The sequence below is a fragment of the Pseudomonas sp. S3_B11 genome, from assembly GCF_054667715.1.
The window spans coordinates 2,118,321-2,231,355 of record NZ_CP162749.1 but is presented as its reverse complement, the minus strand read 5'-3'; the positions used below and the strand labels follow the sequence as shown (position 1 = coordinate 2,231,355).

107 protein-coding genes and 2 pseudogenes (1 of these 109 running past the window's edge) are annotated in these 113,035 nt (G+C 60.6%); 63 read left to right on the top strand and 46 right to left on the bottom strand.

What is annotated here, in order from left to right; genetic code table 11:
• Positions 1-293 precede the first annotated feature (293 nt).
• The 4 genes from AB4O22_RS10325 to AB4O22_RS10310 form a co-directional block, all read right to left on the bottom strand.
• The gene (locus tag AB4O22_RS10325; protein WP_223473270.1) at positions 294-1,208 is read right to left on the bottom strand and encodes a LysR family transcriptional regulator; all 915 of its coding nucleotides are present in this window, start codon (positions 1,206-1,208) and stop codon (positions 294-296) included.
• A gap of 16 nt (positions 1,209-1,224) precedes the next feature.
• The gene (locus AB4O22_RS10320; RefSeq protein WP_223473269.1) at positions 1,225-1,620 is read right to left on the bottom strand and encodes a DUF1330 domain-containing protein; all 396 of its coding nucleotides are present in this window, start codon (positions 1,618-1,620) and stop codon (positions 1,225-1,227) included.
• A 74-nt stretch (positions 1,621-1,694) separates the two neighbouring features.
• A complete protein-coding gene (locus AB4O22_RS10315) occupies positions 1,695-2,084 on the bottom strand; it encodes a putative quinol monooxygenase (protein ID WP_039012101.1) in 390 nt (129 codons plus the stop codon).
• Between the two features lie 80 nt (positions 2,085-2,164).
• A complete protein-coding gene (locus tag AB4O22_RS10310; protein ID WP_052239521.1) occupies positions 2,165-3,106 on the bottom strand; it encodes a LysR family transcriptional regulator in 942 nt (313 codons plus the stop codon).
• A gap of 190 nt (positions 3,107-3,296) precedes the next feature.
• On the opposite strand from AB4O22_RS10310, the gene AB4O22_RS10305 reads away from it, so the two are divergent.
• From AB4O22_RS10305 to AB4O22_RS10295, 3 genes are all read left to right on the top strand, one after another.
• The gene (locus AB4O22_RS10305; protein ID WP_460096204.1) at positions 3,297-3,866 is read left to right on the top strand and encodes a flavodoxin family protein; all 570 of its coding nucleotides are present in this window, start codon (positions 3,297-3,299) and stop codon (positions 3,864-3,866) included.
• Between the two features lie 93 nt (positions 3,867-3,959).
• A complete protein-coding gene (locus tag AB4O22_RS10300; RefSeq protein WP_235395273.1) occupies positions 3,960-4,196 on the top strand; it encodes a superoxide dismutase in 237 nt (78 codons plus the stop codon).
• 25 nt (positions 4,197-4,221) lie between these two features.
• The gene (locus tag AB4O22_RS10295; RefSeq protein WP_460096203.1) at positions 4,222-5,271 is read left to right on the top strand and encodes an NAD(P)-dependent alcohol dehydrogenase; all 1,050 of its coding nucleotides are present in this window, start codon (positions 4,222-4,224) and stop codon (positions 5,269-5,271) included.
• 74 nt (positions 5,272-5,345) lie between these two features.
• On the opposite strand, the gene AB4O22_RS10290 is transcribed toward AB4O22_RS10295, so the two are convergent.
• Genes AB4O22_RS10290 through AB4O22_RS10280 form a run of 3 tightly spaced genes read right to left on the bottom strand, consistent with a single transcriptional unit; the run spans position 5,346 to position 7,547 of the window.
• Positions 5,346-5,732 carry a putative quinol monooxygenase gene (locus AB4O22_RS10290; protein WP_052239522.1) on the bottom strand — a complete coding sequence of 129 codons (387 nt, stop codon included), beginning with the start codon at positions 5,730-5,732 and terminating at the stop codon, positions 5,346-5,348.
• A 52-nt stretch (positions 5,733-5,784) separates the two neighbouring features.
• On the bottom strand, positions 5,785-6,819 hold the full coding sequence (locus tag AB4O22_RS10285; protein WP_223473266.1) for an amidohydrolase family protein: 1,035 nt from the start codon (positions 6,817-6,819) through the stop codon (positions 5,785-5,787).
• A 32-nt stretch (positions 6,820-6,851) separates the two neighbouring features.
• Complete coding sequence (locus tag AB4O22_RS10280) at positions 6,852-7,547, bottom strand: type 1 glutamine amidotransferase domain-containing protein (protein ID WP_223473265.1); 696 nt, start codon at positions 7,545-7,547, stop codon at positions 6,852-6,854.
• 437 nt (positions 7,548-7,984) lie between these two features.
• Between AB4O22_RS10280 and AB4O22_RS10275 the strand changes: the two genes are divergently transcribed.
• Both AB4O22_RS10275 and AB4O22_RS10270 read left to right on the top strand, forming a co-directional pair.
• Positions 7,985-8,917 carry an NAD(P)-dependent alcohol dehydrogenase gene (locus AB4O22_RS10275; RefSeq protein ID WP_223473264.1) on the top strand — a complete coding sequence of 311 codons (933 nt, stop codon included), beginning with the start codon at positions 7,985-7,987 and terminating at the stop codon, positions 8,915-8,917.
• Positions 8,918-8,919: 2 nt separating this feature from the next.
• Entirely contained in the window at positions 8,920-9,624 is a 705-nt protein-coding gene (locus AB4O22_RS10270) for a helix-turn-helix transcriptional regulator (RefSeq protein WP_039012114.1), read from the top strand.
• A 32-nt stretch (positions 9,625-9,656) separates the two neighbouring features.
• Here the strand turns inward: AB4O22_RS10270 and AB4O22_RS10265 are convergent.
• From AB4O22_RS10265 to AB4O22_RS10240, 6 genes and pseudogenes are all read right to left on the bottom strand, one after another.
• Positions 9,657-10,979: pseudogene (locus AB4O22_RS10265) on the bottom strand (heavy metal translocating P-type ATPase); the annotation flags it as partial.
• Positions 10,980-11,001: 22 nt separating this feature from the next.
• Positions 11,002-11,892 carry a universal stress protein gene (locus AB4O22_RS10260; RefSeq protein WP_223473263.1) on the bottom strand — a complete coding sequence of 297 codons (891 nt, stop codon included), beginning with the start codon at positions 11,890-11,892 and terminating at the stop codon, positions 11,002-11,004.
• A 339-nt stretch (positions 11,893-12,231) separates the two neighbouring features.
• Positions 12,232-12,954: a haloacid dehalogenase type II gene (locus tag AB4O22_RS10255; RefSeq protein ID WP_460096201.1), complete on the bottom strand. Its 723-nt coding sequence runs from the start codon at positions 12,952-12,954 to the stop codon at positions 12,232-12,234.
• Between the two features lie 120 nt (positions 12,955-13,074).
• Entirely contained in the window at positions 13,075-14,523 is a 1,449-nt protein-coding gene (locus AB4O22_RS10250; RefSeq protein ID WP_223473261.1) for an APC family permease, read from the bottom strand.
• Between the two features lie 204 nt (positions 14,524-14,727).
• Positions 14,728-15,468 carry an IclR family transcriptional regulator gene (locus AB4O22_RS10245; RefSeq protein ID WP_223473260.1) on the bottom strand — a complete coding sequence of 247 codons (741 nt, stop codon included), beginning with the start codon at positions 15,466-15,468 and terminating at the stop codon, positions 14,728-14,730.
• A 57-nt stretch (positions 15,469-15,525) separates the two neighbouring features.
• A complete protein-coding gene (locus tag AB4O22_RS10240; protein WP_223473259.1) occupies positions 15,526-16,494 on the bottom strand; it encodes a helix-turn-helix domain-containing protein in 969 nt (322 codons plus the stop codon).
• Between the two features lie 214 nt (positions 16,495-16,708).
• On the opposite strand from AB4O22_RS10240, the gene AB4O22_RS10235 reads away from it, so the two are divergent.
• The 3 genes from AB4O22_RS10235 to AB4O22_RS10225 all read left to right on the top strand — a co-directional run bounded on the left by AB4O22_RS10235 (position 16,709) and on the right by AB4O22_RS10225 (position 20,253).
• Positions 16,709-18,082, top strand: a complete 1,374-nt coding sequence (locus AB4O22_RS10235; protein ID WP_223473258.1) for an aspartate aminotransferase family protein — start codon at positions 16,709-16,711, stop codon at positions 18,080-18,082.
• Between the two features lie 44 nt (positions 18,083-18,126).
• Positions 18,127-19,581, top strand: coding sequence for an aldehyde dehydrogenase family protein (locus tag AB4O22_RS10230; RefSeq protein ID WP_460096200.1), 1,455 nt, complete (start codon positions 18,127-18,129; stop codon positions 19,579-19,581).
• Between the two features lie 108 nt (positions 19,582-19,689).
• Positions 19,690-20,253: a cytochrome b gene (locus AB4O22_RS10225; protein ID WP_041931187.1), complete on the top strand. Its 564-nt coding sequence runs from the start codon at positions 19,690-19,692 to the stop codon at positions 20,251-20,253.
• A gap of 38 nt (positions 20,254-20,291) precedes the next feature.
• Here the strand turns inward: AB4O22_RS10225 and AB4O22_RS10220 are convergent, their stop codons facing one another.
• The 4 genes from AB4O22_RS10220 to AB4O22_RS10205 all read right to left on the bottom strand — a co-directional run bounded on the left by AB4O22_RS10220 (position 20,292) and on the right by AB4O22_RS10205 (position 24,578).
• Positions 20,292-21,794 (bottom strand): alpha/beta hydrolase domain-containing protein, encoded by a 1,503-nt coding sequence (locus tag AB4O22_RS10220; protein ID WP_201785299.1) that lies wholly within the window; start codon positions 21,792-21,794, stop codon positions 20,292-20,294.
• On the bottom strand, positions 21,791-22,165 hold the full coding sequence (locus AB4O22_RS10215; RefSeq protein WP_028236820.1) for a DUF6152 family protein: 375 nt from the start codon (positions 22,163-22,165) through the stop codon (positions 21,791-21,793). Before AB4O22_RS10215 ends, AB4O22_RS10220 begins: the two co-directional genes overlap by 4 nt.
• Positions 22,162-23,046: a hypothetical protein gene (locus tag AB4O22_RS10210; protein ID WP_057450621.1), complete on the bottom strand. Its 885-nt coding sequence runs from the start codon at positions 23,044-23,046 to the stop codon at positions 22,162-22,164. The genes AB4O22_RS10215 and AB4O22_RS10210 overlap by 4 nt, the downstream gene beginning before the upstream one ends.
• A gap of 194 nt (positions 23,047-23,240) precedes the next feature.
• Positions 23,241-24,578, bottom strand: coding sequence for an alginate export family protein (locus AB4O22_RS10205; RefSeq protein ID WP_057450620.1), 1,338 nt, complete (start codon positions 24,576-24,578; stop codon positions 23,241-23,243).
• Between the two features lie 235 nt (positions 24,579-24,813).
• On the opposite strand from AB4O22_RS10205, the gene AB4O22_RS10200 reads away from it, so the two are divergent.
• The 12 genes from AB4O22_RS10200 (at position 24,814) to AB4O22_RS10145 (ending at position 34,050) form a co-directional block, all read left to right on the top strand.
• On the top strand, positions 24,814-25,197 hold the full coding sequence (locus AB4O22_RS10200; protein ID WP_027911569.1) for a DUF6152 family protein: 384 nt from the start codon (positions 24,814-24,816) through the stop codon (positions 25,195-25,197).
• A gap of 76 nt (positions 25,198-25,273) precedes the next feature.
• Positions 25,274-26,038, top strand: a complete 765-nt coding sequence (locus AB4O22_RS10195; RefSeq protein WP_027911570.1) for a hypothetical protein — start codon at positions 25,274-25,276, stop codon at positions 26,036-26,038.
• Positions 26,039-26,084: 46 nt separating this feature from the next.
• A complete protein-coding gene (locus AB4O22_RS10190) occupies positions 26,085-27,581 on the top strand; it encodes an alpha/beta hydrolase domain-containing protein (RefSeq protein ID WP_223524481.1) in 1,497 nt (498 codons plus the stop codon).
• A gap of 21 nt (positions 27,582-27,602) precedes the next feature.
• Positions 27,603-28,085 (top strand): DUF6644 family protein, encoded by a 483-nt coding sequence (locus tag AB4O22_RS10185; protein ID WP_027911572.1) that lies wholly within the window; start codon positions 27,603-27,605, stop codon positions 28,083-28,085.
• Positions 28,086-28,125: 40 nt separating this feature from the next.
• On the top strand, positions 28,126-28,614 hold the full coding sequence (locus tag AB4O22_RS10180) for a DUF6644 family protein (RefSeq protein WP_027911573.1): 489 nt from the start codon (positions 28,126-28,128) through the stop codon (positions 28,612-28,614).
• On the top strand, positions 28,614-29,354 hold the full coding sequence (locus AB4O22_RS10175) for a DUF6162 family protein (protein WP_028236816.1): 741 nt from the start codon (positions 28,614-28,616) through the stop codon (positions 29,352-29,354). The genes AB4O22_RS10180 and AB4O22_RS10175 overlap by 1 nt, the downstream gene beginning before the upstream one ends.
• Positions 29,351-30,283 carry a metal ABC transporter solute-binding protein, Zn/Mn family gene (locus AB4O22_RS10170; protein ID WP_027911575.1) on the top strand — a complete coding sequence of 311 codons (933 nt, stop codon included), beginning with the start codon at positions 29,351-29,353 and terminating at the stop codon, positions 30,281-30,283. Before AB4O22_RS10175 ends, AB4O22_RS10170 begins: the two co-directional genes overlap by 4 nt.
• Before the next feature lie 14 nt (positions 30,284-30,297).
• Positions 30,298-30,978, top strand: a complete 681-nt coding sequence (locus AB4O22_RS10165; protein ID WP_223524484.1) for a metal ABC transporter ATP-binding protein — start codon at positions 30,298-30,300, stop codon at positions 30,976-30,978.
• Entirely contained in the window at positions 30,975-31,880 is a 906-nt protein-coding gene (locus AB4O22_RS10160; protein ID WP_460096198.1) for a metal ABC transporter permease, read from the top strand. The genes AB4O22_RS10165 and AB4O22_RS10160 overlap by 4 nt, the downstream gene beginning before the upstream one ends.
• The gene (locus AB4O22_RS10155) at positions 31,877-32,872 is read left to right on the top strand and encodes a metal ABC transporter substrate-binding protein (protein ID WP_223524490.1); all 996 of its coding nucleotides are present in this window, start codon (positions 31,877-31,879) and stop codon (positions 32,870-32,872) included. Before AB4O22_RS10160 ends, AB4O22_RS10155 begins: the two co-directional genes overlap by 4 nt.
• A gap of 22 nt (positions 32,873-32,894) precedes the next feature.
• Positions 32,895-33,218 (top strand): hypothetical protein, encoded by a 324-nt coding sequence (locus AB4O22_RS10150; RefSeq protein ID WP_028236812.1) that lies wholly within the window; start codon positions 32,895-32,897, stop codon positions 33,216-33,218.
• A gap of 7 nt (positions 33,219-33,225) precedes the next feature.
• Entirely contained in the window at positions 33,226-34,050 is an 825-nt protein-coding gene (locus AB4O22_RS10145; protein ID WP_027911580.1) for a DUF4198 domain-containing protein, read from the top strand.
• Between the two features lie 8 nt (positions 34,051-34,058).
• Here the strand turns inward: AB4O22_RS10145 and acuI are convergent, their stop codons facing one another.
• Both acuI and AB4O22_RS10135 read right to left on the bottom strand, forming a co-directional pair.
• Complete coding sequence (gene acuI / locus AB4O22_RS10140; protein WP_460105638.1) at positions 34,059-35,045, bottom strand: acrylyl-CoA reductase (NADPH); 987 nt, start codon at positions 35,043-35,045, stop codon at positions 34,059-34,061.
• 84 nt (positions 35,046-35,129) lie between these two features.
• Entirely contained in the window at positions 35,130-35,963 is an 834-nt protein-coding gene (locus AB4O22_RS10135) for an oxidoreductase (RefSeq protein ID WP_223473304.1), read from the bottom strand.
• A gap of 347 nt (positions 35,964-36,310) precedes the next feature.
• On the opposite strand from AB4O22_RS10135, the pseudogene AB4O22_RS10130 reads away from it, so the two are divergent.
• A pseudogene (locus AB4O22_RS10130) lies at positions 36,311-36,732 on the top strand (SDR family NAD(P)-dependent oxidoreductase); the annotation flags it as partial.
• Between the two features lie 169 nt (positions 36,733-36,901).
• Here AB4O22_RS10130 and AB4O22_RS10125 read toward each other — a convergent pair.
• Together AB4O22_RS10125 and AB4O22_RS10120 are read right to left on the bottom strand one after the other, a co-directional pair.
• On the bottom strand, positions 36,902-37,522 hold the full coding sequence (locus tag AB4O22_RS10125; RefSeq protein WP_460096197.1) for a TetR/AcrR family transcriptional regulator: 621 nt from the start codon (positions 37,520-37,522) through the stop codon (positions 36,902-36,904).
• Between the two features lie 101 nt (positions 37,523-37,623).
• Positions 37,624-38,049 carry a VOC family protein gene (locus tag AB4O22_RS10120; protein ID WP_460096196.1) on the bottom strand — a complete coding sequence of 142 codons (426 nt, stop codon included), beginning with the start codon at positions 38,047-38,049 and terminating at the stop codon, positions 37,624-37,626.
• A 101-nt stretch (positions 38,050-38,150) separates the two neighbouring features.
• Here AB4O22_RS10120 and AB4O22_RS10115 point away from each other — a divergent pair, with 101 nt between their 5' ends.
• From AB4O22_RS10115 to AB4O22_RS10080, 8 genes are all read left to right on the top strand, one after another.
• Positions 38,151-39,029 carry a LysR family transcriptional regulator gene (locus AB4O22_RS10115; protein WP_460096194.1) on the top strand — a complete coding sequence of 293 codons (879 nt, stop codon included), beginning with the start codon at positions 38,151-38,153 and terminating at the stop codon, positions 39,027-39,029.
• Between the two features lie 243 nt (positions 39,030-39,272).
• Positions 39,273-40,037 (top strand): substrate-binding periplasmic protein, encoded by a 765-nt coding sequence (locus AB4O22_RS10110; RefSeq protein ID WP_057450843.1) that lies wholly within the window; start codon positions 39,273-39,275, stop codon positions 40,035-40,037.
• 190 nt (positions 40,038-40,227) lie between these two features.
• Entirely contained in the window at positions 40,228-41,481 is a 1,254-nt protein-coding gene (gene mexE, locus AB4O22_RS10105) for a multidrug efflux RND transporter periplasmic adaptor subunit MexE (RefSeq protein ID WP_013693469.1), read from the top strand.
• Positions 41,482-41,496: 15 nt separating this feature from the next.
• On the top strand, positions 41,497-44,676 hold the full coding sequence (locus AB4O22_RS10100) for an efflux RND transporter permease subunit (protein WP_003202298.1): 3,180 nt from the start codon (positions 41,497-41,499) through the stop codon (positions 44,674-44,676).
• Positions 44,673-46,094 carry an efflux transporter outer membrane subunit gene (locus tag AB4O22_RS10095; RefSeq protein WP_003202299.1) on the top strand — a complete coding sequence of 474 codons (1,422 nt, stop codon included), beginning with the start codon at positions 44,673-44,675 and terminating at the stop codon, positions 46,092-46,094. The genes AB4O22_RS10100 and AB4O22_RS10095 overlap by 4 nt, the downstream gene beginning before the upstream one ends.
• 329 nt (positions 46,095-46,423) lie before the next feature.
• Positions 46,424-47,482 (top strand): tetratricopeptide repeat protein, encoded by a 1,059-nt coding sequence (locus AB4O22_RS10090; protein WP_003202300.1) that lies wholly within the window; start codon positions 46,424-46,426, stop codon positions 47,480-47,482.
• A 152-nt stretch (positions 47,483-47,634) separates the two neighbouring features.
• Entirely contained in the window at positions 47,635-49,137 is a 1,503-nt protein-coding gene (locus AB4O22_RS10085) for an ATPase domain-containing protein (protein ID WP_003202301.1), read from the top strand.
• On the top strand, positions 49,134-50,807 hold the full coding sequence (locus AB4O22_RS10080) for a response regulator (protein ID WP_013693470.1): 1,674 nt from the start codon (positions 49,134-49,136) through the stop codon (positions 50,805-50,807). Before AB4O22_RS10085 ends, AB4O22_RS10080 begins: the two co-directional genes overlap by 4 nt.
• Before the next feature lie 164 nt (positions 50,808-50,971).
• Here AB4O22_RS10080 and AB4O22_RS10075 read toward each other — a convergent pair whose 3' ends face one another.
• From AB4O22_RS10075 to AB4O22_RS10055, 5 genes are read right to left on the bottom strand one after another with little or no spacing between them, the layout of a single operon-like run.
• Positions 50,972-51,349 (bottom strand): response regulator, encoded by a 378-nt coding sequence (locus AB4O22_RS10075; protein ID WP_013693471.1) that lies wholly within the window; start codon positions 51,347-51,349, stop codon positions 50,972-50,974.
• Positions 51,342-52,622 carry a hybrid sensor histidine kinase/response regulator gene (locus tag AB4O22_RS10070; RefSeq protein ID WP_027911593.1) on the bottom strand — a complete coding sequence of 427 codons (1,281 nt, stop codon included), beginning with the start codon at positions 52,620-52,622 and terminating at the stop codon, positions 51,342-51,344. Before AB4O22_RS10070 ends, AB4O22_RS10075 begins: the two co-directional genes overlap by 8 nt.
• A 5-nt stretch (positions 52,623-52,627) precedes the next feature.
• The gene (locus tag AB4O22_RS10065) at positions 52,628-53,215 is read right to left on the bottom strand and encodes a chemotaxis protein CheB (RefSeq protein ID WP_003202309.1); all 588 of its coding nucleotides are present in this window, start codon (positions 53,213-53,215) and stop codon (positions 52,628-52,630) included.
• Complete coding sequence (locus tag AB4O22_RS10060; RefSeq protein WP_003202312.1) at positions 53,212-54,027, bottom strand: CheR family methyltransferase; 816 nt, start codon at positions 54,025-54,027, stop codon at positions 53,212-53,214. Before AB4O22_RS10060 ends, AB4O22_RS10065 begins: the two co-directional genes overlap by 4 nt.
• On the bottom strand, positions 54,027-57,509 hold the full coding sequence (locus AB4O22_RS10055) for a response regulator (protein ID WP_013693473.1): 3,483 nt from the start codon (positions 57,507-57,509) through the stop codon (positions 54,027-54,029). Before AB4O22_RS10055 ends, AB4O22_RS10060 begins: the two co-directional genes overlap by 1 nt.
• 271 nt (positions 57,510-57,780) lie before the next feature.
• On the opposite strand from AB4O22_RS10055, the gene AB4O22_RS10050 reads away from it, so the two are divergent.
• From AB4O22_RS10050 to AB4O22_RS10005, 10 genes are all read left to right on the top strand, one after another.
• On the top strand, positions 57,781-58,155 hold the full coding sequence (locus tag AB4O22_RS10050) for a response regulator (RefSeq protein WP_003202315.1): 375 nt from the start codon (positions 57,781-57,783) through the stop codon (positions 58,153-58,155).
• A 77-nt stretch (positions 58,156-58,232) separates the two neighbouring features.
• A complete protein-coding gene (locus AB4O22_RS10045; protein WP_100263798.1) occupies positions 58,233-59,525 on the top strand; it encodes a glycosyltransferase in 1,293 nt (430 codons plus the stop codon).
• A gap of 69 nt (positions 59,526-59,594) precedes the next feature.
• A complete protein-coding gene (locus AB4O22_RS10040) occupies positions 59,595-60,500 on the top strand; it encodes an AraC family transcriptional regulator (protein ID WP_003202319.1) in 906 nt (301 codons plus the stop codon).
• A 194-nt stretch (positions 60,501-60,694) separates the two neighbouring features.
• Positions 60,695-62,005, top strand: coding sequence for an ABC transporter substrate-binding protein (locus tag AB4O22_RS10035; protein WP_003202320.1), 1,311 nt, complete (start codon positions 60,695-60,697; stop codon positions 62,003-62,005).
• A 157-nt stretch (positions 62,006-62,162) separates the two neighbouring features.
• Positions 62,163-63,095, top strand: a complete 933-nt coding sequence (locus AB4O22_RS10030) for a carbohydrate ABC transporter permease (protein ID WP_003202322.1) — start codon at positions 62,163-62,165, stop codon at positions 63,093-63,095.
• 10 nt (positions 63,096-63,105) lie between these two features.
• Positions 63,106-63,936, top strand: a complete 831-nt coding sequence (locus tag AB4O22_RS10025; protein WP_003202324.1) for a carbohydrate ABC transporter permease — start codon at positions 63,106-63,108, stop codon at positions 63,934-63,936.
• Positions 63,937-63,975: 39 nt separating this feature from the next.
• On the top strand, positions 63,976-65,079 hold the full coding sequence (locus AB4O22_RS10020) for an ABC transporter ATP-binding protein (RefSeq protein ID WP_013693477.1): 1,104 nt from the start codon (positions 63,976-63,978) through the stop codon (positions 65,077-65,079).
• A gap of 15 nt (positions 65,080-65,094) precedes the next feature.
• Positions 65,095-66,576, top strand: a complete 1,482-nt coding sequence (locus AB4O22_RS10015; RefSeq protein ID WP_414880864.1) for a mannitol dehydrogenase family protein — start codon at positions 65,095-65,097, stop codon at positions 66,574-66,576.
• Positions 66,577-66,712: 136 nt separating this feature from the next.
• Positions 66,713-68,200: a xylulokinase gene (xylB, locus tag AB4O22_RS10010; protein ID WP_460096192.1), complete on the top strand. Its 1,488-nt coding sequence runs from the start codon at positions 66,713-66,715 to the stop codon at positions 68,198-68,200.
• A gap of 12 nt (positions 68,201-68,212) precedes the next feature.
• The gene (locus AB4O22_RS10005) at positions 68,213-69,151 is read left to right on the top strand and encodes a carbohydrate kinase family protein (protein WP_223473233.1); all 939 of its coding nucleotides are present in this window, start codon (positions 68,213-68,215) and stop codon (positions 69,149-69,151) included.
• A gap of 85 nt (positions 69,152-69,236) precedes the next feature.
• Here the strand turns inward: AB4O22_RS10005 and AB4O22_RS10000 are convergent, their stop codons facing one another.
• Positions 69,237-69,518 carry a DUF1652 domain-containing protein gene (locus AB4O22_RS10000; protein WP_223473232.1) on the bottom strand — a complete coding sequence of 94 codons (282 nt, stop codon included), beginning with the start codon at positions 69,516-69,518 and terminating at the stop codon, positions 69,237-69,239.
• Positions 69,519-69,549: 31 nt separating this feature from the next.
• On the opposite strand from AB4O22_RS10000, the gene AB4O22_RS09995 reads away from it, so the two are divergent.
• Entirely contained in the window at positions 69,550-69,717 is a 168-nt protein-coding gene (locus AB4O22_RS09995; RefSeq protein ID WP_460096191.1) for a hypothetical protein, read from the top strand.
• Between the two features lie 186 nt (positions 69,718-69,903).
• Here AB4O22_RS09995 and ilvA read toward each other — a convergent pair whose 3' ends face one another.
• From ilvA to AB4O22_RS09980, 3 genes are all read right to left on the bottom strand, one after another.
• Positions 69,904-70,911, bottom strand: coding sequence for a threonine ammonia-lyase, biosynthetic (gene ilvA / locus AB4O22_RS09990; protein WP_460096190.1), 1,008 nt, complete (start codon positions 70,909-70,911; stop codon positions 69,904-69,906).
• A 330-nt stretch (positions 70,912-71,241) separates the two neighbouring features.
• A complete protein-coding gene (locus tag AB4O22_RS09985; RefSeq protein WP_003202339.1) occupies positions 71,242-72,390 on the bottom strand; it encodes a PQQ-dependent sugar dehydrogenase in 1,149 nt (382 codons plus the stop codon).
• A 47-nt stretch (positions 72,391-72,437) separates the two neighbouring features.
• Positions 72,438-72,779: a hypothetical protein gene (locus tag AB4O22_RS09980; protein ID WP_013693481.1), complete on the bottom strand. Its 342-nt coding sequence runs from the start codon at positions 72,777-72,779 to the stop codon at positions 72,438-72,440.
• Positions 72,780-73,041: 262 nt separating this feature from the next.
• Here AB4O22_RS09980 and ku point away from each other — a divergent pair, with 262 nt between their 5' ends.
• Entirely contained in the window at positions 73,042-73,929 is an 888-nt protein-coding gene (ku, locus tag AB4O22_RS09975) for a non-homologous end joining protein Ku (protein ID WP_223473303.1), read from the top strand.
• Between the two features lie 32 nt (positions 73,930-73,961).
• Positions 73,962-75,932, top strand: a complete 1,971-nt coding sequence (ligD, locus tag AB4O22_RS09970) for a DNA ligase D (RefSeq protein ID WP_460096188.1) — start codon at positions 73,962-73,964, stop codon at positions 75,930-75,932.
• A 100-nt stretch (positions 75,933-76,032) separates the two neighbouring features.
• Here ligD and lpxO read toward each other — a convergent pair whose 3' ends face one another.
• A complete protein-coding gene (lpxO, locus tag AB4O22_RS09965; RefSeq protein WP_027911600.1) occupies positions 76,033-76,932 on the bottom strand; it encodes a lipid A hydroxylase LpxO in 900 nt (299 codons plus the stop codon).
• Positions 76,933-77,337: 405 nt separating this feature from the next.
• Between lpxO and AB4O22_RS09960 the strand changes: the two genes are divergently transcribed.
• Both AB4O22_RS09960 and AB4O22_RS09955 read left to right on the top strand, forming a co-directional pair.
• Positions 77,338-78,927: an ABC-F family ATPase gene (locus tag AB4O22_RS09960; RefSeq protein WP_003181279.1), complete on the top strand. Its 1,590-nt coding sequence runs from the start codon at positions 77,338-77,340 to the stop codon at positions 78,925-78,927.
• A gap of 235 nt (positions 78,928-79,162) precedes the next feature.
• Positions 79,163-80,356, top strand: a complete 1,194-nt coding sequence (locus AB4O22_RS09955) for an MFS transporter (RefSeq protein WP_223473227.1) — start codon at positions 79,163-79,165, stop codon at positions 80,354-80,356.
• 143 nt (positions 80,357-80,499) lie between these two features.
• On the opposite strand, the gene AB4O22_RS09950 is transcribed toward AB4O22_RS09955, so the two are convergent.
• A complete protein-coding gene (locus AB4O22_RS09950) occupies positions 80,500-81,537 on the bottom strand; it encodes an alpha/beta hydrolase family protein (protein WP_003202350.1) in 1,038 nt (345 codons plus the stop codon).
• 185 nt (positions 81,538-81,722) lie between these two features.
• On the bottom strand, positions 81,723-82,331 hold the full coding sequence (locus AB4O22_RS09945) for an FMN-dependent NADH-azoreductase (RefSeq protein WP_214510242.1): 609 nt from the start codon (positions 82,329-82,331) through the stop codon (positions 81,723-81,725).
• 129 nt (positions 82,332-82,460) lie between these two features.
• On the opposite strand from AB4O22_RS09945, the gene AB4O22_RS09940 reads away from it, so the two are divergent.
• Positions 82,461-83,369: a LysR substrate-binding domain-containing protein gene (locus tag AB4O22_RS09940; protein WP_414880863.1), complete on the top strand. Its 909-nt coding sequence runs from the start codon at positions 82,461-82,463 to the stop codon at positions 83,367-83,369.
• Complete coding sequence (locus tag AB4O22_RS09935; RefSeq protein WP_223473225.1) at positions 83,366-83,716, top strand: MmcQ/YjbR family DNA-binding protein; 351 nt, start codon at positions 83,366-83,368, stop codon at positions 83,714-83,716. The genes AB4O22_RS09940 and AB4O22_RS09935 overlap by 4 nt, the downstream gene beginning before the upstream one ends.
• Positions 83,717-83,720: 4 nt before the next feature.
• Here the strand turns inward: AB4O22_RS09935 and AB4O22_RS09930 are convergent, their stop codons facing one another.
• Together AB4O22_RS09930 and AB4O22_RS09925 are read right to left on the bottom strand one after the other, a co-directional pair.
• Positions 83,721-84,140: a DUF1294 domain-containing protein gene (locus AB4O22_RS09930; protein ID WP_460096187.1), complete on the bottom strand. Its 420-nt coding sequence runs from the start codon at positions 84,138-84,140 to the stop codon at positions 83,721-83,723.
• The gene (locus tag AB4O22_RS09925) at positions 84,137-84,967 is read right to left on the bottom strand and encodes an undecaprenyl-diphosphate phosphatase (RefSeq protein WP_039012160.1); all 831 of its coding nucleotides are present in this window, start codon (positions 84,965-84,967) and stop codon (positions 84,137-84,139) included. The genes AB4O22_RS09930 and AB4O22_RS09925 overlap by 4 nt, the downstream gene beginning before the upstream one ends.
• Positions 84,968-85,239: 272 nt before the next feature.
• On the opposite strand from AB4O22_RS09925, the gene AB4O22_RS09920 reads away from it, so the two are divergent.
• The 9 genes from AB4O22_RS09920 (at position 85,240) to AB4O22_RS09880 (ending at position 93,632) form a co-directional block, all read left to right on the top strand.
• Entirely contained in the window at positions 85,240-86,874 is a 1,635-nt protein-coding gene (locus AB4O22_RS09920) for a methyl-accepting chemotaxis protein (protein WP_223473223.1), read from the top strand.
• Between the two features lie 281 nt (positions 86,875-87,155).
• On the top strand, positions 87,156-87,719 hold the full coding sequence (pnuC, locus tag AB4O22_RS09915; protein ID WP_100263804.1) for a nicotinamide riboside transporter PnuC: 564 nt from the start codon (positions 87,156-87,158) through the stop codon (positions 87,717-87,719).
• A complete protein-coding gene (locus tag AB4O22_RS09910; protein ID WP_100263826.1) occupies positions 87,716-88,240 on the top strand; it encodes an AAA family ATPase in 525 nt (174 codons plus the stop codon). Before pnuC ends, AB4O22_RS09910 begins: the two co-directional genes overlap by 4 nt.
• A 322-nt stretch (positions 88,241-88,562) precedes the next feature.
• Positions 88,563-89,003 carry a hypothetical protein gene (locus AB4O22_RS09905; RefSeq protein ID WP_460096186.1) on the top strand — a complete coding sequence of 147 codons (441 nt, stop codon included), beginning with the start codon at positions 88,563-88,565 and terminating at the stop codon, positions 89,001-89,003.
• A 1-nt stretch (position 89,004) separates the two neighbouring features.
• Positions 89,005-89,598 carry a hypothetical protein gene (locus AB4O22_RS09900; RefSeq protein ID WP_028237514.1) on the top strand — a complete coding sequence of 198 codons (594 nt, stop codon included), beginning with the start codon at positions 89,005-89,007 and terminating at the stop codon, positions 89,596-89,598.
• 59 nt (positions 89,599-89,657) lie between these two features.
• Complete coding sequence (locus tag AB4O22_RS09895; protein WP_028237515.1) at positions 89,658-90,647, top strand: hypothetical protein; 990 nt, start codon at positions 89,658-89,660, stop codon at positions 90,645-90,647.
• 169 nt (positions 90,648-90,816) lie between these two features.
• Positions 90,817-91,497: a C39 family peptidase gene (locus tag AB4O22_RS09890; protein WP_223473222.1), complete on the top strand. Its 681-nt coding sequence runs from the start codon at positions 90,817-90,819 to the stop codon at positions 91,495-91,497.
• 58 nt (positions 91,498-91,555) lie between these two features.
• Positions 91,556-92,302: a hypothetical protein gene (locus tag AB4O22_RS09885; RefSeq protein ID WP_460096185.1), complete on the top strand. Its 747-nt coding sequence runs from the start codon at positions 91,556-91,558 to the stop codon at positions 92,300-92,302.
• Positions 92,303-92,348: 46 nt separating this feature from the next.
• Positions 92,349-93,632 carry a transporter gene (locus AB4O22_RS09880; protein ID WP_003202378.1) on the top strand — a complete coding sequence of 428 codons (1,284 nt, stop codon included), beginning with the start codon at positions 92,349-92,351 and terminating at the stop codon, positions 93,630-93,632.
• A 162-nt stretch (positions 93,633-93,794) separates the two neighbouring features.
• Here the strand turns inward: AB4O22_RS09880 and AB4O22_RS09875 are convergent, their stop codons facing one another.
• Positions 93,795-95,120 (bottom strand): sigma-54 dependent transcriptional regulator, encoded by a 1,326-nt coding sequence (locus AB4O22_RS09875; RefSeq protein ID WP_003202380.1) that lies wholly within the window; start codon positions 95,118-95,120, stop codon positions 93,795-93,797.
• Positions 95,121-95,461: 341 nt separating this feature from the next.
• Between AB4O22_RS09875 and AB4O22_RS09870 the strand changes: the two genes are divergently transcribed.
• The 3 genes from AB4O22_RS09870 to nhaB all read left to right on the top strand — a co-directional run bounded on the left by AB4O22_RS09870 (position 95,462) and on the right by nhaB (position 98,799).
• Entirely contained in the window at positions 95,462-95,728 is a 267-nt protein-coding gene (locus AB4O22_RS09870; RefSeq protein WP_013693488.1) for a hypothetical protein, read from the top strand.
• Between the two features lie 183 nt (positions 95,729-95,911).
• A complete protein-coding gene (locus AB4O22_RS09865) occupies positions 95,912-97,201 on the top strand; it encodes a hypothetical protein (RefSeq protein WP_223473220.1) in 1,290 nt (429 codons plus the stop codon).
• A 95-nt stretch (positions 97,202-97,296) separates the two neighbouring features.
• Positions 97,297-98,799 (top strand): sodium/proton antiporter NhaB, encoded by a 1,503-nt coding sequence (gene nhaB / locus AB4O22_RS09860; protein ID WP_223473219.1) that lies wholly within the window; start codon positions 97,297-97,299, stop codon positions 98,797-98,799.
• Positions 98,800-98,904: 105 nt separating this feature from the next.
• Here the strand turns inward: nhaB and AB4O22_RS09855 are convergent, their stop codons facing one another.
• Genes AB4O22_RS09855 through gnd form a run of 3 tightly spaced genes read right to left on the bottom strand, consistent with a single transcriptional unit; the run spans position 98,905 to position 102,244 of the window.
• A complete protein-coding gene (locus AB4O22_RS09855; protein WP_223473218.1) occupies positions 98,905-99,726 on the bottom strand; it encodes an HAD family hydrolase in 822 nt (273 codons plus the stop codon).
• Entirely contained in the window at positions 99,723-101,243 is a 1,521-nt protein-coding gene (gene zwf, locus AB4O22_RS09850; RefSeq protein WP_460096184.1) for a glucose-6-phosphate dehydrogenase, read from the bottom strand. Before zwf ends, AB4O22_RS09855 begins: the two co-directional genes overlap by 4 nt.
• Positions 101,240-102,244: a phosphogluconate dehydrogenase (NAD(+)-dependent, decarboxylating) gene (gnd, locus tag AB4O22_RS09845; protein WP_223473302.1), complete on the bottom strand. Its 1,005-nt coding sequence runs from the start codon at positions 102,242-102,244 to the stop codon at positions 101,240-101,242. The genes zwf and gnd overlap by 4 nt, the downstream gene beginning before the upstream one ends.
• A 250-nt stretch (positions 102,245-102,494) precedes the next feature.
• Here gnd and AB4O22_RS09840 point away from each other — a divergent pair, with 250 nt between their 5' ends.
• Together AB4O22_RS09840 and AB4O22_RS09835 are read left to right on the top strand one after the other, a co-directional pair.
• A complete protein-coding gene (locus tag AB4O22_RS09840) occupies positions 102,495-102,668 on the top strand; it encodes a DUF6026 family protein (RefSeq protein WP_013693491.1) in 174 nt (57 codons plus the stop codon).
• 361 nt (positions 102,669-103,029) lie between these two features.
• Positions 103,030-104,769, top strand: a complete 1,740-nt coding sequence (locus AB4O22_RS09835) for a phosphoethanolamine transferase CptA (RefSeq protein WP_460096182.1) — start codon at positions 103,030-103,032, stop codon at positions 104,767-104,769.
• A 24-nt stretch (positions 104,770-104,793) separates the two neighbouring features.
• Here the strand turns inward: AB4O22_RS09835 and AB4O22_RS09830 are convergent, their stop codons facing one another.
• The 4 genes from AB4O22_RS09830 to AB4O22_RS09815 form a co-directional block, all read right to left on the bottom strand.
• Positions 104,794-105,288 carry a GNAT family N-acetyltransferase gene (locus AB4O22_RS09830; RefSeq protein ID WP_223473215.1) on the bottom strand — a complete coding sequence of 165 codons (495 nt, stop codon included), beginning with the start codon at positions 105,286-105,288 and terminating at the stop codon, positions 104,794-104,796.
• A gap of 57 nt (positions 105,289-105,345) precedes the next feature.
• Entirely contained in the window at positions 105,346-106,467 is a 1,122-nt protein-coding gene (gene zapE / locus AB4O22_RS09825) for a cell division protein ZapE (protein ID WP_460096180.1), read from the bottom strand.
• Positions 106,468-106,739: 272 nt separating this feature from the next.
• Positions 106,740-107,081 carry a nuclear transport factor 2 family protein gene (locus AB4O22_RS09820; protein ID WP_003202401.1) on the bottom strand — a complete coding sequence of 114 codons (342 nt, stop codon included), beginning with the start codon at positions 107,079-107,081 and terminating at the stop codon, positions 106,740-106,742.
• Positions 107,082-107,132: 51 nt separating this feature from the next.
• Positions 107,133-107,849: a helix-turn-helix transcriptional regulator gene (locus AB4O22_RS09815; protein ID WP_223473212.1), complete on the bottom strand. Its 717-nt coding sequence runs from the start codon at positions 107,847-107,849 to the stop codon at positions 107,133-107,135.
• Between the two features lie 288 nt (positions 107,850-108,137).
• Between AB4O22_RS09815 and AB4O22_RS09810 the strand changes: the two genes are divergently transcribed.
• Positions 108,138-108,608 (top strand): LEA/WHy family protein, encoded by a 471-nt coding sequence (locus AB4O22_RS09810; RefSeq protein ID WP_003202406.1) that lies wholly within the window; start codon positions 108,138-108,140, stop codon positions 108,606-108,608.
• Here AB4O22_RS09810 and AB4O22_RS09805 read toward each other — a convergent pair whose 3' ends face one another.
• Positions 108,609-109,532, bottom strand: coding sequence for a carbon-nitrogen hydrolase family protein (locus tag AB4O22_RS09805; RefSeq protein WP_223473211.1), 924 nt, complete (start codon positions 109,530-109,532; stop codon positions 108,609-108,611).
• An 86-nt stretch (positions 109,533-109,618) separates the two neighbouring features.
• Here AB4O22_RS09805 and AB4O22_RS09800 point away from each other — a divergent pair, with 86 nt between their 5' ends.
• Entirely contained in the window at positions 109,619-110,527 is a 909-nt protein-coding gene (locus AB4O22_RS09800) for a LysR substrate-binding domain-containing protein (RefSeq protein WP_223473210.1), read from the top strand.
• Between the two features lie 3 nt (positions 110,528-110,530).
• Here the strand turns inward: AB4O22_RS09800 and AB4O22_RS09795 are convergent, their stop codons facing one another.
• A complete protein-coding gene (locus tag AB4O22_RS09795; protein WP_003181187.1) occupies positions 110,531-110,785 on the bottom strand; it encodes a hypothetical protein in 255 nt (84 codons plus the stop codon).
• Between the two features lie 162 nt (positions 110,786-110,947).
• On the opposite strand from AB4O22_RS09795, the gene AB4O22_RS09790 reads away from it, so the two are divergent.
• On the top strand, positions 110,948-111,265 hold the full coding sequence (locus tag AB4O22_RS09790) for an ElaB/YgaM/YqjD family protein (protein ID WP_003202414.1): 318 nt from the start codon (positions 110,948-110,950) through the stop codon (positions 111,263-111,265).
• Between the two features lie 165 nt (positions 111,266-111,430).
• Here the strand turns inward: AB4O22_RS09790 and AB4O22_RS09785 are convergent, their stop codons facing one another.
• Positions 111,431-113,035: the 3' portion of a feruloyl-CoA synthase gene (locus tag AB4O22_RS09785; RefSeq protein WP_223473209.1), read on the bottom strand. 273 nt of this gene lie beyond the right edge of the window; only the last 1,605 of its 1,878 coding nucleotides appear in the window; its start codon lies off the right edge, out of view; it ends in the stop codon at positions 111,431-111,433.

Sequence of the window (113,035 nt, the reverse complement as noted above, 5' to 3'; positions counted from 1 at the left end):
CGTCGTCTTCCTTCCATATTAATTAAGGAAGGGGTGTCGGCGATCGTAAGGTAATCAGCGGACACACCTTCGCAACCGGCAAGCCGGGCTTGGTGTCGCGGATACCCTAAGGGGGAGGAGTTGCCGTTCGGTGGAACGGCGACCGGGCTACCATCCGGCCAGCACTCTTTCGACAGCCTATACATTATCGAGTTGATTGGCCGACCACAACCAATTGCTGTGTTTGGCAATAGTCACGCTGCGCAGTCCACTGGTTGAGCTGGAGACAGTGATGAGTGACAGCACGACGGTATTCAATCTTCGCCCCCCTGGACGCGCCGGGGATAGCGTAGTGCTTCAACCAAAAGGCTGAACGCCGGTGAAGATTGAAGGCGACTGGGGTAATACAGGTGAAATCCGGCGAACGGCGGACACCAGTCTTGCAACACGCGAATCAAGTCACCCGTGTCGATGTGCTGCTGCACAAGTGTTTCCGGCAAATAACCCAACCCAACCCCGCTCCGGCAGGCATCAAGTGTCTGATACACGCCATTGACGACGAGTTGCCCACTGACCTGAACATTCTTGATGACACCTTCTTTTTCGAACTCCCAAGTGTAGATACCACCGTGAGTGGGGAATCGCATGTTGATGCAGTTATGGCGGACAAGCTCGTGGGGTTCACCAGGAGGCACATGTGCCGCGAAGTAGTCTGGCGTCGCTACAACGGCCATGCGCATGTCAGGAGCAATCCGTGTAGCGATCATCCCCTCCCCCACAGTATCGCCATACCGGACGCCTGCGTCATAACGGTCGGCAACGATGTCGACCAGGCGATAGTCACAGTTCACCTCTACGTTGATGTCCGGGTATCGAGCCAGAAACGTTTCCAGCACTGGCCATAGCACCGTATGAAAGCTGAAGTCCGCTGCGGTGATCCGTATCGTGCCGGCTGGCTTTTCTCGAAGCCCCAACAGTGCCTGGAAATTGACCTCCATAGCCTCGAAGTGAGGGCTCATGCTGTCGTAAAGCGCCTGTCCGGCATCGGTCAATGTGACATTGCGCGTGGTGCGGGTCAGAAGCCTCAGCCCTAACCTTTCTTCGAACGCCTTGATGGTATGGCTCATCGCCGATTGAGAGACGCGAAGCTGTGCAGCCGCTTTCGTGAAACTTCTTTCTCGAGCCACTGCAATGAAGACCAGTAGGTCGTTCGCGTTCTCGCGCAGCATGCGTGTAACTCCTTAACTATTGTGCCGATACCCCCTCGATCAAATAGACATCTGTCCTGGCTGAACGCTGGCGAATTTTCCGCAATTGGGTGTACTCCACAGAGTTATACCAAGCCTGGGCTTTTCCGAGGCTCGCAAACTCAATGACAACACGGCGACGCTTTGGCGCCACACCCTCAAGCGAAATAGTCTCGCCGCCACGGACAATGAAATGCCCGCCATAGGGTTTGAAGGTTGCCTCAACCTGTGCACTGTAAGGCTTCATTCCCTCAGGATCGGTCACCTCAAACTCGGCTACATAATAGGCTGGGGGTGTTGCCGACGGGACTTCTGATGCGATTACCCGGCCGCTACCTGCCGCAAAAAAAGCCAGGCCCACCATTGCAACAGCCATCACCTTCACATTTTTCATCACTATCCTCCATTGAAAAACCAGTTTGCTCAGCGTGAGAATCGCGTACCGACCAGCCACCTACGGAAAATCGATCATCGACCGGGTTGAGTGCTGAGTTGAACCGGATCGGTTTCGATTAACACTCTGGACATGATCATCGACTGGGTCGTTGTCACGTACTTCTGGAAATGTGCGGAGGCAATATGGTTTCGATACGCCGCCTCATCTGCATAGATTTCGAAGAAGTGCAGCCGATTGGAGTGGTCTTTTTCCGCGACCGAATAAATAGCCAGCACACCCGGCTCAATACGAATGGACTCGGCCATTTCCTCTTTGACTGCAACTTGGTAGGCCGCCAGTTGAGCCGGATCAATCACAAGTTGTGCAATACGCACGACCTTTTCTGTCGGCTCCGCGGCGGACACTGAGCCCAGCCAAAGACAACTCATGACAACAGGGGCGTACAGGATTGAAATCCGCATTCATATGTCTCTGATGGCTATTAGCGAAGTCATGCTACAGCGCGCGCTCGATGAGCACTCATGAGCGAACCAGATAACTGTTATGAGTGCGCGTGCGATGCCGAGCTATTTGAAGCGTGACTTTCGAGGCTTTTGGGAAGTTCAAGGGCAAGCACGTCGATTGCCAGTCGTGAGCGTAACGGAAGGTGTTGAGCGTCTGGCCAGACAACGTTGCACTCCATCACTGCCCGAGGTCGATCGGCCCATATCTCGACCAGCTCACCGCGATGAATCCGTTGTCGAATCAGCCAGTATGGAAGCCAGGCAATACCCATACCTGAGACGGCGGCATCGGCGATGATTTCAAGATCATCCAGCCGTACCCGCGTACCCACGGCAACCTCGACCAGAACACCGGCTGCGTCGGGCAGTCTCCAAGGTAGCGCCTGTCCGTTGCGACAATAGGGAAGCAATTCATGGCTCGACAGATCTGCAATTGATTCCGGCGTCCCACGTTGAGTCAGGTATAAAGGGGAAGCACACAGTAACTTGGGTTGGCTGACCAGTCGGCGTGCTCGCAATGTAGCCCCATTCCCCAGAGTGCCACTGCGCACTGCCAGGTCGAAACCGTCGGACACGAGATCTATCTGGCGATCACTGAAGCTGAGTTCGATCTCCAGCCCTGGATGCTCGCGAGCAAACCCTAGCAGAATCGGTGCAACGCAGTACCGTCCGAACAGCACCGGAAGCGACACTCGCAACTTACCGACCACTTCCCTACGACCTGTCTCCAGCATGATCTCGCCAGAGCGCAGCGCCTCTATTGCTCGAACGCACTGCTCGTAATACTGCTGACCGTGTTCGGTGATGCATTGGGTCCTGGTAGTGCGCTTGAAAAGCTGGACGCCCAGCCGCTCCTCCAGGCGCGCGATGGACTTCCCGACGGCTGAGCGCGTGAGTGACAACCGCTCGCCAGCCTTTGCAAAACCGCCGGCTTCAACCACCTCAACGAACAATTGCACACCATCGAACATATCCCGCATAGCAAGCCCTCAGAACGCCCAGACTGTAGAGTTATCGGAACCATTAACGAGAATAATAGCCAACAATGGTTATCAAAATTCTACTTTATAGTAAGCATGAAACAAGCAACAAATGCTTTCTCCCATTTAACGTGCAGCGTGTCGCTATTGGTTTTTTTGGCCAGGCGCATCGCACAAACAAGGGCGGCAGATGAATATTACGATCGTGTATGACAGCGGCTACGGACATACCGAGCGCGTGGCAGAGCGCGTGGTCAATGGCGCGCTGCAAGTTGAAGGAAGCGACGTCAAGGCTATTGCCGTCGGCGAAGGGTTTACCGATTGGGAACGTCTTGAAAACAGCGACGAGATTATCTTTGGCTCCCCGACTTACAACGGGCTTATCAGCGCGAAGCTGAAGCAGTTTTTCGAAGACTCCACCAAGACCGCCTGGACTCAACAGAAGTGGCGCAACAAGATTGCCGCCGGCTTCACAAATTCCGGAGCTCAACATGGAGACAAGCTCAACTCCCTGGTGTCGATGGCCCTGTTCGCCGCCCAGCATGGAATGATCTGGGTTGGACTCGACCTGATGCCAGGTAACAGCAGCAGCTCTGGCTCCACCACCGACCTGAACAGGTTGGGCAGTTGGCTGGGCGTAATGACCCAAGCCAATACGGATCAAGCTCCCGAACTCTCCCCACCGGACAGCGACCTGCGCACCGCCGAATATTTCGGGCGACGCGTAGCGCAAATTACCGCTCGTTTTCTACCGGTTTAACCCCTCCATCATCGATTAAGGACACAGATCATGAAGCTGCTTTGCCTAGACGTTCCCCAGCCTGGCGTTACCTTGGCCCAGTATGAGCCCTACATGAAAGATGAAGTCCGTCACAGCTGGAAGCTTTACAAGGACGGGGCCATCCGTGACATCTATTTCCGCCAGGATCGGCCGGGTGTTGCGATCATTGCCGAGTTTGAAACCATTGAAGCTGCCAGGACCGCACTTGCCGAATTCCCCCTTGCGCTCGCGGGCTTGATTGGCTGGGAAGTAATCCCACTGGGCCCCTTCACGAATTGGGAAGCGTTGTTCGACCCGCAACTCGCCTGATCGCCTACGGAACAGGATTATCAACATGAACGTATTGAGCTACGCAGCTCACTCGGCCACAGCGTCACTTGAGCCGTTTTCCCTCACAAGACGCGCCCTGCGAGAAGACGATGTGATCATCGATATTCTGTATTGCGGCGTGTGCCACACCGACTTGCACCTGGCCCGTAACCATGGCGGCTTCACCACCTACCCCATCGTGCCAGGCCACGAGATCATCGGCCGTGTACGCCAAGTCGGCGCACAGGTATCGCGCGTCCGAGTTGACCAGTTGGTCGGGGTGGGTTGCATGGTCGACTCGTGCCAGCAATGCCAGCCCTGCCTGCACGGGTGGGAACAGAACTGCCTGGAAGGATCGACCTTTACCTACAACAGCAAGGACAGGCGCGATGGCAGCGTGACCTTTGGCGGGTATTCGCAGGCCATCGTAGTACGCGAAGAATTCGTGCTGTCCCTTCCCCCTGGCCTCGATCCAGCAGGGGCTGCCCCGTTACTTTGCGCAGGTATCACGACGTGGTCACCGCTGCTGCACTGGAATGTCGGTGTCGGCAGCAAGGTCGCTGTCATTGGCCTTGGCGGGCTCGGTCATATGGCATTGAAGCTCGCAAAGGCACTGGGTGCAGATGTCAGTCTGCTCACCCGGTCCGAGGGAAAATCCGACGATGCATTTCGACTGGGCGCCGACCATGTCGTGGTATCGAGCGATCCAGAACAGATGCGCGCTGTGGCTGGCCAATTCGACGTGATCATCGACACCGTGCCCTACGATCACGACATCAATCCTTACGTACCCACCCTTGCGCTGGAAGGCGTATTGGTTCTAGTGGGTTATATGGGGCCACTGTCTACATCTGTAAACGCGGGCTTGCTGGTAAGCGGTCGAAAAGCCATTACAGGCTCTTTTATCGGCGGGGTGAAAGAAACCCAGCAAATGCTCGATTTCTGCGGCGAAAACGGGATCGTCTCCGACATCGAAATAATCCCGATTCAAAAGATAAACGAGGCTTACGAGCGAATGTTGAAGAGCGACGTCAAATATCGCTTCGTCATCGACATGGCCTCCTTGAACGCGTGAAGAAGAGGCTCCTGGGGATGCCAAACGCATTCCCTGCTGACTCGGATACGCTGCGGCCGGAAGCGGTCGCTTCGTCAAACTTGATCAAGGCTGAACGGCTTCGTTGCCAGCGCTACAACGTCTGTATCGATCAGCTCCAGAGACTGGACCATGCCCACTACCGTCGACTTGTAGTGTTGGAACGATTGCGTCTCTAGATGCGCCCGATACGCTTCGTCATCGCAATAGATTTCCACGACGAAGAAGCTGCCGGGCACATCGCGTCGCTCCAATGCGTAAAAAGCCAGGATGCCAGGCTCTTGGGCGACCGAGTCTTCCACAATACGCCTGGAAGCCTCCCGGTATTGCTCCAGCTGTTTGGGATCTACCTGGATTTGGGCAATACGAATAAGAGGTGCGAGCGCCTTGTCGCCATGATCAACTTGAGGCATTGGGTCGGTGGCGGGAGGTTTGGCAGACATCTTAAACCCTCGATGATTTCGGGCATTGACGCGCGCATTGGCAAGGCCAGATTCAAAGCCTGAGCAGCCTCTCGGCGTTGCCGTGGGCAATCAGCGCTTTCTCTGCCTCTCTGATTGGCAGGTTCTCAATAAATGCTCGCGCACCGTCCAGGCTCTGGTAGGGATAATCGATGGAGTACAAGATGCGTTCCGCCCCCATCAACGAATAAATAAATTGAAAATGCGGGATGGTCAGCATGCCGCTGGGCGAAACATACACATGCTCACGATAGGTCTGAACGATCGGCCGTTTAAGACCCGAAGCTTCTTGCGGAATCGAATCTTCAAGTCGCTGCAGGAAAAAAGGCACCATCTCTCCCCAATGGCCGCTGATCACTTGCAGCGAGGGATAGCGGTCGAATACACCCGCCAATAGCATACGGACTACCTGGATCCCCGCTTCGTTGTGCCACCCCCACGCAAACATGGATAGCCGAGCACTGAGCTCGCGCTCAAAACCACCGTAATACGGTGCTTGTACAGCGGGCAGCGGAAGGCCTGGATGGAGGTACAGCGCAACATTCAACTCATTGAAGGCATCGAGTATCGGGGTGTAACGCGGGTCGTCCAGAAAGGTTTCGCCAGGTCGACCATTGATCAACGCGCCTTTCAGGCCGAGTTCTGTCACCGCCCTTTCCAACTCGATCGCTGCCGCCTCCGGCGCCTGCCATGGAAGTGTGGCAAAACCTGCGAAGCGTTCCGGATTGGCATGCGCTGCGTCCGCCAGTTTGTCGTTCGCCGCGCGGCATAAATCAATGGCCTTTTGCGCTGGAAGCAGTTGAGGGAAGCCACCATAGGAGAGGACTTGCATATCGATGCCGGCTGAATCCATATCAGCAAGGCGTGATGCCCCCATCTCGAACCCTTTGCGAGCAGACTCGCTAGGCGCAATGACATGAGGCCTGCTTGGGTCAGTCACTGTGCTTATGCCATCCACTACCCGGCTGCCCCAATCGGAGAGATAGGGGGCTTCTGCGCTCACAAGCGTCTGGGCTGCCGCACCGATAGCGGGATTCAAGACATGTTCTTCGACACAAATTAACTTCATATGAATGCTCCTACGCCCAAACTCGAGGTCAATCATGCAAGCAATGCGTCTCTCAGCGCTTCTCCCAAGCTCGCTGCTGATTGCGGGTTCTGACCAGTAATGAGCCGACCGTCGACAACTACGTTATCAGCCCAATTGGCTGCGCTTTGATGCAATGCACCGCGTGACTTGAGCGTTGTGGCGAGCAAGAAAGGTACGACGTGAGTGGACTGCACCTCCTCTTCCTCTTCGTCGGTAAACGCAGCCAAGCGTTTGCCTGCCAAAAGCAAGGTGCCATCGGCACGGCGCGCGTTGACGAAGGCCGCCGGACCATGACAGACCGCCGAAACAATGCCACCGGCCTCATCAATTTTCTGGATGGCGTTTTGTACGGCGATGTTGTCGGGGAAATCCCACATCGTGCCGTGGCCGCCGGCGAAAAAAATCGCAGAATAACGCCAAGGGTCTATCTCACCGATGTTTAACGTATTCGCCAACGCATGGCGAAAATCGCTGTCAGCCCAATAGCGAGCAATAACCGGATCAGTCATATCCTCCAGGCCGTCCAGAGGCGCGGCGCCCCCCAGAATCGATGCAATCTCTACACGAATACCCGCTGTCTGCAGCTTTTCCAGCGGGTGCGTCACCTCTGCCAAGTTGAAGCCAGTCGGAATTCCGGTTGCCCCCTTCAACCTATTACTGGTGACCACAAAAAGTACAGGCTTGAGCTGAGATGCTTCAATAGTCATTTGGAATGCTCATATTTAAAGACAGCACAGTGGTTATGTTCAGCGCAACAATACGGCCTATATCGATAGCTCGATATTACCCATTCAACACGCAGTTAATTTCCAGCAAACAAGAAGACTTTATAGTAGAACGCTATTGAACATTGGGGAAAGTTCATCCTGATTATGTAGCGCTCAAGATGACAATTAATGCTTAGCAAGAAAGCAGCGCTTGCTAATACCCAGTGAACACACTTTATTCATGTAGCAAAATCGCTGATGTCCTCTCACCATAACGCGTCGCTGCCCCCGGGAACCCTGGCGGTCGCTTTCTAGGATTCACTCATGGCGGTGCTAACTGCCCGCTAGCTGATCAATGGTGACAAAAACTGTCCGCCAAGCTCTGTAGATTCTGCCCGTGATCACCCTAATCTTATGCTGGTGTTTGGAGACAGTTCATGAAACGCATTCAGTACAGCAAGTATGGCGGGCCCGAGGTCATGCGAATTGATGACTTTGAGCTGGATTCCCCTGCCGAAGGTGAGGTCGGTGTGAGCGTCAAGTTTGCAGCAATCAATCCAATTGACTGGAAGCTGCGCATCGGACAAATGAAAATTGTCACCGGTCGGAAATTCCCTCGCGCAATGGGTATGGATTTCTCCGGCACAGTTGTATCGGTCGGCGCGGGGGTCACCCGGTTTAAGGTCGGAGATCCAGTGTTTGGACTCGCCCGATTTAAAGAAAGCGGCGCGTTTGGCCAAGCCGTTATCACAAAAGAGGCATTTTTAGCCGGTAAGCCTGATGACGTTTCATTCGAGGATGCCGCCTGCCTGGGTACGCCTGGTGTAACCGCCTGGAACGGTCTGATAGACAAGGCTAAGCTTCAAGCGGGCCAGCACGTCTTCGTCAATGGTTGTGCGGGAGCCGTTGGTGAAGCGGCCGTACAAATTGCGCTGATGCATGGCGCTGTAGTCTCGGGCAGTTGCAGCGCCAAGGACATCCAGCGAGCAAAGTCATTGGGTGTGCAGACCGTTTATGATTATCGAAACACCCAGGCATCGAGTATCTCCACCCGATTCGACGTGGTTTACGACACGGCGGCAACGCTATCGGTTTCGACAGGCGTTGCGATGTTGCGGGCAGGAGGCGTGTTTCTGGACCTGAACCCCGGCCTGGGTAAGTTTGTTCGAGCTATTTTTGATCGCAGACTCAAACCCGTTATCGGATCGCCGCGCGGTGAAATCCTGGATAAGCTTGCAAAAGCCGCCAGTGAGCATCGCTTCAGAATCCCGGTAGCAGAAACTGTTTCCCTGAACGATGCTGGAAAACTGATCGGGGAACTCGAAAAAGGTCGAAAACTCGGCGGCAAGGCCGTGATCGAGATGGAGTAGGAATGGCCAGAAGTGACCGATTGTTTGAGCTGATGCAAGTGCTTCGCCGACATCGCAGGACGGTATCGGGGCGAACACTTGCCCAGGAGCTGGGGGTGTCACTTCGCACCATACGTCGCGACGTATTGACATTGCAGGGAATGGGCGCGGACATCGATGGTGAGCCGGGGTTGGGTTATATTTTGAAGCCCGGATTTCTTCTACCCCCGCTTTCATTCACAGAAGAAGAAATACAGGCACTTGTAGTCGGTGCTCAGTGGGTCAGTCGTCAGACAGACGATAAATTTGCCTTCGCCGTGAAAAACGCCTTGGCCAAAATTAACGCCGTCTTGCCTTTGGATATGCGTCACACCTTCGAAGATGAAACATTCTACGTAGGCGCCCACGCCACCCCCTGCACTTCAATCGACCTAAGTGAAATCCGCTTTGCCTTGCGCGACCAGCGCAAACTGCTTATCACTTTGTCGACGGCCAATGCCCCTGTAGACAAACAAGTTATCTGGCCGATTATGCTGGGCTTTATCGACGCCAAGCGCTTCCTGGCGGCCTGGTGTGAGGCAGACGATAAGTTCCGAGTGATTGCTTTGGATGACATCGCTCAACTGGAGGTACATGTCGAGCGCTACAGTCGTAACCGGCGCCAGCTTATTAAGGAATGGCGTGCGCAGGAGATCCTGCCTTGTAACGGCCATGGCGAGGTGTGCTGATCCGGCCTACATCGCCGGAGTGGTCCTGAGCGCTAACGCCAATCCAGATAACGAAACAGCTCCTCCTCTTGTTCAAAGTGCAGTTGCACCAAGGTGTCCAGGCGGATCAGTTGATGCTGGATCACATCGACAGTTGCCGTGGCGGGGGCACAACTGAAGTCGTCACTCATGCGCGCCAGCAAATGAATCAGGCGGAAAATCTCCCGGTGGACGTGGCTCATGGCCGATAGCGGGTCCTCACCTGTCATGTTTCGCACCAGCAGTGGATACAGTGTCTGTTCATCTTCGCGCTCATGCTGCGCCAGTGAGGTCTGCAGGTGGTTGACCAACTCCGACAGGTCAGTCCGCGCCTGCTCAGGCGCTCGTCGGGCAAAGTCGTTGGCCAGTCGATGCAGATCGCTCGGTAGGGCACCGAGTTGCTGGTGTTCAGCTTGCAGGTGATCAATATGCTCAGCGGCCAGCTTTCTTTTCCCCTGCGCCCAGAACGGCCCCAAGGCGCGCAAGGCGTTGACGATGATCACCACATCGATGCCCTCCTGCACCACGGCACCGATCAACGGCGGTAGATAACCGAGGGCCGCCAGCGCCATGGCCAGCAAGGACATTCCCATCCCCACCAGCACGCCTTGGCGGGCGATAAAACGGGTATGCCGGGCGATGTCCAATGCCTCGACCGCCAACGTTGGCCGCCGCCAACGCGGGGCGTCGTTGATGCCATCACCGACCATCAATGTGCTGGCGCGCTGGCAACCCTGCTGTACAGCCTGCACTTTGTCCTCGGGGGTCAACCCGGCGCGCAGTTCATCTATCCCGGCGGACAGGGCAATCATTTCGGCAGTTTCCAGGCGATCCCCGGTGAGCATGACGATCCGTTCAATCCCTCTATTGCGCAGTCGACGCAGGGTTTGCGGGGTTTCGCGCCGAACGGTGTCGAGGAAGACCAGCAGGCCAGCGAGCTCGCCATCCACTGCAATGAAGCTTGCGCTGCATGCCTGGTAATCCATGTGGCGCAGCATGGTGGTGGCCCAGTCGGTCATGGGCGCATCGTTACCCCCGTCGACCTGCCCAGACAGCCCTGCACCGGGACTCTCCTCTACCCCTTGCGGGACGCAGAGTGGCAGTTTGCACTGATGCGCCGCGTCGACGATGGCCTGGGAGATGGGATGCGTTGAAGCCTGCGCGAGCGAAGCGGCGAGGCCAAGCAGGCGTTGCGGATCGATGGGGCCGTTCGTCTCGATCGACTGCAAGCGGGCATGGATGAAGAACAGTGCGTAACGGTCAGCCAGGCGTACGAAAGGCGCGCGAGAACGGCGTGCCGCCTCGGCCAGGCGCACGATCCCGGCATAAGTGCTTTCGTTATGGACGATCCTGGCCGCGCTAGATGGCTAGAACGCTGCAAGGCACCTGGTAGAGGGTATGTTCAGTCGTACTGCCCAAAAGCTTCTCCAGGCCATGGGACTGGACCCTGCCCATCACAATCACATCCATATGCTGCTCATCAGCGAACGCACTCAACACCGCCACTGGGTGCCCTTCAATGAAATGACGTCGCTCAGCAGCCACGCCATATCGGTCAGCCAGGTCGAAAAAGGATGTTTCATGTTCTTTGCGCAACTGCGCGCCGAGGTCCGAGAGTGCTAGACCGCCGCCGCCCATATCGCCCATGTACACCATCGAGATGTCGCAGGCGTACAGCAAGTGCAACTCGGCATCACATTGGATGGCGAGCCCGCATGCCTGTTGGATGATCCGCTCATTGAGCTCGTTGTCCTGCGCCAGGGTATTGGACGCATCGACCGCCGCCACGACCTTGCGCGGCAAGGGCAGGTCACCTTCACTCAGCAGGTACACCGGTACCGGGCAGTGCCGCAGCAAGCGCCAGTCCAGCGGGGTGAGAAAGGCCCGCTTGAACGCTGATTCGTGCCGCACCTGCTTGATCAGCAGGTCAGGCTGCATTTCGGCGACGTGATCGAGGATGTCTTGCTGCATGTCATCGGCCCAGGTCACCTCCGTCGTCACGTCGATGCCTGTGTCGCGCAGGTGATTCGCCTGGTTCTTGAGCCAATCGCGATGGTCTTGCAGGTAGCCTTCGCGCGCCTGTTCCCGGTCACCTTCTTCAAGCAGTGACAACAGTTTCCAGGAAGGGATCAAGGCGGCGATGTGCAAGCTCGCACCGCAGGCCTTGGCCAGGGCCGCGGCGTGTCCCAAGGCATGGGAGTGGCGCAGGGCCGGGTTGATGATCAGCAATAACCGTTGATACTGGCTCATGATCGGACTCCATGGAACTTGCACGTTTGTCTCTGCCTGCCACGGCGGGCCACTGGCGTATCTGCCGCTGCAACGGGCACCTTCGTTGTAGATCCACCATCCTCTGTCAGGGCACCCGTGGCGTTGATATATATCAAATACTTTCGTCGGTCAGGCATTCAACGACGCATGCGAAGCCAAAGGGCTATTGGTTCGCCCTCGTCTTCGAAGAGAAGGATCGCATTGAGGTGGTGCGCCATGGCGCCGCCCGCTGAGGGGGCAACGCGCTACAGGTAGAGACTTCGAGCTGTGGGCATGTGGACTCAAGGACCCGCTCCCTCCCCTTGAGTCACCGCTTGATCAGGTAGACATCACCTGAAGCTTGCGATCAAGATCGATGAAACTGTCCGCCTGCCAGTCCCAATCCTGGGCTTGGGCTGCATCGGGTGCAGGCGCTCCGCCATATTCCATGGGCCGGTCGATATAGGCCGTCATCAGCCCGCAATCCCTGGCTGCCGCAAGGTCGCTGTGGTGGCAGGCCACCAGGCAGAGTTCATTGGGTTTGATGTCCAGTGCCCTGGCCGTGGACAGGTACGCCGCAGGATCCGGCTTATAGGTTTGCGCAAACTCCGCTCCCAGCAGCGCGTCCCACTGCAAACCGTTGTAGCGGTTCATGGCGATCATCAAGGCCACATTGGCATTGGACAAGGTCACCACCGCAAAGCGCCGGCGCAGCAGGGCCAGGCCCTCGGCCACGTCAGGCCACGGGTCCAGGCGGCGCCAGGCATGGGCAAGCGCGTGCAATGCCTCGGGGGCAAGCTGGTCGACTTCCAGGTCGTAAGTTGTCAACAACTGGACCAGCGTCTCGTAGTGCAATGTGTCCAGCACGACGAAGCCCCCATGCCCCTTGATGCACTCGCGCAGCGCTGGCGCATACAACCGGCGCCATTGCATTGCAAATTCGGCGGGGCTGACAGCGGGCAGGTAGGTCGACACGAATGTACTCGCCTCACGTGCGATGCCTGAATGCCAGTCAACCACGGTACCGAACACATCGAATGCCAACGCTCGTGGAAGCGTCATCGCAAGACTCCTCTGCTATTTGCGGCCCAGCCTGGCACACCGACCTCTGGGGCACTGGAACGCAGGAATCAATGAGCTTAGCTTTATCCTCGTCAAGCGCCATCGATACTGCGCAGGCGCCTATAGCTTGTGACTGCCCAACACCCGATACCGTTGCGGCGCTACTTTGCGCAGTCGCGCCGCGAGGAATACGCCAGCCAGCAGGGCCGCGGGAATGATGGCGCAGAGGCCGTACGACAAGGCCTTGCTCGCGCCCGTCAGCACATCGAAATGCACCACCGCGATAAACAGGACCGCCAGTAGCGCGATGCAAGAGAACCCCGGGAAAATCCGCCCACGCCAGATCCCCAGCTTGAGCTCGGGGTGGCGCCGGGCAAAGGCCCATACCGCGGCGGACGTGAGCGCCATCAGCAAAATCACGCAAAGCGTCGCCAGGTTGGACAGCCAGGCGAACAGTTGCAGGATCGGATCGGCATCCATCGCGGCGAAAATCAGCACGACCACGGCGGAGATCAAACTCTGCAGCGCCGAGCCCATGTGCGGGCTCTGATGGACGCGATGGGTGGTCCCCAACCGGCTGTGCAGCAAGCCGTCACGCCCGATGGCGTAGAAATAACGGGCCGCGGCATTGTGGAACGCCAGCAGCCCGGCGTAGATGCTGACCATGAACAGCACGCGGATGACCTGGGTCAGGTGCGGGCCGACAAAGTGATCGGACATGCCATAGATAAACGTCGTCGGGTCCTGCAAGGCCTGAAGCGTGGAGACGATTTTGTCCGCCCCGACGCCAATCACCATCGACCAGACCGACAGCGCGTAGAACCCACCGATCAGCAAGACCGAACAGTAGGTGGCAATCGGGATCGTACGTTGCGGGTTCTTGGCCTCTTCGCCGTAGATGGTGGTGGCCTCGAAGCCGATGAACGCGGCGAAACAGAACAGCAGGCCGATCGACGGGGTGCCGCTGAACACGTGGCGGCCCGCAAACGCGTCGAGATTGATGCCACTGTCGCCGCCGGTCCTGAGAATGGCGAAGTCCAGGAGCAGGATCGCCAGATATTCGGCGATCACAATGACCGACAACACCCGCGCCGACAGGTCGATCTTGCGATAGCCAAGAATCGCAACGCTGGCCATCGCCATCAGCGAGTACGACCACCAAGGCAACACCAGGCCGAACACGCTTTCCATCGTGCCGCTGACCACCCCACCGAACATGCCATACAGGCCGACCTGGAGGATGTTGTAGGCAAACATCGCCAGCACCCCCGCCGCGCCACCGGCCAGGCCACCCAGGCCGCGCGAGGTGAACGCATAGAAACCGCCGGCGTTGGTGACGTGCCGGGACATGGTCGTGTAGCCGACCGAGAACGCCAGTAACACCAGCAGGGCCAGGATCAGCAACGCCGGTGTGCCGGCACCGTTGCCCAGCATGATGCCAATGGGAAAGCCGCCGGCGATGACACTCAAGGGGCTCGCCGCCGAAACCACGAAGAAGATGATGAAGCCGACACCCAGGGCCCCACGCTTGAGCTCCGTGGAGCTGTTGACCGGGAGAGGTACACTCATGTTTTCTTGACCTTATTGTATGAGGCAGGTGTTGTAGGATCGATGCAGTCAACCGCTCACCGTCACCGGACAGCGTTATTGTTCTTGTCGCACGCTGGATTCGATCCTATGCCTCTCCCTGAACCTCCCACTATCCCAAATCGGTAACCAGAGACCTGCGCTCGGAAAAAACCGGGCGGGTCATCATCCATCCCCCCTACCCCCTCATTGCAAGGCGATACGTGCCGTCAGTTCCGATGCCGCGCCGGTAACCAGGTCGCACAGGTAGCCCGGTTGAAACGCCCGGAACCGTTCACTGCGCCCGACCAGGGTCATGCTTCCAAGGACGCGCCGTTTTTCGTCGAAGATCGGCGCCGCAACGCCACTGCGTCCCGGGTGCAACTCGCTTTCGCTGATACAGTAGCCCTGCTTGCGGATGGCGAGCAGGCTCTTGGTGAACGGCTTCCACGCCAACCCCAGGTGCAACAATCCGGACGGGATCGCGTGAGTGTCATAGATGCGTCGGATCTGGCGCGGCAGCAGATACGCCAACACGACCCGCGAGGTGGCGCTATGGAAAAGGTCGATCGGCCGCCCCCTGTCGCCACCGACCGGGCCGACATCGGAACCCCGCTGGATCAGCACGTTGACCACTGAATCGCCATGCCACTCACTGACCAGCGCATCCAGGCCGGTATCGTCGACCAACCTGTCGACCAGGTCCCGGCTGCACGCCAGCAACGGATCGTAGTTCGCCATCTGATGTTCCAGCGTGACGATTCGAGGGCCGAGTGCGTAGCCGCGCGGCAACCGCTTCAAGAAACCCGCGTCGCCGAGCTCGCGCAGATAACGATAGGCGGTGGCAGGCGTGTAGCCGAGCTCCTGGCAAATGATGTCCACATCGATGACCGGCTGCTCAGGGCGAAACAAGTCGAAGACTCTGAGCAGGCGCCGAAGGCTATTCATCGTTTCTACATCCTTGTGAAATCAAGCCAGCCCGTGCGCAGTGCAGCAGGCAGATATTCAAGCAAGCACGCAATCGCTGATGGCAGCACGCGCGGTTTGAGACGGCAGTTCGGCGAACAGTTCCTGATATTCCGCGGCAAAATGGCTGAGGTGATAGAAACCCCATTGGGCGGCGGCATCGCCGATCGAAAGACGCGACGCCTGGGTGGTCATCAAGGTCCGGCGTACACCGTTGAGCCGCACGGAGCGCAAGTAATTGATCGGGGTTGTCTCGGCAACCGAGCGGAAACTGTTCTGCACGGTACGTCGACTCACCTGGAGTCGCTGGCACAACTCGTCGACGCTGGGCACGTTGTTCAGTTCCGCGGTCGCCAGGCGATGGCATTTCTCGACAATGAAGCTGCGCGTGGAGCTTGGCGAACGCTGCTGCTTGTCACAGGCCGGGTCAGTCATGAGTTGCAGCAACTCGTCGAGCATGGCCTGTTCAAATGCCAGCTCCCGGTCCTGCCCATTGTCGAGTTCTTCGTTCGAGAGCGCCTGGGAGAATGCAGCCAGCATCCGACGTCGAGCGTCAGCGTAGCGTTGCGGGGGGAGCCTGATCACTGGCTGACGGAGTAACTGGCTGATTTCCTTGGCCGACGCGGTTTGCGCCAACGCCTGTTCGAACAATTCGCGTTCGAAGGTAATGGCTAGCAGCTCCATGCCCATCGGCATGTGGAACATGAACTCCTCACCGCCATGAAGAAAGAACAGGCTGCTCTCGTCCACCTCTCGACCCTGCATCCGAATCGAACCCGGGACGGTGATCGGCACGGCAAAGCACATCTTGCCTCGGGGGGCCACGCCATGCTGCACCACGCGCTGGTTGATCTGCTCGCGGAATACGTGGCAACGCCCCGTCGTCAACTGGATGAGCGAACTCTCGGCCGTACCGGCGGTTAGCTGGTTGTAGTCCTGGTTCCACTCCTGGACGGTGGCGGCGTGGACGTGGATGTCACGAAAATGGCTGATGTTCTGATTTTTCATGATGACGAGAGCCTCGGCCAATATTCTTGTTCTTAGAATGCCTTGTTGCGCGATATTCTCACATTAAGAGAATTATGCAAATTCTCTTTGATCATGGCAGTGCTCTGGTGCTGACGCTCAAGGCGGCCCGCCCAATGTGCCGATTCGGGCTACCGGCCTGGAACGGGCCACGAGGATGATCGGGACACTGAAACCGACATCCTGAGAGACCGTCATGAGTGAAGCCAAACTAGAATCCCTCCATTTCGCCGATGCCCCGCGGATCAACACCGCCATTCCTGGCCCCAGGGCCACCGAGGCCCTGGCATTGTCGGCACGTACCGAGTCGATGGCTCGCGGCGGCGGACGCATGCCCGTCGCCATGGACCGGGCCTTCGGCGCGACCTTCAAGGACGCCGATGGCAACACCTACATCGACCTGTCCGCTGGCGTGGGCGTGAGCAGCGTAGGCCGCTGCCATCCGAAGGTGGTGCAGGCCATTCGCGAGCAATCCGAAGTGCTGATGCATGCCTTGGAAGTCAACAGCACCCGGCGCACCGAACTGGCCGCCAAGCTCTCCGAGATCGCACCCGACGGCTTGCGCGGCGACTGCATCACTTTCTTCACGCAAAGCGGCAGCGATGCGCTGGAGGCGGCGATCAAGTTCGCCAAACGCGTCACCGGACGGCACCAGATCATCGCCTTCCACGGCGGCTACCACGGCGTGTGGAACGCCTCCGGTGCGCTGACCACAGGCACGGCCTACCGCAAGGGCTATGGCGCCCAGATGGGCGGGGTCATTCATGCGCCCTACCCTTATGCCTACCGTTTCCCCTTCGACACCACGGACAAAAGCGCCGAGCAGATTGCCGGCGACTACGTGGATTACCTGCTGAACACCCCCTACACCGCCGCCGATGACGTGGCCGCCGTGATCGTCGAACCGGTGCAGGGCGAAGGCGGTTACGTGCCCCCCTCACCCGAGTTCCTGCAACTGTTGCGCAAGGCCTGCGACCGCAGCGGCGCGCTGCTGATCGTCGATGAAGTACAGTCCGGCGCGGGGCGTACCGGCAAGATGTGGGCGGTCGAGCACTCGGGCGTGAAGCCCGACATGCTCACCTTCGGCAAGGGCATCGGCAGCGACCTGCCGATGGCGGGCCTGATCATGCGTTCAGACCTGGCAGCCAAGATTCCTGACGGATCGATGCCCAACACCTTCGCCGCCAACTCGTTGTCCGCAGCCGTGGCGCTGACCAACATCAGCATCCTCCAGGACCCGGAGCTCGATCTGCTCAACCGCGCCCACACGCTGGGGCTGCAAGCGCAGGAACGTATCCGTGGCTTCGACAGCCCGCTGGTCGGTGAAGTCCGTGGTCGCGGCCTGATGATCGGGATCGAGCTGGTCGAGGACCCGGTCACCAAGGCGCCACTGGCACCGGACAAGATCGGCCAACTCATGGGCTACCTGTTGAACCACGGGGTGCTGATGATTCCCTGCGGTCGCTACAGCAACGTGATGCGCGTCATGCCCTCGCTGACGATCTCGCGCGCGCTGTTCTTCAAGGCACTGGACATCTTTGGCGACGCCCTGGCCTCCCTCAAGGGATGAGGTGTGTATACCCCTTCTACTCCACATCAATCAGGGACTGCAAAATGACTCAACACCTGAACCACTTCATCGAAGGCGCGTCCTTCGAGGCCTCCGACGGCCGTCGCATGACACTCGTCGACCCCGTGACAGAACAGATCTACGGCAGCTCCGCACGCGGCACCGTCGAGGACGTGGACCGTGCCGTAGCGGCGGCACTCACCCAACTTGAAGGTGGCGCCTGGAGCCAGCTCGACGGCGCCCAGCGTGGCCGGCTGTTGTCGAAGCTGGCGGACCTGGTGGAGCGCGACACCGACGTGCTGGCTGACCTGGACGCCAATGCCATCGGGCGCTCACCGATCGAGCCGCGCCGGCTGGACGTACCCAACGCCATCGCCAACCTGCGCGCCGCCGCCGGCTGGGCCAACCAGCTGGAGGGCCGCACCATTCCCACCGGCGGCTACTTCGGCACCAAGGCCCTCTCGTACACGATCCGGGAGCCGGTGGGCGTGGTTGGCGCCATCGTTCCCTGGAACTCGCCGCTGATGATCACAGTCTGGAAGCTCGCCGCTTTGCTGGCGGCCGGCTGCACCGTGGTCATCAAGCCTTCGGAAGAGACGCCACAGTCGGCCTTGCACCTGGCGGCGCTGGCTCAGGAAGCGGGCTTCCCTGACGGCGTGATCAACGTGGTCACCGGCTACGGCACCGAGGTGGGGCGCGCCTTGTGCGAGCACCCGCACGTCGCCAAGATCAGCTTCACCGGCAGCCCCGAGGCCGGACGCGAGATCCAGCGCACCGCCGGCGTGCTTTTCAAGCACGTGGCACTGGAGCTGGGCGGCAAAAGCCCACAGATCGTCTTCGACGACGCCTCGTTCGAGGACGCGCTGTTCGGCTGCTCGCTCGGCCTGTTCGCCAACCAGGGACAGATCTGCGCGGCTGGCTCGCGCATCCTGGTCCAACGCAACATCGCTGATCGCTTCGCCGCAGCGCTTGCCGATGCCGCGCGAGCCGTCAAGGTCGGTGACCCTCGGCAACCCGACGTACAGATGGGACCGGTGGCCAAGAAGGCGCAATTGGATCGCGTCAACCGTTACATCCAACTGGGCATAGACCAAGGTGCCACCCTGTTGGCCGGCGGCGTATCGAGCCCTGAGCGGGGCTGGTTTGTCCGGCCGACGATCTTCGCCAATGCCAGCAATGACATGGCGATCGCCCGGGACGAGATCTTCGGCCCCGTCGGCACGGTGATCACGTTCGACAGCGAGGACGAGGCGATCGCACTGGCCAACGATTCCAACTACGGCCTGGCGGCCACGGTCTGGACAAGCGACCTGGTGCGAGCACACCGCGTCGCCGCAGCAGTCAAGGCCGGTGCCGTGGGCATCAACTGCTGGAGCCCGCTGGACGCCAACTTGCCCTGGGGCGGCGTCAAGTCCAGTGGCGTTGGCCGTGAAGGCGGATTTAGCGGCGCGTTGGCCTATACCGAAGAGAAAGTCATTACCGTATTGCTACCCAGTTGAGAACAAAAATCCGCACTGACCGGACCACCCTCCAAGCCCCTGTGTCGTGGAGGGTGGCCGTCCAAAACGTGCATTTTCGATGCCTTGATGATCGATGGAGAGACCGCGATGAATCCGGAAAATCAAACAATAATTGATCGGTATCCGACGTCCCTGCGTATGTTGCACTGGGTGCGCGCCGTGCTCATCGCCGGCCTCCTCTGGGCAGGCTGGCACATGACCGGGCTCGATGACGAAGTGGCGAGCAAATATGAGCTCTACTACCCGTGGCACAAATCCTTTGGAGTGCTGGCGTTTCTACTGGCCCTGATTCAGATCATCCTGCGCGTGCGCACCCCCAGGCTGCCGCAACCGCCGGAGACGCTGGCGCGCTACGAGAGAGTTTCTTCATGGCTTGCGCACCGCACCTTGTATGCACTGCTGGTGATCGTGCCGTTGATGGGCTATTCGATGTCGAGCACCTACACGATGAGTGACGGGGTGTTCTTTTTCGGAATAAACCTTCCGGAACTACTTGGGAAAAATGACGACTGGTTCGTCGTCTTTCAATGGCTGCATAAAGTGCTCGCCTACACCCTGCTCGGCCTGATCGTGGTGCATATTGCCGGCGCCCTCAAACACCGGCTCTTCGACCGGGACCCTCGAAGCGACGTCCTGCGCCGCATGCTGTGACTTGATGAGGCGTTGGCAAAAGATGCCAACGCCTTCACTCACGGCTCGGACCGCAGAGGCCCGGTAAAGTCCGCTGGCACAGCGACTGGCTTGACGAATACCGCATCCTCCGTCAGCAAATAACCTTCCTTGATCGCCTGTTGTTTGGCGGCCTCAAAACGACTCGCATAACTTGCATAGCTGCCGTACAACGCCTTCAGCTGTTGCGCGGAATATGGCACTTTCGTGTCGAAGGCTGAGCCGCAGTCGGTTTCATGGTCGGTCAGGTAGGTGGCGCTCGGGACCTTGATCCACGGCGGACGTACACCTCCCAGCAGGTTGCCGGTCTGTGGGTCGCGGGCAACACTCTTCCCCTCCCGACCGACCCGTTCAGCCTTGGGCATCGGCACACCTTCGCGCACCCAGCGATCCATCGCGTCGAGGATCGCGGACACGACCGTCTCCACCGGCTCGTCATAGAGAGACTGGCATTGCGGATCGTTGCGCTTGTCACCGTCAGCCGGGTGCGGCTCCGTTCCGTCAGTGCCCTGATCGACAAGCCGCAGGTGCGGCATGCCCGCGACCTCGTAGTAACGCAGCTTCGGTTGGTCCGTATCTGACGGTAGCGCGATCTCCTGACTGGCATCGTGCACCACCTCCGTCTGGCTGTAGACCGTCACGAACGGAGCATCCATGGGGATTTTGCGCGGCACCCTGAGCACCTCGCCCCCCAAGTCGCCATATACAACGTGCCCCGTCATATAGGCGTCGATCAGCGGTTTACCGTCCGGCATGCGCCACTGCTGGTGACGGCCCTGATCGAGATAATCGAGCCAGAGCTGCCCATTGATTGCCCAGGTATTGACATAGATGCGCTTGACGTCGAGCCCTTGTGTGGGACCGTTTTCAAGGTTTGACTTGAGCAGCAAAGCCAGTTGCGCAGCAATGCCCTGCGCCTGGGGCGGGTACTGATCGGGACCGCTGCCGCGTCGAAACCGGTCGCTGTCGTAGTAGCTGCCGAGCGGTGCGTAGCGCTTGTAGTCGTAGCGCCGCATGAAGTCCAGGTTCAAGTTACGGGGCTCGGGATCCCAATCCAGTGTCTTGGGGTCGTTCGCCGGGCGATTGATGCTGAGTGTATAGCCGGCGAAAGCGTAACCCTTGCGCATCAGGTAGTTGCGGGTGAGGATCCAGCCCGCGCCGCGTTCACCCATCCAACTGAACGGCTCCATCACGACTGTGCCGTTGAAGCGACCAGGATCCTTGGGTTTGCGGATAAGAAAACGCGTCACGTAGGGCGCGTCGAACAAGTGCTCGCCAGAAGCGGTGATCGCTGGCGCGAGCCCCAGCAGGTAGTACTCCTCCTCTACATACCCCAATCGTTCGAGGTCGACATACTCCGTGCCGCGCCTTGACGCGGACGCGAGAGGCAACCGGCCACTGGGAGGTACCGGGGAGATTTGTGGCATGGATGGCGTTTGCGCGACGACGGGCGTGCCCGTCGTCAGTACCAGCAAAGCCGCCATGGAAAGCCTGGGCAACCAAACCTCGCCCATGGGCTTCATTTCCAGACTCCAATAGTTTTCCCATTGGGCAATCGCAGCGCCTGAAGGGCTCCCCCCGTCTTCATCTCGTCCTTCATCGGCGCGAGCTGCAGGTCGACCTTGTCACCCGGTTTGAGCGTATTGGCCATCCAGCCCTGACGAATCAGGATATTCGGGCCGCCGGCCTCGATGGCCCAGGTCTCGCTCTTATCCCCGGCCGGCACATCGACGAACAACCAAACGTGAGGATTCTTAAACTGCACCTCACTCACTGTGCCGGCAATCGTGACGAGCTTCGACATGTCGAAGGCCGAGTAGGAGTGATGGGCAAAAACCACAGGTGCCGGCAAGCCCAGGAACGCCAAACTGAACAGCATGAATTTGAGATTCACTTCGTGTCTCCTTGATTATTATTGTCCGCTTGGTTCAGGCTCCGTCGCTCGGGAATCGTCGTGATTTCCGCGCCCGTCACGGGATCGATCGACTCGTTATTGCTGTCCTCGCAGACGAACTCCATGAACTCGCCCCCCTTGGGCGCACGGCGGAAAGTCAGCGGCGCCCATTGCCATGGTTTGACCAGCGCATCCGGATCTTCGACCCTGCCGTCCACCTGCAGCAGGCCTTCGTCGTTGATGAAGATCCTCTCTTTGATGATCATGCGCGGGCCATGGCCGAGCGAATCGTCGGCATGCCCATACTCGCCCAACGTGGTTTCCTGCCGGATGTTGGTCGTCTCGACGACCAACACATTTCCCTCCCAGCGTGCGACCGAATGGCCCTCGAACGTCGGCGGCGCTTCCTCCGGATTGGGGTGGCCGCGCCCATCGAGGTAAATGCGACGAGTCTCACGCAGGAACTCTTGCGCCCAGTTGATTTGCGTCGGCGTCTGCATGATCTCTACCGCGTAGGGCCCGACCATGTTCGTTGGCATGCCCAGCACCTTGCACGAGGTCTTGAACTCGCTGCCCACTTTGGCGAGGGCTTCAGTGCGCTGCTTGGCGCTCTCGAGGTAGACACCCTTGAGTTCCGGCGTGGTGCCGAATGGAGGGCCGATATTCGTGTCGGGGTTGTCGGCACCAGTGCTGTTGACGAGGGGGTCCACAGAACTCCCCACCGGCATCCACAACCCGCTGATGTCGGGCGGTGCAGCTTTCGGTTGGGCCGCGCTGGAGGTTGCACTGGGCGTTGCGGCGATGGCGAACGAGGGATTCGCTGCGGCGGCCAGGATGGCCAGCAGCGCGATGACTGCATGAGCAAGAGGGAGCATTTTCATAGGCATGACCTGCGTCTTTTTCTACACGTTGGTAGTGACTGACATCCCGAAACCGCCACCGTTGAAGTGCGTGACGGCCTGTGCCAGGCGCGTGGGTGTGGTTGATTCAAGGGGGACGATATGCAAGCACTCCGTTGGGGGAGACATCCCAAATCAGCATGCGCTCCACGGTGTTTGCCAGCGTGGATGGCAGCTCAGAAACTCACCCAGGCGATGAGTTGGAAGTAGGTGTTCGTCGACGCACTCCCGCTCTGGTTGCCACCGTTTCCAAGCCACTTATCGGGCTTGTAGAAGCCGACGAGGGGCGAGAGCGTGATGTTGTCCGTCACCATCCAATCGAGGAAAAAGTCGAACTCGCGTGCGCTGAAGTCCTGCTCCCCCCGCCGGGAAAGCTGGTGGTAGTCGAAGGCCATGGCGTTAAGCGTCAACTTATCGGTCGGCATGACCGAGAGCAGTACATCATTGATCTGCATATTCGAAGTCACTGAACCTGCGTAATTCACGCCGACTTCACCTTGGTAGCGTTTACGAAAACCGCCCTGGAACAGGAAGTCCCAGCCTTCGGAATAGCGCGTATAGCGATAGCTCACGGTCGGTTGCCATTTGACATCGGCGAAGGTGTAGCCCGCGTCGAAGAACATCGCCCGCTGCGATCCCGACCGCTTTTCCTGACGCGCCACTTCGAACGCGAAATCCGCATTCTCGATGCCGGCATTACCCTGGCCACGGATGCTGTAGATGTCCATGCCCTTGCGCTCCCCCCGATCGCCAAAGACGTATCGCTCTTCGACATCCAGGCCGCGCACGTACGTCGAACCGATCGAGCCGATGGGCGTCGTGTAGTCGACGGTAGCGGCCGCCACTTCAGTCTTGGACTGCCCGGGATTATCCGACTTCAACCAGATCAGGCTGCCGTGAAGGCCCTGAGTACCGCCCAGCTTCAGGACTGCCGTATTCCCGAACGCCAACCGCGGGCCGAGGTAAAAGGCACCGCCGCGATTGAAGCGGCCCTGCGCTACGCCCTCGATGGGGTTGAAAGCGTTCCCGGGGGCAAACCCATCATCGGTAATCAGGAAGCCGTCCACCGTAACGATCTGCCGGCCAAAAGAGAAATCAACGCCGTCCGTGCCCAAGGCCGGAATCAGATCCCCTGACTTCCAGCCCAGGTAGGCATCTTCCACAGCGGTTTCTCTCTCATTTCCCGCGGTGATCGCTCCCGCGTCCCCATCGCCCCATGTCCCCGTGCTGATCAGGCTGAACCCACCGTAGACCGAACCTGCACCGATCTTGTCCGTCGTACCGTTTACGCCGTACTTCACGAAGCCTTCTTGCCATCGCATCCTGCCGGGTTCCTTCTCAGGATTGGCGAGGTAGTTCTTTTCACTGCCGAACCAGCCAAACCCCGCCCAGAGGTCGGCATTCAGGACGGTTGCGCCATCGTCTTCGTTGTAGAACTCATAGGCCTGCGCCTGCGGCTCCAATGTGCAGAGTGCAACCAGCGAAAGTAATGGGGCGTAGTAGGGGGTGCGCATGACGTCTCTCCTGTTTTTAGATTTTATGAGGCGAGTCATGAGTGTTCCGATTCAGGTCGCCCATGCGGTAGCCCAAATCAGCATGTGCAAAGGGTTGGCCGCGCATTTCCTTGGTGCCATTTCTCCCCACCGAAAAACATGTCCAGAGACATGAGCGGTTGCCGTTTTGGGCTACGGCCTGCACAGGCGCCCCCCTATGCTGGGCCACAAGAACGCATAAGAACGAGGTACCGTCATGACCCCATCACCGCCGTTACGTCAGGGGCTTTGCCTGCTGATCCTCGCCACCTGCAGTGCGCTGCCATCCCTGGCCACTGCCCACCATTCATTCGCGCTGTTCGACCAGACCAAGACGGTCACGGTCCAGGGCGTCGTCGAGCGCTTCGCCTGGACCAATCCGCACATCACGATTTACCTCGATACGCCCGGCCCGCCGGCCCAGCGCTTCAAGATCGAGACGGGCAGCGTCAACGCCTTGCAGCGCGCGGGTTGGAGCGCCGACTCGATCAAGGCTGGCGAGAGTGCCGAGGTGTCCTTCAGGCCGCTGAAAAACGGTGACCCGGGCGGACTGCTCGTGGAGATCAAGATCGGTGACGTCGTGCTCTCAGGCGGCGGATAGGCCAAGCCCCCTCCCCCAGTTTCATGGGCACCGAACCAAACCGAACCAAACCGGCCAGCAGCGTGGAGACGTTTCAATGAAACCGACACGAACCTTGAGCGCAGCAACGATTTTCCTCGGCGTCGTCCTCGTGACCGTCGCCGGGGTGTGCAACGCGGCATCGTCCAAAACCCAGAACAACGCACGTGCGGACATCAGCGGCACCTGGGAAAGAACCCCGGACGACTGGTTCGGTGAAAACCCGGACGATCCGGTGCACCCGGGCGGGCCGATGGACCTGAAGGAACCCTATGCCCGCCAATACGCCGAGCTGAAGAAGAAACAAGCCGTAGCGAACGAAGCCGGGACGCCTATAGCCACGACGAGCTCCAAGTGCCTGCCTGAGGGAATGCCGACGTTGATGGCGGCGCTTTTCCCGATCCAGATCATTCACGACGACAAGCAAGTGATTGTCCTCGGCGAGTACCTCCAGCAGGTGCGCCGGATTCTCCTGAACCAGGCATTGCCGCCCAAGGAGAAGCTCGACCCCAAGTACCAGGGGCATTCGCGCGGCCACTGGGAAGGCGACACGCTCGTGGTAGAGACACAACGCGTGCGAACGGACGTGACGTTCTATGACGTTCCCCACAGTGAGGAGATGAAGATCACTGAACGCATCAGGCTACGCGGGCCGGATCACCTGGAAGACCAGGTGGTGATCGAGGACCCGCAGGTGCTCAACACTCCGTATCGGTTCACGTTCGACTACAAGCGCTCCAACTACGCCATTCAAGAGTATGTCTGCGAGAACAACCAGATCGTCATCGACAGCGAAGGCAAGGCGTCCCTCAGCCGTGAGTGAAGCCCCTATCGACGCCCCCCTTGGAGATGAGCGGATGGAACGACCGATGACCCTCAGCCTCCTGCGGCCGACGCTGCAAGGCGCCCTGCTGTCGCTGATTCTCACCTCGAACACGTTCGCCGAGGTGCCCCGCATGCCCACGGCCATCGCCGTGCCGCCCTCCAGCGTGGCACCGCTGTCGTCGGCGAAACGTCCGGGCACCGAACACAGCGACCTCGACAAGTACGGCTACATCGAAGAGGAGTTTTACCTGCAAGGTGTCGCCCCAGCCATTACCGCCGCGGGCAAGACCCTCCTCGAGGCGCCTTACACCACGCGCATCCTGGTGCGTAAACCGGCGGACCCGGCGCGCTTCAACGGCACGGTGGTGATCGAGCCGTTCAGTTGGTTTGGCGAGCGCGGCGCTGGATGGATCCTGACCCGTGATTACTTGCTCCGGCGTGGCTACGCGTACGTCGGCTACACGCTGAACATGAACAAGCCGGCCGTCGATCCCAAGTTCATCTCGGACACCCCGGCCGCCGAAGCCGAGCAGATCGCCCAGTACGGACGGATCGTCAACTTCGAGTTCATGCGCCGCTTCGACTATGCACGCTATGCGCCGCTGGGCACCTATTACGATCCAGAGCGCTTTACCCGCGGTGAAGGCCCTGATCCGTTCGTTCCGCAGTCACAGGGGATCGCGGCGCAACTGGCGTTGCTGCTCAAGACCAATGCGGCGCAAGGACCGCTGGCAGGCCTCGACGTGCAGCGCGTGTACGTCAATAGCTGGGCCGTGACCGCACAAGTCTGGATGGACTACCTCGACCAGGGCCGCCACCAGCAATGGCGCATGCCCGACGAAAGGCCGCTGATCGATGCCTACATGACCGGGCGCATGGCCTATGGCGAGGTGGGTGGCGACGTCATTCGACTACCCCGGAAGATGCCCGGCGGCGTGCCGTTCGTGACCGTCTACAGCCAATCCGAACTGATGCACGACGTGATCGAAGGCATCGACTTGCCGCCAGACAGCGACAGCCCGCAGCTTCGCTACTACGAAGTGACTGGTATGCCGCACCTGCGGCTGGCCGACCTCGGTACGGAACATACCGAACTGTTTGCCGCCGACGTCGGCAAGGGCGACGACCCACGGTGCCGGACGCTGTACGACGAGCCGGCGGAATTGATCGTCTCGGCGCTCCTTGACGGCATGGACCAATGGGTGCGCGAGGGCAAGGCCATGCCGAAGGCGCCGCGGGTCGTGCGCGAGGGCAAGGCCGCCGTGCGCGACCCCGCCAGCGGCAACCTGCAAGGGGGCGTGCGTCCGCCGTGGATCCAGGTGCCCAGCGCGGCCTACCTCACGGACCAGGAGACCGGCTGCGGCCTGATCTATGACACCAAGGAGCCCTATTCCAAGGACGTGCTGCGCCAGCGCTACGGCAGCTTCAGTCACTACGAACAGGCATTCGAGGACGCCAAGCGCCTCTCGATCAAGCAAGGCTATCTCCTTCCGGAAGACGCAACGGGCCTGCGTCCGATCGCAAGACCACAAGACTTCTAACCCCATGCGGAAGCAAAGCAAATGTCATCAGAACTCATCATCGCCTGGATCTATGCATCACCGTTGAGCACCGCTATCAGGGACCTGTCCTGGGTCGTGCCGAGCATCCAGAGCGTTCATATCGTCGCCATCGCAGTGATCTTCGGCGCCGCCGTGATCTCTGATCTGCGCCTGGCCGGCGTGTTCGCCACCGACGAGCCCATGGCTGGCGTCGTGCGCCGCTATTTCCCGTGGATGCGCGCCGCGCTCATCGTCCTGCTCCTCACCGGGCTGGTCATGATCATCGGCGAGCCAGACCGCGTACTGGTCAACACGACGTTCTGGCTGAAGATGTTCCTGGTCGTCGCCGTGTTCACGCTGGCCTGGTCAATCCGGCGCCCATTGCTGCGTCCCGCCGCTCAAGCGCAAGGCGAGGACCAGAAGCCTCCCTTCAAGGCGCTGGCCTGGCTGTCGATCGCCCTGTGGTGCGGCGTGATCTTCTGCGGTCGCTGGATTGCCTACTGATCCCAGCGTTTTCAATGAACGTTTTTCTCAGGTATTCGCCATGGACATCCAATCGATACTGCAAGCCCTCGAGGACACCTCTGTCGCCGCCTACATCAGAGAGTCGGGCTCGTTTTTTCCAAACCTGGAGTCGGTGCATGTGATCGGCATCGCCCTTGTGTTCGGGACCATCGCCGTCGTCGACTTGCGCCTGCTTGGCGTCGCCTCCCATCGGCGAAGCGCGCTACGGCTGATCCAGGAACTGCTGCCATTCACCTGGGTCGCCTTCGCAGCCTGCGTGGTTACCGGCCTGCTCATGTTCACCTCCAATGCCACCACCTATGCGCAGAACAGCGTCTTCTGGTGGAAGATGGGCCTGTTGCTGCTGGCGGGCGTGAACATGGGGATATTCCACCTGGGCGCCTATCGCCGGATCGACGAATGGGACACGACCCTGCCGCCGCCCAACCAGGCCCGTATCGCTGGGTTCAGCTCGTTGACGCTGTGGGTGAGCGTGATCTGCCTTGGCCGCTGGATCGGATTCGTCTGATGGCTCGCCTGTCGCACACCTGCCCTAGCGATGACGCCAACGGCGCGATCCAGGTCGTGCGCCCGGCATCCAGCCGCTGGGAATCGCTGGCCCTGTTGCTTGCGGCCCTGGCAATCATCGCCTGCGTGACAGGCTATGTGCTGCTGCGCCCACAGCACGCCGGCCCACCGACACCCTTGAGTTGGCAGGTGCGCTCCTTCGATGGCCTGGGTGCGGTCGACCAGGCCATCCACAGCGCCCTGTTGCCCGCCGGTGAAGAAATCATCTGGAACAACAACGACACCGGCGGTTGGATCACGCTGGAGCAGGCTCAGAAGATCTTGCTGCCGCCGTTCTATCGAGACGCCTTCTGGAAAACCAATGGCGAGGTGCACTGGCAGTTGATTCTGCCTGGCACGCACCTGCCCCATGCCGGTTCCGTCGATGATCACGACGACGCCGACACCCCGCAAGCCCCGAGCCCCAGCGACGTATCACAAGCCACCCAGGGCCAGGGCGCCACGGTCTACTACGGCTCCGGCGGTCACGCGCCCGGCCAGAGCGCCTATCTGCTCGTCATTGGGCACGCCCATGCCGGCGTCATGTGGGCCAACCAGGCGACGATCTGGGTCCATCGCGACCCGAACGCGCCCTACCCCGGCATCGTCAAGCCTGAATCGCTGGTCGGCAGCGGTTGGCGCCAAGTCATCCCTTACAACGGTGCCAGCGAAGTCGAACGTGTAAAAGGAAACCAGCCATGACCGTTTCTACCAGACACCGCGCACTGTGGCGTCGTTGCCTTGCGCTGCTGGTGCTGATACCCGCCATCGCACTCGCTGGCCCGACTGCGCCCTTGGGCAAGAAGCTCAAGATCGGCGTCACCCTGCACCCGTACTACAGCTTCGTGGCGAATATCGTCGGCGATCGAGCCGAGGTCGTTGCGCTCATTCCGGCACAGGCGAACCCGCATAACTATCAGCCGCAGCCCGACGACATCACCCGCGCGATGACCCTCGATGCCCTGGTCGTCAACGGCATCGGCCACGACGAATGGGCCTTCCAGATCATCAAGGCCGCCGGCCGCGGGGCGACACTGCCGATCATCCAGGCCAATGCCTCGGTGGCCCTCATTCCCATCGGCGGCGACCAGGACGGCGCCAAGGTGGTCAATCCGCATACCTTCGTTTCCACCACGGCAGCGATACAACAAGTCTTCGAGATCACTCGCCGGTTGGGGGAGCTGGACCCGGGCAACGCTGCGGCGTATCGACAAAACGCCCTGGCCTATGCCGCGCGCATCCGGGCGCTAAGGGCCGGCTTCATGACCCGCTTCGCCGCGCTGGATTTGTCTTCGTTCCGCTGCGCGACCACCCATGCCGGCTACGACTACATGATGCAGGAGTTCGGCCTGTTCGTGAGCGCGGTGATCGAGCCCCGTCATGGCGTCGCGCCGACCGCGCGCCAGTTGGCCAACACCATCGACGCCATCAAGAAGGCCAATGTGAAGGTGTTGTTCGCCGAGAAAAATTTCTCCCTCGATCTCGCCAAGCCTATCGAAGCCGCCACCGGCGTGAAGGTCTTCTCGCTGTCTCACATCACCGGCGATACCTACAGCGCGGACGAATTCGAGGTGGCGATGCGCGAAAACCTCGAGACCTTGGCCGAAGCCGTTGAGTTCATGCAGCGATGAAGGAGACACCAGCGATGCGCGGTCCCGCCATAGTGTTCGATAACGTTTCCCTGCGACTGGGAGGCACGCAAGTGCTTGAAGACATCAGTTTTCGGGTGGAAGCCGGTGCGCTGCACTGCCTGGTCGGTCCGAACGGAGGCGGCAAGACTTCACTGGTGCGCGCACTGCTGGGCCAGATGCCGCATTCGGGAACGGTCCGCTTCGAGGGCGAGGTCACCACCCCCGTGGGCTATGTCCCGCAATTGCCGGACTTCGACCGCAACCTGCCGATGACGGTCAACGATCTCATGGCCCTTCTCGGTCAACGCCGGCCAGCCTTCCTGGGCTCCAACCGATCCGCCAAGGCGGCCAATGCCGAGGCCCTGTCGCGTACCGGCGTGGCCGGAATGGGCGCCAAACCCTTTGGCAGCCTGTCCGGTGGCCAGCGCCAGCGCGTGCTGCTGGCCCAGGCGATCAGCCCGGCGCCCTGGCTGTTGATCCTCGACGAACCAACCGCCGGCATCGACGAATCGGGCGTGCGGCTGGTGGAGGCGCTGGTGGCCGAGTTGCACGGCCGTGGCGTCACTATCCTGTGGATCAACCATGACCTGGAACAGGTCAGGCGCATCGCCCAATCGGTGACGGTTATCAACCGCAGAGTGCTGTTCCACGGCGCCCCCTACCAAGTCGCCTATTCACTGGAGGGGGGCCAATGAGCGCCCTGTACGACTTCATTCGCAACCACCTGCAGGCGCTCGCCTCGAGTGGCATCCTGCCGCAGCCGTTCGAGTACGAATTCGTAATCAATGCATTGCTCTGCGCAGTGCTCATCGGACCGCTGCTGGGCGTGCTGGGCTCGATGGTGATGATCAAGCGCATGGCGTTCTTCAGTCAGTCCGTCGGCAACGCGGCGATGACTGGCGTTGCCATTGGCGTGCTGATCGGCGAATCCTACACGTCCCCCTACTTCTCGATGTTCGGCTTTTGCTTGTTGTTCGCGCTGACACTGAAGTACACGCAGCACCGCACCACGCTGGCCAATGACACGCTGATCGGCGTGTTCCTGTCCATCTCGCTGGCGGTCGGTGCCTCGCTGTTGCTGTTCGTGTCGGCGAAGATCAACACCCACGTGATGGAAAGCGTGCTGTTCGGCTCCATCCTGGCGGTGGACCACACCGACATGAATGTGCTGCTTGGCGTCACGGCGATGTGTGCGCTGCTCGGACTGCCGCTGTACAACGGCATGCTGTTGGCCAGCCTCAATCCGAGCCTGGCACATGCCCGCGGCGTGCGTGTGCGAAGCGTCGAGTACCTGTTTGTGGTGCTGGTCACCCTGGTGACGGTCGCCTGCCTGAAAATCATCGGCGCCGTGCTCGTCGAAGCCCTTCTGCTCATACCGGCAGCGGCGGCACGCAACATCAGCCGTTCACTCCCGGGGCTGGTGGCGCGCGCCATCCTGATCGCGACCTTTTCCTGCGTGGTGGGCATCCTGGCGCCGATGCAGTTTCACATTCCCGTGCCAACGGGCGGCGCAATCGTGATAGTCGCCGCCCTGGTGTTTATCGCCACCACCGTCATGCGCGCTACCACGTCCCGGTTCAGGGGGGCCAGCGTATGAACAGGCAATGGCTCTACAGGTCCTGGCTGACGATGCTGGCATTGCTGCTGGGCAGCCCGCTTTCGGCCATTGCCGACACTAGCCGGCAACAGGTGCTTGTCGCACTGCCTGCCGTGTATGCGCTCACCTCGGCACTCAGCGACGGCACCACCCTTGAGGTCGTCCGTGTTCCGGCAGACGCGGCCGTGCCCATGGAAAGCCAGGCCAACGCGCTGTCGCGCCTGGACGCCGCGGTATTCCAGCAGGCCGAAGCCGTGGTCACCCTCAGCAGTCTCTGGCGCGCGGATCCGCTGTATGCGGCGGCACGCCGGCAAAATCTGCGGATCGTCGAGATCGATGCCTCGCGCTCATGGGACACCATCAAGCCCGGCGTGGCCTCGACCCGCGCGCCATCGAACGACGTTCCCTGGGCCGCCGCGAGCGAGGCCGATGAGGGGCAATCCCCGTACGCCTGGCTCGGCCCCGTCAACGCCATGCGCATGTCGGCGCTGATCGCTGCCGACCTGGCACGCCTGGCCCCCACCGATGCGCCACGGATAGAGCGCAACCTCGCCGCGCTCGAAGGCCGCTTGCGCCGGCTCAAGGCAGACTACGGCGCCCGGTTGACGGCAGTGCCGGACCTGCGCGTGCTGTCGCTGGCCAATGAGTTCATCTACCTGTTCGGCGAATTCGGCGTCTTTGTCGACGGCTGGTTCGTCCAACAGGACATCGACTGGAGCGACGCTGACTGTGCCGCGCTGACCCAATACCTGCGCGAGCGTGACATCCGCGTAGTGGTCCACAAGTGGGCACCGGACGCCAGAATCGCCAAGGCCATCAAGGACGGGGGCGCGCGGCTGCTGATACTCGATACAGGCAACCCGGGAATGCTCGCCGACAAGGCCAACGGATACGAAGCACTCCTGGGTTCGAACCTGGAGGCCCTGCTGGCGGCCTTTGCTACGACTGGCAACGACAACACGAGGGGCGATGGTCAGTCGCCCTCCCAATGAACGATCTTGACGGCGAGACGTTATGAAATTCATAGGTTCAGCACTGCGGCTAGCGATGGCAGGCGCTCTGGCGTTCTGCCAGGCAACCTTCGCCCATGGCCCCGTCTTCGATTGCTACATCGAGGGCGATAACCAGGTGAAGTGCGAGGCGGGCTTCACCGATGGCAGCTCGGCCACCGGCAGAAAAATCCATGTCCAGGACCCGAGCAACAAAGTGTTGCTCGAAGGCGAGGTTGGCAAGGACAACACCTACATGTTCCAGCCCCCCGCCGGAAACTACTCCGTGGTGTTCCTCGGTGGCGCCGGCCATGAAATCACGATTCAGTCTTCCGACATTTCAAGGTGAAAGCGACATGACGTTCAAACGAAAACTGCTCCAGGCCCTTGCCGCTACGACACTCACTGGCTTGACCGGCGCGGCACAGGCCCATTTCCAGATGCTCTACCTCGAGGAAACGGCGCTGCAGCGCGCAGAAAAACTCGAGTTCGCCCTGGTGTTCACCCACCCCTTCTCCGGCGGCCCCACCATGGCCATGAATGAACCTCGCGCCTTCAGCCACAGCAGCTCCCATGGCGGAGAAAAAGTCGATCTGCGCAAATACTTGCGCCCCGTCGAGTGGCAGAGTCGCGACAACCGAACGACGGCCTATCGTGCCTCGATTCCACGGGAGTTGGTGCGCTCACTGGGCGATCACATCTTCGTCCTCGAACCCGAGCCCTACCTGGAGACCGAGGAAGATGTCTATATCCAACAGTTCGCCAAGCTCATCGTGAACGTCGGTGGAGTCCCCAGTAACTGGGCAGAACCACAAGGGTTGCCGGTGGAGATCCAGCCATTGAACAAGCCTTATGCAAACTGGACCGGCGGCGTGTTCCGCGCCGTGGTGCTGGCCGATGGCAAGCCTGTTCCGTTCGCCGAAGTCGAAATCGAATACGTCAACCATTCCGTTGATCTCGAAAAAAACGCCTTCGGCCAGCAAGACTATGTCACAGCCCCCCAAGCCTCATTCAAAGCCCAGAACACCTACGCGGACGCCCAAGGTATCGTGACCATCGGCCTGCCCCGGGCCGGCTGGTGGGGCATCGCCGCGCTCGACATCGGTGCGACGAAAACCTACAAGGGCAAACCCCTGTCGCAAGACGCGGTGCTGTGGGTGCAGGCCAGGGACATGAAGTGACCCGGCCCTCATGCGTTCACATCTACGACGGTGCGCCCGCGCACCTTGCCTTCCAGTACCCGAGTGGCAACGGCCGGCACCTCTGCCAAGCCAACCATCTGGGTGGTGCGGGTCAGCTTGCTCAAATCAAGGTCCTGGGCGAGTCGCGACCATGCCTGCAGGCGCACCGCTTGCGGAGCATTGACCGAATCGATACCGGCCAGGGTTACGTTACGCAAGATGAAAGGCAGCACCGAGCCAGGCAGATCCGCGCCCTGGGCCAGGCCGAAGGCAGCGACAACGCCGCGATATTGGGTTTGAGCCAAGGCATTGGCCAGGGTGTGGCTGCCCACCGAATCAATGACGCCAGCCCAGCGTTCCTTGGCGATCGGTGCGCCCGGTTGCGACAAGGTGTTGCGGTCGATGATCTGCGTCGCCCCAAGGTCGCGCAAGTAGTCGCCCTCCTCTTGCCGTCCGGTCGAGGCGATCACTCGATAGCCCAGGCCCGACAGCAGTGCGATGGCCACCGAGCCGGCGCCACCGCTGGCACCAGTGACCAGGATATCGCCTCGATCAGGGGTCAGCCCGCCATGCTCCAATGCCAGGACGCTGAGCATCGCCGTGTAGCCCGCGGTGCCGATGGCCATGGCCGCCTGGGTCGAGAATACCTCCGGGATTTTTACCAGCCAGTCACCGCTCACCCGCGCCTTCTGCGCAAAGCCACCGTGGTGGGTCTGGCTCAGCCCCCAGCCGTTGACCAGCACACGGTCGCCGGCCTCGAACCCCGGGTGACTGGACGTCTCGACGATACCGGCGAAGTCGATGCCCGGAATCAGCGGAAACTGGCGAATGACAGGTGAACGGCCACTGAGGGCCATGGCGTCCTTGTAGTTCACGGTCGAGAACTCGATCGCGACGGTAACGTCACCGGGCATCAGGTCCTCGTCCTTGAAGTCGACCAGATGGGTCGAAATCGCTTCGCCGGTTTTGGTCGTGAGCAGCGCCTTGAATGTCATTGTTCTTGTCCTGTTCGTTCAAACGGATCGTCATCGCTGCCCTGCAGATGCAACAGACACGGCAACGGGTATGGCCAGGCCGAGTCAGTGTGCCTGAGAAGGCCGTTTGGTTTCGAGTTGCAGCGCCCTGCGGATGCCCGTGTCCAGCAAGCGCGCCGGAGCAAAGCTGCGCATGAACTGCAACTGGCCGGCCGCTTTGCCAGCGGTATAGCGCAACTTCGGACGCTCGGCACGCGCGACCTGGAGTACCACTTCAGCCACCACGTCGGGGCCGTCGGCGGTCGCCATGGCCTGGTTCACCACTTTCGTCACTTTTATCCGAATGTCTTCATACACGTCGAGCTTGGCATCGGGTTGGAGGTTGTTGCTCTCGAATTGAGTCTTGGTATAGCCGGGCTCGACGACCGTGACCCTGATGCCGAGGGTACGCAATTCGTGATCCAGCGCTTGCGAATAACCTTCCACCGCATGCTTGCTGGCTGAATAGAGGGCCGCGTAAGGAACAGGCACGATGCCGAGGATTGAGCCGATGTTGATGATGCGGCCAGCACCCTGGCGGCGCATGTGCGGCACCACCGCGCGCGTCGTGCGTACGATGCCGAGGAAGTTGGTATCGAAAAGGGCCTTGGCCTGCTCGACGGAACTCTCCTCCGCTGCGGCGGGCGCGATGCCGAAGCCGGCATTGTTGACCAGCAGATCAATCCGCCCCTCCAACGTCAGCAGTTCCTGGATGACCGCTTCGACGCTGGCATCATCAGTGACATCGAGCACCAACAGCGGAAACCCCTGCGGCCCCGCCTGCCCGCCTCGTCGGCTGGTGCCGTAGACGCTGTAGCCTGCGGCCACGAGCTTGTGTGCAATGGCTTCCCCGATACCGGATGAAGCACCGGTCACTAACGCTACACGTTTGTTGATCATCATGAATGTCCTTCCGGTTATCGACGTTATCCGGTCAGAGATCGCAACTGTGGTCCTGGATCATCGACTGGCAGCCTTATGATGATGATCATAATCGTAGCGGTCAATTATTTTGATGCTGATCGACATCAATAATATCGATCGCGGCGTTGCTTCCGGCATTTGAATAAATCAGTTCTGTTTCTGCGGCCACTTAAACTTTCGGCAAAAGCGCAAAAAGTGCCCCACCAATGGCTATGGTTTAGTCACATGGCTGTTGGGCTTGCCGCCCTCATCGCGAGCAAGCTCGCTCCCACAGGTTTTGCGCTGCACATGGATTTTGTGTCTGCTGAAGATCCAATGCTGGGATGATCGCCCTGGATATTGCCAGTGTGACGGCCCTGACCCACCTCTTCGCAACTGACATGCGAATCCGGCAACGTGGACACATCCTTATGTGTCGCAAGCCTGCTGTCCTTTCAGGGAGTAAAGAATTTCGCCGTCTACTCCGCCGCAAAAGCCTACGTGCTTCGCTTCTCCGAAGCCCTTCATCGCGAACTCAAAAGCGATGGCATCGCCGTGACAGCCCTTTGCCCGGGCATGTCGGACACCGGCTTTGAAAATGGTGATGATGCAACCCCAGCCTATGGTGCGCAGGGGAATCCGAGCGCTGCAAGCCGGACGCATGAGTGTCGTTCCGGGGCTTGGCAACAAGGCAATCACCGTCCTGACCTGGGCCACTCCGCGCTGGTTTCATCAGGGACTCATGGCGCGCATCATGGGCGTCTGAGCAAGCACAAAGGCAGCTTTACCCTGGGAAACGACACCCCGAAAATGTGACCTTATGCATAAATGGTCACAAGCTGAATAAATCCAGGCGGCCATCAGCCGCTGGAGCGAGAGGTGAATCGGATGGGTAAAGCGCCTGCAATGGCCTGGGTGCAATCTTCAGCCACAGCTCAAGGCATGAGGCTGCGCAAGATCAGGTTGCAGGTGAGCGTTGGGGCAACCTCGACGTAATCGAGGCTGTACTGCAGCAGCAAGGGATTGACGAAAGGCCGCAGCGCCAGATGGATCGCGTCTACGGTTTCGTCCAATGGCGTCTTGCGCTCGAACTCGCCCAGCTCGCGCCCCTCGCGCACGATTTGCAACACGAAGCTCTTGATCCGTGCGTTGTAGACTTGCGAACTGGGCCATTGCTCAGACGCGGAAAACGCCGCAATGTCATAGAGCTTGCGATCATTGAAAAACAGGTTAACGCCTGTGGTGATCAGGGCCTTGACCAGGCGGCGAAAACGCTCCGTCGCTGAAAGCCCGTCTTCACTGATGGCCTGCTCCACCGCCGCGACGATTTCTGCCAGGCATTGGCTACAGATAGCCTCGCCAATCGCCTGCTTGGAGTCGAAGAACTTGTAGATGTAGGCCTTGGAGAACCCGATGGCCTTGGCCAGGTCGGACACCGTGGTCTTGCCATAGCCGTATTGACTGAAATGCTCGTTGGCCGCCGCGACAATCTGGTTTCGAATGTCGTGATCGGCGGGGCCGCGGGTGCTGGGCGAAGATATTGAGGGCTGGTTCATGGAGGCAGCTTACGCATCCTGAAGATCGTTGACAACTTGTGACCATTAAACAATATAGTCACAAACCAACCACTATCAAGCTGTCAGCACGCCCCTTCCTTCTATTTGGCGAAAATCTGGCTCATATCCTTGAACGCCTTGAATTCCAGCGCATTACCGCAAGGATCGAACAGAAACATCGTGGCCTGCTCTCCAACCTGTCCTTTGAAACGTATGTAAGGTTCGATCACAAACTCGGTGCCAAAGGATTTCAGCCGCTCGGCCAGCGCTTCCCACTCCTGCCAACCCAGAATGATGCCGAAGTGAGGTACCGGCACGTCGTGCCCATCGACCGGATTGCTGTGGGCGCTCTCTTGGGAAACGGTCTTCGGCTGTTCATGGATCACCAACTGATGGCCGTAGAAGTTGAAGTCGACCCAGTGGGCGCTGGAGCGGCCCTCTTGCAACCCAAACACTTCGCCATAAAAGGCCCGAGCGCCTGGAAGGTCATAAACAGGGATTGCGAGGTGGAAGGGAGAAAGGCTCATCATGGCTCCTGTGGCTTTTGTAAGGACCGGGCCATCGTAAGGCCGGGCTCAAAACAAGAAAAACAATATATTTCGCTCAGTAACACAATTAATATTTGTGAATGATCAAAGAACTCAAGACCCTTATCGCCGTAGCACGGGAAGGTACTTTCGCTGCCGCAGGCAATAAAATCGGCCTCACCCAGGCGGCGGTCAGCGCACAGATCCAGCGCCTGGAAGCCGAGCTTGGCTTCGAGATTTTCGACCGCAAGGGACGCTCGGCTCATCTCAATCGGATGGGTCATCAAATACTCTTGCAAGCCCAAGAGTTGTTGCGCCTTTACGACAATCTTGGCGCGAGTCCTGCCGGGCTTGCCCCCAGCGTCCTGGTGAACATTGGCGCTATCGCTTCGGTACAGCGCTCCTTCCTGCCAGACGCGCTCGCCAGGTTTCACCAGCAATGTCCGCAGTGCCGCACGCGGGTCCTTCCTGGCGTGTCGATGGAGTTGATCAACCTGGTGGATGCCGGCGAAATCGACATGGCCGCCATCATCCGCCCGCCTTTCTCGCTGCAAAGCGACCTGCGCTGGATGACCCTGGCGCTGGAGCCGTATCGACTGATCGTTCCAAGCGCGCTCCCCGGAGACGACTGGGCTGAATTGCTTGGCAGCCAACCCTTCATTCGTTATGACCGGGCGTCGTTCGGTGGCCGGCAGGTGGACCGTTTCCTGCGCAAGATGCATTTCGCCCTGCACGAAGTCAGCGAGCTGGATGAACTGGAGGCCATCATCAAGCTGGTTGGAAACGGCGTCGGTGTGGCCCTGGTGCCGCAAACCGCGACCCACCACAACTGGCCAGAGGGTGTGCGCGCCCTCGACCTAGCGGAGCACACCTTCCACCGTGACGTCGGGCTCGTCCATCGACCTCGACAAAGCTTCACCGAACCCGCGGGGATACTAGTGCAATTGATTGCCGAGCAGGCCCGAGCCAACCCCGTATGAGTCACACCTCTTTGCACCGAAACAAAAACCCGTGCGCTGGCTCAAGGTTTTTGTCGAGCGGATGATCTATACCTTCAAGTACACGCAGTCAGGCCAAGGCAACAGACTGGCGTGTCCTGATAAGACGACTGTGGCAAACCCGCTTCGGGTGCGCTGCATGACATAAAAACGTCGGCCTGCAAGACGCTGTTTCCGCGCCCCCTTTGAATGGCGCACCACTTTCCAATGCCTGAAGTATTGATCATGAGCCCGAGCAAACGCGTCTTGAATGCCCCCACCAGAGCGCTACCCAGGCTTTGTCTGTTGTTACCGCTGTTGGTTGTCAACAACGCACGCGGTGAACCCTTGGAGATAGAACTGCATATCCTCGACGCGCCGCCGCTGACATTCGTCAACGACCCCAGGGGCCACGGAATCGTTGGCGATGTCGCCGTGGCGGCCATGACCAAGGCCGGGTACGCCGTAAAAATCCATCTACTCCCCTGGGCCAGGGCACAGAAACACGTCAGTGAAGAACATGACCACTTGATCGCGCCACTGTCGCGCATCCCCACCCGCGAGGATCGCTTCACCTGGATCGCTTCGATCATGCCTATGGAGCGTGCTTTTTTCAGCCTTGAGCGACGGGTGAGCAACTTCGCCCAAGCGAAGGAAACCTACCGCAAGATCGGCGTCGGCCTGGGCAGTGCACAGGAAGATATCCTGCGCACCGAAGGGTTCAGCGATGAACAGATCTATCCGCTGGCCATCGGCGACAACCCCGCCCAGATGCTGTTGATGGGGCGTATCGATGCCTGGTTCAACGGCGTGCCGGAGAGTCTGTACATCTGGCCGAAGGTGTCCAAGCGCAAACTGCTCATGAGTAAGGTCGGCAGCAGCGCTGACCTTTACCTGGCCTGCTCGAAGCAATGCTCGCCAAAAATGGTCGAGGACTTGCGCGAAGCGGTTGAAGCGCTTCGCGCGGATGGGACAGTCAAGCGAGTCCATGACATCTATTTGCCGCAGTAGGCTGTGGCGAGGGGATTTATCCCCTCGCCACAATAAACTCAACATCCAATGGATAGCATCGCCGGACTAGAGGCCTTATCGATGGCTTATATCATTCTGAATGATAGTTACCTTTGCTTCATTCGATTCGTTCCTCTGCCTTGCGCCACGCATCATCCGCCCATTCTCAATACATTGGCGGATGCTATCCATGGAACATTCACTTTCAAAACTGCGTTTTCCCCTCGCGCTGCTGGCGGTGCTGGTGATGAGCGCCTGCGGCAAGACTCCCGACACGGCAGCGTCCATGCCGCCGGCCAAAGTCAGTGTGGCCAAGGTATTGGAGCAGCCCGTCAACGAATGGGATGAGTTCACCGGGCGCCTTGAAGCGCCGGAAACCGTCGAGATCCGCCCACGGGTTTCCGGGCAGATCGACGAAGTGGCCTTCACCGAAGGTGCGCTGGTCAAGAAAGGCGACCTGTTGTTCCAGATCGACCCACGCCCCTTCCAGGCTGAAGTACGTCGTCTCGAAGCCCAACTGGCCCAAGCCCGAGCCACCGCCACCCGCAGCGAGAACGAAGCCCAGCGTGGCGAACGCCTGCGCTTGAGCAATGCCATTTCCGCCGAGCTGGCCGACTCGCGCACCAGCGCCGCCCAGGAAGCCCGCGCCGCCGCTGCGGCCATCCAGGCACAATTGGACCTGGCCAAGCTGAACCTGAGCTTCACCCGGGTGACCTCGCCCATCAGCGGTCGCGTCAGCCGGGCGGCCATCACCGCCGGCAACCTGGTGACCGCTGACGTCACCCCGCTCACCAGCGTGGTCTCCACGGATAAGGTCTACGCCTACTTTGATGCCGACGAACGTGTCTTCCTCAAGTACACCCAACTTGCCCGCCAGGGCCAGCGCGGCCAGGCCACACCGGTCTACATGGGCCTGTCCAACGAAGACGGCAACCCGCACCAGGGCCAGATGAACTTCGTCGACAACCAGGTCAACCCGCAGACCGGCACCATCCGTGGTCGTGCCGTGTTCGACAACAAGGACGGTGCCTACACCCCAGGCCTGTATGCCCGCCTGAAACTGGTGGGCAGCGGCACCTACGCCGCCGTGCTGATCAACGACGAAGCCGTCGGCACCGACCTGGGCAAGAAATTCGTGCTGGTGATGGACGCCGAGAACAAGCCGGCCTACCGCGCCGTCGAGCTGGGTCCGAAGATCGAAGGCCTGCGCATCGTGCGCAGCGGCCTGAGCAAGGACGACACCATCATCGTCAAGGGGCTGCAACGGGCTCGCCCGGGTGCACCGGTCACGCCTGAAACCGTACCGATGGCCAGCGACGAAACCATTGCCGCCCTGGCACAACAACGTAAAGCGCTCGAAGCCAGCAACCTGCCCCAAGTCGCGCCATCCAAGGACGCGTCAGGGGCGGCAGGCAAATTGGCCGCTGCGACCCCACGCGGTTAAGGGACTGAATCCAAGATGAAATTTTCCCAGTTCTTCATTTCGCGGCCGATCTTCGCAGCAGTGCTTTCGCTGCTGATCCTGATCGCCGGCGCCATCTCGCTGTTCCAATTGCCGATCAGCGAATACCCGGAAGTCGTGCCGCCGACCGTGGTGGTGCGCGCCAACTTCCCGGGCGCCAACCCCAAGGTCATCGGCGAGACTGTTGCCGCGCCCCTGGAACAAGCCATCACCGGCGTCGAGAACATGCTGTACATGTCCTCGCAATCCACCGCTGACGGCAAGATCACCCTGACCATCACCTTCGCCCTGGGCACCGACCTGGACAACGCCCAGGTGCAGGTGCAGAACCGCGTCACCCGGACCGAGCCCAAGCTGCCGGAAGAAGTGACCAGGATCGGCATCACGGTGGACAAGGCGTCGCCCGACCTGACCATGGTCGTGCACTTGACCTCGCCGGACAAACGCTACGACATGCTCTACCTGTCCAACTACGCCCTGCTCAACATCAAGGATGAGCTGGCGCGCCTGGGTGGTGTGGGTGATGTGCAGCTGTTCGGCATGGGTGACTACTCCCTGCGAGTCTGGCTGGATCCGAACAAGACCGCCTCGCGCAACCTGACCGCCACCGACGTGGTTACCGCGATCCGTGAACAGAACCGCCAGGTGGCGGCCGGCGCCCTGGGTGCACCGCCAGCGCCCAACGCCCAGGCTTTCCAGCTCTCGATCAACACCCAGGGTCGCCTGGTGAACGAGGAAGAGTTCGAGAACATCATCATTCGTTCCGGCGCCAACGGCGAGATCACTCGCCTGAAGGATATCGCCCGGGTCGAACTGGGTTCCAGCCAATACGCCCTGCGCTCGCTGCTGGACAACCAGCCGGCAGTGGCGATCCCGATCTTCCAGCGTCCGGGCTCCAACGCCATCCAGATCTCCAACGACGTTCGCGAGAAGATGGAAGAGTTGAAGAAGGGCTTCCCGGCCGGGATGGACTACAGCATCGTCTATGACCCGACGATCTTCGTCCGTGGCTCCATCGAGGCGGTGGTGCACACCCTGTTCGAAGCGCTGATTCTCGTGGTGCTGGTGGTGATCCTGTTCCTGCAGACCTGGCGCGCCTCGATCATTCCATTGGTGGCGGTGCCGGTTTCGCTGATCGGTACATTCGCGGTGATGCACCTGTTCGGCTTCTCGTTGAACGCCCTCTCGCTGTTCGGCCTGGTACTGGCGATCGGTATCGTGGTGGACGACGCGATCGTGGTGGTGGAGAACGTCGAGCGAAACATCGAACTGGGGCTCACCCCGGTGGAAGCGACCAAGCGCGCCATGGGCGAAGTGACCGGTCCGATCATCGCCACCGCCCTGGTGCTGTGCGCGGTGTTCGTTCCGGCGGCGTTCATCAGTGGCTTGACCGGGCAGTTCTATAAGCAGTTCGCCCTGACCATTGCCATCTCCACGGTGATTTCGGCAGTCAACTCCCTGACCCTGTCGCCAGCCCTGGCTGCGGTATTGCTCAAGGGTCATGACGCGCCCAAGGACCGTTTCTCCAAGTTCCTCGACAAGCTCTTCGGTGGCTGGTTGTTCCGTCCGTTCAACCGCTTCTTCGAGCGCGCCAGCCACGGTTACGTGGGCACCGTCGCCCGAGTGATTCGTAGCAGCGGCATCGCCCTGGTGCTCTATGCGGGCCTGATGGTGTTGACCTTCTTCGGTTTTTCCACCACCCCGACCGGTTTCGTGCCCGGCCAGGACAAGCAATACCTGGTGGCCTTCGCCCAATTGCCGGACGCCGCGAGCCTGGACCGTACCGAAGACGTGATCAAGCGCATGTCGGACCTGGCCCTCAAGCAACCGGGCGTTGAAAGCGCCGTGGCCTTCCCGGGCCTGTCGATCAACGGTTTCACCAACAGCCCGAACGCCGGCATCGTGTTCGTGACCCTCAAGCCCTTCGACGAACGCAAGGACCCGAGCATGTCGGCCGGCGCCATCGCCGGTGCCTTGAACGGCCAGTACGCCGGGATCCAGGAAGCCTACATGGCGATCTTCCCACCGCCGCCGGTACAGGGCCTGGGTACGATCGGTGGTTTCCGCCTGCAAATCGAAGACCGGGGCAACCTGGGCTACGACGAGCTGTACAAAGAAACCATGAACATCATCACCAAGAGCCGCAGCGTGCCGGAACTGGCCGGGTTGTTCACCAGCTACACCGTGAACGTGCCGCAGGTCGATGCCGCCATCGACCGTGAAAAAGCCAAGACCCACGGCGTGGCCGTCAGCGACATCTTCGACACCCTGCAGATCTACCTGGGTTCGCTGTATGCCAACGACTTCAACCGCTTCGGTCGCACCTACCAGGTCAACGTCCAGGCCGAGCAGCAGTTCCGTCTCGAGTCGGACCAGATCGGCCAGCTCAAGGTGCGCAACAACCGTGGCGAGATGATCCCGCTGGCGACCTTCATCAAGGTCAGCGACACCTCGGGGCCAGACCGCGTGATGCACTACAACGGCTTCATCACCGCTGAAATCAACGGTGCCGCCGCCCCGGGCTACAGCTCCGGCCAGGCTGAAAAAGCCATCGAGAAACTGCTCAAGGACGAACTGCCCAACGGCATGACCTACGAGTGGACCGACCTGACCTACCAGCAGATCCTCTCGGGCAACACCGCGCTGTTCGTGTTCCCGCTCTGCGTATTGCTGGCGTTCCTGGTGCTCGCGGCACAGTACGAAAGCTGGAGCCTGCCATTGGCGGTGATCCTGATCGTACCGATGACCCTGCTGTCGGCCATTACCGGGGTGATTCTCTCCGGCGGCGACAACAACATCTTTACCCAGATCGGCTTGATCGTACTGGTGGGGCTTGCCTGCAAGAACGCGATCCTGATCGTCGAGTTCGCCAAGGATAAACAGCTCGAAGGCATGAACCCGCTGGCGGCGGTGCTGGAAGCGTGCCGCCTGCGTCTGCGGCCAATCCTGATGACCTCCTTCGCCTTCATCATGGGCGTGGTGCCCCTGGTGTTCTCCAGTGGTGCTGGTGCGGAAATGCGCCATGCCATGGGTGTGGCGGTGTTCTCCGGGATGCTCGGCGTGACCTTCTTCGGCCTGCTGCTCACCCCTGTGTTCTATGTACTGATCCGCAACTTCGTCGAGCGCAGCGAGGCCCGCAAAGCGGCCCGGGCTTTGAAACTGGAGGCGCAACAATGAGTTTGAAAGCGTTCGTGCCGAGCTTGCTGGTGTTGGCCTTGAGTGCCTGCGCCGTGGGCCCGGACTACAAGGCCCCGCAAACGGAGGCGGCGAATATCACCACCGCCACCGACGGCGCCGCCGGCCAGAAGAATTTCGACCGTGCCCGGTTCGAAGGCATCTGGTGGCAGCAGTTCGACGACCCGACCCTTAACGCGTTGGTGACCCGTTCCCTGGAAGGCAACCGCGAGTTGCGCGTGGCCTTCGCCCGTTTGCGGGCCGCCCGGGCGATTCGCGATGACGCCAGCAATGACGCCATGCCAACCATCACCAGCCGTGCCAGCAGCAATCTGGGCAAAGGCCAGATCCCGGGACAGACCACCGACCGGGTCAATACCGAGCGTTACGACCTGGGCCTGGACATGGCCTGGGAACTGGACTTGTTCGGACGCATCCAGCGCAACCTGGAAGCCACCGATGCCAATCAGCAGGCGATCGAAGCCGATCTCTATCAGTTGCAGGTGACCATGATCGCCGAACTGGTGGACGCCTACGGTCAATTGCGCGGCGCGCAACTGCGGGAAAAGATCGCCCTGGCGAACCTCAAGAACCAGCAGGATTCGCGCAAGATCACCGAAAGCCTGCGTGATGCCGGCGTCGGCGATCAGCTCGATGTGGTGCGGGCCGATGCGCGCCTGGCCTCGGTGGAAGCCAGCGTGCCGCAGTTGCAGGCCGAACAGGTGCGTCAACGCAATCGCATCGCCACGTTGCTGGGCGAGCGTCCGGACAAACTCAGCGTGGACCTGAGCCCGAAACAGTTGCCGGCCATCGCCAAGGCCCTGCCCATCGGCGACCCGGGTGAACTGCTGCAACGGCGCCCGGACATTCTCAGTGCCGAACGCCAACTGGCCGCTGCCACGGCGCGCATCGGCGTGGCCAAGGCCGACCTGTTCCCACGGGTCAGCCTGAGCGGTTTCCTCGGCTTCACGGCTGGCCGCGGCTCGCAGATCGGCTCCTCGGCGGCCAACGCCTGGGCGCTGGGCCCGAGCATTACCTGGGCGGCTTTCGACCTGGGCAGCGTACGGGCTCGCTTGCGCGGTGCCGACGCCGAGGCGGACGGCGCCCTGGCGACCTACGAACAGCAAGTGCTGCTGGCTCTGGAAGAATCGGAAAACGCCTTCAGTGACTACGGCAAACGCCAACAACGGCTGATCTCGCTGATCCGCCAGAGTGAATCGAGCCGCGCCGCCGCCGACCTCGCCGAGATTCGCTACCGCGAAGGCACTGTGGACTTCCTCGTGCTGCTCGACGCCCAGCGCGAACGCCTGGCCGCCGAAGACACACAGGCCCAGGCCGAAGTGGACCTGTACCGCGGCATCGTCGCGATCTACAAGGCCCTGGGCGGCGGCTGGAAACCGGAAACCGTCGCCAGCAACTGATCCCCCTGCTCAACCGAGCTCCTTTGGTTGGCCGCAACCAGCCAAATTTTTGCCCCGCTTCTCATTTGGACGCGGGGCTTTTTTTTCGGCTGGCGCTAACCTCCACCTCCTCTTGGAGGAGCACCCTGTGGGAGCAAAGCTTGCTCGCGATAGCAGTGTGTCAGTTGCATTGCTGCAAAATGTGCCACCCTCATCGCGGGCAAGCCTTGCTCCCACACTGACTCGGGCAAGCTTACCCTCGGCCCATGAGATGCTTCACAGGGTTTGACTCAAGCCCCCACCTGACCGAAGCTTGCGGCATTTCACGCTTCTGGTAATGGATTCCCTGCATGCTCTCGCCTCGCCGCCGCTATCTGCTCCTCAGCCTCTGTGTCCTGTTGGTGATTGGTCTTGTCGCGGTATGGCTACGCAGCACCACGCCGCAGATCCCTGAAGCGATCAAACGTGGCTACAGCGAAGCCTTGGGAAGCGCCCGCAACGGGCAGCCAGGGGCAGCGCGGATGCTTTACCAGCAATTGGGGCGTCCGGACCTTTCGCCCAAGCGCCGCGTGTGGCTGCACGCCGAACTGCCCAACTACCCCAGCCCCCAAGCTCTGAAGCTGGCGGACGCGGACCTGCACAGCGAATCACCGGACGTGCGTCGGGCCGCCATTGGCAGCATCGTCGGGCTGGTGCCGACGGGTCAGCGCAGCCTGTTGCTCGGCCCGCTCCTGGATGATGACGACCAGAATGTCCGGTTCGCCGCCGTGAACGCGCTGCTGGGCTTGTCGCCGGATGACCTCGGCCTGTATTTCGGGGCGATGCAGTTAGCCATCGACACCTGGGAACAGGTGCTCGAGGACGGTCCGAAAACCGCTGAGACCCACTACCAACTCGCCCGACTGCACCTGCACAACGCCGAACTGAAGAAAGCCCAACAAGCCCTTGAACAGGCCTTGCGCCTGCAACCGGACAACCTGCCGGCGCTGGTCATGCAGATCGAGGTGCTGGACAAACAGGGCCAAAGCGAAGCCGCACGATTATTGCTCGCCCGACAGTTGCAAACCCAGCCAGCGTCGGCTTATCTGCAACATGCGCTGGGCATGTGGCTGCTGCAACACGGCCAGAACGAGTATGCGGTGCTCGGCTTGGCAAAAGCGGTGGAACTGGAGCCCGAGAACCGCCATTACCGCTATGACCTGGCGACCACCCTGCATGCCGAGCAGGAAGTGGAAGCGGCGCTGAAACAGCTGCAGGAAATTGTCCAGCGCTACCCCGCCGACCGCAAGGCACGGGTGCTGCTGATCAACTATTGGAAGGAGACCGGCCAGTTGCAGAATGTTCAAATCCTGCTGGCGCAACTTGAACAGTTGAACCCCGACGATCCGGCGCTGCAACAGGGTCTGTAGGCCCTTCGGTGCATGCCGAAAGTTGTGCAATACACCGCGTTTTATCGATGTAAGCGGAACCGCCATCAGCGCCAAAGGTCAAGTGTTCAGGCAGTTGAATTCAGGCGTTACCCCGCCTGCTGCCCACTTCCCTAGTCATGAGAGGGCTATTTTTGTCTACATCTAACGAGTTGATCAGTGCAAAAGCCGCCACCGGCATCGAAGGACTGGACGATGTCCTTTCCGGTGGTTTGTCCCGCGGCCATGTGTTCCTGCTTGAGGGGGAACCGGGGACTGGTAAGACCACGGTCGCGCTGCATTTTCTGTTGGCCGGCGCCAAGGCTGGCGAGCGCTCGTTGTACATCACGCTATCGGAAACCGAGCGTGAACTGCGTCAGGGCGCAACCTCCCACGGGTGGACGCTGGACGACAACATTCATATTTTCGAACTGACCCCGCCCGAAAGCCTGCTCAATGCCGAGCACCAGCAGAGCCTGCTGTACTCCTCGGACCTGGAGTTGGGCGAAGCGACCCGACAGATCTTCGAAGTGGTCGAACGGGTCAAGCCGACCCGGGTGGTGCTCGACAGCCTGTCGGAGATTCGCCTGCTGGCGCAAAGCTCCTTGCGCTATCGTCGCCAGATCCTCGCAATCAAGCACTACTTCGTGCGCTACGACGCCACAGTCCTGCTGCTCGACGACCTGACCACCGAGTCCCTCGACAAGACCGTCCACAGTGTCGCCCACGGGGTGATTCGCCTGGAAGAACTGACCCCCAACTATGGCGCCGAACGACGCAGGATCCGGGTGGTCAAGTATCGCGGGCAGAAATACCGTGGTGGTTACCATGACTTCACCATCATGGGCGACGGCGTACACGTCTTCCCACGCCTGGTGGCCGCCGAACACCGTGGCCAATACCTGCGCCAGCAACTCTCCAGCGGCATCGGCGAACTGGACGCCCTGCTGGGTGGCGGTATCGAGACCGGTTCCAGCACGTTGATCCTCGGCCCGGCGGGGACCGGCAAGTCGCTGATAGCACTGATTTTTGCCGCAGCCGCCGTGCATCGCGGCGAGAAGGCCGCGCTGTTCATCTTCGATGAAGAACTGGGCTTGTTGTTCGAACGCATGAAAAACATCGGCATCGACCTGCAAGCCCTGCAAGAGACCGGCAACCTGCTGATCGAACAAGTGGACGCCGCCGAGCTGTCCCCTGGCGAGTTCTCCCACCGCGTGCGCCGTTGTGTCGATGAGGGCGATATCAAGACCGTGGTCATCGACAGCATCAATGGCTATCAGGCGGCCATGCCGGAAGAGAACGCCCTGGTGCTGCACATGCATGAATTGTTGCTCTACCTCAACCGCAAGGGCGCGGCGACCTTCATGACTGTTGCGCAGCACGGTCTGGTCGGCGACATGCAGGCGCCCGTGGACATTACTTACCTGGCTGACACGGTGATTCTTTTGCGTTATTTCGAAGCACTGGGCAAAGTGCGCCGGGCGATTTCCATCATCAAGAAACGTACGGGCAGCCATGAGTCGACCATCCGCGAATACCGCATCAGCGGCTTGGGCATGACCATCGGCGAGCCGCTCGAGGCGTTCCAAGGCGTCTTGCGAGGGGTTCCCACTTACATGGGCGAGAGCAACCCGCTGCTCAGGGATGAACACCGGTGACGCTGGCCGAGCCCCTGTCCGAGCGGGCGCTGATCCTCGCGCCGCTTGGGCGGGACAGCCAGATCGCCTTGATGATCCTCAATGAGGCCGGTTTTGCCGGCCTCATCTGCCGTCATCTGGGCCATTTGTGCGAAGAACTGGAAAAAGGTGCCGGCCTGCTGGTGATTTCCTCGGAAGCCCTGGTGGGGCCCGATCTGGAAGCGCTATTCCTGCACATCGAGCAGCAACCAGCCTGGTCTGACCTGCCCATTGTCTTGCTGACCCATCACGGCGGCCCGGAACAGAACCCGGCGGCGCGTATCGGTACGCAACTGGGCAACGTGACCTTCCTTGAGCGCCCTTTCCACCCAGTGACCCTGATCAGCCTGGTGACCACCGCCCTGCGAGGCCGTCGAAGGCAGTACGAAGCCCGCGACCGCCTGATCGACCTCAGCAACAGCGAACTGCGCCTGCAAACCACCCTTGAAACCCTTGAACAGCAAGTGGAAGAACGCACGGCCCAGTTGCGCCATAACGAAGAGGCACTGCGCCAGTCGCAGAAAATGGAAGCAGTCGGCCAACTCACCGGCGGTATCGCCCACGACTTCAACAACATGCTCACCGGGATCATCGGCAGCCTCGAACTGCTGCGCCGGCGCCTGGCCCGGGGCCGCACCGAGGACCTGGACAGCCTGATCGACCTGGGCGTGACCTCGGCCAACCGCGCCGCCGGCCTGACCCATCGCCTGCTGGCGTTTTCCCGTCGGCAATCGCTGGACTCCAAGGCGGTCCAGATGAACACGCTGGTGTTGTCCATGGGCGAGCTGCTGCAACGCAGCCTCAACGAAAGCATCCGCCTGGACATGCAGCTGGACGAACAGCTCTGGATCGCCGAAGCCGACCCCAACCAACTGGAAAGCGCCCTGCTCAACCTGGTCCTCAACGCCCGGGATGCCATGCCCAATGGCGGGAACCTGGTGGTAAAGACCTGCAACCGGCACCTGGATGCCGATTTCACCGACGCCTACACCAACCTGGAACCCGGCGACTATGTGGTGCTGAGCGTGCAGGACAGCGGTTGCGGCATGCCCGAAGCGATCATCGGTCGCGCGTTCGATCCGTTCTTCACCACCAAACCAATCGGCCAGGGCACCGGGCTGGGCCTATCGATGATCTATGGGTTCAGCAAGCAATCGCGCGGGCATGTGACCATCGACAGCGAAGTCGACAAAGGCACCACTGTGAACCTTTACCTGCCGCGCTTTCGCGGTGAGGAAATCCACGAGCCCCAGGTCAACACGCCACACGCCCCGTATGCGCAGGACGGTGAGACCGTGCTGATCGTCGAGGACGATCCAGCGGTGCGAGTGCTGGTGAGCGCGGTGTTGAGCGAGCTGGGTTATGCCTTTGTGGAAGCGGCCGACGCCAACGGCGCAGTACCGATCCTCCAGTCAGGCCAACGCATCGACCTGCTGATCAGCGATGTGGGCCTGCCCGGCATGAATGGCCGGCAACTGGCGGAAATCGGCCGGCAGATCCGCCCGGACCTGCCGATACTGTTCATCACCGGTTACGCTGAACATGCAGCCGTACGCGGCGGTTTCCTTGACCCGGGGATGCAGATGATCACCAAACCGTTCACGTTTGATCTATTGACGGCCAAGGTCCGGGAGATGATCACGGTTCCTTGATTTTGTGGGAAGGCCCTTAACCCTGTGGAAAGGTCCTTGATTCTGTGGGAGCAAAGCTTGCTCGCGATGAAGTCGCCTCGGTTTCAGGAAGACCCAGTGGGCCTCATCGCGGGCAAGCCTTGCTCCCACAAAGCCTTGCCCAATCCAAACAATACTTATGAAACCTACGACAACATCGACTGCATGATGGCCTGCAGCTCATCCAGGTCGAACGGCTTGTCCAGGATCGGTGCCTTGCGGGTAATGGGGCTGTCAGTGTCGCGCACTTCCTGCGCGTAGCCACTGATGAAAATGACCTTCAGCTCGGGACGCAACTTGACCGCAGGCTCGGCGATCTGCACCCCGGAGATACCACCCGGCAGGCGGAAATCGGTAATCATCATGTCCAGATGAGGCTTGCTCGCCAGGATCTCGAACGCCTGGGCACCGTTTTCGGCCCGTAGCACCCGGTATCCCTCGCCCGACAGGTAGGCCGACAACACCATCAGGATCGACGGGTCATCCTCGACGATCAATACAACATCTTGCGCATCTTCACTCATGAGAAGCCTTTGTTCGATCAATAGCTGCTGATACGACCTTGGGGTCTCTCAGAGGTTGCGTCTGTTCGGCGGTTTTGTCCAAGACAGTTTTCTGCAAGGGCAGGCAAACACGAAACAACGCCCCGTCATTGAGGCGACTGTTGACCGTGATGGTCCCGCCATGAGCCGCGACAATCTGCTCGGAAATGAACAGCCCCAGCCCAAGGCCCGCAGCGGCCGCCTTGGACGATACGCGCTCGAACTGCTGGAAGATACGTTTCTGGTTTTCCTCGCTGATACCGATGCCATGGTCCTGGACCTCGATACAGGCGTGGTCGGGCGTCTTGTAGACGCGCACCTCGATCGGGCCCTTGCCACCGTAGCGCAACGCATTGGTCAACAAGTTCGAGATCACCTGCTCGATACGAAACTCATCCCAAAGTCCCTCCACCGACGGTTCGGCCAGGCAGGTCAACGAGCACTCGGCGACGGCTATCTGCGGCTGGAAATTGCGCAGCAGGTTCTCCACCAGTGCCGTCAGGTTGAAGCGGGTCGGGCGGATCGACAGCTTGCCGGTGCGAATCCGCGAGACATCCAGCATGTCCTCGATCAACCGGATCAGGCTCTTGATCTGGCGCTCGTCGCGCTCGACCATCGCCCGCACCTTGTCCAGGCTGAAGGCTGCGGCGTTGTCCCGGGCCAGGTGCATCTTGCGCAACTGTGTCTCGAGGATAAGGCCATTGAGGGGCGTGCGCACTTCGTGGGCGACGATGGACATGAAGTCGTCACGCATGCGCACCGCTTGCTCCAGCTCGCCACGGGTGGCCTCCAGTTGCTGCAACAGAACCTCCTGCTCGCGGCGACTCTGCTCAAGGGCTACGACCTGCTCCTTCATGGCCTTTCGTTGACGGTACAACTCGACGAACACATTGACCTTGCTTTTGACCGCTTGGGTGTCCAGCGGCTTGTGCAGGAAGTCCACCGCACCGTTTTCATAACCGGTAAAGGCATAGTTGCGTTCACGACCTGCGGCACTGACGAAAATGATAGGGATGCTGCGGGTCTTCTCCGTGCCGCGCATCAGCTCGGCCAGTTGGAAACCGTTCATGTCCGGCATCTGCACATCGATGATGGCCAGGGCAAAGTCGTGTTGCAGCAGCAGGGACAGCGCTTCGTCCGCGGACAGGGCCTTGAAGACCTCGCGGTCGCCGCCCTTGATCAACGCTTCCAGGGCCAACAGATTCTCAGGCAGATCATCGACGATCAGCAGTTTGGCTTGAATATCTCTTGGCATGTGGTTCATTCCAGCCCGGCCAGCAATTGGCCGATGCCTTGCAAAGTAAGGATATGGTCGGGCTCGTGCAGGGCCAGCGCCGCCTCGGGCATGGTCGAGACCTGGGCTTCACCGGGGTCCTGGACCACCGTGATCCCCCCCAGCGCCCTGACCTTCGCCAAGCCACAGGCACCATCGTTGTTGGCGCCGGTCAGCACCACGGCCAGCAATTTCTGGCCGTAGACATCGGCGGCCGATTCAAACAACACATCGATGGACGGCCGCGAATGATGCACCGGCTCCTCCAGGCTCAACGACAGGCTACGGTCAGCCTCGACCGACAAGTGATAGCCGGGCGTGGCGACATACAAGGTGCCCGGCACGATGTCTTGCTTGTCCCGGGCTTCCTCCACCGGCACCGCCAGACGATGTCCGAAGACACGGGCCAGTTGGCTTTCGCGCTCGTCCGGCAAATGCAACACCACCAGGATGGGCACGCCAAAGCCTTTGCGCAGGTGTCCGAAGACCCTGAGCAGTGCCTCGACGCCACCGGCCGATGCACCGACGACAATGGCTTCGATGGGCGGATTGGATCTGTCCTTGGTCTGGTTCATAACTTGCGATAGATCCGTTCCTGTTTGACCAACGGTTCGAATCGATGGCCGTAAGCCGAGAAATCCAACGTCTCCTTACTGCCCAATACCAGGAAACCACGGTGACAAAGGGACTCATGAAACAGTCCAAACGCACGATCTTGTAGTTTCTTATTGAAATATATCAATACGTTACGACAGGAAATTAACTGAGTTTCTGAAAATACACTGTCGGTCGCCAGGCTGTGATCGGCAAAGGTCACGTTCTCGCACAGGGTTTTGTCGAACATCGCATAATCGTAGGCGGCGGTATAGTAATCGGCAAACGAGCGCCGGCCTCCGGCGGCCTGGTAGTTCTGGGTGTAGGTGCGCACGTTTTCCAGGGAAAAAATCCCCTGCTTGGCTTTTTCCAACGAGCGCGGGTTGATATCGGTGGCATAGATGAGCGTGCGGTCCAGCAGGCCTTCTTCGCGCAACAGGATCGCCATGGAGTAGACCTCCTCCCCCGTGCTGCAACCGGCGATCCAGATCTTGATCGAAGGATACGTCCTGAGCAGCGGCACGACTTCCTCGCGTATGGCCAGGAAATGCGAGGGGTCGCGAAACATCTCGCTGACCGGGATCGTCAGCAGTTGCAGCAGTTGCATGAACGCTCCCGGGTCGTGCAGCACGCGCTCCTGCAATGCCGAGATGGTCCTGCACTCGAACTGGCTCAGCGCATGGTGGACCCGGCGCTTGATGGACGCACCGGAATAGTCGCGAAAATCGTAGCTGTACTTGAGGTAGATCGCTTCGATCAACAAACGAAGTTCAATGTCGGTGTCACGTTCCACTAAATTCTTTCCATATTCGGCAACCACACGCGAATCAGCGAGAACAGACGATCCAGATCGATCGGTTTGGCCAGGTAGTCGTTGGAACCCGCCGCCAGGCAGCGTTCCTGATCATCCTTCATGGCCTTGGCCGTCACGGCAATAATGGGCAGCTTGCGCCAGCGCGGGTCCTTGCGGATCAGCGCGGTGGCTTCGAAACCGTCCATCTCCGGCATCATTACATCCATCAGCACCAGGTCGATGTCGTCGAATTCGTTCAGGCGATCGATCGCCTCCAGGCCGTTACGGCCGATGACAACGATCGCCCCCTTCGCCTCCAGGGCGCTGGTCAGGGCAAAGATGTTGCGCACATCGTCGTCCACCAGCAGCACCTTGCGGCCTTCAAACACCTTGTCGCGGCTGCGGGCGGTCTTGAGCATCCGCTGCCGTTCATGGGACAACCGGGATTCGACTTTGTGCAGAAAGAGTGTCACCTCGTCCAGCAGGCGCTCTGGCGAGCGGGCGCCCTTGATGATGATCGAGCGCGAATACTTGCGCAGTTCGGCCTCTTCATCGCGGGTCAGGTTGCGCCCGGTGTAGACGATCACCGGCGGGAAGGAACAGATGTCTTCACTGGACATGCGCTTGAGCAGGTCATTGCCGAGCATGTCCGGCAACTTGAGGTCGATGATCATGCAGTCGTAGACGTTGCTCCGCAGCAGGTCCAGGGCTTGCTGGGCCAGGCCAACGGCGGTGATCTCGATGTCATCGTCGCCGATCAGGCGGGTAATGCTATCGCGTTGCAGGTCATCGTCCTCCACCAGCAGCACCCGCTTGACCTTCTGGGTCAGCTTGGCTTCCAGGCGGGCGAACACATCCTTGAGTTCTTCGCGGGTGGTCGGCTTGACGGCATAGCCGATGGCGCCCATGTGCATGGCGGCTTCGACGCGGTCTTCGACGGAAATCACGTGCACCGGGATGTGCCGGGTTTCGGCCCGTTCCTTGAGCCGCTGCAACACCGTCAGCCCGGAATGATCCGGCAGGCGCATGTCCAAAAGGATCGCGTCGGGAGCCAGTTGCAAGGCCAGGTCGAAGCCTTCATCGGCACCGTGGGCCACCAGGCACTGGTAACCGAGCTCATGGGCCAGGTCGAACAGGATCCGGGCGAACTTGGGCTCGTCCTCGATCACCAGGATGCACCGGGTGTCGAACGGCGCCTTGTCGCGGTCGTCGGCAAATCGGGCAATCGACGTATCCACTTCAGCGATCAGCGGTGCCGGGGCGGCTTTGGGTGCAGCCGGCGCTGGCGCAGTGGCCGTCGGGGTGAACGTCATCGGTTCCATCGGCGAGTCCCCGGGCTCGACATAACGTTCAGGCATTACCAGCGTAAACACACTGCCCTGCCCCGGCTCGCTGGAAACGCAGATCGAGCCGCCCAGCAACGTGGCCAGGTCCCGGGAAATCGACAACCCCAGGCCGGTGCCGCCGTAACGACGATTGGTCGTGCCATCGGCCTGGCGGAACGCTTCGAAGATGCTTTGCTGCTGATCGGCGGCGATGCCGATCCCGGAGTCGCGCACCATGAACGCGATGCCCGAGCCCGGCTGCCCGGCCACCGACAGGCTGACGGTGCCTTGCTCGGTGAACTTCACGGCATTGGACAGCAGGTTCTTGATCACCTGCTCCAGGCGCTGGCGATCGGTGTAGAGCATCGCCGGCGCATCGGGCAATACCTGGACCTCGAACCCCAGGCCCTTGTCGGCTGCCAACGGCTCGAACATGTCCCGCAGGCCTTCCACCAGACGCTGCACGCTGGTGTTTTCCGGGCGCACTTCCAGCTTTCCGGCCTCGACCTTGGAGATGTCGAGAATATCGTTGATCAGGTTCAACAGGTCGTTGCCGGCGGAGTAGATCGACTCGGCAAACTTGACCTGTTCCTCGCTGAGGTTCTGCTGCGGGTTTTCCGACAGCAGCTTGGACAGGATCAGCGAGCTGTTGAGCGGCGTGCGCAGCTCGTGGGACATGTTGGCCAGGAACTCGGATTTGTACTTGCTCGAACGCTGCAACTCTTCGGCGCGCTCCTGCAACTGGATCTGGGCCAGGTTCAGCTCGCTGTTCTTCTGGTCCATGGCGTCGCGCTGCTCGGCCAATTGCTCGTTGGTCTGCTCCAGCTCCTGTTGCTGGGCTTCCAGGTGGGCCTGGGACTCCTTGAGAATGCGCGACTGCTCTTCCAGTTCCTCGTTGGCGGTCTTGAGCTCTTCCTGCTGCACTTGCAGTTCTTCGTTCAACTGCTGGGTTTCGGCCAGCACTTCCTGCAAGCGCTGGCGATAACGAGCGGCCTCGATGGAGGTGCCAATATTGCCGGAAATCAGCTCCAGCAGCTCAATGTCGCGCTCGGTCAATGGCCGCAGGAAGCCCAACTCGATGACACCGTTGATCCGGTCATCGTCACTGGTGGGCGCTACCAGCACGCTGTTGGGCAGCCCTTGTCCCAATCCGGAGCTGACTTTCAGGTAATCGTCCGGTACGTCATCCAGGCGAATGAGACGCCCCTGTTGCACGGCCTGGCCGGCGATGCCTTCACCGTCGACAATCTTCTGCTGCTGCGCGTCATCCTCCCGGGACAAACCATAGGTGGCGACGCGCTTGAGCACGCCATTTTCTTCTCGCACATAGAGCGCAGCGACCGCCACATCCAGGTACTTTGCACAGAACTGCAAGATGTTGCGGCCCAACAGGTTCAGGGACAACTGCCCCAGGACCTGCTCGGCCAACTGCGTCTGGCCATTGCGCAACCAAGCCTGCTTCTCCAGGTGCAAGGCGCTGCGTTGCTGGACCTTCAGGCTGGCGCCGTAGCTCTCGGACAAGCTCAACAGATCCCGGCGGCCGACGTAGGCCAGCAACCCACTGACTGCGGCGACGAACAGCAGGTACAGGGCAATGCTCCAGACAGTGGTGGTGCGCACGTCCTGGCTACGCGCCGCACGCAGTTGCTGCTCGGTATCGACGATTTCCTCGAAGGTTTGGCGGATCTCGTCCGTCAAGCGCTTGCCGCGCCCGGACCTCACCGCACTCCGGTAATCCCCGCTGCTGCGTTGCAGGTCGATCAAGCCCTGGGCGTACTTGGACCATTCCGCCTGGATCGCTTGTATCTTGTGCAGCCGGTCGGTCTGGACGGGGTTGTCGGCTGTCAATTCCAGCAGTGTATCCAACGCGACGGCGATCCGCGGCTTGGCCACTTCATAGGGCTCGAGAAAGTGCTCGTCACCGTTCAACAGGTAGCCACGCATGCCGGTTTCCAGGTCCACGCTCAGCTTGAGCGCCTCATTGGCATTATTGATCACCCGGTCGGTATGCCCGACCCACTGGATCACCGACAGCAAGTACGTGACAAGGATGATGAAAAACACCGAGCTGAGGGCGCCCATGCCCAGCGGCAGGCTGATATTGCGGCTCAGGAGCTTGCGAAAACTTTGCTCGTCGACCGAAGACGAAGGAGTCATGGAAAGGGCCTTGGTGGACAGTTGAAAACCGTGGAGTTTGCCCGAAAAACGGCGCTTGGATCCACATTATCTGACGAGTCAAAGGCGCAACTCCCGCGACGATCTACCTTGTAGCAAGGAAGCGACTATCCTTGTCAGCTCTTGTACTATAGATCCTTTCTTGTACAACCTTGGGAACTTGTGCCGCCTCGGTACTTACTCATGAAAGAGGCTCATGAAAGAGACTTTTTTTCGAGTCTCCCTCCCGCTCCCTTCTTCGAGAATGTCTACTATGTCCACCCCTCCTCCTCCTGCCACCCAGTCCACCATCCTGGTCGTCGAAGACGATGACATTGTGCGGATGTTAATCGTCGACGTGCTGGAGGAGCTGGAATACCAGGTGCTGGAGGCGGATGGTTGTGAGCAGGCGCTGGCATTTTTGCACAACGACGCGCAGCCCATCGCACTGATGATGACTGACGTCGGCCTGCCGGTCATGGATGGGCGCGAATTGGCGAAACAGGCCCGAGCCGTGCGACCACAACTGCCTGTGCTGTTTGCCAGCGGTTATGCCGAAAGCATCGATGTGCCTGAAGGCATGTCGGTGATCGGCAAGCCCTTCTCCATCGATCAGTTGCGAGACAAGGTCAAACGCATTCTTTCTTGAGCCGGATCGTATTCTTGGTCACTATCGGCGCCCCGCGCGCCGATGGCGCCTGATTCGCTTCGAGGAACTCCCAGCTCATGCATCACCCCACCGCCACCAAGGTCCTGGTCATCGGCTATGTCTGGCCCGAACCGCGCTCATCGGCTGCCAGTGGGCATGTCATGCAGATCCTCGACACGTTCCTCGGGCAAGGCTGGGACATCACTTTCAGCAGTCCGGCAGGTCCAGGCGAACACCGCGCCGACCTGCTCGCGCTGGGTATCCGCGAAGTGCCGATCGAACTCAATAGCAGCAGCTTCGACGCCTTCATCAGCGAGCTGGCGCCGGACATCGTGCTGTTCGACCAATTCATGATGGAAGAACAGTTCGGCTGGCGGGTCGAGAAGCACTGCCCCGGCGCCCTGCGGGTGCTGGAGACGTCAGACTTGCAGAGCCTGCGCCACGCTCGGCACCAGCGTTTGAAGGACCGCCTGAAACACGATGAGGCTGGCGAGGATTTCAGCGACCTCTTCGCCCCGGCCCTGGGCGAGGAGTTCCAGCGGATGGCCGATACCGACCTGGCCAAGCGGGAAATCGCTGCTTTGTACCGCTGCGACCTCAACCTGATGGTGTCCGAGGTTGAAATCGAACTGTTGGTGGAGCACTTCAAGTTGCCCCGTAACCTGCTGCACTGGTGCCCGTTGATGCTGGACCTGCCCGGCGAGCCGCCGGTACCGTTCGAGGACCGGGCGCATTTCCTGAGCATCGGCAACTTTCGCCACGCGCCGAACTGGGACGCCGTGCTCTGGATGAAAAACGCCATCTGGCCATTGATCCGCCAACAATTACCCGGCGCGCAACTGCACCTGTACGGCGCCTACACCCCGCCCAAGGCCGCCGCGCTGCATAACCCGGCCCAGGGCTTTCACATCATGAACTGGGCCGAGGACGCCTTGCAGGTGATGTCGGCGGCACGCATCTGCCTGGCGCCGCTGCGTTTCGGCGCTGGCATCAAGGGCAAGCTGATCGACGCCATGCTCTGCGGTACCCCCAACGTCACCACACCCGTGGGGGCCGAAGCCATGCACGGCGACATGCCCTGGCCCGGTGCGATTGCCCAGAGCGCCGAAGGCATCGCCAATGCGGCGGTGCAGTTGTATCGCGACCAGGCGCGCTGGACCCAGGCCCAGGATGCGGGCCTCACTTTGCTTGCCAGCCGCTACCGGCAACAGGTGCATGGTCCGGCGCTGATCGACAGCCTCAACGCTTGCCGGGTGGACCTGGCGCAACGACGCCGGGACAACTTCACCGGCAGCATGCTGCGTCACCACCAGCACAAAAGCACCCAATACATGTCCCAGTGGATCGAAGAAAAAAACCGCAACGGTTAGACGTCAGAGTGGCAGCCGCCTGGCGAAGGGGGCATTATCCGATGGCGATAACAATAAAAGCGCCAGGCCATGACCCGAACAGCCAGAATCACCGACCCCTCCTACGAGTTGATGGACGACCATAACGGGTTGTCCATCATCTACCGTCAGCACGGTTTTCCCTGCCCGCTGGTGCGCTGGCATTTCCACAAGGAATACGAGTTGCACTTGATCGTCGCCAGCTCCGGCAAAGTGTTCATTGGAGACTACATCGGCAACTTCTATCCCCAGTCGCTGTTCCTCACCGGCCCCAACCTGCCCCATAACTGGATCAGCCAGGTGGCCGAGGACGAAGTGGTGCACAAGCGCGATATGCTGGTGAACTTCACTGATGAGCTGTTCGAAAGCGGCCACCAGGTATTCGCCGAACTCAAGACGGTCGCACCGCTGCTCGAGCGTGCCCAATACGGCATCGAGTTCCGCTGCAAGCGCACCATCCGCCAGGCCATGACCCTGATGCAGCGCATCGCCGATTCCCAAGGCATGAGCCGCCTAGGGCATTTTTTCATCCTGATGGAGCTGCTGGCCGCCACGGATGACTACCAACTGCTTTCCGGCGCGACCTCTGCGCAAGCGGCGGACGAACACAGCGTCGACCGCACCAACCGCGCGGTGGACTACATCTTTGCCCACTACGCCCGGGAACTGTCCCTGGAAGAAGTGGCCGAGCACCTGGGCATGAAACCCACCTATTTCAGCCGGGTGTTCAAACAGGCCACCGGTCGCTGCTTCATTGAATTCGTCAATCGCCTGCGCATCAGCAAATCCTGCGAGTTGCTGGCCGACGGTGATAAACCGGTAACGGACGTGTGCTTCGAATCGGGTTTCAACAACATTTCCAATTTCAACCGGCGTTTCCAGCAGCTCAAGGGCATGACCCCGTCCCACTACCGGCGGCTGGCGGTGCAGCGGTTGACCGAGCAGAACCAGGGCTGACCCCCCTCACCACAAATGATTTCCCCCCTCAAAAATTTTCTGCAGTGCAAAAAAGTATCAGCACAAGTGCGACGGATGATTTGTCACGCCGTCCATTGAGGGCTGTAATCAGCGCACATTCTTCCCTTCATCCGGAAGACACAAAAACAATAACTGTCCTTCTGCAGCCTTTGGGCGCGGAAAAGGAGTGCGCGATGAAACCTTCGGTAAAAGCTCTGCTTGTCTCCACCTGCATGACCCTCAGCAGCGTCAGTTTCGGCGCACAGACCCTCACCATTGCCACCGTCAACAACAGCGACATGATCCGCATGCAAAAGCTCTCGAAAACCTTCGAGGCCGAGCACCCGGACATCAAGCTCAACTGGGTGGTGCTCGAAGAAAACGTCCTGCGCCAGCGCCTGACCACCGACATCGCCACCCAGGGCGGACAGTTCGACGTGCTGACCATTGGCATGTACGAAGCTGCACTCTGGGGTGCCAAGGGCTGGCTGGAGCCGATGAAAGACCTGCCGGCCTCCTACGACCTGGACGACGTTTTCCCTTCCGTGCGCGATGGCTTGTCGGTCAAAGGCTCGCTGTACGCCCTGCCGTTCTATGCCGAAAGCTCAATCACCTATTACCGCACGGACCTGTTCAAGGACGCCGGGCTGACCATGCCCGAACACCCGACCTGGACCCAGATCGGAGAGTTCGCCGAAAAACTCACCGATAAATCCAAGGAACAATATGGCCTGTGCCTGCGGGGCAAGGCTGGTTGGGGCGAGAACATGGCGCTCATCACCACCCTGGCCAACGGTTATGGCGCGCGCTGGTTCGATGAGAAGTGGCAGCCGCAATTCAATGGCCCCGAGTGGAAAGACGCACTCAATTTCTATGTCGACAACATGAAGAAATCCGGCCCGCCGGGTGCTTCCAGCAACGGTTTCAACGAAAACCTGGCGCTGTTCAACAGCGGCAAATGCGCGATCTGGGTGGATGCCAGCGTCGCCGGTTCGTTCGTCACCGACAAGACCCAGAGCAAGGTGGCCGATCACGTTGGATTCACCTTCGCCCCCCACGAAAAAACCGACAAGGGCACTTCGTGGATGTACTCCTGGTCCCTGGCCATCCCGACCAGCTCCAAAGCCAAGGACGCAGCTACGGTCTTTACCACCTGGGCGACGTCCAAGGAATACAGCCAATTGGTCGCCAAGACTGATGGCATCGCCAACGTACCGCCAGGCACCCGCACCTCGACCTACAGCGACGAGTACATGAAGGCCGCGCCGTTTGCCAAGGTGACCCTGGAGTCGTTGAAAGTCGCCGACCCGAAAGCGCCAACCCTCAAGCCTGTGCCCTACATCGGCATCCAGTTGGTGACCATTCCCGAGTTCCAGGCCATCGGCACCCAGGTGGGCAAGTTCTTTTCCGGCGCACTGACCGGCCAGCAGACCGTGGACCAGGCGTTGACCGCCGCGCAGTCCACCACCGAACGCGAGATGAAACGCGCTGGGTATCCCAAGTAGTCGGCTCATTGAGGCCCGCTCCCGATTCCCGAGGGAGCGAGCTTGCTCGCGATGAGGGCCTTGCAGCTCATATCGCGGGCGGCTGACACGACGCTATCGCGAGCAAGCTCGCTCCCACAGTGGATCTTCATAGGCCCGCAAAAATCGGTTCAATGCCATGAATAGCTCAACAACAACTGCCAAAGCCCCCATCGAGATTGCCCCGCCGGCACGCAAGATCCGCCTGGCGAACCCCGGTTGGTTCCTGGTCAGTCCTTCAGTGGCCTTGTTGCTGCTGTGGATGATCGTGCCGCTGGGCATGACCGTCTACTTCTCGATGATCCGCTACAACCTGCTCTACCCCGGCGAAAACGAATTCGTCGGGCTGGAGAACTTCACCTACTTCCTGACCGACTCGGGTTTCATGCCCGGGGCCACCAACACCCTGTTGCTGGTGGGCAGCGTGCTGCTGATCAGTATCGTGCTGGGGGTGTTGATCAGCGCGCTGCTGGAGGCCAGTGAGTTTTTTGGTCGCGGCATCGTCCGTGTGCTGCTGATCTCGCCGTTCTTCATCATGCCCACCGTCGGCGCGCTGATCTGGAAGAACCTGATCTTCCACCCGGTCTCGGGCATCCTCGCCTCGGTGTGGAAACTGTTCGGCGCCCAACCGGTGGACTGGCTCGCCCACTATCCGCTGCTGTCGATCATCATCATCGTGAGTTGGCAATGGCTGCCCTTCGCGATCCTGATCCTGATGACCGCCATGCAGTCGCTGGACCAGGAACAGAAAGAAGCCGCGCGCCTGGACGGTGCCGGCCCGATTGCGATCTTCTGGCACCTGACCCTGCCGCACCTGGCCCGCCCGATTGCCGTGGTGCTGATGATCGAGACGATCTTCCTGCTGTCGGTGTTCGCCGAGATCTTTACCACCACCAACGGTGGCCCCGGCTACGCCTCCACCAACCTTGCCTACCTGATCTACAACCAGGCGCTGGTGCAGTTCGACGTCGGCATGGCTTCGGCCGGTGGCCTGATTGCCGTGGTCATTGCCAACATCGCCGCCATCATCCTGGTCCGGATGATCGGCAAAAACCTCACCGACAAGAACTGAGGCCGTCGCCATGACTCTTCAACAATCCCGTCGCCTGCAAAGCCTGCTGCTGGGCACGCTGGCCTGGGCCATCGCGATCCTGATCTTCTTCCCGATCTTCTGGATGGTGCTGACCAGCTTCAAGACTGAAATCGACGCGTTCGCCACGCCACCGCAGTTCATCTTCACGCCCACGCTGGAGAACTACCTGCACATCAACGAGCGCAGCAACTACTTCAGCTTCGCCTGGAACTCGGTGGTGATTTCCTTCAGCGCCACCGCCCTGTGCCTGCTGATTGCGGTGCCGGCGGCCTACTCCATGGCGTTCTATGAAACCCAGCGCACCAAAGGCACGTTGCTGTGGATGCTCTCCACCAAGATGCTGCCGCCAGTGGGCGTGCTGATGCCGATCTACCTGCTGGCCAAGCAATTTGGCCTGCTGGACACGCGTCTCGCGTTGATCGTCATCTACACGTTGATCAACCTGCCCATCGTGGTCTGGATGATTTACACCTACTTCAAGGACATTCCCCGCGACATCCTCGAGGCCGCACGCCTGGATGGCGCCACGCTGTGGCAGGAGATGGTCCGCGTGCTGCTGCCGATTGCCAAGGGCGGCCTGGCCTCCACTGTGCTGCTGTCACTGATCCTGTGCTGGAACGAGGCTTTCTGGTCGCTGAACCTCACCTCCTCCAAGGCCGCGCCACTGACGGCGTTGATCGCCTCCTATTCCAGCCCGGAAGGTTTGTTCTGGGCCAAATTGTCGGCCGTCTCGACCCTGGCCTGCGCGCCGATCCTGATCTTCGGCTGGATCAGCCAGAAACAGCTGGTGCGCGGTTTGTCCTTCGGCGCGGTGAAATAACGCGCCCTACCCAATAATCAGAAGTGGAGGCCCATCATCATGGCCAACCTGAAAATCAAGAATCTGCAAAAGGGTTTCGAAGGCTTCTCCATCATCAAGGGCATCGACCTTGAGGTGAACGACCGCGAGTTCGTGGTCTTCGTCGGCCCGTCGGGCTGTGGCAAGTCCACGCTGCTGCGGCTGATCGCCGGCCTTGAAGAAGTCAGTGACGGCACCATCGAACTGGATGGCCGGGACATTACCGAAGTCAGCCCGGCCAAGCGTGACCTGGCGATGGTGTTTCAGACCTACGCCTTGTACCCGCACATGAGCGTGCGCAAGAACATGTCCTTCGCCCTGGACCTGGCCGGCGTGCCCAAGGCCGAGGTCGAGAAGAAGGTCAACGAAGCGGCGCGCATCCTTGAGCTGGGGCCGATGCTCGAGCGCAAGCCCAAGCAACTGTCTGGCGGCCAGCGCCAGCGTGTAGCGATTGGCCGGGCCATCGTGCGCAACCCGAAAATCTTCCTGTTCGACGAACCCCTGTCCAACCTCGACGCGGCCCTGCGGGTGCAGATGCGCCTGGAACTGGCACGCCTGCACAAAGAGTTGCAGGCGACCATGATCTACGTGACTCACGACCAGGTCGAAGCCATGACCCTGGCCGACAAGGTGGTGGTGCTCAATGGCGGGCGCATCGAACAGGTCGGTTCACCGCTGGAGCTGTATCACCAGCCAGCCAACCTGTTTGTCGCCGGGTTCCTCGGCACGCCGAAAATGGGCTTTCTCAAAGGCAAGGTCACCGGCCTGGACAGTCAGGGCTGTGAAGTGCTGCTGGACGCCGGCACCCGTATCAGCCTGCCCTTGAGCGATGCCAGCCTGAGCGTCGGCGGCGCGGTGACCCTGGGGATTCGCCCCGAACACCTGAATCTGGCGCAACCGGGTGATTGCACCCTGCAAGTCACCGCCGACGTCAGCGAGCGGCTGGGCAGCGACACCTTCTGTCACGTCGTCACGGCCTCCGGCGAAGCCTTGACCATGCGCGTTCGCGGCGACCTGGCGAGCCGTTTCGGCGAGCAACTGAGCCTGCACCTGGACGCTGAACACTGCCACTTATTCGATGCCGAGGGCGTTGCGGTGACCCGCGCGCTGCGCGCCGCCGCCTGATTGCCGAGACCTGCGATGAAACTCAATCGACAAAACCTGCACAACCTCAACCCTGGCGTCGCCCTGCCCGCCTACCCTTTGGGCGACGTCCGCCAGGGCATCGCCCACATCGGCGTCGGCGGTTTCCACCGGGCGCACCAGGCCTATTACACCGACGCGCTGATGAATACCGGCGCCGATCTGGACTGGGCCATCTGCGGCGTGGGCCTGCGGGCCGAGGATCGCCGTGCCCGGGATGACCTGGCCGGCCAGGACTACCTGTTCACCCTGTACGAACTGGGCGACACCGATGACACCGAAGTTCGCGTGATCGGCGCGATCAATGACATGTTGCTGGCTGAAGATGGCGCCCAGGCGCTGATCGACAAACTCGCCGATCCGCAGATCCGCATCGTCTCGCTGACCATCACCGAGGGCGGCTATTGCATCGACGACAGCAACGGTGAGTTCATGGCCCACTTGCCGCAGATCCGGCACGACCTGGCCCATCCTGACGCGCCGAAAACCGTCTTCGGTTTCCTCTGCGCCGCCCTGGCCAAGCGCCGCGCGGCCGGCACCCCGGCGTTCACACTGATGTCCTGCGATAACCTGCCTCACAACGGCGCCGTGACTCGCAAGGCGCTGCTGGCCTTCGCCGCGCTGCGCGATGCGGAGCTGGGGCAATGGATCGACCGCAACGTCAGTTTCCCCAACGCCATGGTCGATCGCATCACGCCCATGACCAGCGTGGCCCATCGCCTGCAACTGCATGATGAACATGGCATCGACGACGCCTGGCCGGTGGTCTGCGAACCGTTCGTGCAATGGGTCCTGGAAGACAAGTTCGTCAACGGTCGCCCGGCCTGGGAAAAGGTCGGCGTGCAGTTCACCGATGACGTCACCCCCTATGAAGAGATGAAGATCAAGCTGCTCAACGGCAGCCACCTGGCGTTGACCTACCTGGGCTTTCTCAAGGGTTATCGCTTCGTCCACGAGACCATGAACGATCCGCTGTTCGTGCGTTACATACGCGCCTACATGGACCTGGACGTGACGCCGCAACTGGCGCCAGTGCCGGGCATCGACCTGACCGACTACAAGAACACCCTGGTGGAGCGTTTTTCCAACCAGGCCATTGCCGACCAGTTGGAACGGGTCTGTTCGGACGGCTCGTCGAAGTTTCCAAAATTCACGGTGCCGACCATTAACCGCTTGATCGCCGACGGTGGCGAAACCCGCCGCGCGGCGCTGGTGGTGGCCGCCTGGGCCGTGTACCTGAAGGGCGTTGACGAGAACGGCGTGACGTATTCAATCCCGGACCCACGGGCAGCGTTCTGCCAGGCACTGGTGGCTGACGATGCGCTGGTGACCCAGCGGGTGCTGGAGGTGGAAGAAATCTTTGGCACCGCCATTCCCCGCTCGCCGGAGTTCGTGGCAGCATTCGAATGGTGCTGCAACAGCTTGCGCGAACATGGGGTAACGCGAACGCTTGAGCGGATACTGACTGACGTGAACTGAGGTTTAATCGTTCCCACGCTCTGCGTGGGAACGCCTCGACGGACGCTCCGCGTCCGGCTTCTTGGGGACGCGGAGCGTCCCGTGCTGCATTCCCACGCAGAGCGTGGGAACGATCTGACCACTCAGGGGTTTTTCCATGGCAAACCAACAACTGTTCCTGGGCATCGACTGCGGCACCCAAGGCACCAAGGCGCTGATCCTGGACGCGACCAGTGGCCAGGTCCTGGGCCAGGGTGCCGCGGCGCACGCCATGATCAGCGACCCCAACGGTCGCCGCGAACAAGACACCCAGCAATGGCTCGATGCATTCACCCAGGCGACTCACCAAGCCTTGGCGGACGCTGGGGTCGATGGCCAGGCGATCCTCGGCATCGGCGTCTCCGGCCAGCAACACGGCCTGGTGTTGCTCGATGACCAAGGCCAGGTGCTGCGCCCGGCCAAGCTGTGGTGCGACACCGAGACAACGCCGGAAAACGATCGGCTCCTGGCGCACCTGGGTGGTGAAGACGGCAGCCTAGAACGCCTCGGCGTGGTGATCGCGCCGGGCTACACGGTTTCCAAGCTGCTCTGGACGCGAGAGCAGCATCCCCAGGTTTTCGAACACATCGCCAGCGTCCTGCTGCCTCACGACTTCCTCAACTACTGGCTCACCGGCCGCCATTGCAGCGAATACGGCGACGCCTCGGGAACCGGCTACTTCAACGTACGCACCCGTCAATGGGACGTGCAACTGTTACAACACATCGACCCCAGCGGTCGCTTGCAAGCAGCGCTGCCGGAACTGATCGAGGCCCATCAGCCGGTCGGACGCATCCTGCCGGCCATTGCTGCGCACTTGGGCATCAACCCCGAGGCGGTGGTGGCCAGTGGTGGTGGCGACAATATGATGGGCGCCATCGGCACCGGGAACATCCAGCCCGGCGTGATCACCATGAGCCTCGGTTCCTCCGGTACGGTCTACGCCTATGCCGCCGAACCTGCGGTCAGTCCACAGCCGTCCGTGGCGACGTTCTGCTCCTCCAGCGGTGGCTGGCTGCCGCTGATCTGCACCATGAACCTGACCAACGCCACCGGGGCGATTCGCGAATTGCTGGCGCTGGACATCGACACGTTCAACGCCCTGGTGGTCCAGGCTCCGATTGGCGCCGAGGGCGTGTGCATGCTGCCGTTCCTCAACGGCGAGCGTGTTCCCGCCCTGCCCCACGCCACCGGCAGCCTGCTGGGCCTGACCACCACCAACCTGACCCGGGCCAACCTGTGTCGCGCCGTGGTCGAAGGCACGACCTTCGGTTTGCGCTATGGCTTGGACCTGCTGCGGGCCAACGGACTCCAGGCCCAGAGCATTCGCCTGATCGGCGGTGGTTCGAAGAGCGCGGAGTGGCGGCAGATCGTCGCCGACATCATGGACACCACGGTCATTTGCACCGAACAGAGCGAAGCAGCTGCCTTGGGGGCGGCGATCCAGGCAGCATGGTGCCACTCCGGTTCACAGACAGGCTTGGCCGAACTGTGCGAGCGCTGCGTCAAGCTCGACCCGAGCAGCGAAACCCTGCCAATCGCCGCGCATGTCGCGGCGTCGCAACAGGCTTATGAACGTTATCGACAACACGTCGCAACCCTTTGAGAGCGGGAAACTATGTATTTGGTGTGTGGTGAAGCGCTGTTTGATTTTTTCAGTGAGACCGAGGCGGATGGCCCGGCCTCGCAAGTGAACTACAAGGCTATTGCCGGTGGTTCACCGTTCAACGTGGCCGTGGGGCTGCGTCGCCTGGGTGTTGAATCGGCGCTGTTTACCGGGTTGTCCACCGACTACCTGGGACGACGCTTGCAGCAGGTTTTGCTCAATGAAGGTGTCAGCGCCCAATATCTGGTGGACTTCGACGCACCAACCACCCTGGCGATGGTCGCCGTAGGCGCCAATGGTTCGCCCCACTACAGTTTTCGCGGCGAAGGCTGTGCGGACCGACAACTGAGCCTGGCGCATCTACCGGACCTGGGCCCCGAGGTACGCGGCTTGCATTTCGGCTCGTTCTCGCTGGTGGTCCAGCCCATCGCCGATACGCTCCTGGCCCTGATGCAACGCGAAAGCGGCCGCCGCCTGATCAGCCTCGACCCGAATGTGCGACTCAACCCGCAGCCGGATATCGAGCTGTGGCGCTCGCGGATTGCGACGCTGGTGCAATATGCCGACCTGGTCAAGGTCAGTGACGAAGACCTGAACCTGCTCTACCCCGGGAAAGAACCGGAGTCGATCATCGAAGGTTGGCTGGGGAACCGCTGCCAATTGGTCTTCCTGACCCGTGGCGGCCAGGGCGCTACGGTCTTCAGTCGCCAACACGGCTCATGGTCGCTGCCGTCCTGTCCGGTGACGATCGCCGACACCGTGGGTGCAGGCGATACCTTCCAGGCCGCACTGATTGCGTGGTTGACTGAACAACAATTGGATTCGATCGAGGGCTTGCACACCCTGACCCGGGAACAGATCAGCGCAATGCTTGAGTTCGCCATTCGCGCGGCCGCCCTGACTTGCGGCAAAACCGGGCCAGACCTGCCCTATAGGCAACAATTGAACTGAATGGCGCATCGCAGCTAAAAAAACTGGACGCCGGGTTCGGACATGACCGGACCCGAGCGTCAGGCTTACAAGGACAAGGCCGTTATCAGCGGCCAGTCATCCGCTGGTGTTGCTGATGAAAGTGATTGCCAGCGGCAGGGTTACGGTCAAGTTCCGTACGCAACTCGGCGATCAGGTCGTTGATGGCCCGGCAACCGGTGAGTTTCCTGGCATCAATGTCGGTTTTGATCAAGGCCACGTGATCGGTCTTGTGGTCATCGAAGATCTTGATCGTCATCGTCAGCTCAGGTGACAACGTGCATTGCGAGCGCTTGGGCAACAAGCTGCTTTCAATGATGTTTCGCATTTCGAGGGCAGATAGAAACATGGCGACTCTCTCCTGTTGAGGCGGCCAACTTATGTTCACGCCGGCGGTATTTTCGTCCGTTTTCTTCCCTGCGGACTGGGACTACGAATACCGTGCCGTTCGTTCGTTCTTTTTAGCGTTTTCAGTCAACGAGTTCGCCAGGCGAACTCTTGAATCATCCCGCAAGAAGCATGCCTGTATTGAAGACATTGCGGATTGATCTGAATCAAGCGCTTAGCTTCGTCCCGCGCCAGAGAGCTCGTGCAAAATGCAAGGAAACGCTACTTTTTCCATGCAAACTGCAATCGCTTTTATCCTGTTCGCAATCTAGATTAGCCCCTATTGCGAAGACGCAAGTGGGCATCCGTCGCCTGCTTCAAAAAAAGTGTGACGTAGCGTAAAAAACTCAAAATGCGCCCACCGCCGCACGCTCGGCCACGTGGCGCAAGCTGTCGAAATTGATATTGGCACCGGAATCGATCGCCACCAGCGTCTGGCCTCGCGCGCCCGTGTGCGCCACGTATTGCTTGATACCTGCCACCGCCAGTGCGCCCGACGGTTCAGTGATGGAACGGGTATCGTCATAGATGTCCTTGATCGCGGCGCACAGTTGATCGTTGCTCACGGTCATCACTTCATCGACATAGAAACGGCAGATATCGAAGCCATGGGCGCCAATCTGCGCCACCGCCACGCCATCGGCGAAGGTTCCCACCTCTGGCAAGGTCACCCGCTCATCGGCTGCCAGCGCCGCCTGGAGACAGGCAGAATGCTGCGACTCGACGCCGATGATGCGCACTTCCGGGCGCAGGTACTTGACGTAGGCCGCGATCCCGGCAATCAGCCCACCGCCGCCGACCGGGACGAAAATCGCATCCAGCTGGCCGGGGTGTTGGCGCAGGATTTCCATGGCGACGGTACCCTGCCCGGCGATCACGTCCGGGTCATCGAAAGGCGAGACGAACTCCCGCCCGGTCTGCTCGGCCAGGTCCAGCGCGTGCGCCAGGGCAAATGGAAAGCTTTTCCCGTGCAGAATCGCTTCGGCGCCTCGGTTGCGCACGCCCAGCACCTTCAATTGCACAGTGGTCACAGGCATGACGATGCTGGCCGAAATCCCCAATTCCCGTGCCGCCAGCGCGACACCCTGGGCATGATTGCCGGCGGACGCGGTGATGACGCCACGGGCACGCTGCTCCGGGGTCAGTTGCACGAGTTTGTTGTAGGCACCGCGGATCTTGAAGGAAAAAGTCGGTTGCAGGTCTTCGCGCTTGAGCAGGATCCGGTTACCCAAGGCCTCGGACAATGCGGGAGCCGCTTGCAGTGGCGTGCGCACGGCCAGCTCATAGACCGGCGCGGCGAGAATCTTCTTAACGTAGTGCTCAAGCAGGGCTTGCTCGGTGCGGGTAACGGTCATGGCGATCTCCTGGTTCGGGCAGAGCCCAGGAGACAGAAAGAAAAAACCCGCCTCCAGGGCGGGTTGGGTGCAGCCGTCAGCTAACCCGCCAAATAAGGAATGGCGGTAATAATGCTTGGCTGGCTGCGCAGTACGGTTGAAGTCATGGGTGGAAATTAGCGGTGCGTTGTTGGCAAGTCAATGGCAAATATTGATTAGCTGTGGCGACAGTCTCAAGTGAACAGCATTACCTGTGGGAGCGAGCTTGCTCGCGATAGCGGTGTGTCAGTCAGCATCAATGTCGGTTACCCAAAGCCATCGCGAGCAAGCTCGCTCCCACATTTTCTACAATTACTTGAGTCCGACTTTATACAACGCCCCGTCGTCCTCATCCGTCAGCACATACAGGTAACCGTCCGGGCCCTGGCGAACATCCCGGACTCGCGCCTTGAGCTCACCCAGCAAACGCTCCTCGTGGACGACCTTGTCGCCCTGCAATTGCAGGCGGATCAGTTCCCCGGGCACCAGCGCCCCGATGAACACGTTGCGCTGCCAGGCCTTGAAACGATCATGGTCGTAGAACGCCATGCCGCTGAGCCCCGGTGACACCTGCCAGACGTGGTGTGGGCCAACGGTGCCCTCGACAGTCTTGCCCTGGGCTTCGGGAATCGGGGCACCGGAGTAATTGATGCCATGAGTCGCCAGTGGCCAGCCGTAGTTCTTGCCACGCTCGATGATGTTCATCTCATCACCGCCCTTGGGCCCGTGTTCGTTCTCCCACAACGTGCCATTCCAAGGGTTGAGGGCCGCCCCCTGGGGATTGCGCATGCCGTAGGACCATATCTCGGGACGGACGTTTTTCTGGCCGACAAAGGGGTTGTCGTCGGGCACCTTGCCGTCGGGGTAGATACGCACCACCTTGCCTTGCAGCTTGTCCAGGTCCTGGGCAGTGGGCCGCTCGTTGTTTTCCCCCAAGGTAATGAACAGATAACCGTCCCGGTCGAAGACCAGGCGCGAGCCAAAGTGGTTGCCCGTGGACAACTTGGGCTGCTGACGAAAGATCACGTCGAAATTCTTCAGGCTCTTGAGGTCTTCGGACAGTTGCCCGCGCCCCACGGCGGTGCCGGCCTTGCCGTCTGCGCCCGCCTCGGCATAAGACAGGTAGACGGTGCGATCCTGCTTGAAGTCGGGCGACAGCACCACGTCCAGCAGACCGCCCTGGCCCTTGGCCCACACTTCTGGCACGCCACTCAAGGGTGCGGACAATTGGCCATCGGGGCTGACCACGCGCAGGTTGCCCGGTCGCTCCGTCACCAGCATGCCCTGCTGACCAGGCAAGAATGCGACAGACCAAGGGTGCTCCAGCCCCTTGACCACGGTGGTCACTTCCACGGTGCCCTCCTCGCTCTTGAATGATTGGGTCGGCGCGCCAGCCGCCGGCGTGGCAAGGGTCAGGGCAGCGCTGGCGCAACATGCGGCCAGGAGTGTTTTACGCAACATGCACAATTCCTTCTGTGGTTTGAAAAGAGAGCGACTGCCTCCAGTACCTAGCGGTTGCCATTTTGGCTGCTCCTGGGTGGCGTAGGAGACTCGATGGTGGGGCGCGGCGAACCCGAGGGCTGGCCGGACCGGGGATAACCATTGCCGATGCCGCCGTTTTCCAGGGTCGGTGGGCGCGGTACCGGCACCGTCGGGTTGTCATGAATCGTCGGCACATTGGACCGCGTGCCCTGCATGCTGTTGGGATTGGCCCGCCGCGTCGGGCTGTTATAGGGATTGTTGTTGCCCGGCAGATTCTGGGCCAGAACCACGGGGCCTCCGCCAGGCGTGGCGGCTTGGGCGGCGGCGGTCAGCAACAGCGTCATGATGGCAATTATCAGCCTGTTCATTCGGACACCTCTTGAGTTCAGGCATATCGAAAACACGCTACGCCGCAGGTTCGCCCTTGTTAAGCGAAATGTCCGGGCGAAGATGTAACGAAGAGTCTCCGAACCAATATGGGAGCGAGCTTGCTCGCGATAGCGGCGGGCCAGCTTGCGTCAATGGCGCCTGCACCGTCGCCATCGCGAGCAAGCTCGCTCCCACAATGGAAACTTTTCCCAAGGCGCGAAGGTCACCAGAAAGACATCCACCGGCAAGGACAACACCACCATGGCACGGGCAATCTGGAAAGGCGCAATCAGTTTCGGGCTGGTCCACATTCCTGTCGCGCTGGTGTCGGCCACCTCGTCCCAGGGTGTGGATTTTGACTGGCTGGACAAACGCAGCATGGACCCGGTGGGCTACAAACGGGTCAACAAGGCCACGGGCAAGGAAGTGACCAAGGACGACATCGTCAAGGGCGTCCAGTACCAGAAAGGCCAGTACGTGCTGCTCAGCGAGGAAGAAATTCGTTCCGCCCATCCCAAGTCCACCCAGACCATCGATATCTTTGCCTTTGTCGACAGCGAGAAGATCCCGTTGCAAAACATCGACACGCCCTACTTTCTCGCCCCCGACAAACGCGGTGGCAAAGTCTATGCCCTGCTGCGCGAAACCCTGATCAAGACCAACAAGGTCGCCCTGGCCCATGTCGTGCTGCACACCCGCCAGCACCTGGCGGCGCTCATGCCCCTTGAATCGGCGCTGGTACTGGTGATGCTGCGCTGGCCTGCGGAGGTACGCGACCTTGATGTCCTGGAGCTGGGCGACGAGGTGACGAACCCGACCCTGGCCAAGGGCGAGCTGGAAATGGCCAAGCGTCTCGTGGAAGACATGAGCGCCGACTGGGAGCCGCAAGAATACCGGGACAGTTTCGAAGACAAAATCATGGAACTGGTGGAGAAAAAGGCCAACGAAGGCCGCCTCGAAGCGGTGGAAACCGACCCGGGCGAAGAACGCAAGACCGCCGATGTCATCGACCTCACCGAGTTGCTCAAGCGCAGCCTGGGCAGCAAGGGCAAGGCCACCGACAAATCCGCCGGGAAGCCCCTTGCAAAACCTGCGAAAGCCGGCAAATCCGCTCCTGCCAAAAAAGCCACCAAGGCCTCCCGGGGGTAAACCCTGGCGTGCGCAATACAAGGGAATCTGTCATGGCCAACGCCGAGAGTGAATCTGCCCGTTTGTCCAACGCCAAACCTGACGCTACGACGACGGCCCGCAAGGCGCCTCAAAACCGCCTGCCCGAGCGCCTGGCGCCGCAATTGGCCACGCCCGTGGAAGAGCCGCCCACCGGCGAATGGCGCTATGAAGTCCAATTCCACGGTTATCGACTGCTGACCCGCATCGAACATGGCGAAGTCCGCTTGTTCAATCGCAATCACCAGGACTGGACCGAGCGGCTGAAGCTGCATGCCGACGCCCTGGCCGGGTTGAACCTGGGGGACAGTTGGCTCGACGGCGAACTGGTTCTGCTCGATGAGACCGGCCACTCCGATTTCGCGGCCCTGCGCCAGGCCTTCGACATCAGCCGCACCGTCGACATGGTGTATTTCCTGTTCGATGCGCCGTTCCTCAATGGTGCCGACCTGCGCCAGGCTCCGGTGGAAGAGCGTCGTGCAGCCCTGAAAAAAGCCCTCGGCAACAACGCCAGCAAGCGCCTGCGCTTTTCCGAGTGGTTTTCCGCCAGCCAGCACGACATGTTCGAAAGCGCTATCGCGCTCTCACTGGACAGCGTGGTCGGCAAGCGCCTGGGCAGCCCCTATATGTCCCAGCGAAGCGCCGATTGGGTAAAACTCAAGTGCCGGTTGCGCCAGGCTTTCGTCATCGTCGGGTTCACCCGCCCCCAAGGCAAGCGCAGCGGTTTCGGCGCGCTGTTGCTGGCTGTCAACGGGCCCTCGGGGCTGGTGTACGCCGGTCGGGTCGGGACAGGGTTCAGCCAGGCGCAAATAAAACAATTACACGCGCAACTGTGCGCGCAGCAGCGCGAGACTTCGCCACTGGCGTTGCCACTCGACGGTGTGCGGGGGCGCAGCGTGCAATGGGTCGAGCCCGGCCTGACCTGCGAGGTCGAGTTCACAGAATGGAGCCGCGACAACCAGGTGCGCCAGGCTATTTTCCTGGACTTGTCGAGCACTATGCCGGCCAACAAGGTAGTTCGCGAACAGCCCCTGCCGATAAAGCCCGCGACACCAGAACCCAAGCGTCGCAGCAAAGCCCGCGCGGCCAAAGTCGACGGCGTGACAATCACCCACGCCGATCGGGTCATCGACAGTGTCAGCGGTGTGCAAAAGGCTGAGCTGGCGCAGTATTACCTGGACATCGCCCCGTGGATCCTGCCGCACCTCAAGCAGCGGCCGGTCGCGCTGCTGCGGGCACCGGACGGTATCGGCGAAGAGCAGTTCTTTCAAAAACACGCCGATCGCCTGGAGATTCCCCATATCAAACAGCTGGATCCGCGACTGGACCCAGGCCATGCGGCGCTGATGGAAATCGATGACATCCACGCCCTGGTCAGCGCGGCGCAGATGGGCACGGTGGAACTGCACACCTGGACCGCGACCCACGACCGGATCGAGACCCCCGACCTGTTTGTCCTGGACCTGGACCCGGATCCTTCGCTGCCCTGGAGCGCCATGATCGAGGCGACCCACATGACCTTGACGGTGCTCGACGAGTTGGGTTTACAGGCTTTTCTCAAGACCAGCGGTGGCAAAGGCATGCACGTGATCGTGCCCTTGGCGAGAAGTGAAGGCTGGGACACCACCAAGGCGTTCGCCAAGGCCATCTCACAGTTCCTGACCCGGCAAATGCCAGAGCGCATCACGGCCACCATGGGACCGAAGAACCGCGTCAGGAAAATATTCGTCGACTACCTGCGCAACGCCCGCGGCGCGAGCACGGTGGCCGCCTACTCGGTGCGCGCCAGGCCCGGCCTGCCGGTGTCGGTGCCGATTGCCCGGGCCGAACTGCAGACCCTGCGCAACGCCCAGCAATGGGACATCTATACCGCCCTGGAACGAGCCAAGGGCTTGGGCGCCGATCCTTGGGAAGGCTACAACCACCGCCAGCGGATCACGGCCAGGATGTGGGAGCAACTGGATGCGCAAAAACCCACCGACTGAATGTAGGAGCTGTCGAGTGCAACGAGGCTGCGATCTTTCCACAACCCATTGAGTCCAGAGCGAACGATCAAGATCAAAAGATCGCAGGCTTCGCCAGCGCCTACATCCAGATAAAGATCACCAGCAAGCCACCAAAGAACGCCCACTTCTGCAGGTAATAAAGCGTGCGGTTGCGTTTTTTCAGGGCCTTGCCCTGCAACCGTATCTTGTAGAGCCTGGAGAACGCCCGGTTCAAGGCACCCGTCCTGTCGCCCGCGTCGTTGGGCGCACCGGCCGCCGCCATCACGGTGCGGCTGAACCAGCGGTTGAACGCGGCTGCCCAGCGAAACTTCATGGGCCGCTCCACGTCGCAGAACAAAATGATGCGGTTCTGGGCGGTGGTGTTCTCGGCGTAATGAATGAACGTTTCGTCGAAGATCACCGCCTCGCCATCGCGCCAATGATAAGGCTCACCATCGACATTGATGTAGCAACCAGCATCGTTGGGCGTTTCCAGGCCCAGGTGATACCGATAGGACCCGGCGTAGGGGTCGCGATGCCGGACCAGTTTCGAGCCCGGCGGCAACTCGGCGAACATCGCTGCCTTGATCGAGCCGATGCTCTGCACCAGTTCGGTGGTGCGGGGGCACAGCTTCATGGCCGAAGGATGGCTGTCGCCGTACCACTTCAGGTAGAAACGCTTCCAACCGGTCTTGAAGAACGAGTTGAAACCCACATCGTCGTATTGCTCGGAACGTTTGATCTCCCCCGCGTGCAGCAGGCCCAGGCCTTCGGCCCGGATCTCTTGCCAGTGGGCCTGCAACGGGCTCAGGTCCGGGAACTGCGCCGGGCTCAGGAACGGCCTGTTGGGCAGTTTCGAGCACAGGTAAAGCAGGCAATTGATCGGCGCGAGAAACGACGAATGATCGCTCAGCTGGCGTCCGAACTTATGCCGCACGCGACCGCGCAGATGAACGTAGCCAATGGAGAAGATGTAGAGCGCGACTATGATGAGCTTCACGAAAAACCGTCACAATGCTGGAGTGAACAGGTTGTTTCCCCCGAGCCAGCCAAGCGGCAAGGGAGATGGCATAGGGTGAGATGGCATTCTAGCCACAGTTTGTAACCGAAAGTTATCCTTCAATTGTGAAAAACTGTCTTGCCCGGGCAATACCCTATCGTTTATGCGGCCAGACCAGTACAATCGCCGCCAACTATTACGCGCCCCCTTTGGTCGATACCGCAAACGCGGCTTCGGCGCACGTCTACCGGGCCAGGCGCTCCGTATTGCTGCTGTCCTCTTATGCCGGATGGACCCTTGCGCTTGCGACCGCGACGCCTTTGCGCGGTCGGGACGTGCGCAAACAGGTACTGAACAGGTACTGCCGCACCCTTAGCTACTCTGAATGTTCCGCAGGATAAACCTTTGATCTCTACAGCTAACATCACGATGCAGTTCGGCGCCAAGCCACTGTTCGAAAACGTCTCTGTCAAATTCGGCGCGGGTAACCGCTACGGTCTGATTGGCGCCAACGGTTGCGGCAAGTCGACCTTCATGAAAATCCTCGGTGGTGACCTCGAGCCGTCCGGCGGCCAGGTCATGCTCGAACCGAACGTGCGCCTGGGTAAACTGCGCCAGGACCAGTTCGCCTACGAAGAATTCACCGTGATCGATACCGTGATCATGGGTCACGAAGAGCTGTGGAAGGTCAAGGCCGAGCGCGATCGCATCTATTCGCTGCCGGAAATGACCGAAGAAGACGGCATGGCCGTGGCCGAGCTGGAAACCGAATTTGCCGAGATGGACGGCTACACAGCCGAATCCCGTGCCGGTGAACTGCTGTTGGGCCTGGGGATTGGCATCGAGCAGCATTTCGGCCCGATGAGCGAAGTGTCGCCAGGCTGGAAGCTGCGTGTATTGCTGGCCCAGGCGCTGTTCTCCGACCCGGAAGTGCTGCTGCTCGACGAACCGACCAACCACCTGGATATCAACACCATCCGCTGGCTGGAAAACGTGCTGACCCAGCGTTCGAGCCTGATGATCATCATCTCCCACGACCGTCACTTCCTGAACAGTGTCTGCACCCACATGGCGGACCTGGACTACGGCGAGCTGCGCCTGTTCCCGGGCAACTACGACGAGTACATGACCGTGGCGACCCAGTCCCGCGAGCAACTGCTGTCGGACAACGCCAAGAAGAAAGCACAGATTTCCGAGCTGCAGTCGTTCGTCAGCCGCTTCTCGGCCAACGCCTCGAAAGCCAAGCAGGCCACCTCTCGCGCCAAGCAGATCGACAAGATCCAGCTGGCCGAGGTCAAGCCTTCGAGCCGTGTCAGCCCGTTCATTCGCTTCGAACAGACCAAGAAACTGCACCGCCAGGCGGTCATTGTCGAACGCATGGCCAAGGGTTTTGATGGCAAGCCGCTGTTCAAGGACTTCAGTTTCACCGTCGAAGCCGGTGAACGCGTGGCGATCATTGGCCCGAACGGTATCGGCAAGACCACCTTGCTACGCACCCTGGTCAATGAACTGGAACCCGATGCCGGTACCGTGAAATGGACCGACGCCGCAGAGCTGGGCTACTACGCCCAGGACCATGCCCACGACTTCGAGGACGACGTCAACCTGTTCGACTGGATGGGCCAGTGGACCCAGGGCGGCGAACAACTGGTTCGTGGCACCTTGGGCCGCATGCTCTTCTCCAACGACGAGATCCTCAAGTCGGTCAAGGTCATTTCCGGTGGTGAGCAAGGCCGCATGCTGTTTGGCAAGCTGATCCTGCAAAAGCCCAACGTGCTGGTCATGGACGAACCGACCAACCACTTGGACATGGAATCGATCGAAGCGCTGAACCTGGCGCTGGAAAACTACCCGGGCACGCTGATCTTCGTCAGTCACGACCGTGAGTTCGTCTCCTCCCTGGCCACCCGCATCATCGAGCTGAGCGCCGATGGCGTGGTCGACTTCAGCGGCACCTATGACGACTACCTGCGTAGCCAGGGCGTGGTGTTCTAAGGACAGCCCTTGGCTGTTCGCTGCAAAAGCAAAGCCCTGTCCACTGTGACAGGGCTTTTTGTATTGCAAGGGTAAAAAACTGTGGGAGCGAGCTTGCTCGCGAAGGGGTCGGTGCATACAACCTCAGTTGAAACTGAACATCCGCCGTCGCCAGCACATTTAGTTAGCCTGCTTTCTTTTATCCTCTCCTCGCGCCATGATGAGGCTCTCTTACCGCTGCCCGCGAACGAGCCCTATGCCCACGCCCGCACCTGCCTCCAGCTCCCTGTCGATCACCCTGCAGATCGTCTCCATCGTTTTCTACACCTTCATCGCCTTCCTCTGCATCGGCCTGCCCATTGCCGTGCTGCCGGGTTATGTCCACGAACAACTGGGCTTCAGCGCGGTGGTGGCCGGGTTGACCATCGGTTCACAGTACTTGGCGACCCTGCTCAGCCGCCCCATGGCCGGGCGGCTGTCGGACAGCGTCGGCACCAAGCGGGCAATCGTCTATGGGCTGTCGGGGATTGTGCTCAGCGGCGTGCTGACTCTGCTCTCGACCTTGCTGCAAAGCTTTCCCCTGCCCAGCCTGTTGATTCTGATTGTTGGGCGCTTGCTGCTCGGCGTGGCCCAAGGGCTGATTGGCGTGGGCACCATCAGTTGGTGCATGGGCCAGGTGGGTGTGGAGCACACCGCCCGCTCGATTTCCTGGAACGGCATCGCTTCGTACGGAGCCATCGCCATCGGCGCCCCGCTGGGCGTGGTGATGGTCGGTGAGCTGGGGTTCGCCAGCCTGGGCGTCGCCTTGTCGCTGCTGGCCGGGGCGGCGCTGTTGATCATTCGCAACAAGCCGTCGGTGCCGGTCATTCGTGGCGAGCGCTTGCCTTTCTGGGCGGTGTTTGGGCGCATTGCGCCGTTCGGGGCAGGCCTGAGCCTGGCGTCGATCGGCTATGGCACGCTCACCACATTCATCACGCTGTTCTATATCAGTCGCGGCTGGACTGGCGCGGCCTGGTGCCTGACAGTCTTCGGTGTCTGCTTCATCCTGGCGCGGTTGTTGTTCATTTCCAGCATCGCCCGTTTCGGGGGTTTCAACTCGGCCATTGCCTGCATGAGCATCGAAACCCTCGGGCTGGTATTGCTGTGGCTGGCACCGTCCACCGCGTTCGCCCTGGTTGGTGCCGGGCTGGCCGGTTTCGGGCTGTCGCTGGTATATCCGGCGTTGGGGGTGGAGGCCATCAAGCAAGTGCCGAACACCAGCCGGGGGGCCGGCTTGAGTGCCTATGCGGTGTTCTTTGACCTGGCGCTGGCGATTGCCGGTCCGTTGATGGGGGCAGTGGCGTTGAACCTGGGCTATTCGTCGATCTTCTTCTGTGCTGCCTTGTTGTCCCTTACCGGGCTGGGTCTGACTCTGCTGCTGCGTCGCCGAGCCGTAAGCGCACCTTATTGATCGTAATACTGAAGGTCCGGTATTTACTTGTTCTTGTGTGTATATCCGTTACCGCAGAAATGGATATACACACCATCCTTACGTAAAAACCATGCCCCTCGGAACAGAAGATCAGAATCTCCGGGAACGCTTAAGTGAACAGCTTATTGATCAGCCGTCCTCATCCCCGCCCGGGTCGGCTTGCCCAAAGCCTCGCCGAAGAAGCGGCTGGCCTCGGAGATCATGGTGCGGTGGATGTCCTTGCGATCGACACCGTCAGCATCCGTGCACAGCGCCGGCATCGCGGCGATCTGTTCGTCGGTGCACGGTGCCAGGAAAACAAAATGCCCCGCGCCGGCCAGGGTCTTGAAGTCCGGTGCAGTGGGCAGCTTGCGGGCCAGCGCGGCGGCATTCTTGTCGAAGGCCACGAGTTTGTCGCCATCGCCGCTGTACAGCAGCACCGGCACGTGGACATCGGCCAAGGTATGACGGCCAAACTTCAGGCTCAATGGCGCCATCAACAACAATGCCCGGACCCTGGGATCAGCCACTGGTTGCAGGTCATCGCGGTCAACGATCAGTTCGCCTTGGGTATTGCAGGCGTCTCGGTCATCCGGTCGCTCCACGCAGTAGCGGCGCAGACGATTGAGGTCCGGCGTCGCACCGGACAGGATCAACGCGGTTTCGCCACCGGCCGAATAGCCGATCACCCCGACCTGCCCGGCGTTGACGAACGGCGAGAGCATCGGGTCATTGAGCGTGGCGGTGATGGCTTCGGAAATCTGGATCGGCCGCCCGTACAGATTGCTCAGGGTGCCAAGCCGGCTGTGATCCTGGGCGTTGTCGCCAGGGTGAATCACTGCCACCACGACAAACCCCTTGCGTGCCAGGGAGGTGGCCAGGTCATGCAGGGCCAGCGGCGTACCGGTATTGCCATGGGACAGCATCAGCAGCGGAAAACGGCCGATGGCGATCTGGGCGTCTGGCGCGGCATCGATCTGGTAGCCACCCAGCAGGCTGGACTGTTCCCGGTCGGTGGACGGATAAAAGGCGATGGCGTGCATCGGCTGCTGATCCAGCGGATCGAGAAAGCTCAGCTCATGGAAACCGGCGCTCCAATGCGGATGCGGCCCCGGTGCGGCCTGCACTGAACCGAGACTGGCAAACAAGCAAAGCAGCAGCGCTGCACCAAAACGCGTCATCGAATCTTCCACCTTCACCAGCGCACGGGAAGGCCCCGTCGCTCGCCGTCTTGGCCGTGCATAACCTGCGCCAGAAATCCAGGCGCCGAATGCAGTAAAACCCTGCATCCCGGCCATCCAATGACGACGAGAATACAGGGTTTTACGAAGACTGCCCCAATAGCTTTGGTGCCTTCACGCAGGTTTTACGCGGCGGCGAACTGCTGGCCGATTTGCAACGCGGCTTCGCTCATGGCTTTGGTGCGCATGTCATCACCGTAGGCCAGGCCTTCGGCACGGACAACTTCGATATCGGTGATGCCGAGGAAACCGAACACCAGCTTGAGATAGTCCTCGTGACCCACGCCGCTCGGTTGGCCGGCATGCAAACCACCCGAGGTGGAAACGATCACCAGTTTCTTGCCACCACACAGGCCTTCAGGACCGGCTTCAGTGTAGCGGAACGTCTGGCCGGCCACGGCAATGCGGTCGATCCAGGCCTTGAGCTGGGTCGGAATGCTGAAGTTGTACATCGGCGCGGCGATGACCACCGCATCAGCCGCCAGGAACTCAGCCATTGCCGACGCGCTGAGATCGGCTTCGTGCTTGAGAGCTGCGTCGCGCAATTCGGCGCTGGTGCCGGCGGCAACCAGCGTCTGGGCGGAAAAATGGCTGATAGCGTCAGCGGCCAAGTCGCGATAAGTCACCGTGATGCCTGGCTCGGCGGCTTTCCAGGCTTCAACCACTTCACGGCTCAATTGGCGGGAAGCGGAGTTGTCGCCGAGGATGCTCGAATCGATGTGCAGCAGTTTCATGTCAGTGCTCTCCAAGTGAGGACCGCAACCGGGCGATCAATTGGCGACAATCCTATCGATGAAGCCAATGATCGATAAGTCAGCACAAATGCGATAGTTTGTCCCACTGACAGGACAATCGAGTTCAACATGCAAGATCTCAATGACTTGTACTACTTCGCCAAAGTCGTCGAAGCCGGCGGTTTCGCAGCGGCCGGGCGGTTGCTGGGCATCCCCAAGTCACGACTGTCGCGGCGCATCGCCGAGCTGGAAGAACGCCTCGGCGCCCGGTTGCTCCAGCGCACCACCCGCCAATTGAAATTGACCGCGGTCGGCGAACGTTATCTGCGCCATTGCCAGGCCATGTTGCTGGAGGCCGAGATGGCCGACGAAGCGGTGGCGAGCATGTCCAGCGAGCCCCGCGGCCGATTGCGGGTGTCCAGTCCGGTGGGCCTGGCCCACCAGTTCCTGCCGGTGATAATCGAAACCTTCCTGGTGAAATACCCTTTGGTGCAACTGGATATGACCCTGCTCAACCGGCGGGTGGACTTGATCGGCGAAGGCATCGATGTGGCGTTGCGCGTGCGCGACCTGGGGGACGAGGATCCCTTGCTGATGACCCGGCGCCTGCGCCAGGCGCGGCTGATGATGGTTGCCAGCCCGGCCTTTGTCGAAGGACGGCGGATCGAAACCCCGGATGACCTCAAACAGTTGCCGGTGCTGGGGGCATTGGAAGCCGATCGCCAGGTGCACCTGCGCCTGGTCAGCGCCGATGGGCGGCGTGTGGAACTGGGCCTGGAAGCCCGCCTGGGTATTGACGACTTCATTGTGCGCCGCGCCTGCACCCTCGCCGGCCTGGGCTTCACTTTATTGCCGAGCATGTATTGCGAGCAGGAATTGCGGGACGGCACACTGGTGGAACTCTTGCCTGGATGGTCATCGCCCGATGGCTGGCTCCAGGCGGTCTACCCGCATCGGCGCGGCATGCTGCCAGCGGTGCGTGCATGGATCGATCATTTGGTGGAAGCCTTCGAGGGCTGTGGAGATAGAACGATATGAGGTTGAGCGAAGAGGATGTCGCGCAGTTTTGCCTGGGCCTGCCCGGCGCCAGGGAGGACTACAAATGGGGTGGCGTACGGGTATTTTCCATTGCCGGGAACAAGATGTTCGCCCTGCAGGGCCTGCGAGGCGACTCGCTGGCGTTCAAGGTCGACAAGGATCTGTTCCTGGGCCATTGCGACCGGCCGGGCATTCATCCCGCGCCTTACCTGGCGCGAGCCCAGTGGGTCATCATGCAGGTGCCCTACCCGCTGGATGCCGAAGAGCTGCGTGGCCTGCTGCAACGCTCACACCAATTGGTGGTCAGCAAATTGCCCAAGCGCACGCAGGTGGGCTTGTTGCTCTAGCCATTCAAAACAGATAGCTGCCCAGGAACAACTGGTCGATCCAGAACACCTGGTGCAGCAGCACGATGAACCAGAACACGACCTGAAACGACACTTTGCGGGTCTTGTGGCGAAACAGCTGCTGGGCCAGCAAGGCTCCGGGCCAACCGCCGGTCAGCTCCACCGCATGCAGCACGTTTTCCGGGGTGCGCCAGGTGTCGGCGCGCGCCTTGCGCTTGTCGCTCCAGTACAGCAGGAATGCCACCACGCTGACGACGCCATAAGCCACCATCGGCACCCACGACACCGCCCGCAGCCCGAACAGCAGCGAACCGAACAATGGCAAGGCACAGAGCAGCGCAAACACCATCAGTTTGAGCCGCAGGTGCTGCACGGTGCCTTCAGCATTGCGCCCGGCACGTTTGCGCTTGCCTGATTCGTTCATGGCTTGGCAGCGGTCCAGTCCACCCAGCCGAACTGCCAGGTTGCCAGGATCAACAGGCCGAAGGCGATTCGATACCAGGCGAACACGGCGTAGCTGTGGCTGGCGATGAATCGCAGCAGACCCTTGACCGCAATCATGGCGAAAATGAACGCCGTGACGAAGCCAATGGCGAACACCGGGAAATCCGCCGGGACGAACAACTCACGGTATTTGTAGCCCGAGTAGACTGCCGCGCCGACCATGGTCGGCATCGCCAGGAAGAACGAAAACTCGGTAGCGGTTTTACGCGACAGCCCGAACAGCAGGCCACCGATGATGGTCGCACCGGAACGGGAGGTGCCTGGGATCATCGCAATGCATTGGGCCAGGCCGACCTTCAGCGCGTCCTTCCAGGAGATCTCGTCCACAGTTTCAGCGTGCACCTGGTGCTGGCGCTTCTCGGCCCAGAGCATCACCAGGCCGCCCACCACCAACGCAGTGGCCACCGTGATCGGGTTGAACAGGTAGTGGTGGATCCAGTCGGCTAACAGCACGCCCAAGACCACGGCGGGCAGGAAGGCGATCAGCAGGTTGGCGGTAAAGCGGCGGGCGCTGGGTTGTGTCGGCAGGCCCAGCACCACGTCGAAGATCTTGCGGCGGAACTCCCAGACCACCGCCAGGATCGCGCCGAGCTGGATGATAATGTTGAACGCCATCGCGCGCTCGCCACCGAACTCAAGCAAGTCGGCGACAATGATCTGGTGCCCGGTGCTGGAAATCGGCAGAAACTCCGTCAAGCCTTCCACTACGCCAAGAATCAATGCCGAAAAGGCAGTCCACAAATCCATTCATCCCCCAAAAAAGACACTGTTCATGCAGGTCTTATCAATATTCAAGTGTCATGCAGGTACCCCCGCAGCGGGTGCACGATAACCGCGACCTTTCAAAAAAACCAATGAAAAATGAGAACCGGCTCAGGTTTTGCGCTGCGGGGCCGAAATCCTATCAGACAAGCCCTGATAACGCTGCCGCGTTGTGACTCAGGTCAATTACCGATAGCGGCCGGGCGCTACAGTGCCGACCGTCGATATGACAAGAATAAAAACCGGAGTGACAGCGTATGAATAGCTTGCGCAGTGTGTCGATCAGCCGACGCTTGTGGCTCATCCTGGTCGTGGCCATCGTGATGTTGTTCACGCTCGGCGCCTTGATGCTTAATCAGATCCACAACGACCTCTACCAAGCCAAGGTGCAGAAAACCCAGCACGTGGTGCAGACCGCCAGCGGCGTGCTGACTTACTACCAAGGCCTGGAAGCGGCCGGCACCCTGACCCGTGACGCCGCGCAAAAGCAGGCCCTCAGCGTCGTGCGTGGCCTGCGCTATAACCAGAGTGACTATTTCTGGATCAACGACCTGACGCCGGTCATGATCATGCACCCGGCCAACCCGAAGCTTGAAGGCCAGAACCTCTCGGCCATCCGCGACCCGAACGGCTATGCGCTGTTCAACGAGATGGTTGCCATCGCCAAGTCCAAGGGCGCCGGCATGATCAACTACCTCTGGCCGAAACCGGGCGCCGAGGCCCCGGTGGGCAAGACCTCCTACGTCCAACTGTTCGAACCCTGGGGCTGGATCATCGGCTCAGGCGTGTACGTGGATGACGTCCAGGCCGAGTTCCAATCCCAGGTAATCAAGGCCTCGGTGGTCGGTTTGATCATCACCCTGCTCATGGGCCTGCTGTTGACCCTGATCGTGCGCAGCATCGTCGGCCCGTTGCAGGAAACGGTCAACGCCATGGCCAACATCGCCAGCGGCGAGAGCGACCTGACCCGCACCCTCGACACCCACGGCCAGGACGAAGTCACGCAACTGGCGCGGCATTTCAACGCCTTTACCGCCAAGTTGCGGCAAGTGGTGACCCAACTGCAAGCTTCGGCCAGTGCGCTGGGGCAATCTTCCAACGAATTGGGCAACGATGCGGCGCAGGCTCAGGAACGCAGCCAGCAGCAGTCGCAACAAATGGAGCTGGTGGCGACCGCGATCAATGAAGTCACCTATGGTGTGCAGGACGTGGCCAAGAACGCCGAGCACGCGGCCAGTGAGATGCGCGACGCCGAATCCCAGGCCCAGCAAGGCCAGGTCAACATCGATGGCAGCTTGCAGCAGATCGACCGCCTGTCCCAGACCATCGACCAGGCGGTGGAAGTGATCCGCACCCTGGCGAGTGAAAGCACCCAGATTGGCAGCGTGCTGGAGGTGATTCGCTCCATTGCCGAGCAGACCAACCTGCTGGCTCTCAACGCAGCGATCGAAGCCGCCCGCGCCGGCGAACAAGGCCGGGGCTTCGCGGTGGTCGCCGATGAAGTGCGGCTGCTGGCCCAGCGTACGCAAAAGTCCACTGCAGAGATCCAGGCGATGATCGAGCGCCTGCAAAGTCATTCCGAAGCTGCCGTGAAAGTCATCAGCGACAGCAGCCGAGCTTCGCAACTGACCATTGAACAAGCCGGCCTGGCCGGTGCCAGCCTCAACGCCATCGGCCAGGCCCTGCGCAATCTCAACAGCCTGAACGCCTCCATCGCCAGCGCCACGTTGCAACAGGCCCATGTGGTGGAAGACATCAACCAGAACGTCACCCAGGCTGCCGGACTGTCTCACAGCACCGCCATGGCCGCCGAACAATCCAGCCAGGCAAGCACCCGCCTCAAGGCGTTGAGTGAACAGTTGAACGGGTTGCTCACGCAGTTCCGGGTCTAACGATCGGTAGCCCCCCTGTGGGAGCGAGCAAGCTCGCTCCCACAGGGGTTCTGTGTTTTGATCGTTCCCACGCTCCGCGTGGGAATGCATCCCGTGACGCTCTGCGTCACATTCCAGAAGCGGAACGCAGAGCGTCCCTGGCGACATTCCCACGCAGGAGCGTGGGAACGATCGTAATCCCTTGCTCGCGATAGCAGCGGCACATTCAACATTGGTATTGGAGCTGTCCACGCCATAGCGTTTACAATCGCCGCCCTCTTCCATTTCCCCAAGGAACCGCCATGTCCGGGCTTGAACTGTTTGCCGCAGCCCTCGGCGTGATCGCCGTCTGGTTGACCGTCAAACAGAACCCCTGGTGCTGGCCGATCGGCCTGGTCATGGTGTTGCTGTACAGCTGGATTTTTTTCGAGGTGAAGTTGTACTCGGACATGCTGCTGCAGGTTGTCTACGCGGTGCTGCAACTCTACGGTTGGTGGCAATGGACCCGCGCCGGGCACAATCATGATGGACGCCAGGTCAGCCGCCTCGGCGGGTCGTCAGTGCTGTTCGGCCTGGCTATCGGTGCGGCAGGCAGCCTGCTGTTGGGGGCCGCCATGGCCCACTGGACCGATGCCGCCCAGCCCTGGCTCGATGCCGCGCTCACCGGTTTCAGCCTCGTGGCCCAGTGGTGGATGGCGCAAAAACGCGTGCAATGCTGGCCGCTGTGGATCGTCCTGGACGTGATCTTCGTCGGCCTGTTCATCTACAAGGGCTTGCACCTGACAGCGGCGCTCTACGCCCTGTTCACCCTGCTGGCCGTGCAAGGCTGGCGGGAATGGCGCGCCGATCCGGCCCTGCGCGCATGAAGGTAGTGGTGCTGACCGGCCCGGAATCCAGCGGCAAGAGTTGGCTGGCGGCGCAATTGCAGGAACACTTTGGTGGCGTGCGGGTGGATGAGTACGTGCGCCATTTCATGGAGCAGACCCAACGCGATACCTGCCTGGCCGACATCACCGACATCGCCTCCGGCCAACTGGCCTGGGAAGATGAAGCGCGTGCCCGCCGTCCGGCGCTGTTGATCCTCGATACTCACCTGTTGAGCAACATCCTCTGGAGCCAAACCCTGTTCGGCGACTGCCCGGACTGGCTCGAACCGGCCCTGCTGGCCCGCCATTATGACCTGCACCTGCTGCTGAGCCCCGAGCAGGTCGAATGGACCGGCGACGGCTTGCGTTGCCAACCTGAATTGGCTGAACGGCTGGCGTTTTTTGAAGCGATCGAGGCTTGGCTGAGCGGACACCGGCAACCGTTCCAGGTCATTGAAGGCGATTGGGCGCAACGCCAACAGCAAGTGTTCGCCGTCGTTAGCCAGCTGCTTCAAGCCTGATCGCGGGGTGATCTGTTCCATTCTTGAAACAGCGCAGTCGCTCCAAACCCGGATCCAACGCCGCTTCATCAAATTGCCATCAAGACTGTCAAGTTTCTGAAACACCCGCCCAAAAGCCTGGATCCAGAGGCCTGGAACAGTAAGTGACCGGTTAGTCACCCTGTGCCGTGTCTCAGCGCTGAAACACCCCTTCCACCCGGCATACCGTCTAAAAATACAACTCATTGAATTTAAAGGTATTTCAAAACTCGGCACGACACCTGCTCTACCCCACTTCGCAACGCTGGACCAGGGCCAGCCCACCGAAGAAGGAATCGATGCCGTGGGGACTTTCGAGAGAAGTTTGACCTGTCTGCTGTTGATCGGCTGCGCCGCCAGCGCAACGCTCAGTCTGCCAGCGCAGGCCGAGGGCAACGGCGTCATTGTCCTCAACCGTGACGTGCAGCCCATCGCAATTGGTCGCAACGGTGGCAAAGATCCCTACCCGACCACCGTCAATGCCAACCCCTCCGAACGAATCCACCAGGCGACCGCCAGCACCGAACTGAGCGATGGCGAATTTGCCAGCGTGGCCAGCGGCTCGTCGATCCGCAACACCGTCAACCCGAATACCGGCGTGCAAGGCCTGAACGTCGTGAGCAATCCCAACGGTACGCCGGGCATGAATGCCGGTCACGGTGGCGGCGGCGCGATCTCCGGCACCATCAACCGCTCGCTGAGTTCCGGCCTGGCCCCGCTGGGTCGGCTGGCGGGAGGCCAGTGAGATGAAGCCCGTGCTGTTTCTGCTCGCCCTGTTCATGCTTTCCCTGCTCAGTTCTTTCACCGTATTTGCCGATCCAGGTGTTGCGGTGGTCAGTAACGCCAACCTGCAGGATTCCGGCAGCCATTACACCGGCAACTTCAACGTCAACCAGGCCGCCGGCGACCAGATCCAGCAAACCAACACCCGGGCCATCGCCATTGGCAGCCACGCCCAGGCCAGCACCCGCGTACAGCAACGCGTCGACACGCCGGCCGACCCTTCCATGAACGCCACCGCCCGTATCGGCGGCAACTCCTTCACCAACGGCAACGGTGTACTGGGCGTCAACCAGTCCGCCGGGGCCAACAACCAGATGGCCAATGTCATGCGGGTGGGCATCAGCGCCCATCCGCAGAGCATTGATGACAGCGCCCTGTCTCAACAGAACGTGGCGTTGCTACCGAACTCAGGAGCAACTGGCACCCCAACCGGCAGTCGCCAGGTCGTTACCAGCGACCAGGCCTTCACCGGCAGCCGAGGGGTAATCCAGGTGAACCAGAGCGCAGGGGTGGGAAACCGTATGGCTAACACCCTGAGCATCCGGGTTGCTGATTGACCCGGAGGCTACATAAGAAAGTACCGACACTTAACCAACGACACGCAAGGAGAAACACCATGAAACCTACAATGGCACTCAAACCATTGGTTTTCGCTCTCGCCGCGGTCATGACAATGGCGGCACAGGCTGGAGGAAACGACAACAATAATGGCCATGGCAATGGTCACGGTCATGGCAACGGCCATCAGCAAGGGCCGACGCTGGATCAATTGCTCTCCATCAATGCCGGCGCTGGGGCTACGGTGCTGGATGAGCAGAACAGCGACGGCAACGTGGTGACCAACCAGGCCACCAGAAACACCGCTGAAGCCACTGACTCGCTCAATGGCAGCAACGGCAACATGGGCGCCAACATTGCCGGCGGCGACGGCAACCAGCAAGACAACGCCGCCGCCCTGGCCACCGCCGACGAAAGCTTCATCTTCGGCTCGGCTGTCGCCGCCTCCAGCGCCACGCAGGTCAATAACAACAACTACGTCAAGAACAACTCGACGCAAAACAACGCCTCGCTCACCAATGCGGGCAACAATGGCTCCGGCAACATCGGCATCAACGTGACCGCCGGGAACTTCAACCAACAGAAAAACAACCTGGCCATCGCCGTATCCGGGGGCCGTGTCGCACAGGCCTCTGCCGCGGCTGACCAGTCCTCCACCGGCCTTGTGGTCGACAACAAAGGCGTGCGGACCTACAAGACCGACACCCTCACCAGCACCTACAGCGCCTCCGGCACGTTCAAGGCCAAAGGTACCGGTACCGCCGAAGACGATCACGGCGGCTGGGACAACAAAGGCGGCGGCTATGGCGGCGGTCACGATGACGACAAGTTCAAGTTCTCCGCCGTGGGGACCTTCGAACTGGCCGGCAGCAACACCCAGCAGGTGCTGACCCGCGACGGTTGGAAAAACCCTGTGATCAACAACGCCACCATGACCAACTCAATGAACGGCTTCTCCGGTAACGGCGGCGCCAACGTGTCGGCAGGCGTGGGCAACCAGCAGAGCAACTCGCTGTCCATCGCTGCCGGCTGCAAGGCTTGCATGTAAAAAAGTACCGCTGTAGGGGCGAGTCTGTGGGAGCAAAGCTTGCTCGCGATGAGGTCGTTACATAAAACGCCTCTGTTGGTTGTAAAACCGCTATCGCGAGCAAGCGTTGCACCCACGGACTCGCTCCCACAGGGGGCTTTTTCCTGGATGCCCACTAGGCGTATTGATCATGCGTGTCACTGCCGTTTCCCTGCTGCTCTGCCTGGCCTGCGCGGCCGAAGCAGCGCAGATGCCTGTGGCCGCCCTGCCTGGCGGCATGCTGGTCTACAAACCGGTGCAAAGCGTACGCGAACGCAAATTCAGCGACATCGTCGAACAGAAAACCGATTTCAGTTGCGGTGCCGCCGCGCTGGCCACGGTGCTGCGCCAGGCCTATTGGCTTGACGTCGATGAAGAGCACGTCATCAAAGGCATGTTGGTCAATGCCGACCAGAATCTGGTTCGCACCCAAGGGTTTTCCATGCTGGACATGAAGCGCTACGTGGAAACCATCGGCATGCGCGCCCGAGGCTACCGGATACCGCCAGAGAAACTCGAAGCGGTGACGATTCCGGTGGTGGTCCTGATGGAAATACGCGGCTACAAGCACTTCGTGGTGTTGCAGCGGGCCGACAAGCAATGGGTCTACATCGGCGACCCGGTGCTGGGCCACAAGCGCTACGCCCATGATGAGTTCATCAAAGGCTGGAACGGCATCGTCTTTGCGATCGTCGGCCCGGGCTATGACAAGACCAATGCACTACGCAGCCCTCCTCAACCCTTGACCGCCCGTAACAAGCTGGACGGTTTCAACCCGGTCAGGGATGCGGAACTGATGGATTTCGGCTTCATACAGAGCGACTTTTTTTAATCGCCGACCAACTGCCAACATAAGTACAAAAAGGAGCAGGACGCTCCGGGAGCAGCACATGAAAACCTCACACTGGCTGTCGCTGGCCTGCCTGCTCGCGACCGCCTCGGGCTACGCCCATGCGGGCTTCAAACCCATCGAAGTCAAGGACCAGGAGCTTGCCGAGCTGCGCGGTCGTTATGTCATGCCCGGCCGAGTCATCAGCTTCGGCATCGTCATGAGCAGTACCTGGCGCAACGCCAGCGGCGACTTGATCGGCGCCACCAGCGCCATGCAGATCCAGGCCGCCACCGTCAAACCCGAATTCTATGTCTCCACCATCAAGCAGACCGGTAACGGCAGCGCCCCCGAACAGGGCAGCGGCAATATTACCGGTGGCGCCGGCCTTGGCACGAGCCAGGGCGTGACCCAGAGCGTACGCGCCGCCGGAGACGGCAATACGGCCTACAACAACGTCAACATCAACGTAAAAGAGAGCAACCAGGCCCCGGCACTCGTGCCTTCCCAAGGCCAGTTGCTGACCAAGGGCCAGACCATCAGCGGCAGCAACGCCGCCGGCAGTGTCGCGGTCACCGCCACCGGCAGCGGCGTGCAAATGGCGATCCAGGCCAGCCATAACCAGGGCAGCACCCTGCAACAAGTGGCCCAAGGCGGCTTGCTGCAAAACACCCGTCTGCTGGGAAACAGCAACCTGGTCAACAACATGACGCAGCTCAACGTGGTGCTGAACAACAACGGCCCCAGTGCCGGAGCATTGGACTGCAACCTGACTCAGTTACGTGGTCTTCGAAACCTCGGATATTGATCTACGTTGATCGCCGATCAATGGGCAAATAAGGACGGCATATTTCATGTATCGATCCGTATCGTTGCGCGCTGTGATGTGTTTAAGCACGTTGTTCCCGGCGGCCGTGTTGCAGGCGGCCCCGGATGCGGACATCGAGGCCCTGAAACAGGAACTTCTTGAGCTCAAGCAACGGTACGAGGTCCAGCAAAAGGCCCTGGCGGTGCTCGAACAGCGGGTTCGCCAAGTGGAGGATCAACCCGCCGCCCCACCGCCCAAACGCCTGGCCAAATCCCCGGCCGACATGAAAGGCAACCAGACCGTGGCCGGCGGCGGTGCGACAACGGCTGGCGGCAGTGGCTATGGGCAATCCCTGGCCGATGATTCCCAGCCGGCCCAGAGCGTCTCCAACCTCTATGACGAGGCCAGCGGCTTCTTCGGCGGCGGTAAATTCAGTTTCGAGACCGGCGTGACCTATTCGCGCTACGACACGCGGCAACTGATCCTCAATGGTTTCCTGGCGCTGGATTCGATTTTCCTGGGCAACATCAACCTCGACCGGATCAAGGCTGACACTTGGACGCTGGACCTCACTGGCCGTTATAACTTCGACAACCGCTGGCAGTTCGACCTCAACGTCCCGGTGGTCTACCGCGAATCCACCTATCAGTCAGGCGGCGCAAACAACGGCGCAGCCGGCGTCACCAGCGAAGAAACCGTGACCCGCGACCCGACCATCGGCGACGTCAACTTCGGCATCGCCTACAAGTTCATGGATGAGTCGATCAATTCCCCGGACGCGGTGGTCACCCTACGGGTCAAGGCCCCCACCGGCAAGGACCCATTCGGCATCAAGCTGCGCCAATCCCAGGCCAACACCAACCTGTTCGTGCCTGACGACCTGCCCACCGGCAACGGCGTATGGTCGATCACGCCAGGGCTTTCGCTGGTCAAGACCTTCGACCCGGCGGTGCTGTTCGGCACCCTCTCCTACACCCATAATCTGGAGGAGTCGTTCGACGACATCAGTTCCACGGTCAACCAGAAGATCCCAGGCAAGGTGCGGATCGGCGACAGCTTCCAGCTCGGCGCGGGCATCGCCTTTGCCTTGAACGAGAAGATGAGCATGTCATTCTCGGTTTCTGACCTGATCCAAAAGAAAAGCAAGCTCAAACAGGACGGCGGCGACTGGGAATCGGTAGTCTCCAGCGACGCCAACGCCGGCTACTTCAACATCGGCATGACCGTCGCCGCGTCCGACAACCTGACCATCGTGCCCAACCTGTCCATCGGGTTGACCGACGATGCGCCGGACTTCACCTTTAGCCTGAAATTCCCGTACTACTTCTGATGCCCTCAGGGATATGTGATCGGCACATATCCCTGAGGGAATGCAAACCCCTGTGGGAGCGAGCTTGCTCGCGATGAGGTCCTTTCAGTCAGCATTGATACTGAATGAAAGACCGCTATCGCGAGCAAGCTCGCTCCCACAGGGGATGTGCGCAGGTTTTAGTCAGCGGATCTGATGCTTGTGCAGCAGGCGATAGAACGTCGGCCGGGACACGCCCAGCACCCTGGCGGCCACGCTCAGGTTGTCGCTGTGACGGTTGAGCACATCGCTCAGGGCCTGGCGCTCGGCGCGGGTCTTGTAGTCCTCCAGCGTACCCATCGGCACCGCGACGCCCTGGTGGCTGGCCAAGCCAAGGTCCCGGGCTTCGATTTGTCGCCCTTCGGCCAACACCAAACCGCGTCGGACGCGGTTGGCCAGTTCCCGCACATTGCCGGGCCAATCATGCATGCCCATCGCCACCAAGGCATCTTCGCTGAAGCTGCGGGGACGGCGACCGGTTTCCTGGCTGTAGAAATGGGAGAAGTGACTGGCGAGCATCGACAGGTCGCCATGACGCTCGCGCAGCGGCGCCATCACTACTTGCAATACGTTCAAGCGGTAATACAGGTCCTCGCGAAACCGCTTGTGCTCGATGGCCGCCTCAAGGTTCACATGGGTGGCCGCCAAGACCCGCACATCGACCGCGATCGGCTGGCTGCCACCGACCCGCTCAATGTGTTTTTCCTGCAGGAAACGCAGCAGATTGGCCTGCAGCTCCAACGGCAGATCGCCGATTTCATCGAGAAACAACGTGCCTCCATGGGCCGCCTCGATCCGCCCGATCTTGCGTTGGTGAGCCCCGGTGAACGCGCCCTTCTCATGCCCGAACAACTCGGACTGGATCAGGTGCTCCGGGATCGCGCCGCAGTTGATGGCGATGAACGGCTTATTACGCCGGTAAGACTGACAATGCAGGGTGCGCGCCACCAGCTCCTTGCCGGTACCGCTCTCCCCGCGAATCAATACCGGCGACTCGGCGGGCGCCAACTTGCTCAATAATTTGCGCAGTTCGCGAATCGGCTTGCTGTCGCCCAGCAGTTCATGTTCGGGCTGATCGATATGGATCGAGCCCTGTCCCCGCAGGCGCGCCATGCCAAACGCCCGGCCCAGTGTCACCTGGACCCTGGACACGTCGAACGGCAAGGTATGGAAGTCGAAAAACCACTCGCAGACAAAATCACCGACATTTTGCAGACGCAACACTTCCTGGTTGAGCACAGCGATCCATTCGGTGCCGCTACGGCTGATCAACTCCTTGACGGCTTCCGGGCGTTCCAGGTGAAAAGGCTGCAATCGCAGAAGACCGACGTCACACGTCCGATCGCCGGCGTGTTCGAGGGCGCAACTGTCCACCTCCCAGCCAATAGTGCGCAGAGCTGGCAACAGGCGATGACAATCATCGCAGGGATCAACCACGAGCAGACGACGGGACGTACTGGCTTCGATCATGACTGATCCTTGGCGTCAAAATAAGGAAATATGATTAGAAACAGGCGTTTGGCAGACCTGCATGTAACAGTAGCAAGAAGTTGACACACCCTTGTATCAATTGATTATCGGGATCGCTTCAAAGTGGTTATAAGCAGGCATTTCGTTAGTTATCACAGGCCTGTTTGTTTCAGGGTGCTTTCAAACAAAAGCCCAAAAGCCTGGTCTGAAAGAAAATCGAAATTTATTTAAATAATGTGTGACCCGCCTACGGGTTCGGGACATCAGTACAAGTAACCAGCCGCACGGTACGCCCAACCGACGGCATATCATTTGTTTGGGCACACTTAAGAGAAAACGCCATGAACGCCCCGCTCCGTATCAACGAAGCTCTTTTGATTGCCGACCGCGCATTCCGTCCTTTCCAATGCGTGGCCTGGGCTCCACAAGACGGCAACGGTGAACTTAGCCTGACCGTCATCGACCGCACCAATACCCATATTGGCCGCACCCAAATTCCAAGCAGCGCCTATACCGACCCGGTCCAACTGGCCGATCTGTTGAAACAGGCTCGTGCCGAACTGAGCCAGGAAGGCTACACATTGCAATCCTGGTCGATGCCTGAATAACCGCTGGTAAAGCCTGTTATCGATTGCAGGCTTGGCTCTGGGTTGTAAAGCCATCGTTATGGCACGAATCGCCGCTGTATCTGTAGAACATGACAGTTGTGCATTGTCACATTCAGGGATTGAATGTTGCCCTCATGCAGTCGTCGCCCTTTCGGGCTGCTCGACACGCAAGGAGAGGCAGGCATGCTCGATCAGTTCGCGTTTGTGTCCCCCAGGGCCATGGCCCACGCTGGGCAGCTTGATCCAGGCTTTGCCACCAACGGCAAAGCCTGGGTTCATTTCGAAGACAGTACTTCAAGCCTGACCACCGGATTGACCCTTGATCACGCCGGACAGATCCTGGTGGCAGCTAGGGTCGAGACGGCCCACGGCAGTCGGTTCGGGCTGGCGCGACTCAACCACGACGGTGAGATTGACCCGGACTTCGGCACCCGCGGCTACGTGATCGGCGCGTTTGAACAGGGTTTCGAAGCGACGGCGGGCAAGGTGATCGTGTTGCCCGATGGGCATATCCTGCTGTCCGGCCTGCACTACGAAAGCAACGACCACACCCTTCCCGCCCTGGCGCTGTTCGACCAGCAAGGTTGCGCCGTTCAAAGCTTCGGCAACGCCGGCCGGCACGTCATCCGGCTTTGCGGCAATCTCTCCCAAGGCCTGCGCGACCCCTGGCTACCGCCCGGCGTGCCAGGGCTTGAGGCTTGCGACATGCAAGTGCAGGCCGATGGCCGGATCCTTGTACTCGCCAACCACCACTATCAATTTTCCGACCATGTCGGCGTACTGATCCGACTCTTGCCCGATGGGGCGTTGGATCCTTCGTTCAACGGTCGCGGCTTCGTGATGGTCCGACGCCTGTTGAAAAATACCTGGCTCGGCTGTCTGGTGCTCCAGGCTGACGGTCATATTGTCGTCGGCGGCGCCATCGACTTGCCCCAGCATGGCTTGGTTGCCCGTTACGACAGCAGCGGCAAACTCGATGACAGCTTCGGCGAAAATGGCTTCCTGTCCATCCTGGCGCAGGGGCACAGCGTGATGGTCAGCCAAATCGTTCAGGATACGAGCGGTGATCTGCAGGTGTTCGGCAGCAGCCGTGATCCGATGCATAGCCTGTCGCTGAAAGTACGCCCCGACGGCAAGCCGGACCGTCATTGCAACCAGGGCCAGTGCCAACTCATGGCGATCGGACGCAATGCCAGTCAGTGGACCGCCGCCCAGCTTCAAGCGGACGGAAAACTGGTGACCGCCGGCGCCACGATCGGCGGTATCGAGGCCGACTTCGTACTTGCCCGACATCTGCCAGATGCCAGCCTCGACCCGGATTTCGGCCAGGGCAAAGGCTGGGTTCGCACTCGACTCGGCTACAGCCTGGACACCGCCACTACCCTGGCTATGCAGGATGATGGAAGAATCCTGGTGGGCGGTTATTCGCTCCAGGGGCATTATCGAGCGGTGGTTGCGCGGTATTGGGCCTGAGTCGGATTGACGCGGGTGAACGGTATTTATTCTTACTCTTGATATTCCTCATTTCTTACGGCAAGTTGCGCGCTTCTAATTAAAAGGAGCAGCCGATGTCCGGTTCAATGGCTCAGGCTTTCGCGCATAACTTTCTGGGGCATTCCCCGCGCTGGTACAAGGCGTGCATCATCACGTTCCTGATCCTCAATGCCGTGGTGCTGTGGACCCTGGGCCCGGTTGTTGCCGGCTGGATGCTGGTGGTGGAGTTCATCTTCACCCTCGCCATGGCCCTTAAATGCTACCCGCTGATGCCCGGCGGCCTGCTGCTGGTCGAAGCCCTGGTGCTGGGCATGACCACCCCCAAGGCGCTGTATGATGAACTGCTGCACAACTTCCCGGTGATCCTGCTGCTGATGTTCATGGTGGCAGGCATCTACTTCATGAAGGATCTGCTGCTGTTCCTGTTCTCACGCCTGCTCCTGGGCGTGCGCTCCAAGGCGCTGCTGGCCTTGATGTTCTGCTTTCTCTCGGCGTTCCTGTCTGCGTTCCTTGACGCATTGACCGTCACCGCGGTGATCATCAGCGCCGCGGTCGGCTTCTATGCGGTGTATCACCGTGTGGCGTCGGGCAACGATCCGCGCCAGGACAGCAATGTCGATGAAGACCACGATCTGCCGTCGAGTCATCATGAAGATCTCAATCAGTTTCGGGCGTTTCTACGCAGCCTGCTCATGCATGGCGCCGTAGGCACGGCGCTGGGCGGCGTCTGCACCTTGGTAGGAGAACCGCAGAACCTGCTGATTGGCCATGAGATGGACTGGCATTTCATCGACTTCTTCCTGAAAGTCGCGCCGGTGTCGCTGCCGGTGCTGGTGGCCGGGTTGGTGACCTGCGTAGCCCTGGAAAAACTGCGCTGGTTCGGTTACGGCACGCTGCTACCGGACAACGTACGTGCCGTGCTGGCCGACTACGCCGAGCAGGACAATCGTGAACGCACCGCACGCCAACGCGCCGCCCTGATCGTCCAGGGTATTGCCGCGCTGATCCTGATCGTGGGCCTGGCCCTGCACATTGCCGAGGTCGGTCTGATCGGCCTGATGGTCATCGTGTTGATTACCGCCTTCACCGGCATCACCGACGAGCACAGGCTCGGCAGTGCGTTCAAGGACGCCATGCCGTTCACCGCGCTGCTGGTGGTGTTCTTTGCGGTGGTGGCGGTCATTCACGACCAGCAGTTGTTCACGCCGCTGATCCAGTGGGTGCTGGGCCTGCCCGCCGACCAGCAGCCCGGCATGCTGTTCATTGCCAATGGCCTGCTATCGGCCATCAGCGACAACGTGTTCGTGGCAACCATCTACATTACCGAGGTCAAACAGGCCTTCGTATCCGGCCACATGAGCCGCGAACAGTTCGAGACCCTGGCGGTGGCCATTAACACCGGCACCAACCTGCCGAGCGTCGCCACACCCAACGGCCAGGCTGCATTCCTGTTCCTGCTGACCTCGGCGATCGCCCCGCTGATTCGCCTGTCCTATGGCCGGATGGTCTGGATGGCCGTGCCCTACACCGTGGTGATGGGTGGCTTGGGCTGGTATGCGGTGACTTACTGGTTGTAACCAAGCTTCTGAGTAGGAAAACCTGTGGCGAGGGGATTTGGTGTGGGAGCAAGCTTTGCTCCCACAGTGGGAATGAATTCCCCTGCCACCAAAGGCCAGGACATCCTATCGCGGCAAGATGTAGCGTTCGATCGCCAGCGCCGCACCGTCGTCAATAACCGCGGCGGTCACGACGTCCGCTTGACGCCGGATCGCCTCCTCTGCCTGCCCCATGGCAATCGACAATCCCGCGCGGTGGAACATCGCCGGGTCGTTGCCGCCGTCGCCCATGGCCGCTGTCTGCTCCAGGGGCACATCGAGGAAGGCTGCCAGGGTCGACAGCGCTTCTCCTTTGTTCGCCTTCATGGCCGTCACATCCAGGTAGATCGGTTGCGAGCGCGACACCTGGGCCTGGCCCTTGAGCAGCGGATGCAACCGCGCCTCCAGCTCCACCAGCAGGTCGGTGTTGGCGCTGGTGGCGACGATCTTGTCGATCCGCTCCAGATACGGCTCGAAGCTTTCGACCTCTACAGGTGGGTAGCCCAGGCCACGCGTCTCCACCGGCACCATCGGACCGTTGGCGTCGCGCACCAGCCAGTCGCCATCGGCAAATACCCAGACTTCGATGCCGGGCTGATCGGCGTACAGGGCCAGTGTGGCCAGCGCTGCCTCGGGTGGCAGGTAGTGGACGGCAAGAAAGCTGCCATCGGGATGAACCAGCGTGCCGCCATTGAACGCCGCCGTGGGCAGGTCGACACCCAGGGCCTCGATCTGCTGCAACATGGCCCGCGGTGGCCGCCCGGTGGCGAGGCTGAACAGCACACCAGCCTCACGCAATGAGCGAACCGCCTCAATGGTGCGCTGGTTCAGGCTGTGGTCGGGCAACAGCAATGTACCGTCCATGTCGCTGAGCAAAAAACGGATGGGGTGCTTCACCAGATCACTCATCCGAGGCCATGCCAGACGCGGCTGTCGCGGGTCAGCAAGTCATCGGCGGCCGCCGGGCCATCTTCGCCGGCCTTGTAGGGCTGGAATGTCGCGTCCTGCTGCCAGGCATCGAGGAACGGCTGCACGGCGCGCCAGCCGTTTTCGATGTTGTCAGCGCGCTGGAACAGCGTCTGGTCGCCGGTCAGGCAATCGTAGATCAGGGTTTCGTAACCCGTGGATGGCTGCATTTCGAAGAAGTCCTTGTAGGCAAAGCCCAATTCGATATTGGCCATGTCGAGTGCCGGCCCCGGCCGCTTGGCCAGCAGGTCGAACCACATGCCTTCATTGGGCTGGATCTGGATTCTCAGGTACGTAGGTTGCAGTTCGTCGACTTCGGTGTCGCGAAACTGTGCGTAAGGCGCGGGCTTGAAGCAGATGACGATCTCCGTGTCCCGCACGCTCATGCGCTTGCCGGTGCGCAGGTAAAACGGCACGCCGACCCACCGCCAGTTGTCGATCATGACCTTGAGGGCGACGTAGGTCTCGGTGCTGCTGTCGGGCGCCACGTTGGCCTCCTGGCGATAACCATTTACCGCCTTGCCGCCGACTTCACCGGCCGTGTACTGGCCACGGACCGAGTTGGCCCGGGCCTGCTCCACCGACCAGGGCCGGATCGCCCCGACGACCTTGGCCTTTTCCCCACGCACTGCGTCGGCACCAAACGCCGCTGGCGGCTCCATGGCCACCATCGCCAGCAGTTGGAACAGATGATTGGGCACCATGTCTCGCAGGGCGCCGGTGTGTTCATAAAAACTGCCACGGGTTTCCACGCCGACCGTTTCGGCGGCGGTGATTTGTACGTGGTCGATGTAGTGGTTGTTCCAGAACGCCTCGAACAGGCTGTTGGAGAAACGGCTGACCAGAATGTTCTGCACCGTTTCCTTGCCCAGGTAATGGTCGATGCGATAGATCTGTTTCTCGCTCATGACCTTGAGCAGGCAGGCGTTCAGCGCTTCGGCGGTGTGCAGGTCGGAGCCGAACGGCTTTTCGATCACCACTCGCCGGAAGGCGCCCTCCTGCTCCTGAAGCAGCCCGACCGCACCAAGGCGGCTGACCACTTCACTGAAAAAGCGCGGCGCGGTCGCCAGGTAGAAAACCGCGTTGCCGGTGCCGCTGGCGGCGATTTTCGCCGCCAGCGCCTGGTAGGTACTCTCATCGAGGAAATCACCCTGGACGTAGCTGATGCCCCGGGCCAGCTTGGCCCACAGCACCGGATCGAGCGCCCGGTCGGCATCGCCGCCCTTGCTCGCCGCTTCGTTACGGATGAAGTCCTCGAGTTTCTTGGCAAAATCCACATCGCTGATGGCGTTGTGGTCAACCCCGATGATGCGCAGCCCATCGCCCAGCAGACCGTCGCGACTGAGGTGGTAAAGCGCCGGCATCAGCAGACGCTTGACCAGATCGCCATGGGCGCCGAACAGAAACAACGTAGTCGGCGGCGCGGGTTCTGCCTTGGATTTGCTGCCGATCGAGGTCATTTTTTCGGCGTCTCCACGTGGCCGCCGAAGCCGAAGCGCATGGCCGAGAGCATTTTGTCACCGTACGTGCTTTGCTGGCGCGAGCGGAAACGGGCAAACAACGAACTGGACAGGACCGGAACCGGCACCGCTTGCTCAATGGCAGCCTCGATGGTCCAGCGCCCTTCACCGCTGTCGGCGACCTCACCGGAAAAACCATCCAGTTTCGGATCGCTGGCCAACGCGTCGGCGGTCAAGTCCAGCAGCCAGGACGATACGACGCTGCCGCGACGCCAGACTTCAGCGATATCGGCCACGTTCAGGTCGAAGCGCTGCTCCGGTGGCAGGCTTTCGCTGGATTTGGTCTTGAGGATGTCAAAACCCTCGGCGAAGGCCTGCATCATTCCGTATTCGATGCCGTTGTGGATCATCTTCACGAAATGCCCCGAACCGGCCGGGCCCGCGTGGATGTAGCCACGTTCGGCGCGGTCATCGTCGGATTTGCGATCACGGGTGCGCGGGATATCGCCCATGCCCGGCGCCAGGCTGTCGAACAGCGGGTCCAGGCGCTTCACCACTTCGGCATCACCGCCAATCATCATGCAGTAACCGCGTTCCAGACCCCAAACACCGCCGGAGGTGCCAACATCGATGTAGCTCAGGCCTTTTTCCGACAGGGCCTGGGCGCGACGGATGTCGTCCTTGTAGTACGTGTTACCGCCATCAATGATCACATCACCCGGCTCCAGCAGTTCGCTGAGGACGTTGACGGTGTCTTCGGTGGGTGCGCCGGCCGGCAGCATGACCCAGACCGCACGTGGCTTCTCCAGCCCAGCGACCAGTGCCGGCAGGTCCGCGACGCCCGTGGCGCCTTCCTGACGCAGGTTTTCGACAAAAGCGGCATTGCGGTCATAGACGACGGTGGTGTGCCCATTGAGCATCAGGCGCCGCGCAATATTGCCGCCCATGCGGCCCAGTCCAATGATCCCGAGTTGCATGTGCTGATGCTCCCTACTACAAATAAAGGTGTGTCAAAGATTTAACACTATCGACTAATGGAGGTTAGTCCAGAGCATTGCTGCATAGTTTCCGGGTAATTCGAGCGATCACAAGGGATAACGCTCAAGATCCGGCCGAAGACACAGCGACCATGAAAAATAAAAAAGTTCCAATCACAAGCAAAAGAAATCAGAATCGGCGCCGATAGTAGAGGTGTCGACCAAATACTGGCGACATCTCTATAGTTGATGTACGCCATTTGCGAGGTGAGCAATGGGCCCTGTCGTTACCGCACGTCCTCCCCAAACCCTTTATGTGACCATTCGTCGCGATGAATTGCGCCTACTCAAGGAAGAACGCGATCTACTGCTTGATGAAGTGACGCAGTTGCGCATGCAGTTGCAACACGCACAGCTGTCCCACCAGAGCCAGTCCCTGGCTCGGTAACCGCCCCAGAGGCACAGCGCCAGGAAGTGACGCTGGTCAAACGGTGTCACTTCCATGCAAGTCCTGCCAGGCACACTCATGGCGAGAATTCTATCTGTGGGAGCAAGGCTCGCCCGCGATAGTCGCGCCGTGGTCTAACGGCTGAACCGCGTTATCGTTCATCGCGGGCAAGCCTTGCTCCCACAGATAATCCCTCGCCCCAGAGAGCATTCGCCCCCCCCAATCAGCGATTTGTATCCGAAAAACTCACAAACTTTTCACAACCGGCTCGCGATACTCCCCGCCTTTAAGGTTGCTCGACGTATGCCTGCGGTCACCAATCCGGTGCCGACAGCGTCGTCGACAAAGGCTGGAGCGCTTGATGAGTTTGTTCAAACGCAGCAAAACGACTGCGAAAGGTTTCGACTGGGCCGGGCTTGGCTGGCTGTTTCTGTTCTTCTGGTACTTCTCTGGCATCACCCAACTGCTCATTCTGTTGAGCGACACCTCCGGCTTCACCGGCTTTCGCCAAGCGTTCGTGATGAGCGCGGTGTGGTTGGCGCCCATGCTGCTCTTCCCCGCCCGCACGCGCGTGCTCGCGGCGTTGATCGGCGTGGTGCTGTGGGCCTGCTCCATGGCCAGCCTCGGCTACTTCTTCATTTATCAGCAAGAATTTTCCCAGAGCGTCATCTTCATCATGTTCGAATCGAACGTTTCTGAAGCCGGCGAGTACCTGACACAGTATTTTGCCTGGTGGATGGTGGCGGCGTTCCTGGCCCACACCGCCGTCGGCTATTGGCTCTGGACCCACCTGCGCCCGGTGTACCTGCCCCGGGGCCAGGCCATGGTCGCAGCAGTCGCCATTGTCCTGGCGGTGGTCGGTTATCCGCTGATCAAGCAGACCCAGCGTACCGGCAGCTTTGCCGGTGGCCTGGAAAAATTCGAAGATCGCATCGAGCCTGCGGTGCCGTGGCAGATGCTGGTGGCGTATCGTCGCTATGGTGAGCAGTTGGAGAACATGCAAGGCATGCTCCACAGCGCCAGCAAGATCGCGCCACTGAGCAATCTCAAGGATGCCATGGCCGACCAGCCGGCCACCCTGGTGCTGGTGATCGGTGAATCCACCAACCGCCAGCGCATGAGCCTCTACGGTTACCCGCGGGAAACCACGCCGGAGCTGGACAAGCTCAAAGGCCAGCTGTCGGTGTTCGATAACGTCATCACCCCGCGCCCCTACACCATCGAAGCGCTGCAGCAGGTGCTGACGTTCGCCGACGAACAGAACCCGGACCTGTACCTGAGCACCCCGTCGCTGGTGAGCATGATGAAACAGGCCGGCTACAAGACCTTCTGGATCACCAACCAGCAGACCATGACCAAGCGCAACACCATGCTCACGACCTTTTCCCAACAGGCCGACGAGCAGGTGTACCTGAACAACAACCGCAACCAGAATGCCGCGCAGTACGATGGCGATGTGATCGAGCCATTCAACAAAGCCCTGGCCGACAGCGCTCCGCGCAAGCTGATCGTGGTGCACCTGCTCGGCACCCACATGAGCTACCAGTACCGGTATCCGCCGACCTTCAACAAGTTCACCGACCGCCAAGGCGTACCGGCGGGCCTGCGTGATGATCAGGTCCCGACCTACAACAGCTACGATAACGCGGTGCTGTACAACGACTTCGTCGTGTCCAGCCTGATCAAGGACTACGCCAAGACCGACCCCAACGGCTTCCTGCTGTACCTGTCGGACCATGGTGAAGACGTGTTCGACTCCTCGGGCCACGGCACCCTGGGCCGTAACGAAGGCAAGCCGACCGCGCCGATGTACACCATCCCCTTCATGGCCTGGGCCTCGCCCAAGTGGCGCGAAAGCCATGACTGGAACTTTGCCGGCGACCTGTCGCGCCCCTACAGCAGCTCGCACCTGATTCACACCTGGGCGGACATGGCTGGCTTGAGTTTTGATGAGCTGGACCACAGCAAGAGCCTGGTCAGCGCGGACTTCAAGGCGCGCCCGCTGTTGATTGGCGACCCCTATCAAACCCCACGCAAGCCCCTGATCGACTTCAGCCTGATGCAGCCCAAGGCACCGGCGGCTGCAGTCGTGCAGAAATAACCGAAACTCCTCAGAAGCCCGCTTTTACAGGGGCTTGATCCAGAACTCCATAGGCCCGTGGGCCGGGTCGAACATGCCGGCGGCAAAGCCGAACTTGGCATAGCTGGCCTGGGCCACGGCATTGCCCTCGAGCACTTCCAGGGTAATCTTGCAGCAACCACGCTGACGGGCGATGTCCTCGACCTTCTGCAGCATCTTCTGGCTCAGCCCGAGCCCACGAAAATCCTTCATCACCGCCACGTCGTGGACGTTCACCAGTGGCCGGCAGGCAAAGGTTGAAAAACCTTCGAAACAATTGACCAGCCCCGCCGGTTCGCCGTTGACGAAAGCCAGCACGCTGAAGGCATGAGGGCGCTTGGCCAGTTCCTCGGGCAGATGCAGCAGCACCTCTGCCGGCAATGGCTGTCCCCCGCCCATCGGGTCCTGTGCATAGCCGTTGAGCACATGACAGATCGCTTCGGCGTGAACCGGGTTGGTGTAGCTGGCTTGCAGTACAAGGATGTCCTTGGCTTCTTCCATGACCTTCCATCTCACTTCGTTAGTGCCGCCAGCTCGAAGCCGTCGGCGGGATACAGGTCAGGCTTGCTGACCAAAACGTTGCATTTGCATTTCCTGGAGGCGGCTGAGGGTACGGCGAAACGGGAATTGCAGATAGCCCTCGGTATACAACTCATCCATCGGCACCAGGGCCGAAAGGCACAACGGCACCTTGCGGTCATAACACTCGTCGACCAGGGCGATGAAGCGCCGTACGCCATCGTCATGGATCGACAACTGCGGCAATTCGCGATCACCGGCCTCGACCCGTTCGACACCGTCTTCGGTGCCACGGGCAATGCGCCCTTCACGTTGTTCGGCGCTCAGGCACGGCACGTCACTGAGCAGGATGACGCTGAAGCGGTCGCACAGCGCCATGAAATCCAGCGCCGAGAACGGTTGCTCGCACAGGTCGGAGTAACGGCTCCAGAGCACGCTATCGCTGGCCTGGACCGGTTCAAGCAAGCGATGGCCGACCTCGATCGACGCACTGCTCGATACTTGCCCGGCGGTCAACTGGTTGAAGACCTCCCCCAGCGGATCAGGTTGCCCGGGATCGCGCAGCCAATAACGCTGCTGTAACTGACCTGGGTGCTGGCGATGGTCTTGCCAACCGTTCACCGGCACGACCTGCATATATCGATTGATCGCGGTGATGGTCGGCAGGAAACGCTCGCGGTTGTGGCCGTTGGCATAGAGTTCTTCCGGCGGCAGGTTGGAGGTACTGACCATCACCATGCCCAGCTCGAACATCACCTGGAACAGGCGCCCGAGGATGATTGCATCGCCGATGTCGTTGACGAACAGTTCGTCGAAACACAGCACCCGTACTTCAGCACTCAACTCCCGGGCCAGGGCCTGCAGAGGATCCGGCGTGCCAGTGAGCTGGAACGAACGCTGATGCACCCACGCCATGAAGTGATGGAAGTGTTGTCGACGGGCCGGCACCTTGAGGCTTTCATAAAAGCGGTCCATCAGCCAGGTCTTGCCACGTCCCACCGGGCCCCAGAGATAAACGCCCTTGATCGACTTGCGACCTTCGTGCAACGCCTGGTGGCATTGCTTCAGTGTCATGATGGCCAGTTCCTGGGCCTCGTCCTGGACGAAGCCGTGGTGTTCGATGGCATGCTGCCAGGCACTCAAGGGGGAGTCGAAAGTCATACGGCCCGGGTCCGGAAAACGAAGGTGGGGAGTATGCCATGGCGGGCGACTGCAGGAACCCTGCGTAGAACTGTGGCGTGGGGTTTATCTGTGGGAGCAATATCTTGTGGAAGCATGGCCTGTGGGAGCATGGCCTCTGGAAGCAATGGCCTGTGGGAGCATGGCTTGCCCGCGATAGTCGCGCCGCGGTCCAACAGCCAAACCGCGTTATCGTTCATCGCGGGCAAGCCTTGCTCCCACAGGCTTTGCTCCCACAGACCTGAGTGCAGAACTTAGATCGAGATATCCAACCGACTGATCTTGCCCTGCTCATCGAGCCGGAAGGTGTAGCGTAACTCCAACGGGCTGCCGGGGAATGTCCCGGAGATCAGGTTCTGCACCAGCACCTTGCCAGTGCGTTGCTGCACGTTGAGGACTTCCACCCGCGGCTGGAAGCGCTGGGCGGTGTCTTCCATCCATTGGGCGATGGCCTGGGTGCCAACACGGTGCTGGCCTTCATCGAACACGTTGGCATCCTCGGCGAAGAAACGCGTCACCGCCGAACTGTCACGGGCATTGGCGGCCGCGATGTAGCCGGCGATGGCCGGGGCCAGGGAAGAGACGGGATTGGACATGGTACGGCTCCTTGTTTTATCGGTCTGGCACTATGCTAGAACAGCGTTGTGTCAGTTTTTGTCAGGAGTGAAACGCCCGGTTTCGTCCAGCTTCATCAGCGCAAACCAGTCGCGCAGCAAGTCGCTGCGTCGGCCCGGATAGCGCTCGCCCTGCTCGGTGGCAGAGGCAATCCGGTCAGTGCGAAAAGTCCGATAGGCGCCGCGCAATTCACACCAGGCCACCACCACCCGCGCCTCATTGAAAAAGCCCAGGGCCAGCGGCCAGATCAAGCGTTGGCTCGGGGTCTTGTTCACATCGGCGTAATCGATATGCAGCTTGGCCTGGGCACGAATGGCCTGGCGGTACACATTCAGTTCCACCGTGTTCTGCGGATAGCCATAACCCGGTGGACCGGGCAATACCGTGGGGTTGCGCAAGGCGTCTCGCACATCGGGAGCCAGCACTGCGGCGACCTTCGCCAGGGCGTCGGCGGCCGCCTTGCCCAGCACCTCGTCGGCGCGCTGATCGACGTAGCGCAAGCCCAGCACAATGGCCTCGATTTCATCGGCGGTGAACATCAGTGGCGGCAGGAACAGGCCGCTGCGCAAGACATAACCGATGCCCGCCTCGCCCTGGATCGGCGCGCCGAGGGCGCTGAGTTCGGCGATGTCGCGGTACAAGGTGCGCTCGGAAACGTTCAGTTCGCCCGCCAATGTCGCAGCGGTGACCGGGCAACGCTTGCCCCGCAAGACTTGCAGCAAAGTGAGCAACCGAGAGGTACGCGACACGATGGACTGTCCGGAAAGAAAAAGTTGACGCAGATTAGCAGAGGCTGGTGTCAGAAACTGTCAGGAGCCCTGAACCTTGTTTGGATCCAGAGCAAGGTGGAATTTGCCCCGCAAGGCTGTGGGAGCAAAGTTTGCTCGCGAAACAGACACCTCGGTTCCTGAAAGACCGCATCACCTTCATCGCGGGCAAGCCTTGCTCCCACAGGGTGGTTTGCCGTTGTCATGGGGCCGCTGTGGGTTATCGTACTCAATCGTTTCCGAGTTTTTTCCTTTCTTGAGAGTCTATCCATGCGCAGAATCCTCGGCCTTTCCGTTTTCCTGATACTGCTCAGCCTGAGCGCCTGCGCCCTCTTCCCGCACCGTGACCCGCTGAACATCAACGTGGTCGGCATCGAACCCTTGCCCAACCAGGGGCTGGAGGTACGTTTCGCCGTGAAACTGCGCGTGCAGAACCCCAACGAAACCGCCATCGACTACAACGGCGTGGCGCTGGACCTGGAGGTCAACGACCGTACGCTGGCAACGGGGGTCAGTGACCAGAGCGGTTCGATCCCGCGCTTTTCCGAGGCGATCCTCAGTGTCCCGGTGAGCATTTCGGCGTTTTCGGTGTTGCGCCAGACCTTGGGCCTGAGCCAGACCCAAGGGCTGGACAACCTGCCCTATGTGCTCAAGGGCAAGCTCGCCGGCGGCGTATTCGGCACCCTGCGCTTCGTCGACCGCGGAACCCTCGACCTGCCGGGTTCCGCCGCCAGCTGGTGATCAGGCGGTGAAGCGCACGCCGGGTTTGGCGCGCTCGTCCACCACCAACTCGAACACATCCGGCCTGGCGTAATGCCCGACCACGTCATAGTCGTAGCGCGCCCGCACCAGTTCATCGGTGTCGATTTCGGCGATGAGTAACCCCGCCGTGTCTTTCAGCGGCCCGGCCAGCACGTCGCCCATGGGTCCGACAATCACGCTGCCACCGGCAATCAACGGCCGCTCGGCCGGCCAGTGCGCGACCTCGATACCCAGGGCCTGCGGAGAGGCCTGTACCTGACAGGCACTGACCACAAAGCAGCGACCTTCGTGGGCGATATGGCGCATGGTCACCTGCCACATCTCTCGCTCATCCACCGTCGGCGCACACCAGACCTCCACCCCTTTGGCGTACATCGCAGTGCGCAGCAGCGGCATCATGTTCTCCCAGCACACCGCCGCGCCGACCCGGCCGACCTGGCTGTCGATCACGGGCAAGGTCGACCCATCGCCCTTGCCCCAGATCAGCCGCTCGGTGCCGGTGGGCATCAACTTGCGGTGCCGGGCCACCAGGCCTGCATCGGGTTCGAAATACAGCGCGGTGCAGTACAGGGTGCTGCCGACACGCTCGATGACGCCCAGCACCAGGCTCGCCCCTGTACGCGCCGACAGCCCGGCCAGCGCTTCGGTTTCAACGCCGGGCACGTCAATGGCATTGGCAAAATAGCGGGCAAACGCCTCGCGCCCCTCCGGCAGCCGGTAACCCAGTTGAGTCCCGAACCCCTCGCCCTTGGGATAGCCACCCAGCAGCGCTTCAGGCATCACCACCAGACGCGCGCCGGCCTGGCGAATGGCCTCTTCATAGGAAAGGATCTGTGCCAGGGTCTCGCCCTTGCCGCCAGGCAACGAGCCGATCTGCAGGGCAGCCACAATGGATTTGGGCATGGCTTTTCAACTCCTTGATCATCAGGTGTTGCTGATTCTCAAGCAGCGGCCGATCATGAATAAAGCCCTGAATGCTGCTAAATGATATGAGCCTTATGAATATCGCCGACATCGACCTCAATCTGCTCAAGACCTTCGAAGCCCTGCATGACGAATCCAGCGCCAGCCGCGCCGCCGTGCGCCTGGGCGTGACCCAGTCGGCCATCAGCGCTGCGCTGCGCAGGCTTCGCGGTTTGTATGACGATCAATTATTCGTGCGCACCGGCCGGGGCCTGGCGCCGACGCTGCGGGCCAATCAACTGAAGCCGGTGATCAGCGAAGCACTGGATAAATGCCGCCAGAGCCTGGCGATGGTCGACCCGGATGCCAGCCATTACGAAGGCCGCTCGGTCATCGTCGGCCTGTCGGACGATTTCGAAATTGCCCATGGGCGACGCTTGATCGAAGAAGTGGCCCACCGCGCGCCGGGCCTGCGCTTGATTTTCCGCCAGACCCACAGTCAGATCGTCGGCCGGGCCCTGATGGAGCGCGACCTTGACCTGGCGATCACAGCGGGCGGTTTCGCCCAGCGATTGCTCAGCCGTCAGGTGTTGGGCGAAGGCGATTACGCCTGCCTCCTGGACCCGGCGAGCCTGGCGCAGGGCCAGCAATCCCTCAGCCTGGAGGCGTTCGTGGCCCGTGAGCACCTGCTGGTGTCTTCGGGTGGTTTCATCGGCATCACCGACGAAGGGCTGGCCGGGCTTGGCCTGAGTCGGCGAGTCTGCGCCTCGACCACCCACTTTGCCGCGTTGCCGTTCCTGCTCAAGGGCAGTCAGGCCGTGGCGACCATCCCGACCCATGCCGCCCGGGCCATCGCCGACCTCAGCGGCCTGGCCTTGCTGCCCTGCCCCCTGGCCTTGCCCCGCTACCCCATCGAGTTGGGATGGCGAACCCACACGCAAATGGAGCCGACAATGCTCAAGGTTCGCCAGGCCATTACGGCAACATTCGCCTAAGGCTTACTTGTTGGCGGCCATCAGTCGATTGACCTCACTGCGCACCATGTTGGCGTACTCCGGCGGCGACATGCCATCCAGTTCGGCACGCACCCACTCGGCCCACTTGCCCTTGCGTTTGGAGCGCTCGCCGAACAAGCGGGCAGCATCGCCCTTGGCCTTGCCCAGGTTGTTTTGCCACAGTTCAAAAAGTCGGGATTTTTCGTCTTCCAGCGCGGCGCGCTCGGCCAGGGGCTTGTCAGCCAGATTGAAGCTCATGGGAATTACCTGTTGCGTAAATAGGCGCCATCTTACACCTTGGAGGGAAACGTCTTAACCACGATTTGTGATGGACTGCCCTGCCAGCGCCGAGCGTTGCAACTTTTTAACGGGCACGGCACTCCATTGTTCAATGCCATCATCCACACAAGGAGTACTTCCATGGCCCGTAAAGGCACCGTGCAAGCGAACGGAGAGCAAATCAAGGATCAAGCCTTCAGCGAATTGACGGCTCTGATTGAAGAATCGGAAAAGCTGCTCAAAAGCAGTGCCTCGCTGGTGGGCGAAGAGGCCGAAGACCTGCGAGGCCAGATATCCCAGAAACTGCAACAGGCGCTCGACTCAGTCACCAGCACCCGGGAACGTACCCGTCCCATGGTCGATGCCACTGAGGTCTATATTGGCGGCCACCCCTGGCAGACCGTGGCGATTTCCGCCGGTTTCGGCCTGGTGGTGGGTTTGTTGCTAGGACGGCGTTAAACATCACAAACCAGCCCCCGGACCTCATGTGGGAGCGAGCTTGCTCGCGATGACGGTGAGTCAGGCAACATCTCTGCTGCTGAACCACCGCTATCGCGAGCAAGCTCGCTCCCACAGGAGTTTGTGGATGAGCCTGCCACTTATGAACATCCACAAGGTTTTGCTTTAAGCCACAGGTCCCGCCCGCAGGATCGACACATCCTCCCCGCGATACAGCGCCTCGACCTTCCCCGCCCGCCACTGCAGCACCGCCCGTTGGTTGATCGAGCCCTTGTCGGTGATTTCACCACGGTCGATGGACGCCGGTTCATCGAGCAAGGCGATCCACTCCACGCGACTGGCGTTGCCGCTGGCTTCGCGGTTCAGGCGTTGCAGCCAGTCGGCGAACCATTGGCGTACCGGCGGGCTGGCGAGGACCTGGGCGTCGCTGGCCTCCCCGCCCAGGCCCGACAAGCGTCGGCATTCAGCAAGCCGTGGGAACACCAGCGCACCCAGGCACTCGCGATCCGGCGCGGTGATCACCAGGTCCTGGACGTAGGGCGTGCCCTCCAGCACCGCGCGGTTGCGCAACGGCCCGACGCTTACGAATACACCGGAAGACAATTTGAAGTCCTCGGCGATCCGCCCATCGAACATCAGCCCCAGTTGCGGATTGCTGGCTTCGGCCAACTTGATCGCATCCCCCGAACAATAGAAACCGTCCTCGTCGAATACCTCGGCAGTTTGCTGCGGCGAGCGCCAGTAGCCGGGCATGATGTGCGGCCCGCGAAAACGCCCTTCGAACTTGCCGTCCACCGGCACCAGCCGGACTTCGCAGCCGGGCGCCGGAAGGCCAATGTAGCCGGCCATGGATAACGGCCCGGTGGTGAAGGTGCAGGACGGCGCCGCCTCGGTCATGCCCAGGCCCGCCATCATGCGGATACGTTCGCCGCAATGCTGTTCGGCGACCTTGTCGAGCCGGTCCCAGGTGCTTTGGGACAAACCCGCTGCCGCAAAGAAGAACAGACTGATGCGCTTGAAGAATCGCTCGCGCAACTCACCGTCCCGCTCCAGGGCGCTAACCAGCTCCTCCCAGCCCTTGGGCACGGTCAGGTAGGCGGTAGGTGAAATTTCCTTGAGGTTGCGCAGGGTTTCGGCGAAGCCCTGGGCGGTGGGTTTGCCGTCGTCCAGGTAGAACGTGCCGCCGTTGTACAACACGATGCCAACGTTGTGGCTGCCACCGAACGTGTGGTTCCACGGCAACCAGTCCACCAGCACCGGGGGGGCCTCGCCGAACACCGGAAAGGTCTGCAGCAGCATCTGCTGATTGGCGCAAAGCATACGCTGGGTGGTGATCACCGCCTTGGGCAGTTTGGTGGAGCCTGAGGTAAACAGGAACTTGGCGATGCTGTCCGGGCCAGTGGCGGCGAACGCCTGCTCGGCCTCGGCGCCACCGGGTTGGGCCAGCAGGCTGGCGAAGCTAGTCCTCGACCGGCCAGCTATCTCGCCACGCACCGTGATCAAGGGCACGTCCGCCGGCAATACGGCAGTGATTGCCCGCTCGAACGGTGCGGCTTCGCTGACAAACACCAGCCCCGGCTGCAACAGATCGCAGACGTGACGCAGCTTGGCGAAATCCTGGGACAGCAATGAATAGGCCGGCGAAACCGGGCAATAGGGAATACCGGCGTACATCGCGCCGAGGGCCATTTGCAGGTGCTCGATGTCGTTGCCGGAGAGCAGCGCCAAGGGTTTTTCGGCCGATAAGCCGTAACCGAGCAGGCCTTGGGC

What these genes read in the sequence shown, in the direction of transcription:
- AB4O22_RS10325 (WP_223473270.1), bottom strand. Translation starts at nt 1,208, where the DNA reads ATGCTGCGCGAGAACGCGAACGACCTACTGGTCTTCATTGCAGTGGCT.
- AB4O22_RS10320 (WP_223473269.1), bottom strand. Translation starts at nt 1,620, where the DNA reads ATGAAAAATGTGAAGGTGATGGCTGTTGCAATGGTGGGCCTGGCTTTT.
- AB4O22_RS10315 (WP_039012101.1), bottom strand. Translation starts at nt 2,084, where the DNA reads ATGCGGATTTCAATCCTGTACGCCCCTGTTGTCATGAGTTGTCTTTGG.
- AB4O22_RS10310 (WP_052239521.1), bottom strand. Translation starts at nt 3,106, where the DNA reads ATGCGGGATATGTTCGATGGTGTGCAATTGTTCGTTGAGGTGGTTGAA.
- AB4O22_RS10305 (WP_460096204.1), top strand. Translation starts at nt 3,297, where the DNA reads ATGAATATTACGATCGTGTATGACAGCGGCTACGGACATACCGAGCGC.
- AB4O22_RS10300 (WP_235395273.1), top strand. Translation starts at nt 3,960, where the DNA reads ATGAAAGATGAAGTCCGTCACAGCTGGAAGCTTTACAAGGACGGGGCC.
- AB4O22_RS10295 (WP_460096203.1), top strand. Translation starts at nt 4,222, where the DNA reads ATGAACGTATTGAGCTACGCAGCTCACTCGGCCACAGCGTCACTTGAG.
- AB4O22_RS10290 (WP_052239522.1), bottom strand. Translation starts at nt 5,732, where the DNA reads ATGTCTGCCAAACCTCCCGCCACCGACCCAATGCCTCAAGTTGATCAT.
- AB4O22_RS10285 (WP_223473266.1), bottom strand. Translation starts at nt 6,819, where the DNA reads ATGAAGTTAATTTGTGTCGAAGAACATGTCTTGAATCCCGCTATCGGT.
- AB4O22_RS10280 (WP_223473265.1), bottom strand. Translation starts at nt 7,547, where the DNA reads ATGACTATTGAAGCATCTCAGCTCAAGCCTGTACTTTTTGTGGTCACC.
- AB4O22_RS10275 (WP_223473264.1), top strand. Translation starts at nt 7,985, where the DNA reads ATGAAACGCATTCAGTACAGCAAGTATGGCGGGCCCGAGGTCATGCGA.
- AB4O22_RS10270 (WP_039012114.1), top strand. Translation starts at nt 8,920, where the DNA reads ATGGCCAGAAGTGACCGATTGTTTGAGCTGATGCAAGTGCTTCGCCGA.
- AB4O22_RS10260 (WP_223473263.1), bottom strand. Translation starts at nt 11,892, where the DNA reads ATGAGCCAGTATCAACGGTTATTGCTGATCATCAACCCGGCCCTGCGC.
- AB4O22_RS10255 (WP_460096201.1), bottom strand. Translation starts at nt 12,954, where the DNA reads ATGACGCTTCCACGAGCGTTGGCATTCGATGTGTTCGGTACCGTGGTT.
- AB4O22_RS10250 (WP_223473261.1), bottom strand. Translation starts at nt 14,523, where the DNA reads ATGAGTGTACCTCTCCCGGTCAACAGCTCCACGGAGCTCAAGCGTGGG.
- AB4O22_RS10245 (WP_223473260.1), bottom strand. Translation starts at nt 15,468, where the DNA reads ATGAATAGCCTTCGGCGCCTGCTCAGAGTCTTCGACTTGTTTCGCCCT.
- AB4O22_RS10240 (WP_223473259.1), bottom strand. Translation starts at nt 16,494, where the DNA reads ATGAAAAATCAGAACATCAGCCATTTTCGTGACATCCACGTCCACGCC.
- AB4O22_RS10235 (WP_223473258.1), top strand. Translation starts at nt 16,709, where the DNA reads ATGAGTGAAGCCAAACTAGAATCCCTCCATTTCGCCGATGCCCCGCGG.
- AB4O22_RS10230 (WP_460096200.1), top strand. Translation starts at nt 18,127, where the DNA reads ATGACTCAACACCTGAACCACTTCATCGAAGGCGCGTCCTTCGAGGCC.
- AB4O22_RS10225 (WP_041931187.1), top strand. Translation starts at nt 19,690, where the DNA reads ATGAATCCGGAAAATCAAACAATAATTGATCGGTATCCGACGTCCCTG.
- AB4O22_RS10220 (WP_201785299.1), bottom strand. Translation starts at nt 21,794, where the DNA reads ATGAAGCCCATGGGCGAGGTTTGGTTGCCCAGGCTTTCCATGGCGGCT.
- AB4O22_RS10210 (WP_057450621.1), bottom strand. Translation starts at nt 23,046, where the DNA reads ATGAAAATGCTCCCTCTTGCTCATGCAGTCATCGCGCTGCTGGCCATC.
- AB4O22_RS10205 (WP_057450620.1), bottom strand. Translation starts at nt 24,578, where the DNA reads ATGCGCACCCCCTACTACGCCCCATTACTTTCGCTGGTTGCACTCTGC.
- AB4O22_RS10200 (WP_027911569.1), top strand. Translation starts at nt 24,814, where the DNA reads ATGACCCCATCACCGCCGTTACGTCAGGGGCTTTGCCTGCTGATCCTC.
- AB4O22_RS10195 (WP_027911570.1), top strand. Translation starts at nt 25,274, where the DNA reads ATGAAACCGACACGAACCTTGAGCGCAGCAACGATTTTCCTCGGCGTC.
- AB4O22_RS10190 (WP_223524481.1), top strand. Translation starts at nt 26,085, where the DNA reads ATGACCCTCAGCCTCCTGCGGCCGACGCTGCAAGGCGCCCTGCTGTCG.
- AB4O22_RS10185 (WP_027911572.1), top strand. Translation starts at nt 27,603, where the DNA reads ATGTCATCAGAACTCATCATCGCCTGGATCTATGCATCACCGTTGAGC.
- AB4O22_RS10180 (WP_027911573.1), top strand. Translation starts at nt 28,126, where the DNA reads ATGGACATCCAATCGATACTGCAAGCCCTCGAGGACACCTCTGTCGCC.
- AB4O22_RS10175 (WP_028236816.1), top strand. Translation starts at nt 28,614, where the DNA reads ATGGCTCGCCTGTCGCACACCTGCCCTAGCGATGACGCCAACGGCGCG.
- AB4O22_RS10170 (WP_027911575.1), top strand. Translation starts at nt 29,351, where the DNA reads ATGACCGTTTCTACCAGACACCGCGCACTGTGGCGTCGTTGCCTTGCG.
- AB4O22_RS10165 (WP_223524484.1), top strand. Translation starts at nt 30,298, where the DNA reads ATGCGCGGTCCCGCCATAGTGTTCGATAACGTTTCCCTGCGACTGGGA.
- AB4O22_RS10160 (WP_460096198.1), top strand. Translation starts at nt 30,975, where the DNA reads ATGAGCGCCCTGTACGACTTCATTCGCAACCACCTGCAGGCGCTCGCC.
- AB4O22_RS10155 (WP_223524490.1), top strand. Translation starts at nt 31,877, where the DNA reads ATGAACAGGCAATGGCTCTACAGGTCCTGGCTGACGATGCTGGCATTG.
- AB4O22_RS10150 (WP_028236812.1), top strand. Translation starts at nt 32,895, where the DNA reads ATGAAATTCATAGGTTCAGCACTGCGGCTAGCGATGGCAGGCGCTCTG.
- AB4O22_RS10145 (WP_027911580.1), top strand. Translation starts at nt 33,226, where the DNA reads ATGACGTTCAAACGAAAACTGCTCCAGGCCCTTGCCGCTACGACACTC.
- acuI (WP_460105638.1), bottom strand. Translation starts at nt 35,045, where the DNA reads ATGACATTCAAGGCGCTGCTCACGACCAAAACCGGCGAAGCGATTTCG.
- AB4O22_RS10135 (WP_223473304.1), bottom strand. Translation starts at nt 35,963, where the DNA reads ATGATCAACAAACGTGTAGCGTTAGTGACCGGTGCTTCATCCGGTATC.
- AB4O22_RS10125 (WP_460096197.1), bottom strand. Translation starts at nt 37,522, where the DNA reads ATGAACCAGCCCTCAATATCTTCGCCCAGCACCCGCGGCCCCGCCGAT.
- AB4O22_RS10120 (WP_460096196.1), bottom strand. Translation starts at nt 38,049, where the DNA reads ATGAGCCTTTCTCCCTTCCACCTCGCAATCCCTGTTTATGACCTTCCA.
- AB4O22_RS10115 (WP_460096194.1), top strand. Translation starts at nt 38,151, where the DNA reads ATGATCAAAGAACTCAAGACCCTTATCGCCGTAGCACGGGAAGGTACT.
- AB4O22_RS10110 (WP_057450843.1), top strand. Translation starts at nt 39,273, where the DNA reads ATGAGCCCGAGCAAACGCGTCTTGAATGCCCCCACCAGAGCGCTACCC.
- mexE (WP_013693469.1), top strand. Translation starts at nt 40,228, where the DNA reads ATGGAACATTCACTTTCAAAACTGCGTTTTCCCCTCGCGCTGCTGGCG.
- AB4O22_RS10100 (WP_003202298.1), top strand. Translation starts at nt 41,497, where the DNA reads ATGAAATTTTCCCAGTTCTTCATTTCGCGGCCGATCTTCGCAGCAGTG.
- AB4O22_RS10095 (WP_003202299.1), top strand. Translation starts at nt 44,673, where the DNA reads ATGAGTTTGAAAGCGTTCGTGCCGAGCTTGCTGGTGTTGGCCTTGAGT.
- AB4O22_RS10090 (WP_003202300.1), top strand. Translation starts at nt 46,424, where the DNA reads ATGCTCTCGCCTCGCCGCCGCTATCTGCTCCTCAGCCTCTGTGTCCTG.
- AB4O22_RS10075 (WP_013693471.1), bottom strand. Translation starts at nt 51,349, where the DNA reads ATGAGTGAAGATGCGCAAGATGTTGTATTGATCGTCGAGGATGACCCG.
- AB4O22_RS10070 (WP_027911593.1), bottom strand. Translation starts at nt 52,622, where the DNA reads ATGCCAAGAGATATTCAAGCCAAACTGCTGATCGTCGATGATCTGCCT.
- AB4O22_RS10065 (WP_003202309.1), bottom strand. Translation starts at nt 53,215, where the DNA reads ATGAACCAGACCAAGGACAGATCCAATCCGCCCATCGAAGCCATTGTC.
- AB4O22_RS10055 (WP_013693473.1), bottom strand. Translation starts at nt 57,509, where the DNA reads ATGACTCCTTCGTCTTCGGTCGACGAGCAAAGTTTTCGCAAGCTCCTG.
- AB4O22_RS10050 (WP_003202315.1), top strand. Translation starts at nt 57,781, where the DNA reads ATGTCCACCCCTCCTCCTCCTGCCACCCAGTCCACCATCCTGGTCGTC.
- AB4O22_RS10045 (WP_100263798.1), top strand. Translation starts at nt 58,233, where the DNA reads ATGCATCACCCCACCGCCACCAAGGTCCTGGTCATCGGCTATGTCTGG.
- AB4O22_RS10040 (WP_003202319.1), top strand. Translation starts at nt 59,595, where the DNA reads ATGACCCGAACAGCCAGAATCACCGACCCCTCCTACGAGTTGATGGAC.
- AB4O22_RS10035 (WP_003202320.1), top strand. Translation starts at nt 60,695, where the DNA reads ATGAAACCTTCGGTAAAAGCTCTGCTTGTCTCCACCTGCATGACCCTC.
- AB4O22_RS10030 (WP_003202322.1), top strand. Translation starts at nt 62,163, where the DNA reads ATGAATAGCTCAACAACAACTGCCAAAGCCCCCATCGAGATTGCCCCG.
- AB4O22_RS10025 (WP_003202324.1), top strand. Translation starts at nt 63,106, where the DNA reads ATGACTCTTCAACAATCCCGTCGCCTGCAAAGCCTGCTGCTGGGCACG.
- AB4O22_RS10020 (WP_013693477.1), top strand. Translation starts at nt 63,976, where the DNA reads ATGGCCAACCTGAAAATCAAGAATCTGCAAAAGGGTTTCGAAGGCTTC.
- AB4O22_RS10015 (WP_414880864.1), top strand. Translation starts at nt 65,095, where the DNA reads ATGAAACTCAATCGACAAAACCTGCACAACCTCAACCCTGGCGTCGCC.
- xylB (WP_460096192.1), top strand. Translation starts at nt 66,713, where the DNA reads ATGGCAAACCAACAACTGTTCCTGGGCATCGACTGCGGCACCCAAGGC.
- AB4O22_RS10005 (WP_223473233.1), top strand. Translation starts at nt 68,213, where the DNA reads ATGTATTTGGTGTGTGGTGAAGCGCTGTTTGATTTTTTCAGTGAGACC.
- AB4O22_RS10000 (WP_223473232.1), bottom strand. Translation starts at nt 69,518, where the DNA reads ATGTTTCTATCTGCCCTCGAAATGCGAAACATCATTGAAAGCAGCTTG.
- AB4O22_RS09995 (WP_460096191.1), top strand. Translation starts at nt 69,550, where the DNA reads ATGTTCACGCCGGCGGTATTTTCGTCCGTTTTCTTCCCTGCGGACTGG.
- ilvA (WP_460096190.1), bottom strand. Translation starts at nt 70,911, where the DNA reads ATGACCGTTACCCGCACCGAGCAAGCCCTGCTTGAGCACTACGTTAAG.
- AB4O22_RS09985 (WP_003202339.1), bottom strand. Translation starts at nt 72,390, where the DNA reads ATGTTGCGTAAAACACTCCTGGCCGCATGTTGCGCCAGCGCTGCCCTG.
- AB4O22_RS09980 (WP_013693481.1), bottom strand. Translation starts at nt 72,779, where the DNA reads ATGAACAGGCTGATAATTGCCATCATGACGCTGTTGCTGACCGCCGCC.
- ku (WP_223473303.1), top strand. Translation starts at nt 73,042, where the DNA reads ATGGCACGGGCAATCTGGAAAGGCGCAATCAGTTTCGGGCTGGTCCAC.
- ligD (WP_460096188.1), top strand. Translation starts at nt 73,962, where the DNA reads ATGGCCAACGCCGAGAGTGAATCTGCCCGTTTGTCCAACGCCAAACCT.
- AB4O22_RS09955 (WP_223473227.1), top strand. Translation starts at nt 79,163, where the DNA reads ATGCCCACGCCCGCACCTGCCTCCAGCTCCCTGTCGATCACCCTGCAG.
- AB4O22_RS09950 (WP_003202350.1), bottom strand. Translation starts at nt 81,537, where the DNA reads ATGACGCGTTTTGGTGCAGCGCTGCTGCTTTGCTTGTTTGCCAGTCTC.
- AB4O22_RS09945 (WP_214510242.1), bottom strand. Translation starts at nt 82,331, where the DNA reads ATGAAACTGCTGCACATCGATTCGAGCATCCTCGGCGACAACTCCGCT.
- AB4O22_RS09940 (WP_414880863.1), top strand. Translation starts at nt 82,461, where the DNA reads ATGCAAGATCTCAATGACTTGTACTACTTCGCCAAAGTCGTCGAAGCC.
- AB4O22_RS09935 (WP_223473225.1), top strand. Translation starts at nt 83,366, where the DNA reads ATGAGGTTGAGCGAAGAGGATGTCGCGCAGTTTTGCCTGGGCCTGCCC.
- AB4O22_RS09930 (WP_460096187.1), bottom strand. Translation starts at nt 84,140, where the DNA reads ATGAACGAATCAGGCAAGCGCAAACGTGCCGGGCGCAATGCTGAAGGC.
- AB4O22_RS09925 (WP_039012160.1), bottom strand. Translation starts at nt 84,967, where the DNA reads ATGGATTTGTGGACTGCCTTTTCGGCATTGATTCTTGGCGTAGTGGAA.
- AB4O22_RS09920 (WP_223473223.1), top strand. Translation starts at nt 85,240, where the DNA reads ATGAATAGCTTGCGCAGTGTGTCGATCAGCCGACGCTTGTGGCTCATC.
- pnuC (WP_100263804.1), top strand. Translation starts at nt 87,156, where the DNA reads ATGTCCGGGCTTGAACTGTTTGCCGCAGCCCTCGGCGTGATCGCCGTC.
- AB4O22_RS09910 (WP_100263826.1), top strand. Translation starts at nt 87,716, where the DNA reads ATGAAGGTAGTGGTGCTGACCGGCCCGGAATCCAGCGGCAAGAGTTGG.
- AB4O22_RS09900 (WP_028237514.1), top strand. Translation starts at nt 89,005, where the DNA reads ATGAAGCCCGTGCTGTTTCTGCTCGCCCTGTTCATGCTTTCCCTGCTC.
- AB4O22_RS09895 (WP_028237515.1), top strand. Translation starts at nt 89,658, where the DNA reads ATGAAACCTACAATGGCACTCAAACCATTGGTTTTCGCTCTCGCCGCG.
- AB4O22_RS09890 (WP_223473222.1), top strand. Translation starts at nt 90,817, where the DNA reads ATGCGTGTCACTGCCGTTTCCCTGCTGCTCTGCCTGGCCTGCGCGGCC.
- AB4O22_RS09885 (WP_460096185.1), top strand. Translation starts at nt 91,556, where the DNA reads ATGAAAACCTCACACTGGCTGTCGCTGGCCTGCCTGCTCGCGACCGCC.
- AB4O22_RS09880 (WP_003202378.1), top strand. Translation starts at nt 92,349, where the DNA reads ATGTATCGATCCGTATCGTTGCGCGCTGTGATGTGTTTAAGCACGTTG.
- AB4O22_RS09875 (WP_003202380.1), bottom strand. Translation starts at nt 95,120, where the DNA reads ATGATCGAAGCCAGTACGTCCCGTCGTCTGCTCGTGGTTGATCCCTGC.
- AB4O22_RS09870 (WP_013693488.1), top strand. Translation starts at nt 95,462, where the DNA reads ATGAACGCCCCGCTCCGTATCAACGAAGCTCTTTTGATTGCCGACCGC.
- AB4O22_RS09865 (WP_223473220.1), top strand. Translation starts at nt 95,912, where the DNA reads ATGCTCGATCAGTTCGCGTTTGTGTCCCCCAGGGCCATGGCCCACGCT.
- nhaB (WP_223473219.1), top strand. Translation starts at nt 97,297, where the DNA reads ATGTCCGGTTCAATGGCTCAGGCTTTCGCGCATAACTTTCTGGGGCAT.
- AB4O22_RS09855 (WP_223473218.1), bottom strand. Translation starts at nt 99,726, where the DNA reads ATGAGTGATCTGGTGAAGCACCCCATCCGTTTTTTGCTCAGCGACATG.
- zwf (WP_460096184.1), bottom strand. Translation starts at nt 101,243, where the DNA reads ATGACCTCGATCGGCAGCAAATCCAAGGCAGAACCCGCGCCGCCGACT.
- AB4O22_RS09840 (WP_013693491.1), top strand. Translation starts at nt 102,495, where the DNA reads ATGGGCCCTGTCGTTACCGCACGTCCTCCCCAAACCCTTTATGTGACC.
- AB4O22_RS09835 (WP_460096182.1), top strand. Translation starts at nt 103,030, where the DNA reads ATGAGTTTGTTCAAACGCAGCAAAACGACTGCGAAAGGTTTCGACTGG.
- AB4O22_RS09830 (WP_223473215.1), bottom strand. Translation starts at nt 105,288, where the DNA reads ATGGAAGAAGCCAAGGACATCCTTGTACTGCAAGCCAGCTACACCAAC.
- zapE (WP_460096180.1), bottom strand. Translation starts at nt 106,467, where the DNA reads ATGACTTTCGACTCCCCCTTGAGTGCCTGGCAGCATGCCATCGAACAC.
- AB4O22_RS09820 (WP_003202401.1), bottom strand. Translation starts at nt 107,081, where the DNA reads ATGTCCAATCCCGTCTCTTCCCTGGCCCCGGCCATCGCCGGCTACATC.
- AB4O22_RS09810 (WP_003202406.1), top strand. Translation starts at nt 108,138, where the DNA reads ATGCGCAGAATCCTCGGCCTTTCCGTTTTCCTGATACTGCTCAGCCTG.
- AB4O22_RS09805 (WP_223473211.1), bottom strand. Translation starts at nt 109,532, where the DNA reads ATGCCCAAATCCATTGTGGCTGCCCTGCAGATCGGCTCGTTGCCTGGC.
- AB4O22_RS09800 (WP_223473210.1), top strand. Translation starts at nt 109,619, where the DNA reads ATGAGCCTTATGAATATCGCCGACATCGACCTCAATCTGCTCAAGACC.
- AB4O22_RS09795 (WP_003181187.1), bottom strand. Translation starts at nt 110,785, where the DNA reads ATGAGCTTCAATCTGGCTGACAAGCCCCTGGCCGAGCGCGCCGCGCTG.
- AB4O22_RS09790 (WP_003202414.1), top strand. Translation starts at nt 110,948, where the DNA reads ATGGCCCGTAAAGGCACCGTGCAAGCGAACGGAGAGCAAATCAAGGAT.